This is a genomic window from Nocardioides sp. (genome assembly GCF_030019515.1).
Classification (GTDB): Bacteria; Actinomycetota; Actinomycetes; order Propionibacteriales; family Nocardioidaceae; genus Nocardioides.
This window is the reverse complement of record NZ_JASEEQ010000006.1, coordinates 171,192-277,773: the sequence shown is the minus strand read 5'-3', so window position 1 is coordinate 277,773 and position 106,582 is coordinate 171,192. Positions and strand designations below refer to the sequence as shown.

111 protein-coding genes and 2 tRNA genes (1 of these 113 running past the window's edge) are annotated in these 106,582 nt (G+C 72.2%); 43 read left to right on the top strand and 70 right to left on the bottom strand.

The features are described from left to right. The coding region (locus QMC84_RS11230; protein ID WP_300374866.1) for a DAK2 domain-containing protein at window positions 1–998 on the bottom strand (998 nt) is incomplete at its 3' end. Between the two features lie 182 nt (window positions 999–1,180). Between QMC84_RS11230 and rpmB the strand changes: the two genes are divergently transcribed. Further along, on the top strand, window positions 1,181–1,366 hold the full coding sequence (rpmB, locus tag QMC84_RS11225) for a 50S ribosomal protein L28 (RefSeq protein ID WP_011756723.1): 186 nt from the start codon (window positions 1,181–1,183) through the stop codon (window positions 1,364–1,366). Between the two features lie 202 nt (window positions 1,367–1,568). Here rpmB and QMC84_RS11220 read toward each other — a convergent pair whose 3' ends face one another. After that, window positions 1,569–2,519, bottom strand: a complete 951-nt coding sequence (locus QMC84_RS11220; RefSeq protein WP_300374865.1) for a thiamine-phosphate kinase — start codon at window positions 2,517–2,519, stop codon at window positions 1,569–1,571. A 101-nt stretch (window positions 2,520–2,620) separates the two neighbouring features. Here QMC84_RS11220 and QMC84_RS11215 point away from each other — a divergent pair, with 101 nt between their 5' ends. Next, on the top strand, window positions 2,621–2,857 hold the full coding sequence (locus QMC84_RS11215; protein ID WP_284536751.1) for an Lrp/AsnC ligand binding domain-containing protein: 237 nt from the start codon (window positions 2,621–2,623) through the stop codon (window positions 2,855–2,857). A gap of 12 nt (window positions 2,858–2,869) precedes the next feature. Further along, entirely contained in the window at window positions 2,870–3,394 is a 525-nt protein-coding gene (locus tag QMC84_RS11210; protein ID WP_300374863.1) for a DUF3515 domain-containing protein, read from the top strand. Window positions 3,395–3,425: 31 nt separating this feature from the next. Here QMC84_RS11210 and QMC84_RS11205 read toward each other — a convergent pair whose 3' ends face one another. Beyond that, complete coding sequence (locus tag QMC84_RS11205; RefSeq protein WP_300374861.1) at window positions 3,426–4,547, bottom strand: D-alanine--D-alanine ligase family protein; 1,122 nt, start codon at window positions 4,545–4,547, stop codon at window positions 3,426–3,428. Window positions 4,548–4,579: 32 nt separating this feature from the next. Between QMC84_RS11205 and QMC84_RS11200 the strand changes: the two genes are divergently transcribed. Further along, complete coding sequence (locus QMC84_RS11200) at window positions 4,580–5,656, top strand: aminotransferase class I/II-fold pyridoxal phosphate-dependent enzyme (RefSeq protein WP_300374859.1); 1,077 nt, start codon at window positions 4,580–4,582, stop codon at window positions 5,654–5,656. A 44-nt stretch (window positions 5,657–5,700) separates the two neighbouring features. Here QMC84_RS11200 and QMC84_RS11195 read toward each other — a convergent pair whose 3' ends face one another. Both QMC84_RS11195 and QMC84_RS11190 read right to left on the bottom strand, forming a co-directional pair. After that, window positions 5,701–6,708 carry an NAD(P)H-dependent glycerol-3-phosphate dehydrogenase gene (locus tag QMC84_RS11195; RefSeq protein WP_300374857.1) on the bottom strand — a complete coding sequence of 336 codons (1,008 nt, stop codon included), beginning with the start codon at window positions 6,706–6,708 and terminating at the stop codon, window positions 5,701–5,703. Further along, window positions 6,705–7,517 (bottom strand): lysophospholipid acyltransferase family protein, encoded by an 813-nt coding sequence (locus QMC84_RS11190; RefSeq protein ID WP_300374855.1) that lies wholly within the window; start codon window positions 7,515–7,517, stop codon window positions 6,705–6,707. Before QMC84_RS11190 ends, QMC84_RS11195 begins: the two co-directional genes overlap by 4 nt. Window positions 7,518–7,607: 90 nt before the next feature. Here QMC84_RS11190 and cofC point away from each other — a divergent pair, with 90 nt between their 5' ends. Continuing rightward, window positions 7,608–8,243, top strand: coding sequence for a 2-phospho-L-lactate guanylyltransferase (gene cofC / locus QMC84_RS11185; RefSeq protein WP_300374853.1), 636 nt, complete (start codon window positions 7,608–7,610; stop codon window positions 8,241–8,243). A gap of 67 nt (window positions 8,244–8,310) precedes the next feature. On the opposite strand, the gene QMC84_RS11180 is transcribed toward cofC, so the two are convergent. The 3 genes from QMC84_RS11180 to leuC all read right to left on the bottom strand — a co-directional run bounded on the left by QMC84_RS11180 (window position 8,311) and on the right by leuC (window position 11,193). Next, window positions 8,311–8,937, bottom strand: a complete 627-nt coding sequence (locus tag QMC84_RS11180) for an HU family DNA-binding protein (protein ID WP_300374851.1) — start codon at window positions 8,935–8,937, stop codon at window positions 8,311–8,313. 230 nt (window positions 8,938–9,167) lie between these two features. After that, window positions 9,168–9,776 (bottom strand): 3-isopropylmalate dehydratase small subunit, encoded by a 609-nt coding sequence (gene leuD / locus QMC84_RS11175; RefSeq protein ID WP_300374849.1) that lies wholly within the window; start codon window positions 9,774–9,776, stop codon window positions 9,168–9,170. Between the two features lies 1 nt (window position 9,777). After that, window positions 9,778–11,193 (bottom strand): 3-isopropylmalate dehydratase large subunit, encoded by a 1,416-nt coding sequence (gene leuC / locus QMC84_RS11170; RefSeq protein WP_300374847.1) that lies wholly within the window; start codon window positions 11,191–11,193, stop codon window positions 9,778–9,780. A gap of 112 nt (window positions 11,194–11,305) precedes the next feature. Between leuC and QMC84_RS11165 the strand changes: the two genes are divergently transcribed. Next, window positions 11,306–12,028 (top strand): IclR family transcriptional regulator, encoded by a 723-nt coding sequence (locus QMC84_RS11165; RefSeq protein ID WP_300374845.1) that lies wholly within the window; start codon window positions 11,306–11,308, stop codon window positions 12,026–12,028. 80 nt (window positions 12,029–12,108) lie between these two features. Here the strand turns inward: QMC84_RS11165 and QMC84_RS11160 are convergent, their stop codons facing one another. Beyond that, complete coding sequence (locus QMC84_RS11160; RefSeq protein WP_300374843.1) at window positions 12,109–12,600, bottom strand: methylated-DNA--[protein]-cysteine S-methyltransferase; 492 nt, start codon at window positions 12,598–12,600, stop codon at window positions 12,109–12,111. A 1-nt stretch (window position 12,601) separates the two neighbouring features. After that, complete coding sequence (locus tag QMC84_RS11155) at window positions 12,602–14,086, bottom strand: AlkA N-terminal domain-containing protein (RefSeq protein WP_300374841.1); 1,485 nt, start codon at window positions 14,084–14,086, stop codon at window positions 12,602–12,604. 136 nt (window positions 14,087–14,222) lie between these two features. On the opposite strand from QMC84_RS11155, the gene QMC84_RS11150 reads away from it, so the two are divergent. Further along, entirely contained in the window at window positions 14,223–15,323 is a 1,101-nt protein-coding gene (locus QMC84_RS11150) for an LCP family protein (RefSeq protein WP_300374839.1), read from the top strand. Between the two features lie 18 nt (window positions 15,324–15,341). Here the strand turns inward: QMC84_RS11150 and QMC84_RS11145 are convergent, their stop codons facing one another. From QMC84_RS11145 to QMC84_RS11130, 4 genes are read right to left on the bottom strand one after another with little or no spacing between them, the layout of a single operon-like run. Continuing rightward, window positions 15,342–16,292: a bile acid:sodium symporter family protein gene (locus QMC84_RS11145; RefSeq protein WP_300374837.1), complete on the bottom strand. Its 951-nt coding sequence runs from the start codon at window positions 16,290–16,292 to the stop codon at window positions 15,342–15,344. Next, window positions 16,285–17,031 (bottom strand): SDR family NAD(P)-dependent oxidoreductase, encoded by a 747-nt coding sequence (locus QMC84_RS11140; protein ID WP_300374835.1) that lies wholly within the window; start codon window positions 17,029–17,031, stop codon window positions 16,285–16,287. The genes QMC84_RS11145 and QMC84_RS11140 overlap by 8 nt, the downstream gene beginning before the upstream one ends. A 1-nt stretch (window position 17,032) precedes the next feature. Beyond that, window positions 17,033–17,977: an SDR family oxidoreductase gene (locus QMC84_RS11135; protein WP_300374833.1), complete on the bottom strand. Its 945-nt coding sequence runs from the start codon at window positions 17,975–17,977 to the stop codon at window positions 17,033–17,035. Window positions 17,978–17,983: 6 nt separating this feature from the next. Next, window positions 17,984–19,750, bottom strand: coding sequence for a thiamine pyrophosphate-binding protein (locus tag QMC84_RS11130; RefSeq protein ID WP_300374831.1), 1,767 nt, complete (start codon window positions 19,748–19,750; stop codon window positions 17,984–17,986). 115 nt (window positions 19,751–19,865) lie between these two features. On the opposite strand from QMC84_RS11130, the gene QMC84_RS11125 reads away from it, so the two are divergent. Beyond that, window positions 19,866–20,972: a helix-turn-helix domain-containing protein gene (locus QMC84_RS11125; protein WP_300374829.1), complete on the top strand. Its 1,107-nt coding sequence runs from the start codon at window positions 19,866–19,868 to the stop codon at window positions 20,970–20,972. 19 nt (window positions 20,973–20,991) lie between these two features. Here the strand turns inward: QMC84_RS11125 and QMC84_RS11120 are convergent, their stop codons facing one another. From QMC84_RS11120 to QMC84_RS11110, 3 genes are all read right to left on the bottom strand, one after another. Further along, window positions 20,992–21,771 carry a methyltransferase domain-containing protein gene (locus tag QMC84_RS11120; protein WP_300374827.1) on the bottom strand — a complete coding sequence of 260 codons (780 nt, stop codon included), beginning with the start codon at window positions 21,769–21,771 and terminating at the stop codon, window positions 20,992–20,994. Between the two features lies 1 nt (window position 21,772). After that, window positions 21,773–22,135 (bottom strand): DsrE family protein, encoded by a 363-nt coding sequence (locus tag QMC84_RS11115; protein WP_300374825.1) that lies wholly within the window; start codon window positions 22,133–22,135, stop codon window positions 21,773–21,775. Window positions 22,136–22,233: 98 nt separating this feature from the next. Beyond that, entirely contained in the window at window positions 22,234–23,799 is a 1,566-nt protein-coding gene (locus QMC84_RS11110; RefSeq protein WP_300374823.1) for an HD domain-containing phosphohydrolase, read from the bottom strand. Between the two features lie 160 nt (window positions 23,800–23,959). Between QMC84_RS11110 and QMC84_RS11105 the strand changes: the two genes are divergently transcribed. Then, the gene (locus QMC84_RS11105; RefSeq protein ID WP_300374821.1) at window positions 23,960–25,072 is read left to right on the top strand and encodes a glutamate--cysteine ligase; all 1,113 of its coding nucleotides are present in this window, start codon (window positions 23,960–23,962) and stop codon (window positions 25,070–25,072) included. A gap of 52 nt (window positions 25,073–25,124) precedes the next feature. Here QMC84_RS11105 and QMC84_RS11100 read toward each other — a convergent pair whose 3' ends face one another. Next, complete coding sequence (locus QMC84_RS11100; RefSeq protein ID WP_300374819.1) at window positions 25,125–26,231, bottom strand: S8 family serine peptidase; 1,107 nt, start codon at window positions 26,229–26,231, stop codon at window positions 25,125–25,127. 104 nt (window positions 26,232–26,335) lie between these two features. Continuing rightward, on the bottom strand, window positions 26,336–27,844 hold the full coding sequence (locus tag QMC84_RS11095) for a PucR family transcriptional regulator (RefSeq protein WP_300374817.1): 1,509 nt from the start codon (window positions 27,842–27,844) through the stop codon (window positions 26,336–26,338). A gap of 140 nt (window positions 27,845–27,984) precedes the next feature. Between QMC84_RS11095 and QMC84_RS11090 the strand changes: the two genes are divergently transcribed. The 4 genes from QMC84_RS11090 to QMC84_RS11075 are packed head-to-tail and all read left to right on the top strand — an operon-like array spanning window position 27,985 to window position 33,673. Further along, window positions 27,985–29,496, top strand: a complete 1,512-nt coding sequence (locus tag QMC84_RS11090) for an aldehyde dehydrogenase family protein (protein WP_300374815.1) — start codon at window positions 27,985–27,987, stop codon at window positions 29,494–29,496. Window positions 29,497–29,528: 32 nt separating this feature from the next. Further along, window positions 29,529–29,699, top strand: coding sequence for a hypothetical protein (locus tag QMC84_RS11085; RefSeq protein WP_300374813.1), 171 nt, complete (start codon window positions 29,529–29,531; stop codon window positions 29,697–29,699). Then, window positions 29,696–31,165 (top strand): cytosine permease, encoded by a 1,470-nt coding sequence (locus QMC84_RS11080; protein WP_300374811.1) that lies wholly within the window; start codon window positions 29,696–29,698, stop codon window positions 31,163–31,165. Before QMC84_RS11085 ends, QMC84_RS11080 begins: the two co-directional genes overlap by 4 nt. A gap of 57 nt (window positions 31,166–31,222) precedes the next feature. Then, the gene (locus tag QMC84_RS11075; RefSeq protein ID WP_300374809.1) at window positions 31,223–33,673 is read left to right on the top strand and encodes an FAD-dependent oxidoreductase; all 2,451 of its coding nucleotides are present in this window, start codon (window positions 31,223–31,225) and stop codon (window positions 33,671–33,673) included. An 86-nt stretch (window positions 33,674–33,759) separates the two neighbouring features. On the opposite strand, the gene QMC84_RS11070 is transcribed toward QMC84_RS11075, so the two are convergent. The 10 genes from QMC84_RS11070 to QMC84_RS11025 all read right to left on the bottom strand — a co-directional run bounded on the left by QMC84_RS11070 (window position 33,760) and on the right by QMC84_RS11025 (window position 42,108). Further along, window positions 33,760–34,725, bottom strand: a complete 966-nt coding sequence (locus QMC84_RS11070) for a sugar kinase (RefSeq protein ID WP_300374807.1) — start codon at window positions 34,723–34,725, stop codon at window positions 33,760–33,762. Next, entirely contained in the window at window positions 34,722–35,360 is a 639-nt protein-coding gene (locus QMC84_RS11065; protein WP_300374804.1) for a bifunctional 4-hydroxy-2-oxoglutarate aldolase/2-dehydro-3-deoxy-phosphogluconate aldolase, read from the bottom strand. The genes QMC84_RS11070 and QMC84_RS11065 overlap by 4 nt, the downstream gene beginning before the upstream one ends. Window positions 35,361–35,417: 57 nt before the next feature. Further along, window positions 35,418–36,671, bottom strand: a complete 1,254-nt coding sequence (locus QMC84_RS11060) for an alanine racemase (protein ID WP_300374802.1) — start codon at window positions 36,669–36,671, stop codon at window positions 35,418–35,420. Further along, window positions 36,668–37,135, bottom strand: a complete 468-nt coding sequence (locus tag QMC84_RS11055; protein WP_300374800.1) for a RidA family protein — start codon at window positions 37,133–37,135, stop codon at window positions 36,668–36,670. The genes QMC84_RS11060 and QMC84_RS11055 overlap by 4 nt, the downstream gene beginning before the upstream one ends. A 41-nt stretch (window positions 37,136–37,176) precedes the next feature. Further along, window positions 37,177–37,938: an amino acid ABC transporter ATP-binding protein gene (locus QMC84_RS11050; protein ID WP_300374798.1), complete on the bottom strand. Its 762-nt coding sequence runs from the start codon at window positions 37,936–37,938 to the stop codon at window positions 37,177–37,179. Continuing rightward, on the bottom strand, window positions 37,935–38,585 hold the full coding sequence (locus tag QMC84_RS11045) for an amino acid ABC transporter permease (protein WP_300374796.1): 651 nt from the start codon (window positions 38,583–38,585) through the stop codon (window positions 37,935–37,937). The genes QMC84_RS11050 and QMC84_RS11045 overlap by 4 nt, the downstream gene beginning before the upstream one ends. Further along, window positions 38,582–39,313 (bottom strand): amino acid ABC transporter permease, encoded by a 732-nt coding sequence (locus QMC84_RS11040; protein WP_300374794.1) that lies wholly within the window; start codon window positions 39,311–39,313, stop codon window positions 38,582–38,584. Before QMC84_RS11040 ends, QMC84_RS11045 begins: the two co-directional genes overlap by 4 nt. 41 nt (window positions 39,314–39,354) lie before the next feature. Continuing rightward, window positions 39,355–40,203: a transporter substrate-binding domain-containing protein gene (locus QMC84_RS11035; RefSeq protein WP_300374792.1), complete on the bottom strand. Its 849-nt coding sequence runs from the start codon at window positions 40,201–40,203 to the stop codon at window positions 39,355–39,357. Continuing rightward, a complete protein-coding gene (locus tag QMC84_RS11030; protein WP_300374790.1) occupies window positions 40,200–41,024 on the bottom strand; it encodes an IclR family transcriptional regulator in 825 nt (274 codons plus the stop codon). The genes QMC84_RS11035 and QMC84_RS11030 overlap by 4 nt, the downstream gene beginning before the upstream one ends. Window positions 41,025–41,298: 274 nt before the next feature. Next, window positions 41,299–42,108: an EamA family transporter gene (locus tag QMC84_RS11025; protein WP_300374879.1), complete on the bottom strand. Its 810-nt coding sequence runs from the start codon at window positions 42,106–42,108 to the stop codon at window positions 41,299–41,301. A gap of 599 nt (window positions 42,109–42,707) precedes the next feature. Between QMC84_RS11025 and QMC84_RS11020 the strand changes: the two genes are divergently transcribed. Then, window positions 42,708–43,355, top strand: coding sequence for a hypothetical protein (locus tag QMC84_RS11020; protein WP_300374788.1), 648 nt, complete (start codon window positions 42,708–42,710; stop codon window positions 43,353–43,355). A gap of 221 nt (window positions 43,356–43,576) precedes the next feature. Here QMC84_RS11020 and QMC84_RS11015 read toward each other — a convergent pair. The 7 genes from QMC84_RS11015 to QMC84_RS10985 form a co-directional block, all read right to left on the bottom strand. Beyond that, window positions 43,577–43,652: transfer RNA gene (locus QMC84_RS11015), tRNA-Glu, on the bottom strand. Between the two features lie 91 nt (window positions 43,653–43,743). Next, a tRNA-Gln gene (locus tag QMC84_RS11010) sits at window positions 43,744–43,815 on the bottom strand. Between the two features lie 69 nt (window positions 43,816–43,884). Further along, window positions 43,885–44,865 carry a type II CAAX endopeptidase family protein gene (locus QMC84_RS11005; protein ID WP_300374786.1) on the bottom strand — a complete coding sequence of 327 codons (981 nt, stop codon included), beginning with the start codon at window positions 44,863–44,865 and terminating at the stop codon, window positions 43,885–43,887. Then, on the bottom strand, window positions 44,858–46,354 hold the full coding sequence (gene gltX / locus QMC84_RS11000) for a glutamate--tRNA ligase (RefSeq protein WP_300374784.1): 1,497 nt from the start codon (window positions 46,352–46,354) through the stop codon (window positions 44,858–44,860). Before gltX ends, QMC84_RS11005 begins: the two co-directional genes overlap by 8 nt. A gap of 7 nt (window positions 46,355–46,361) precedes the next feature. Then, on the bottom strand, window positions 46,362–47,171 hold the full coding sequence (locus tag QMC84_RS10995; protein ID WP_300374782.1) for a fumarylacetoacetate hydrolase family protein: 810 nt from the start codon (window positions 47,169–47,171) through the stop codon (window positions 46,362–46,364). 30 nt (window positions 47,172–47,201) lie between these two features. Next, window positions 47,202–49,586: a penicillin acylase family protein gene (locus tag QMC84_RS10990; protein ID WP_300374780.1), complete on the bottom strand. Its 2,385-nt coding sequence runs from the start codon at window positions 49,584–49,586 to the stop codon at window positions 47,202–47,204. A 63-nt stretch (window positions 49,587–49,649) separates the two neighbouring features. Then, window positions 49,650–50,252, bottom strand: coding sequence for an MOSC domain-containing protein (locus QMC84_RS10985; RefSeq protein ID WP_300374778.1), 603 nt, complete (start codon window positions 50,250–50,252; stop codon window positions 49,650–49,652). A gap of 33 nt (window positions 50,253–50,285) precedes the next feature. Here QMC84_RS10985 and QMC84_RS10980 point away from each other — a divergent pair, with 33 nt between their 5' ends. After that, on the top strand, window positions 50,286–51,197 hold the full coding sequence (locus QMC84_RS10980) for a 3-methyladenine DNA glycosylase (RefSeq protein WP_300374776.1): 912 nt from the start codon (window positions 50,286–50,288) through the stop codon (window positions 51,195–51,197). Window positions 51,198–51,202: 5 nt separating this feature from the next. Here the strand turns inward: QMC84_RS10980 and QMC84_RS10975 are convergent, their stop codons facing one another. Then, window positions 51,203–51,670: a CoA-binding protein gene (locus QMC84_RS10975; protein WP_300374878.1), complete on the bottom strand. Its 468-nt coding sequence runs from the start codon at window positions 51,668–51,670 to the stop codon at window positions 51,203–51,205. 115 nt (window positions 51,671–51,785) lie between these two features. On the opposite strand from QMC84_RS10975, the gene QMC84_RS10970 reads away from it, so the two are divergent. The 7 genes from QMC84_RS10970 (at window position 51,786) to QMC84_RS10940 (ending at window position 55,156) form a co-directional block, all read left to right on the top strand. Further along, complete coding sequence (locus tag QMC84_RS10970; protein ID WP_300374773.1) at window positions 51,786–51,953, top strand: DUF6767 domain-containing protein; 168 nt, start codon at window positions 51,786–51,788, stop codon at window positions 51,951–51,953. 192 nt (window positions 51,954–52,145) lie between these two features. Beyond that, window positions 52,146–52,430: an excalibur calcium-binding domain-containing protein gene (locus QMC84_RS10965; RefSeq protein WP_300374771.1), complete on the top strand. Its 285-nt coding sequence runs from the start codon at window positions 52,146–52,148 to the stop codon at window positions 52,428–52,430. Between the two features lie 47 nt (window positions 52,431–52,477). Beyond that, entirely contained in the window at window positions 52,478–53,080 is a 603-nt protein-coding gene (locus tag QMC84_RS10960; protein WP_300374769.1) for a dienelactone hydrolase family protein, read from the top strand. A 6-nt stretch (window positions 53,081–53,086) separates the two neighbouring features. Further along, window positions 53,087–53,617 (top strand): 2'-5' RNA ligase family protein, encoded by a 531-nt coding sequence (locus QMC84_RS10955; RefSeq protein WP_300374767.1) that lies wholly within the window; start codon window positions 53,087–53,089, stop codon window positions 53,615–53,617. Between the two features lie 9 nt (window positions 53,618–53,626). Continuing rightward, window positions 53,627–54,208 carry a peptidoglycan DD-metalloendopeptidase family protein gene (locus tag QMC84_RS10950; RefSeq protein WP_300374765.1) on the top strand — a complete coding sequence of 194 codons (582 nt, stop codon included), beginning with the start codon at window positions 53,627–53,629 and terminating at the stop codon, window positions 54,206–54,208. Next, window positions 54,205–54,357 (top strand): DUF2087 domain-containing protein, encoded by a 153-nt coding sequence (locus QMC84_RS10945; RefSeq protein ID WP_300374763.1) that lies wholly within the window; start codon window positions 54,205–54,207, stop codon window positions 54,355–54,357. Before QMC84_RS10950 ends, QMC84_RS10945 begins: the two co-directional genes overlap by 4 nt. 136 nt (window positions 54,358–54,493) lie before the next feature. After that, window positions 54,494–55,156, top strand: coding sequence for a class I SAM-dependent methyltransferase (locus QMC84_RS10940; protein ID WP_300374761.1), 663 nt, complete (start codon window positions 54,494–54,496; stop codon window positions 55,154–55,156). Between the two features lie 34 nt (window positions 55,157–55,190). On the opposite strand, the gene QMC84_RS10935 is transcribed toward QMC84_RS10940, so the two are convergent. Beyond that, the gene (locus QMC84_RS10935; protein ID WP_300374759.1) at window positions 55,191–55,748 is read right to left on the bottom strand and encodes a TetR/AcrR family transcriptional regulator C-terminal domain-containing protein; all 558 of its coding nucleotides are present in this window, start codon (window positions 55,746–55,748) and stop codon (window positions 55,191–55,193) included. Window positions 55,749–55,867: 119 nt separating this feature from the next. Between QMC84_RS10935 and QMC84_RS10930 the strand changes: the two genes are divergently transcribed. The 3 genes from QMC84_RS10930 to QMC84_RS10920 are packed head-to-tail and all read left to right on the top strand — an operon-like array spanning window position 55,868 to window position 57,800. Further along, window positions 55,868–56,491: a biotin transporter BioY gene (locus QMC84_RS10930; RefSeq protein WP_300374757.1), complete on the top strand. Its 624-nt coding sequence runs from the start codon at window positions 55,868–55,870 to the stop codon at window positions 56,489–56,491. Window positions 56,492–56,496: 5 nt separating this feature from the next. Next, entirely contained in the window at window positions 56,497–57,189 is a 693-nt protein-coding gene (locus QMC84_RS10925; protein ID WP_300374755.1) for an ABC transporter ATP-binding protein, read from the top strand. After that, entirely contained in the window at window positions 57,186–57,800 is a 615-nt protein-coding gene (locus tag QMC84_RS10920) for an energy-coupling factor transporter transmembrane protein EcfT (RefSeq protein ID WP_300374753.1), read from the top strand. Before QMC84_RS10925 ends, QMC84_RS10920 begins: the two co-directional genes overlap by 4 nt. A 22-nt stretch (window positions 57,801–57,822) precedes the next feature. Here QMC84_RS10920 and QMC84_RS10915 read toward each other — a convergent pair whose 3' ends face one another. Beyond that, window positions 57,823–58,509, bottom strand: a complete 687-nt coding sequence (locus QMC84_RS10915) for a helix-turn-helix domain-containing protein (RefSeq protein ID WP_300374751.1) — start codon at window positions 58,507–58,509, stop codon at window positions 57,823–57,825. A 114-nt stretch (window positions 58,510–58,623) separates the two neighbouring features. On the opposite strand from QMC84_RS10915, the gene QMC84_RS10910 reads away from it, so the two are divergent. From QMC84_RS10910 to QMC84_RS10900, 3 genes are all read left to right on the top strand, one after another. Then, window positions 58,624–59,067, top strand: a complete 444-nt coding sequence (locus QMC84_RS10910; protein ID WP_300374749.1) for a hypothetical protein — start codon at window positions 58,624–58,626, stop codon at window positions 59,065–59,067. 92 nt (window positions 59,068–59,159) lie between these two features. Further along, window positions 59,160–59,711 (top strand): GTP cyclohydrolase I FolE, encoded by a 552-nt coding sequence (gene folE / locus QMC84_RS10905; RefSeq protein ID WP_366145744.1) that lies wholly within the window; start codon window positions 59,160–59,162, stop codon window positions 59,709–59,711. Continuing rightward, on the top strand, window positions 59,708–60,886 hold the full coding sequence (locus QMC84_RS10900) for an FAD-dependent oxidoreductase (RefSeq protein ID WP_300374747.1): 1,179 nt from the start codon (window positions 59,708–59,710) through the stop codon (window positions 60,884–60,886). The genes folE and QMC84_RS10900 overlap by 4 nt, the downstream gene beginning before the upstream one ends. Window position 60,887: 1 nt before the next feature. Here QMC84_RS10900 and QMC84_RS10895 read toward each other — a convergent pair whose 3' ends face one another. Genes QMC84_RS10895 through QMC84_RS10880 form a run of 4 tightly spaced genes read right to left on the bottom strand, consistent with a single transcriptional unit; the run spans window position 60,888 to window position 64,116 of the window. Then, window positions 60,888–61,544: an SDR family oxidoreductase gene (locus tag QMC84_RS10895; protein ID WP_300374745.1), complete on the bottom strand. Its 657-nt coding sequence runs from the start codon at window positions 61,542–61,544 to the stop codon at window positions 60,888–60,890. A gap of 15 nt (window positions 61,545–61,559) precedes the next feature. Then, the gene (locus QMC84_RS10890) at window positions 61,560–62,129 is read right to left on the bottom strand and encodes a GNAT family N-acetyltransferase (protein WP_300374743.1); all 570 of its coding nucleotides are present in this window, start codon (window positions 62,127–62,129) and stop codon (window positions 61,560–61,562) included. Further along, a complete protein-coding gene (locus QMC84_RS10885) occupies window positions 62,099–63,511 on the bottom strand; it encodes an amidase (RefSeq protein WP_300374741.1) in 1,413 nt (470 codons plus the stop codon). The genes QMC84_RS10890 and QMC84_RS10885 overlap by 31 nt, the downstream gene beginning before the upstream one ends. Before the next feature lie 56 nt (window positions 63,512–63,567). Next, window positions 63,568–64,116, bottom strand: coding sequence for an NAD(P)H-dependent oxidoreductase (locus QMC84_RS10880; protein WP_300374739.1), 549 nt, complete (start codon window positions 64,114–64,116; stop codon window positions 63,568–63,570). Between the two features lie 75 nt (window positions 64,117–64,191). Here QMC84_RS10880 and QMC84_RS10875 point away from each other — a divergent pair, with 75 nt between their 5' ends. Then, entirely contained in the window at window positions 64,192–64,800 is a 609-nt protein-coding gene (locus QMC84_RS10875) for a TetR family transcriptional regulator (protein ID WP_300374737.1), read from the top strand. Here QMC84_RS10875 and QMC84_RS10870 read toward each other — a convergent pair whose 3' ends face one another. The 3 genes from QMC84_RS10870 to QMC84_RS10860 are packed head-to-tail and all read right to left on the bottom strand — an operon-like array spanning window position 64,801 to window position 67,782. Beyond that, on the bottom strand, window positions 64,801–65,223 hold the full coding sequence (locus tag QMC84_RS10870; protein ID WP_300374735.1) for a hypothetical protein: 423 nt from the start codon (window positions 65,221–65,223) through the stop codon (window positions 64,801–64,803). Window positions 65,224–65,243: 20 nt separating this feature from the next. Next, window positions 65,244–66,665, bottom strand: coding sequence for an aminotransferase class V-fold PLP-dependent enzyme (locus QMC84_RS10865; RefSeq protein WP_300374733.1), 1,422 nt, complete (start codon window positions 66,663–66,665; stop codon window positions 65,244–65,246). Then, on the bottom strand, window positions 66,655–67,782 hold the full coding sequence (locus tag QMC84_RS10860; RefSeq protein ID WP_300374731.1) for a M20/M25/M40 family metallo-hydrolase: 1,128 nt from the start codon (window positions 67,780–67,782) through the stop codon (window positions 66,655–66,657). The genes QMC84_RS10865 and QMC84_RS10860 overlap by 11 nt, the downstream gene beginning before the upstream one ends. Window positions 67,783–67,880: 98 nt before the next feature. On the opposite strand from QMC84_RS10860, the gene QMC84_RS10855 reads away from it, so the two are divergent. Together QMC84_RS10855 and QMC84_RS10850 are read left to right on the top strand one after the other, a co-directional pair. Next, window positions 67,881–68,186, top strand: coding sequence for a hypothetical protein (locus QMC84_RS10855; protein WP_300374729.1), 306 nt, complete (start codon window positions 67,881–67,883; stop codon window positions 68,184–68,186). Between the two features lie 107 nt (window positions 68,187–68,293). Then, window positions 68,294–69,211: a CPBP family intramembrane glutamic endopeptidase gene (locus QMC84_RS10850; RefSeq protein ID WP_300374727.1), complete on the top strand. Its 918-nt coding sequence runs from the start codon at window positions 68,294–68,296 to the stop codon at window positions 69,209–69,211. A gap of 9 nt (window positions 69,212–69,220) precedes the next feature. Here QMC84_RS10850 and cimA read toward each other — a convergent pair whose 3' ends face one another. Beyond that, the gene (cimA, locus tag QMC84_RS10845) at window positions 69,221–70,813 is read right to left on the bottom strand and encodes a citramalate synthase (protein ID WP_300374726.1); all 1,593 of its coding nucleotides are present in this window, start codon (window positions 70,811–70,813) and stop codon (window positions 69,221–69,223) included. A 212-nt stretch (window positions 70,814–71,025) separates the two neighbouring features. On the opposite strand from cimA, the gene QMC84_RS10840 reads away from it, so the two are divergent. After that, complete coding sequence (locus QMC84_RS10840; protein ID WP_300374724.1) at window positions 71,026–73,233, top strand: GH92 family glycosyl hydrolase; 2,208 nt, start codon at window positions 71,026–71,028, stop codon at window positions 73,231–73,233. Here QMC84_RS10840 and QMC84_RS10835 read toward each other — a convergent pair. The 8 genes from QMC84_RS10835 to QMC84_RS10800 all read right to left on the bottom strand — a co-directional run bounded on the left by QMC84_RS10835 (window position 73,218) and on the right by QMC84_RS10800 (window position 81,345). Then, window positions 73,218–74,786 carry a serine/threonine-protein kinase gene (locus QMC84_RS10835; protein ID WP_300374722.1) on the bottom strand — a complete coding sequence of 523 codons (1,569 nt, stop codon included), beginning with the start codon at window positions 74,784–74,786 and terminating at the stop codon, window positions 73,218–73,220. The genes QMC84_RS10840 and QMC84_RS10835 overlap by 16 nt on opposite strands. Before the next feature lie 73 nt (window positions 74,787–74,859). Beyond that, entirely contained in the window at window positions 74,860–75,936 is a 1,077-nt protein-coding gene (locus QMC84_RS10830) for an iron-siderophore ABC transporter substrate-binding protein (RefSeq protein WP_300374720.1), read from the bottom strand. Between the two features lie 56 nt (window positions 75,937–75,992). Further along, a complete protein-coding gene (locus tag QMC84_RS10825) occupies window positions 75,993–76,841 on the bottom strand; it encodes an ABC transporter ATP-binding protein (protein ID WP_300374719.1) in 849 nt (282 codons plus the stop codon). After that, the gene (locus QMC84_RS10820) at window positions 76,838–77,890 is read right to left on the bottom strand and encodes an iron chelate uptake ABC transporter family permease subunit (protein WP_300374717.1); all 1,053 of its coding nucleotides are present in this window, start codon (window positions 77,888–77,890) and stop codon (window positions 76,838–76,840) included. The genes QMC84_RS10825 and QMC84_RS10820 overlap by 4 nt, the downstream gene beginning before the upstream one ends. Beyond that, a complete protein-coding gene (locus QMC84_RS10815; protein ID WP_300374715.1) occupies window positions 77,887–78,948 on the bottom strand; it encodes an iron ABC transporter permease in 1,062 nt (353 codons plus the stop codon). Before QMC84_RS10815 ends, QMC84_RS10820 begins: the two co-directional genes overlap by 4 nt. 63 nt (window positions 78,949–79,011) lie before the next feature. Continuing rightward, complete coding sequence (locus QMC84_RS10810) at window positions 79,012–80,085, bottom strand: branched-chain amino acid aminotransferase (protein WP_300374714.1); 1,074 nt, start codon at window positions 80,083–80,085, stop codon at window positions 79,012–79,014. Between the two features lie 23 nt (window positions 80,086–80,108). After that, a complete protein-coding gene (locus QMC84_RS10805) occupies window positions 80,109–81,197 on the bottom strand; it encodes a 3-isopropylmalate dehydrogenase (protein ID WP_300374713.1) in 1,089 nt (362 codons plus the stop codon). Between the two features lie 10 nt (window positions 81,198–81,207). Then, a complete protein-coding gene (locus QMC84_RS10800) occupies window positions 81,208–81,345 on the bottom strand; it encodes a hypothetical protein (RefSeq protein ID WP_300374712.1) in 138 nt (45 codons plus the stop codon). Between the two features lie 398 nt (window positions 81,346–81,743). Between QMC84_RS10800 and QMC84_RS10795 the strand changes: the two genes are divergently transcribed. Then, window positions 81,744–82,310, top strand: a complete 567-nt coding sequence (locus QMC84_RS10795; RefSeq protein WP_300374710.1) for a class I SAM-dependent methyltransferase — start codon at window positions 81,744–81,746, stop codon at window positions 82,308–82,310. A 4-nt stretch (window positions 82,311–82,314) separates the two neighbouring features. Here QMC84_RS10795 and QMC84_RS10790 read toward each other — a convergent pair whose 3' ends face one another. From QMC84_RS10790 to QMC84_RS10780, 3 genes are read right to left on the bottom strand one after another with little or no spacing between them, the layout of a single operon-like run. Further along, window positions 82,315–82,917, bottom strand: coding sequence for a class I SAM-dependent methyltransferase (locus QMC84_RS10790; protein ID WP_300374708.1), 603 nt, complete (start codon window positions 82,915–82,917; stop codon window positions 82,315–82,317). A gap of 21 nt (window positions 82,918–82,938) precedes the next feature. After that, a complete protein-coding gene (locus QMC84_RS10785) occupies window positions 82,939–83,397 on the bottom strand; it encodes a hypothetical protein (RefSeq protein ID WP_300374706.1) in 459 nt (152 codons plus the stop codon). 50 nt (window positions 83,398–83,447) lie between these two features. Further along, a complete protein-coding gene (locus QMC84_RS10780) occupies window positions 83,448–84,134 on the bottom strand; it encodes a hypothetical protein (protein WP_300374704.1) in 687 nt (228 codons plus the stop codon). 61 nt (window positions 84,135–84,195) lie between these two features. Here QMC84_RS10780 and QMC84_RS10775 point away from each other — a divergent pair, with 61 nt between their 5' ends. After that, a complete protein-coding gene (locus QMC84_RS10775; RefSeq protein ID WP_300374702.1) occupies window positions 84,196–85,632 on the top strand; it encodes a PLP-dependent aminotransferase family protein in 1,437 nt (478 codons plus the stop codon). Window positions 85,633–85,649: 17 nt separating this feature from the next. Beyond that, window positions 85,650–86,636 carry a nitronate monooxygenase gene (locus QMC84_RS10770; protein ID WP_300374700.1) on the top strand — a complete coding sequence of 329 codons (987 nt, stop codon included), beginning with the start codon at window positions 85,650–85,652 and terminating at the stop codon, window positions 86,634–86,636. 60 nt (window positions 86,637–86,696) lie between these two features. Here QMC84_RS10770 and QMC84_RS10765 read toward each other — a convergent pair whose 3' ends face one another. The 5 genes from QMC84_RS10765 to QMC84_RS10745 form a co-directional block, all read right to left on the bottom strand. Then, complete coding sequence (locus tag QMC84_RS10765; RefSeq protein WP_300374876.1) at window positions 86,697–88,055, bottom strand: pyridine nucleotide-disulfide oxidoreductase; 1,359 nt, start codon at window positions 88,053–88,055, stop codon at window positions 86,697–86,699. A 198-nt stretch (window positions 88,056–88,253) separates the two neighbouring features. Further along, the gene (locus QMC84_RS10760) at window positions 88,254–88,733 is read right to left on the bottom strand and encodes a MarR family transcriptional regulator (protein ID WP_300374698.1); all 480 of its coding nucleotides are present in this window, start codon (window positions 88,731–88,733) and stop codon (window positions 88,254–88,256) included. Continuing rightward, a complete protein-coding gene (locus QMC84_RS10755; protein ID WP_300374696.1) occupies window positions 88,726–89,640 on the bottom strand; it encodes an LLM class flavin-dependent oxidoreductase in 915 nt (304 codons plus the stop codon). Before QMC84_RS10755 ends, QMC84_RS10760 begins: the two co-directional genes overlap by 8 nt. Continuing rightward, window positions 89,637–91,838: an LLM class flavin-dependent oxidoreductase gene (locus QMC84_RS10750; RefSeq protein ID WP_300374694.1), complete on the bottom strand. Its 2,202-nt coding sequence runs from the start codon at window positions 91,836–91,838 to the stop codon at window positions 89,637–89,639. Before QMC84_RS10750 ends, QMC84_RS10755 begins: the two co-directional genes overlap by 4 nt. Window positions 91,839–92,132: 294 nt before the next feature. Next, complete coding sequence (locus tag QMC84_RS10745) at window positions 92,133–92,306, bottom strand: hypothetical protein (protein ID WP_300374692.1); 174 nt, start codon at window positions 92,304–92,306, stop codon at window positions 92,133–92,135. A 258-nt stretch (window positions 92,307–92,564) separates the two neighbouring features. Between QMC84_RS10745 and QMC84_RS10740 the strand changes: the two genes are divergently transcribed. After that, the gene (locus QMC84_RS10740) at window positions 92,565–93,176 is read left to right on the top strand and encodes a maleylpyruvate isomerase family mycothiol-dependent enzyme (RefSeq protein WP_300374875.1); all 612 of its coding nucleotides are present in this window, start codon (window positions 92,565–92,567) and stop codon (window positions 93,174–93,176) included. 140 nt (window positions 93,177–93,316) lie between these two features. Here the strand turns inward: QMC84_RS10740 and QMC84_RS10735 are convergent, their stop codons facing one another. After that, entirely contained in the window at window positions 93,317–94,708 is a 1,392-nt protein-coding gene (locus tag QMC84_RS10735) for a PucR family transcriptional regulator (RefSeq protein ID WP_300374690.1), read from the bottom strand. A gap of 146 nt (window positions 94,709–94,854) precedes the next feature. Here QMC84_RS10735 and QMC84_RS10730 point away from each other — a divergent pair, with 146 nt between their 5' ends. From QMC84_RS10730 to QMC84_RS10710, 5 genes are read left to right on the top strand one after another with little or no spacing between them, the layout of a single operon-like run. Next, a complete protein-coding gene (locus QMC84_RS10730; protein WP_300374688.1) occupies window positions 94,855–96,372 on the top strand; it encodes an APC family permease in 1,518 nt (505 codons plus the stop codon). Window positions 96,373–96,383: 11 nt separating this feature from the next. Then, window positions 96,384–97,091, top strand: a complete 708-nt coding sequence (locus tag QMC84_RS10725; RefSeq protein ID WP_300374686.1) for an SDR family oxidoreductase — start codon at window positions 96,384–96,386, stop codon at window positions 97,089–97,091. Beyond that, the gene (locus QMC84_RS10720) at window positions 97,091–97,864 is read left to right on the top strand and encodes an SDR family NAD(P)-dependent oxidoreductase (RefSeq protein ID WP_300374684.1); all 774 of its coding nucleotides are present in this window, start codon (window positions 97,091–97,093) and stop codon (window positions 97,862–97,864) included. The genes QMC84_RS10725 and QMC84_RS10720 overlap by 1 nt, the downstream gene beginning before the upstream one ends. 32 nt (window positions 97,865–97,896) lie before the next feature. Further along, window positions 97,897–98,862 carry an agmatinase gene (gene speB / locus QMC84_RS10715; protein ID WP_300374682.1) on the top strand — a complete coding sequence of 322 codons (966 nt, stop codon included), beginning with the start codon at window positions 97,897–97,899 and terminating at the stop codon, window positions 98,860–98,862. Then, on the top strand, window positions 98,859–99,758 hold the full coding sequence (locus QMC84_RS10710; RefSeq protein WP_300374680.1) for a polysaccharide deacetylase: 900 nt from the start codon (window positions 98,859–98,861) through the stop codon (window positions 99,756–99,758). The genes speB and QMC84_RS10710 overlap by 4 nt, the downstream gene beginning before the upstream one ends. Window positions 99,759–99,794: 36 nt before the next feature. Here the strand turns inward: QMC84_RS10710 and serA are convergent, their stop codons facing one another. Next, window positions 99,795–101,399, bottom strand: a complete 1,605-nt coding sequence (gene serA, locus QMC84_RS10705) for a phosphoglycerate dehydrogenase (RefSeq protein WP_300374678.1) — start codon at window positions 101,397–101,399, stop codon at window positions 99,795–99,797. Window positions 101,400–101,621: 222 nt separating this feature from the next. On the opposite strand from serA, the gene QMC84_RS10700 reads away from it, so the two are divergent. Then, complete coding sequence (locus QMC84_RS10700) at window positions 101,622–101,747, top strand: hypothetical protein (RefSeq protein ID WP_300374676.1); 126 nt, start codon at window positions 101,622–101,624, stop codon at window positions 101,745–101,747. Here the strand turns inward: QMC84_RS10700 and efeB are convergent. Genes efeB through QMC84_RS10675 form a run of 5 tightly spaced genes read right to left on the bottom strand, consistent with a single transcriptional unit; the run spans window position 101,740 to window position 106,199 of the window. Continuing rightward, window positions 101,740–103,005 (bottom strand): iron uptake transporter deferrochelatase/peroxidase subunit, encoded by a 1,266-nt coding sequence (gene efeB / locus QMC84_RS10695; protein WP_300374874.1) that lies wholly within the window; start codon window positions 103,003–103,005, stop codon window positions 101,740–101,742. The two genes, QMC84_RS10700 and efeB, sit on opposite strands and share 8 nt — an antisense overlap. Beyond that, window positions 103,002–104,177: an iron uptake system protein EfeO gene (efeO, locus tag QMC84_RS10690; protein ID WP_300374674.1), complete on the bottom strand. Its 1,176-nt coding sequence runs from the start codon at window positions 104,175–104,177 to the stop codon at window positions 103,002–103,004. The genes efeB and efeO overlap by 4 nt, the downstream gene beginning before the upstream one ends. Before the next feature lie 23 nt (window positions 104,178–104,200). Beyond that, on the bottom strand, window positions 104,201–105,085 hold the full coding sequence (gene efeU / locus QMC84_RS10685) for an iron uptake transporter permease EfeU (RefSeq protein WP_300374672.1): 885 nt from the start codon (window positions 105,083–105,085) through the stop codon (window positions 104,201–104,203). 40 nt (window positions 105,086–105,125) lie between these two features. Continuing rightward, window positions 105,126–105,833: a DsbA family oxidoreductase gene (locus QMC84_RS10680; protein WP_300374670.1), complete on the bottom strand. Its 708-nt coding sequence runs from the start codon at window positions 105,831–105,833 to the stop codon at window positions 105,126–105,128. Between the two features lie 45 nt (window positions 105,834–105,878). Next, on the bottom strand, window positions 105,879–106,199 hold the full coding sequence (locus tag QMC84_RS10675) for a helix-turn-helix transcriptional regulator (RefSeq protein WP_300374668.1): 321 nt from the start codon (window positions 106,197–106,199) through the stop codon (window positions 105,879–105,881). Window positions 106,200–106,320: 121 nt separating this feature from the next. Here QMC84_RS10675 and QMC84_RS10670 point away from each other — a divergent pair, with 121 nt between their 5' ends. Further along, window positions 106,321–106,582, top strand: partial view of a hypothetical protein gene (locus QMC84_RS10670; RefSeq protein ID WP_300374666.1) — the 5' portion only. Its footprint extends 83 nt past the window's final position; 262 of the gene's 345 nt are visible here — the first part of the coding sequence; it begins with the start codon at window positions 106,321–106,323; its stop codon lies beyond the right edge, outside the window.

Genomic DNA, 106,582 nt, shown 5'->3' with positions numbered 1-106,582 from the left:
ACCCGGCGGCCGTCGCGGGCGGCGGCGCGGCCGCGGGCCGCGGCGATCTGCTCGGCGAAGTGGGTGACCCGCACCCGGTGCGGGCGACCGGCCGCGATGCCCGCCTCGATCGCGGCGCCGACGTCGTCGACGTGCACGTGGACGTTCCAGAGCCCCTCGCCGCCGACCACGACCAGCGAGTCGCCCAGCGCACCCAGCGCGGTCCGCAGGCTCGGGATCGCCGCGTCGCCGGCGTCCAGGAGGTACATCACCTCGTAGGACGGCCCGTCCGGGGTCAGGTCGCCGGTCCTGGCCGCGGTCGGGATCGGGATGTGGTGGCTGCCGAACGGCACCGTGACCGGCGCCGGGCGACGGCCGGTGAGCGCCGTCTCGGCCGCGTCGAGGATCACGCTGACGCCCCGCCCGCCGGCATCCACGACCCCCGCCTCGCGGAGCACGGGCAGCTGCTCCGGGGTGTGTGCCAGGGCCTCGCGGGCGGCGGCCGCAGCCGCGGTGAACACGTCGCGGGCCCGGGCCCCGGGTTCCTCGGCCGCCTCGGCCGCGGCCTCGGACGCGGCCCGCGTGACGGTGAGCATGGTGCCCTCGACCGGGACCCCGACCGCGGCGTAGCTGGCCTCGGTGGCCCGGTGCAGCGCGTCGGCCATCACCCGGGCGTTGCGCTCCCCCGGCTCGGCGCTCCCGATCCGGCGGGCGATCGCACCGAGCATCTCGCTGAGGATCACCCCGGAGTTGCCCCGGGCGCCGAGCAGCGCGCCACGCCCGAACGCGGCGAGCGCCGTACCCAGGTCGGAGGCCGGGTCTCCCCCGGTCGCCTCGCGCACGGCGTCGCGGGCCGTCGAGACCGTGAGGTACATGTTCGTGCCGGTGTCGCCGTCGGGCACCGGGTAGACGTTGAGCGCGTCGATCTCCTCGCGGGCGTCGGCCAACGCGTCGGTGGCGATGTCGACGAAGCGCAGTACCACCTCCAGCGTGATGACGCCGCCGCGGGGAGTTTCCATCGCCGTCCTCGCTCGTGGAGACTGCTCCGAGGTCGCGCTCGGGCTGGTGAGTCCCACACGTTAGTGGCAGCCGCTCGATTTCCGGGCGCCCGGGGCCATCGGATACTCTTGTGCGGTTGCCCGCTCAGCGGGCCCCCTCTGACTAACCGGTTCCACACCCTCGATCGTTTAAGGAGCACACGGTGGCTGCCGTCTGCGACATCTGCGCCAAGAAGCCCGGCTTCGGCAACAACCGTCCGTGGTCGCGCAAGATCACGAAGCGTCGCTTCGACCCCAACATCCAGCGCGTCCGTGCCACCGTCAACGGCACCCCCAAGCGCCTCAACGTGTGCACCGGCTGCCTGAAGGCCGGCAAGGTCACGCGCTAGCGGTTGCGGCGAACCCGCTTCCGCGTCAGCGCGGGAGATCGAGCAGGACAAGAGCGGACCGTCACCCATCCGGGTGGCGGTCTTTTCCTTTCCCTCACCTCCCTCACGCCGAGTCGGCGCGTCTTGCCCGCCTTCTCCACAGGCGGGTGGGCAAGATGCGCCGACTCGAGCCTCTGGGGCGGGCAAGATGCGCCGAGTCGACCTAAAAATGGGTCCAGCCGGTGGGTCCCTCGTAGACCGCGCCGTCGACGGTGACGCCCTCGCCGGCCGTGACGGCACCGATGACGGCCCAGCCGTCGGGGACCGAGTCGAGGTCGGGGAAGGTGGCGAGCAGGGCGTGGTCGTCTCCCCCGCCGAGGATGAACTGGATCGGGTCGGCCCCGATCGCCGCGCCGACCGCGTGCAGCGGCTCGGGCACGTCGAACGCGGCGGCGTGCACGTCGATGGCCACCCCCGAGTCGGCGGCGATGTGGTCGGCGTCGGCGAGCAGGCCGTCGGAGACGTCGATCATCGCCGTGGCGCCGGCCGCGGCGGCCACCGGGCCGGCGTCGTACGGCGGCTCCGGGCGGCGGTAGGCCTCCACGAGGACCCGGGGCGAGCGGAAGCCCCGGCCGAGCACCGCGAGACCGCCGGCGGCCCAGCCCTGGCGACCGCAGAGCGCGAGCACGTCACCGGCCCGGGCGCCCGAGCGCAGCACCGGCGACTCGGTGCAGGCGCCGAGCACGGTGACGGCGACCACGATCTCGTCGGCCCGGGTCACGTCGCCGCCCACGACGCTGGCGCCGACCAGGTCGCACTCCGCGGCGAAGCCGCGGGCGAAGTCCAGCGCCCACTGCGCGGGCAGGTCGGCCGGCGCGGCCAGCCCGATGGTCAGCGAGGTGGCCCGGCCACCCATGGCGTTGACGTCGGAGAGGTTCTGCGCGGCCGCGCGATGCCCGACGTCGTCGGCGGCGGCCCACTCGCGGCGGAAGTGGCGCCCCTCGACCATCAGGTCGGTCGAGACCACCACGTGGCCGGTCCGCACCCGGAGCACCGCGGCGTCGTCGCCGGGGCCGACCAGGACGTGCTCCCCCTGGGGGAACAGGTCCACGAGTGCGCGGATCAGGCCGAACTCGCCGGCATCGGCCAGCGTCGCGTCAGGGGGGAACGACATGGACCCATCCCACCAGATGCGAGCAGGGGTACCGCACGGTAGGTTGGCGTGGCAACGCCGCAGAACCCAGATCACCCGTTCCAGATCCCAGGGAGAGCTCGATGGTCGTCCAGGCGTACATCCTGATCCAGACCGATGTCGGCAAGGCCGCCGAGGTGGCCTCCGCCATCGCCCAGGTCAAGGGCGTGACCCTGGCCGAGGACGTCACCGGCCCCTACGACGTGATCGTGCGCGCCGAGGCCCGCAACGTCGACGAGCTGGGCAAGCTCGTCGTCTCCAAGGTCCAGAACCTCGAGGGCATCACCCGCACGCTGACCTGCCCGGTCGTCCACATCTGAGGCGTCCGCCCGGTGCCCACCACCGGACGCCGCCGGCGCCCCGGGTCCCTGCGGATCCGGGGCGTCGTCGTGTGCGCCGCCCTCGTGGCCGCGGCCCCGCTGCTGACGGCCTGCTCGGCCGGCTCGGTCGAGATCGACGCCGGGGCGATGTCCCCGGCCGACCAGCGCGCCTGCCGTGACCTGGTCGCCGGCCTGCCCACCACGCTCGCCGGCCTGGAGGCCCGAGAGCTGTCCGGCGACACCGAGTACGGCGCGGCCTGGGGCGACCCGGCGATCGTGCTGACCTGCGGCGTCGGCGTACCCGACGGGTTCGACGAGTTCTCCGCGTGCACCGAGGTGTCCGGCGTCGGCTGGTTCGTGCCGCCGGAGCAGGAGAAGGACCAGGACTCAGACGTGCTCCTGACCGCCGTCGGCTACTCGCCGCGGGTCTCGCTGCTCGTGCCCGCCGACCGGCGGGGGTCACCGTCGGCCGACGCGCTGGCCGCGCTGGCCGGGCCGGTGCTCGAGCACCTCACCCTCGAGGACGGGTGCGCCTGAGGCCCAGCGCGAACGGCTCAGCGCGAACGGCTCAGCGCAGCCCGGTGTCGCGCTGCAGGGCGAGCTGGATCAGCCGGTCCACGAGCGCGGGGTAGTCCACGCCCGAGGCCGCCCACATCCGCGGGTACATCGAGGTCGGCGTGAAGCCGGGCATCGTGTTGATCTCGTTGACCACGAGCCGCTCGCCCGGGAGCACGAAGAAGTCGACGCGGGCCAGACCCTCGCAGCCGACCGCCTCGAACGCGCGCATCGACAGCTCCTGGACCTGGCGGGCCAGCGGCTCCGGCAGGTCCGCGGGCACGTCCAGCTCGGTGTGCTCCTCCGGCAGGTACTTCGCGGCGAAGTCGTAGAACTCGTGGTCGCCGGAGATCCGGATCTCCGCGGGCACGCTGGCCTCCGGCGTGCCGTCGAGGGCCTGGAGGACGCCGCACTCGACCTCGCGCGCGTCGACGGCCGCCGCCTCGACGAGCACCTTCGGGTCGTGCTGGAGCGCCTCGTCGATCGCCCGGTCGAGCTCGGTCGCATCGTGCACCTTGGAGATGCCGAGGCTCGAGCCGCCGCGCGCCGGCTTCACGAACAGCGGGTAGCCGAGCCCGTCCGCGCGGTCCCGGCACCCGGCGGGGTCGCGCTCCCACTCGCGGCCGGTCACGGTGACCGACGGCAGCACCGGCAGGCCGGCGGCGGCCAGCACCACCTTCATGTAGGCCTTGTCCATGCTCACGGCCGAGGCGAGCACCCCGGCGCCGACGTACCGCACCCCGGCCATCTCGAGCAGGCCCTGGATGGTGCCGTCCTCGCCCCAGGGGCCGTGCAGCAAGGGGAACACCACGTCCACCTCGCCCAGCGCGCGCGGCGGCTGCGCCGACTCGGTGACGACCAGGGCGGTCGACGCGCTCTCCGGGGCCAGCGCGATCGTGGCGCGGTCGCCGTCGACGTGGGGCAGCCGGTCGGGGCCCTCGATGCGCAGCCGCTCGGGGTCGCCGGACTCCAGCACCCACCGGCCGTCGGTGGCGATGCCGATCGGGACGACGTCGTACGCCGTCCGGTCGATCGCGGCCAGCACGCTGCCCGCCGTGACGCACGAGATCGCGTGCTCGTTGGACTTGCCGCCGAAGACGACGGCGACCCGGGGTCTGCGGCTGGACGCGTTCATCGGGCTCGACCCTATCCGTCTAGCGTGGTCCCATGAGCAGCGCCTCGCGAGACCTGAAGCCGGCCACCATCGCCGTCACCTCCGGCCGGCCGGCCCGAGAGCCGGACCGTCCGCTCAACGAGCCGATCACGATGACCTCGACGTACGTCGCGGGCGGCGAGGTCGAGTACGGCCGCCACGGCAACCCGACCTGGGCGGCGTTCGAGGAGACGCTCGGGGCGCTGGAGGGCGGTCGCGCGCTCTCGTTCTCGTCCGGGATGGCCGCGGTGACGACGGTCCTCGACCTGGTCGGCCTCGACGCCCTGGTCGTCGCCCCGGCGCACGCCTACAACGGCACCCTGCTCCAGCTCGCCGACCTCGAGAGCCGCGGACGGGTGCGCACGAAGCTGGTCGACATCACCGACACCGACGCGGTCATCGCCGCCAGCGAGGACGCGGCGCTGGTGTGGCTGGAGTCGCCCACCAACCCGGCGCTCGAGCTCGCCGACCTCCCCACGATCAGTGCTGCGGCGCACACGGCCGGGGCGTACGTCGTGGTCGACAACACGTTCGCGACACCGATCCTTCAGCAGCCGCTCACGCTGGGCGCCGACCTGGTCGTGCACTCGGTGACCAAGTACCTCGCCGGCCACAGCGACCTCCTGATGGGCGCCGTGGTCACCGGCGACGACGAGCTGTACGCCGTCCTCAAGGGCCGCCGCGACCTGATGGGCGCGACGCCGGGGACGCTCGAGGCCTGGCTCGCGCTGCGCGGCCTGCGGACCCTGCACCTGCGCGTCGAGCGCGCCCAGGCGAACGCCGCCGAGCTGGTCCGGCGGCTGGGCGGGCACCCGGCCGTGGCCGAGGTGCGCTACCCCGGCTTCGGCGGGATCGTGGGGATGGTGCTGGCCGGCGGTGCGCCGGCCGGGGACCGAGTCACCCGCAGCACCCGGCTGTGGGTGCACGCCACCTCGCTCGGCGGCGTCGAGTCGACCTTCGAGCGCCGCCGCCGCTGGAAGGCCGAGCCCGTGACCATCCCCGAGGGCCTGGTGCGGATGTCGGTCGGCATCGAGGACGTCGACGACCTGTGGGAGGACCTGCGCAGCGCACTGGATGGCCTGACCCTGTAGGCCATACCCGCCAGGTCATCGGACGGGCTGACCTCGTACCTCGGTCAGTCCGTCTCGGCCTTGGTGTCGCGGGCGATGAAGGAGTCCATCATCTCCTGCGCGGTCATCCGGCCGTCGACGACGGCGGTGACGTGGTGGGCGATCGGCGCGTCCACGCCGGTGCGCTCGGCGAGGGCGAGCAGCGAGGCACAGGACTTCGCGCCCTCCGCGACCTGGCGGGTGGTCGCGTAGATCTCGGCGGCCGTCATCCCCTGGCCGAGCCGCTCCCCGAACGTGCGGTTGCGGGAGAGCGGCGAGGAGCAGGTGGCGACCAGGTCGCCCAGGCCCGCTAGCCCCATCAGCGTCATCGGGTTCGCGCCGAGCGCGGTCGCCAGCCGGGCGGTCTCGGCCAGGCCGCGGGTGATCACGGACGCGGTAGTGTTGTCGCCGAAGCCGAGGCCGACGGCCATGCCGACGGAGAGCGCCACGACGTTCTTGTACGCGCCGCCGAGCTCGCAGCCGAGGACGTCGACGCTCGTGTACGGCCGGAAGGCCGGCGAGTGGATCCGCGCCTGCAGCTGCCGGGCGACCTGCTCGTGCTCGCAGGCGACCACGGATGCCGCGGGCTCGCGACGGGCGATCTCCTTGGCGAGGTTGGGTCCGCTGATCACCGCGATCCGGTCCGGCCCGGCGCCGGCCACCTCGGCGATCACCTGGCTCATCCGCTCGAGGGTGCCGAGCTCGACGCCCTTCATCAGCGACACGAACACCGCATTGGGCTCGACGTACGGCGCCCACTCGCTCAGGTTCGCGCGCAGCGTCTGGGACGGCGTGGCGAGCACGACCAGGTCGGCGCCGTGCAGCGCCTTCTCGACGTCGTGGGTCGCGGACACCTGCGGCGGCAGCTCCACCCCGGGGAGGTACTCGGGGTTCTCGCGCTGCTCGGTGATCGCCGCGGCGACCTCCTCCCGGCGCGCCCAGAGCGTGACGTCGTTGCCGGCGTCGGCGAGCACGATCGAGAACGCCGTACCCCACGACCCGGCGCTGAACACCGCGACCTTGCCGGCGCTCATGCGCTCTCCTCGGAGGCCTGCTTCCGGGGGCGGCGGCTCGAGGGCCTCCTCGGGCCGTTGGGGTCCTTGTTGGGGTTGCCGGTCTGGCGCACGCCGGCCTTGCGCATGTCGAAGCGCTCGGCCGGGGCGGTCTCGCCACGGACCTCCTCGACCAGGGCGGTGATGGCCGCCATGATCCGGTCGGTCGCCTGCTGCACGAGCGCGATGGACTGCGGCTGGTCGAGCAGGTCGGCGAGGTCGACGGGCGGCCCGACGAGCATCTGGATCCGCTTGCGCGGGAACAGGTCCGGCTTCTTGGCATACGGCGCGAGCAGCTGCTGCGCGCCCCACTGCCCGACCGGGATCACCGGGCAGCCGGTGGCCAGCGCGATGCGGGCCGCCCCGGACTTGCCGGTCATCGGCCAGCCGCCGGGGTCGCGGGTGATCGTGCCCTCCGGATAGACCACGACGCACTCCCCCCGGCGCACCGCCGCGACGGCGGCGTCGTACGCCCCGGCCGCGTTGGCGCTCAGCCGCTCGACCGGGATCTGCCCGGCGGCGGTGAAGAAGAAGGCACCCGCCCGGGTCTTGAACAGCCCGGACTTCGCGAGGTAGCGCGGCAGCCGGCCGTGGTCGTACACGAGGTGCGCGGCGGTGAGCGGGTCGACGTGCGAGACGTGGTTGAGCGCGAGGATGAACCCGCCCGAGTCGGGGATGTTCTCGCCGCCGACCCACTCGCGGGTGGTGGTGGCGAGCAGCAGTGGCTTGATCACGGGAACGGCGAGGTTCCACGCCCATCCGCGCTTCTGCTGGAGCTTACGTACCGTCACGGACGCAGATTACTCGGTCGGTGCGCTCCGATCCGTCGCACGGCGGGCCGCCGCGCCGCACCTCCCGGGAGGCCTGACAGGATCGGGTCGATGTCCGAGAAGACGCCCGACCAGCAGTACGCGGTGCTGGTGCCCGTGAAGCCCCCCGCCGTCGGGAAGTCACGCCTCGCGGGCCTCGGTACACAGGCCCGGCGCGCATTGGCGGAGGCCTTCGCACTGGACACCGTCGCCGCGTGCCTCGAGGCGGCGTCCGTCGCCCGGGTGCTGGTCGTCACCGACGACGTCCGGATCTCCTTCGCCGTCACGGCGCTCGGCGCCGACGCCGTGCCGGACGGCGTCAGCGGTGACCTCAACGGCACCCTGCGGCAGGCGGCGTCCGAGGCGGCCCGACGTTGGCCGGGACTGCGGCCGGTGGCGCTGTGCGCCGACCTGCCCGCACTGCGCGCCGCGGACCTCGACGAGACGCTGGCGCAGGCCCGGTCGCCGCAGCCGTGGTTCGTCCCCGACGCTGCCGGCGTCGGGACGACGATGTACGCCGCGCCCGGCAACGAGTTCGATCCGCGGTTCGGTCCGGGATCGCGCGCCGCGCACCTCGCTGCCGGCGCGCAGGAGCTCACCGACGTCGCCCCGTCGGTACGCCGCGACGTCGACGACCTCGACGACCTGCGTGCCGCGGTCGCGCTGGGCGTCGGGCCGCACACGGTCGCCGTCCTCCCCACGAGGTGAGCCGGGCCCACACGTGACGACGGGCCGCCACCCGCGAGGGTGACGGCCCGTCGTGCTGCTGCGGAGGTCAGGCCTTCTTGGCGGTCTTCTTGGCCGGTGCCTTCTTGGCCGGTGCCTTCTTGGCAGGGGCCTTCTTCGCGGGCGCCTTCTTGGCGACGGCCTTGGTGGCGGTCTTCTTCGCCGGTGCCTTCTTGGCGGCCGGCGCCTTCTTGGCCGGCGCCTTCTTCGCGGGCGCCTTCTTGGCGACGGCCTTGGTGGCCGTCTTCTTCGCCGGCGTCGACTTCGCCGCCGTCTTCTTGGCGGGGGCCGCCTTCTTGGCCGGAGCCGCCTTCTTGGCCGGAGCCGCCTTCCTCGCCGCGGCCGTGGCCTTCTTCGCCGCGGCCGGGCCCGCGGCCAGCGTCAGCTTCGGAAGCTTCTTGGCACCCGAGACGACGTTCTTGAGGTCCGCCCCGGCCGTGAACTTCGGCACCGCGGTCTTCTTGGCCTTGATCCGCGCACCGGTCTGCGGGTTGCGCACCCAGCGCGCCTCGCGGACCCGCTTCTCGAACGACCCGAAGCCCGTGATGGCGACCTTCTCGCCCTTCGCGACCTCTCGTGTGATCGTGTCCAGCACGGACTCGAGAGCATGGGCCGCGGCCTTGCGGTTTCCCTCGTAACGCGCGGCCAGCGCGTCGATGAACTCTGACTTGTTCACTGTCTTCCCTTCCAATGAACGACAAGTGGTCGAGCCCGTGCTCGACTTTCTTCAACGCACGCTAGGTATTCGCAGCGCCAGTCACAATCACCACCGCGCCTTTTCGTGCGTCTTTTTCGGATTCCCTCGAGATGGAAATCCGGTCAGCAGAGCGGGATCGCACATACGAGAAGGGCGAATCCCCAGGCCTGCTTGGGGATTCGCCCTTCTCGGCTGTTCTTTTGGCGCTGTCAGTGCGCGTGGATCGTCGCCGGCTTCCACGCGGGTCGGGTCGCCTCGAACGACGTGATCGCGTCGGCGTGCCCGAGCGTGATGCCGATGTCGTCGAGTCCCTCGAGCAGCCGCCAGCGGGTGTAGTCGTCGATGTCGAAGGAGTCCTCGACGGCGTCGACGCCCTCACCGGCACGGATCGTGCGCGACTCCAGGTCGACGGTCACCGTCGTGCCGGGGTGCTCGTCGAGCAGGTCCCACAGCCTCTGCACGACCTTCTCGTCGACCTGCGCGGCGAGCAGGCCGGCCTTGCCGGAGTTCCCGCGGAAGATGTCGGCGAACCGCGGCGAGATCACGACCTTGAAGCCGTAGTTCTGCAGCGCCCACACGGCGTGCTCGCGCGATGAGCCGGTGCCGAAGTCCGGGCCGGCCACGAGGACCGAGGCGCCGGCGTACCCCTCGTTGTTGAGCACGAAGGTCGGGTCGTTTCGCCAAGCGGCGAACAGCCCGTCCTCGAAGCCCGTGCGCGTGACCCGCTTGAGATAGACCGCGGGGATGATCTGGTCGGTGTCGACGTTGCTGCGCCGCAGCGGGATCCCGACGCCGGTGTGGGTGGTGAACCTGTCCATCTCAGTTGCTCCCAACGGGCTCGAGGTCGGCGGGCGAGGAGAGGGTGCCGCGGATCGCGGTCGCGGCCGCGACCGGCACCGACACGAGGTGGGTGCGCCCGCCCTTGCCCTGGCGTCCCTCGAAGTTGCGGTTGGACGTCGACGCGCTGCGCTCACCGGGCTGCAGGGTGTCGGGGTTCATGCCCAGGCACATCGAGCAGCCCGCGCCGCGCCACTCCCCGCCGGCCTCCTTGAAGATCACGTCGAGGCCCTCGTCCTGGGCCTGGAGGCGCACCCGCACCGAGCCCGGGACGACGAGCAGGCGGGTGTCCTTGTCGACCTGGCGGCCCCTGATGATCTCGGCAGCCGCCCGCAGGTCCTCGATCCGGCCGTTGGTGCACGAGCCGATGAAGACCGTGTCGACCTTGATCTCGCGCATCGGGGTGCCTGCCTCGAGCGCCATGTACTCACACGCCTTCTCGGCCGCGACCCGGTCCGAGGGGTCGTCGTACTGCTCAGGGAAGGGGACGCTGCCTCCCAGCGGGACGCCCTGGCCGGGGTTGGTGCCCCAGGTGACGAACGGCGTCATCGTGCTCGCGTCGAGCACGATCTCCTTCTCGAAGGTCGCATCGGCATCGGTGACCAGGGTCTTCCAGTGCGCGACGGCCGCGTCCCAGTCGGCGCCCTTGGGCGCCTCGGGCCGGCCCTCGATGTAGTCGAACGTCGTCTGGTCGGGGGCGATCAGGCCGGCCTTCGCGCCCCACTCGATCGACATGTTGCAGACGGTCATCCGGCCCTCCATCGAGAGCTCCTCGATGGCCTGGCCGCGGTACTCGACGATGTAGCCCTGCCCGCCACCGGTGCCGGTGTGGGCGATCAGGGTGAGCACCAGGTCCTTCGCGGTCACGCCGTCGGGCAGGCTGCCCTCGACCGTGACGGCCATCGTCCTCGGCTTGGCCTGCGGCAGCGTCTGGGTGGCGAGGACGTGCTCGACCTCCGAGGTGCCGATGCCGAACGCGATCGCGCCGAACGCACCGTGCGTGCTGGTGTGGCTGTCGCCGCACACGATCGTCATGCCGGGCTGGGTCAGCCCGAGCTGCGGGCCGACGACGTGCACGATGCCCTGCTCGACGTCGCCCAGCGGGTGCAGCCGGACGCCGAACTCCGCGGCGTTGCGGCGCAGCGTGTCCACCTGGGTCTTGGAGACCGGGTCGGCGATGGGCTTGTCCCAGTCGAGCGTGGGAACGTTGTGGTCCTCGGTCGCGAGGGTGAGGTCCGGGCGGCGCACGGTCCGGCCCGCGAGCCGGAGCCCGTCGAAGGCCTGCGGGGAGGTGACCTCGTGGATCAGGTGCAGGTCGATGTAGAGGAGGTCCGGCTCCCCCGGCGTCGACCGGACGACGTGCTCGTCCCAGACCTTCTCGGCCAAGGTCCTACCCATGGCGCACTCCCTCGTGAGCTCACGGTGACCGCCGTCCGTGGCGGCACCTCGTTCGACAACATCACAGATCCTAGCGCTTGCATCCCATGATCTGAGACGACAATATTGCCATATGGACAACTCCAGCGGAGTCGGCGTACTCGACAAGGCCGCCCTCGTGCTCACCGCCCTCGAGTCGGGCCCGGCCACGCTCGCGGGCCTGGTCGCCGGCACCGGCCTGGCCCGGCCGACCGCCCACCGGCTCGCGGTCGCGCTCGAGCACCACCGCCTGGTCGCCCGCGACATGCAGGGCCGGTTCGTGCTCGGCCCGCGGCTGACCGAGCTGTCCGCCGCCGCCGGCGAGGACCGCCTGCTCGCGACCGCCGGCCCGGTCCTCGCGCGCCTGCGCGACATCACCGGCGAGTCCGCCCAGCTCTGGCGACGCCAGGGCGAGCATCGCGTGTGCGTCGCCGCCGCCGAGCGGCCCAGCGGCCTGCGGGACACGATCCCGGTCGGCTCGCAGCTGACCATGCGGGCCGGGTCGGCCGCCCAGATCCTGCTGGCCTGGGAGGACCCGGAGCGGATGCACCGGGGCCTGCAGAACGCCGCGTTCTCCGCCGCCGCGCTCTCGGGCATCCGCCGCCGCGGCTGGGCCCAGTCCGTCGGCGAGCGCGAGCAGGGCGTCGCGTCGGTGTCCGCCCCGGTCCGCTCCCCCAGCGGCAAGGTGATCGCCGCCGTCTCCGTCTCCGGCCCACTCGAGCGGCTCTCCCGCCAGCCCGGCCGGATGCACGCCCCCGCGGTCCTCGCCGCCGCCGAGCGGTTGTCCGAGTCGCTGCGCCGCGCCGCCGCCGAATAGTAAGCCCCGTCGAGTGACGTGAACTGGCTGGAAATCCTGCCCTGGGACAGCCACTTCACGTCACTCGACGGGAGATGCAGTCAGAACAGCGCATCCTGCTCGAGCTCGAGGAGCAGTTGCTTGCGGGGCAGGCCGCCGGCGTAGCCGGTGAGGGTGCCGTTGGCACCGATGACCCGGTGGCACGGGATCACGATCGGGATCGGGTTGCGGCCGTTGGCCAGGCCGACCGCCCGGGAGGCGGCGTTGGTCATCCCGAGGCGGTGGGCGATCTCGCCGTAGGACGCGGTCTCGCCCCACCCGACACCGAGCAGCTCGTGCCAGACCCGCTGCTGGAACGCAGTGCCCTGGGGCGCCAGCGGGAGGTCGAACTCCTTGAGGTCACGGTCGAAGTACGCGCGCAGCTGCCGGGCCGCCTCCACGAGGAGCGGGTGGTCGTCGGCCCGGTCACCTCGCGGGCGGCCGTCGCCGCTCTGCCCCACTGCCGAGAACGGCGAGAACTCGATCGCGGTGATCGCGCCGTTGTGCTCGACCAGCCGCAGCTCGCCGACGGGTGAGTCCATCACGGTCCACATCTCAGGTCTCCTTGCTGAGGGTCTGCCAGAGGTAGAGCTGCGCGTAGGAGCGCCAGGGCGACCAGCCCCGGGCGAGCTCCGCCGCGGTCGACGGGTCCCGGCCGAGGCCGGCCAGCGCGTCGCGGATGCCGAGGTCGGTCGGCAGGAAGACGTCCGGGTGCCCGAGTGCCCGCAGCGCGATGTAGTCGGCGGTCCACGGTCCGATGCCGGGGATCGCCAGCAGGGCCCGGCGTACGTCGTCGCGGTCGGGCCCGCGGTCCAGCGCGAGCGCGCCGGAGGCGATCGCGGCGCACAGCGCGATCAGCGCGCGGCCCCGGACTCGCGGCATCGGCAGTTGCTCGGGCGAGAGCCCCGCGAGCGTGTCGGCGTCCGGGAACAGGTGGGTGAGCGCGCCGTCGGGCCGGGCCAGCAGGCGTCCGTGCTGCTCGACGAGCCGCGCCGCGACGGTGCGGGCGCCGGCGACGCTGACCTGCTGGCCGAGCACGGCGCGTACCGCGATCTCGTGGCCATCGACGTGGCCCGGGACCCGCAGGCCCGGCCAGGCGCGCACGAGCGGGCCGACCACGGGGTCACCGGCGAACGCGGCGGCGACCGCCACCGGGTCGCAGTCGGCGTCCAGCATCCGGCGCACCCGCTCGGTGGCGGCGCCGGTGTCGCGCAGGTCGTCGAGCACGAACGTGGCGGTCGCGAACGCGGTCTGTCCGGGCTCGACCGCGTCGGGCACCTCCAGCCGGACCGTGCCGCCGCCGTGCGGCAGCGCGAGCGTCCTGGCGTACCAGCCCTCGCCCGCCGCCTCGACCCCCGGGACGGCGCGGATGGCGAGGAAGGCCAGCAGCGCCGAGCCGTGGTACGGCGTGCGCACGGCCAACCGCATCGTGACGGTGCCGGTCCCGGCCCGGCCGCCCCGCCGGCCGCGCAGGTCGGTCGGGGAGGCGGCGTACACCTCCCGGATCGTGTCGTTGAACTGCCGGACGCTCGAGAAGCCGGAGGCGAACGCCACGTCGGCGTACGTCAGCTCGGTGGTCTCGATCAGGACCCGGGCGGTCTGGGCCCGCTTGGCCCGGGCCAGCGCGAGCGGGCCGGCGCCGAGCTCGGCGGTGAGGATCCGGGTGAGGTGGCGCGACGTGTAGCCGACGCGGCGGGCCAACCCGTCGACGCCCTCGCGGTCCACGACCCCGTCGGCGATCAGGCGCATCGCCCGGCCGGCGGCGGTGGCGGCGACGTCCCAGTCCGGGCTGCCGGGCGTGGCGTCCGGCAGGCAGCGCTTGCAGGCGCGGTAGCCGGCCGCCTGGGCGGACGCGGCGCTCGGGTGGAACGTGACGTTCTGGAACGCCGGGGTCCGGGCCGGGCAGGAGGGCCGGCAGTAGATCCCGGTGGTCCGCACCGCGGTGTAGAACACGCCGTCGAACCGGCGGTCGCGCGACTTCACCGCGCGGTAGCAGGACTCGCGGTCCAGCCGCTCGTCGTGGGTCCCGGTGGCGCTCATGGCTCCATCCTGACCGACGCCACCGACCACATCTGGCGGAAATCGGACACGGCCCTGAGCCTATCCCGGGCGGCTCGCCGACGGGCACGTACGCTGGACGTCGTGGATCTCGGGAATCCTCTGGAAGGATCCCGACGTGCCCGACGAGCCCCCTCACCACCATCGCCGCACCATCCTGCGCGTCATCCTGGTCGCCGAGCTGGTGATGGCGCTGGTGACCGGGGCGACCGTCGTGTTCGCCTACCGCCACCTCAACGGCAACATCGAGACCCTGCCGACGATCCAGCACCTCGTCGAGCCGCCCGCGGACGTCGCCGACGAGCCGCAGCAGCCGATCAACGTGCTCGTGATGGGCTCGGACACCCGCGCGTGTGACGGGTGCGGGATCGACCAGGAGGCCGGTGAGGGCGGCTCGGACACCACGATCCTGCTGCACGTCTCCGCCGACCGGAAGCAGACGTACGGGCTGAGCCTGGCGCGCGACACGATGGTCGCCCGGCCGGCGTGCGAGGTCGACGGCGAGACCGTCCCCGCGGAGGACCCGGTCATCTTCAACGAGGCGTTCGCGGTGGGCGGTCCGCTGTGCACCGTGCTCCAGGTCGAGCACGTGACGGGCATCCACATCGACCACACCGTCGTCGTGAACTTCGCGGGCTTCGAGGACATGGTCGACGCCGTGCACGGCGTCGAGGTCTGCGTCCCCAAGCCGGTCGACGCCTACGGCATCCACCTCGAGGCCGGACGCCAGCTGGTCACCGGCCGCGACGCGCTCGGCTACGTGCGCGAGCGACACGTGCTCTCCCCCAACTCCGACCTCGGCCGGATGAAGCGCCAGCAGGCGTTCATCGCGTCGATGGTCAAGCGGGTGATGTCCGCCGACACCCTCACGATGCCGAACCGGCTCTACAACTTCCTCGACGCCGCAACGAGGTCGATCCAGGTCGACAAGGACCTCGCCAGCCTGGGCAAGCTCGTCGACCTGGCCCAGCAGTTCAAGGGCGCCGACCTGAAGAAGATCAAGTTCGTGACCGTGCCGGTCGAGGAGTACCCGGCCGACCCGAACCGGCTCCAGTTCGCGCCCGACGCGGAGCAGCTGTGGAAGCTGATCCAGCACGACGAGCCGCTCGGCAGGTTCGCCAAGGGCGCCATCTCGGCCGACGACAAGGTCGGCGACCTCGGCGGCGACCCGAACGACCCCGACGCGCAGCAGCGGCTCGCCAACGGGCTCTGCGCCTGACCGGTCGGCTCGAGGAGCTCAGCCTCGGGCCGGCACCGGCGTGCGGGTCCGAGCCCGCCACACCCGCGCGACGGCCAGGGCGGCGATGATGTCCCAGATGCCCCACCAGGCCGCGACGAGCGCCATCCCGCCGAGCCCGTCGAAGAAGCTGAACACGAGCAGCAGACCCAGGCCGGCGTTGCGCACCCCGACCTCGAACGTCATCGCCTTGGTGGCGTCGCCCGGCAGTCGGAACGCGCGGGCGATCAGGTAGCCGAGGCCGAGAGCGAGCGCGTCGTGCAGGAGGACCGCGACCGCGACCACGCCGATCCAGGAGAGGAACAGGTCGAGGTTCTTCGCCAGCGCGAGCAGGATCAGCAGGCCCAGTGCGGCGAACGCGACCGGGCCGACGATCTTGCCGGAGCGGGAGGCCACCCGGGGCCAGAAGTGGGCCGCCGTGATGCCGAGCACGAACGGCAGGCCGATGACGATGAGCACCTCGATCAGCATGTCGACGACGTCGAGTTCGATCGAGCGCATCATCGGGCCGCCGGTGGGGTGCAGGTTGCCCCAGAGCGCGAAGTTGAGCGGCATCAGCACGATCGCGAGCAGGTTGCTCACCGCTGTCATCGACACCGACAGCGCGACGTCGCCGCGCGCCTGGTGGGTGACGATGTTCGAGACGTTGCCGGGCGGGCAGCACGCGACCAGGATCATGCCGAGCGCGACCGAACCGCCGACCCCGAGCAGCAGCGTGAGCACGAACGTGATGGCCGGCAGGATCAGGAACTGCGCACCCACGCCGACGGCGATCGCCTTCGGCCGCCGCGCCGCCCGCCTGAAGTCGTCGAGGGTGGTGTCGAGGGCGATGCCGAACAGGATGCAGGCGATGATGACGCGCAGCAGCATCCGAGAGCTCTCGTCGAACGCGATCTTGATGTCGTCGACGTTGTCGGCCATCGCCACCAGGGACAGCAACGGGTCACTCACGGTTCTCTCCTGTCCCGGCGCGCAGCCGACGGGTCATCAGGCGGGTGTAGGTCCGAGGGGCGTACCGGCTCACCGACCACGCCAGCCGTGCCGTGCGGCCCACGAGGACGACGTCGCGTCGCCCCTCGGCGGCCTCGACGATGGCCTGAGCCACCTGCTCGGAGGTGAGCTCGGCGCCGGTGGTCGTGCGGCCGCCCGATCCGGCCGGGTCGGCCACGCCCATGCCGCCGGTGACGAACGTCGGGTGCACGATCACCACCCGCACGCCGTCGGCGGCCAGCTCGGGGCGCAGCGCGGTGAAGAGCCCGGTGACCGCGTGCTTCGCGGCGACGTACGCCGGACGGCCGAGCACCGGCGCGAAGCCCGCCACCGACCCCACGAGGACGACCCGGCCCCGGGCCCGGCGCAGCGCGGGCAGCGCGGCCAGCAGCGGTCCCACGGCGGCGAAGTGGGTCCCGTCCATGACCCGCCGGTGCGTGTCCAGCCCATGGTCGTCGACCGCCCCGATCGCCGACAGCCCGGCGCAGAGCACCAGCAGGTCGAGCCGCGGCAGGTCCCCGACGACCGCGCGGACCGCCTCCTCGTCGGCGAGGTCGCAGACCTGCGTGTGCGGCCCGGCGACCAGGTCGAGTCCCTGTACGGCGTACCCGCGCTCGATCAGCCGGTCGACGACGTGGCGGCCGATCCGGCCGCTCGCGCCGGTCACCACCGCCATCCGCCCCGCCGACCCGGTGGTCACGTCAGCCCCGTCCCGCCCGGCCCTGGCGGAAGACCTCGTAGGTCTCGCGGGTCGTCAGGGTCGGCAGCCCGGGGAAGTCGCGGCGCAGCCGGGTGTTGTCGAGCACCGGACGGTGCAGCAGGAACTCCACCTGCTCGGGGCCGTATCGTCCGACCCCGATCCGCCTCATCGTCCGGAGGGCGATCCGCACCACTGCGGCCGGGACCGTCACGACACGAGCGCCCTCGACGGCGGCGATGTCGCGCAGCGTCATCACGCCGTCGCCGGCGAGGTTGTACGTCCCCGTGCGTCGGGCCAGCACGCCCGCCACGACGATGTCGGCGACGTCCTCGTCCCAGATGAACGTGAACGGCCCGTCCGTGCCGGCGAGCGTCATCACGAGCCGCCCGGTGAAGAGCGCGGTGATCTGGTTGTCCGTGTGGGCGCCTAGGATGGTGCCCGGCCGCAGCACGAGCTGTCCGAGACCGGGGTGCCGCCGGCGCGCCCGCGCGAGCAGCGCCTCGACGGCGGCCTTGTGCCGGGAGTAGGCGAACGCGTCGCTGCCGGGGACCGGCAGGTCCTCGGTGAGCAGCCGGCCGTCGTTGCGGGCGCGATAGCCGTACGCCGCTCCGGAGCTGGTCACGGTCAGGTGCCCGACGCCCGCGGCCACGCAGGCGTCGACGACGCGCCGCGTGCCGCCGACCTCGATGTCCTCGAGCTCGGCCTCGTCCATCCCCTTGGGCGGCTCCACGATCGCCGCGAGGTGCACCACCGCGTCGACCTCGTGCTCGCGCATCAGCAGGGCCAGGTCGAGCCGGCGCAGGTCGGCGGTCACGTACGTGACACCGGGGACGGGCTCGCGCGCCTCGCGGACGTCGACCGACACGGTCGTGATCCCCCGGTCGGCCAGTCGGCGGACGACGAGGGAGCCGAGGTAGCCGGTGCCACCGGTCACGAGCACGGTCATCGCAGGTCAGCCCTTCGGCTCCTGGTGCATCTTCTTGAACGCCTGCAGGCCCGGCGCCCACAGGTGCTCGACCTGGTCGACGTGCACCTGCACCACCGCGGCGCGGCCGCAGTCGCGCGCCCGCTCCAGCGCCGCCGGCAGGTCGGCCGAGTCGGTCACCAGCTCGCCGTGGGCGCCCATCGCCTCGCCCATCAGGTCGTAGCGGCAGGGCGCGAAGTCGGCGTACACGATCTGGTCCGCCGGCAGCGTCGTGTTGGTCAGCATCCTGTGCGCCACCGTCGCGATCGGGCGGGCCTGGATCTGCTGGCTCATCTTCACCATCCCCCAGGCGCCGTCGACCAGGACGACGTAGACGATCGGCAGCCCGAGGCGCACCGCGCTCTCGACCTCGGTGGGGTGCATCCCGAAGGCGCCGTCGCCGATGAGCACGCAGACCCGCTGGTCCGGCGCCGCGACGGCGGCGCCGAGGGCCTGGCCCATGCCGGCGCCGAGCATGCCGAACTTGTACGTCGACAGGACGGTCCGCGGCACGTCGGCCGAGTGGTGGAAGTTCGACCACACCACCGTGTTGCCGCCGTCGAAGACCCACACGGTGTCGTCGGGCATCACCTGCTGGGCGACCGACGGCACGTGACCGGGGTGGACCGGGGACCCGGGCTTGAGCGCCTTGGCGCGCTTGGCCCGCTCGTCGGCGACCTTGCCGCGCCACCCCTCGAGCCGGTCCCGGCGCGCGGCCAGCCCGGGCACCGTCCGCCGCTCCACGGCGTCGGCCAGGCTCCGGAGGGCCTCGCGGGCGTCGGCCAGGATCGCCACGCTGACCGGCTTGTTGACGCCCAGCCGCTCGTCGTCGATGTCGACCTGGATCGTCCTCTGCAGAGCCGGCGACGCCCAGTTCGGCGCCTTGCCCCACCAGTCGGTCTCCCCCAGCCGGCTGCCGACGACCAGCGCCACGTCGGCGGCGTTGCGCACCTCGTCGTTGACGCCCAGGGCCGTCATCGGGATGGCCTCGGGCCGAGTCTCCGACAGCGCGCCGCGGGCCGCCCAGCTGGTCGTCACCGGTGCGGCGAGCAGGCCCGCGAGCCGGGCGAGCTCGGCCTCCGCGCCGGCGTGGTAGACCCCGGAGCCGGCGTGGATCATCGGCCACTCGGCCTCGACCAGCAACTGCGCGGCCCGCTCGACGAGGACCGGGTCGGGCTGCAGCGGCGTCGTACGCCGGTAGGACTCCGGCGCCCGCACCGCCCCGGCGTCGAGGCCGGTCGGCTGGTTGACGATGTTCTCGGGGACGTCGACGTGCACCACGCCGGGCCGGCCGCTGAAGCTCACCCGCAGCGCCCGCCGCAGGATCTCGGGCAGCCGGTCGGCGCTCGGCACGTGGCACGACCACTTGGTCATCGGCGCCGTCACGGCGGTCTGGTCGAAGTTCTGGTAGGTGCCGCCGCGGTCCGGGTGGGTGATGCCGACCCGTCGCCCGCTGGTGATCAGCAGGATCCGGTTGCCCTCGCCCTGCTCGACCGCGACGCCGGGCAGCACGTTCGCGACGCCGGGTCCGTTGGAGGCGATGCAGACCCCGAGCCGCCCGCTCACCCGGGCGTAGGCGCCGGCCATGTGCGCGGCGGCCGCCTCGTGGCGCGGGGAGTGCAGCGTGATGCTCTCGTCGCCCAGGGCGCGGTAGAGGCCGAAGTAGGTGCCGTCGATGATCCCGAACACCTGGTCGACGCCCTCGGCCGAGAGCATCCTGGCGATCAGCTGCCCCCCGGTCAGGCCCTTGGCCATGACTCCTCCTCTTGTGGCTGTGCCCACAAGGTAGGGGCCGTTGGACGGTGATGTCCTGTTCCGCGGCCTCACAAGTCCCCTTCCGTTGTGGCACACCACAATCCAGACTGGTGCGGTGTCCGACTGGGATCAGATCGCCGACCTCATCGAGCGGGTCGTCGCCGCGCCCGACCTGATGGACGACGTCGTCGAGGAGGTGCGCGCCTCGATCCGTGAGATCTCCGGCCTCGAGGCCTCCGACGTCGCCCGGCACACCCGCGCCCTGCTGGCCGCTGCTACCCGGGCGATCGCCTCCCGACGCGGGCCCACCGAGGCCGAGCTGTCCTTCGTCGAGGACCTCGCCGTCACCCGGGCCCGTCAGGGCGTGCCCATCCACGCCGTGCTGTCGGCCATCCACGTCGCCGAGCGCCGGATCTGGGCGCGTGCCAAGGTCACGGCGGCGCAGACGGGCGTGGAGGCGGCACTGGTCCTGGACGCCCGCGAGCTCTACGACGACTGGGCGCAGGAGGTGCGGGCGCGGCTGCTCCAGGCCCACCGCTCGGTCGAGGCGACGGAGCGCGCGATCGACACCGACGCCGACACCGTCCGGCGGCTGCTCCAGGGTGGGTCCGCCGCGTCGCTCGCGGCGGCCGCGGCGGGCCTGCCCGCCACCGGCCTGCACGTCCTCGTGGCACCGCACCCCGACGTGGCCGGCCTCACCGGCGCCGTACGACGAGCGCGGGCCGGGGTCGTCACCGTCACCGAGGCCGAGACCGTCGCCGTGGTCGGCCGGCTGCCGGGCGGGCTCACAGAGGCCCCGGGGCCGGTGGGCGTGGCCGGGCCGGGCACCCCGGAGGAGGCCGGTACCCTGCGGCGGCTGGCCGCGGCCGCCGCGCGAGCAGCCCACGCCCGCGGCCGCACCGGGACGGTCGACGTCGCCGAGGTCGCGACCCTCGCCGCCCAGCAGGACCGCGGCGACCTCGCCGCACTGCTCGTCGAGCGACACGCCCCGGCCATCGACGGCCTCGGCCGGGTCGCCGACCACACGGTGGCGACGGTGCGCGCCTGGCTCCAGTGCGGCTGCGACGCGGAGCGGGCCGCACGGGCGGAGTACGTGCACGCCAACACCGTGCGCAACCGGGTCGCGGCCCTCACCGCGGCGACCGGGCTGGACCCTCGCGACCCGTTCCAGGCGGTCGACCTCTGGTGGCTGTGCGTCACCTGGCAGGCGCGGCGCACCTGACGCAGACCCGCGACGTGGATCAGCGGCGTCGAGCCAGCAGGCTGATGCTCCGCACGCCGTACGTCGCGGTCGCGCCGGCCGCGCGCTCCGAGACGAACCGGTAGTCGTTGTCTCGGACCGTCTCCACGGCGAACCCGGCCGCGTCGATCATCGTCAGGTAGTCGTCGCGTTGCGCGGCGCCCCCGATGCACGCGGCCCACAGCGCCGCATCGCACGTGACCCCCTCCGGGAGCGGGGTCGCGGTCACGATGTCCGCGAGCGCGAGCCGTCCGCCGGGCCGCAGAGCGGCAGCCGCGGCGCGGAACACCGCCGGCTTGTCCGGGGACAGGTTGACCACGCCGTTGGAGATGACGACGTCGACCGACCCCGTCACGACGGGTGGGTGCTCGATGTAGCCCTCGAGGAACGAGGCGTTCACGAGGCCCGCGGTCGCCGCGAGCCGGGTCGCCTTCGCGAGCTGCGCCGGGGTCATGTCGACCCCGACGACGGCACCGGCCGGTCCGGCGGCGACGGCGGCGAGGAAGCTGTCGGTCCCGGACCCGCTGCCGAGGTCCAGCACCACCTCTCCGGGGCTGATCGCGGCGAGGTCGAGGAAGTATCCGACGCCCGCGAACGAGTCGATCGCCTCCGGCGGGATGGCGTCCAGGTCGCTCGCGGGATAGCCGAGGTGCTCGGCCAGCCGTCGGCCGGTCTCGAAATGGAACTCACGCTCCGGCGTGAGCGCGACTTCCTCGTACATCGCCTTGACGCGGGCCACGAGGTCGGTCGTGTCGAGTCGGCGGGTCGTCGGGGTCGTCATGTCAGTAGCTGAAGGTCGTGGCCGGCTCGTCGCCGATCCAGTTCCACATCGGGATGGTGCCGTTGATCTCCGCCCCCGGGACGAGGTCGTCGGGATCGATCCGGCGGGCGTTCACGCAGATCGGGCACACGTAGTAGCGGCCACCCGCGGCGTCGTACCGCTTGACCAGCTCCTCGATCGGCGGGCAGCCGTCGCAGGCGATCCCGACGGCGACCCCCGGCACCGCCAGGCGGACCGCCTCCTTGGTCAGGAACATCAGGGTCTCGCGACCGGTCTCCGCGGCACCCACGGCGACGAGGAACGCGACGACGACCTTCTCCGAATCCTCCAGGCCGGTGGTGAGGCTGATGACTGCTCTGCTCATGACGGACTCCCTTGCATCGCGGCGATCGAGTGCCACGACGCTAGGCGCGCCACCGGACGGTGTCGTCGGGCGAACACCCGACAAATCGCGAGATCGCCTCAGGGCTCGAGCGGGTCGAGGAGGCCGTTGCGCAGCGCGAACAGGGTGGCCGTCGACCGCGAGCACGCGCCGGTCTTGGCGTAGATCCGCTCGATGTGCGTCGCCGCCGTCTTGCGGGAGACCCCGAGGCGGGTGGCGACCTCGCTCGTCGCCGCACCGCGCGCGATCAGGACCAGGACCTCCACCTCCCGCTGGGTCAGACCGGCGGGACCGGCGACCCGGCGCCGACCGCCCGCTCCTGCAGCAGAGAGGACCGCATCGGCGGCGTCGGCGTCCAGGCGGCCGGCGCGCGCCTCGCTGCGCAGCTGCGCCGCCGCGTCCTTCACCGACCTCGCCGGGCGGCCGGTCCGGGGCTCGATCATCGTGCGCAGGGCGCAGGCCGCCGCCAGGACCCGGCCCACCATCGGGATCGACGCCCCACTCGCGCCACGGTGGTAGCCACTGCCGTCCATGCGCTCGTTCGCGTACGACGCGATCGTGCCGATCCTGGCGAGTGGCGCCGGGTGCGCCAGCACCCGCTCGGTGTAGTACGAGCTGACCCGGACCCGTTCCCACTCCGTCGCGGACAGCGCGCCCGGCTTGTCCAGGATCGTCGACGGCACCCCGTGCAGGCCGATGTCGTGCACGTACCCGGCCCGACGCGAAGCGGCCACGTCCGCAGCCGGAAGGCCGAGGCACGAGGCGGCCGCTCCGGCGAGCTCGGCGACGCCGCTGGAGTGTCCCGCGCGGTTCGGCGAGCGCAGGTCGGTGAAGTCGGCGAGTGCGGCCAGCGCGTCGTCGAGCTCGGACCCGGACAGGCATCGCCGCAGGGCGGGCTCGTCGGCGAGCATGCCCCGGAGGTCGTCGTCGTCGCCGAGAGCGGGGAGGACCTCCGTGGCGATGTCGCAGAACGCGTCGGCGAGGGCCGGGTCGAACTGCCGTCCGCGGCGCTCCCGGGCGACCCGGACCGCGGCCTCCACGCCGCCGTTGCGGTGGTACACCTCGGTGATGTCGCCGACGTGGAACAGCCGGACCCAGGGCGACAGGTCCTCCCCGCCGACGTGTGGCGGGACGCCCTGACCGTCCCAGCGCGCGAAGAACTGCCGCACCGCCGCCGACACGGCGTCGTCGAGACCGAGCCGCTCGGCCAGTGTGGACGTGATCAGGCAGTGGGCCTGGATGCCGCGCATGACTCGACGACCGCCGGTGGCCAGGAGCGTGGCGGCCACCCTGGCGCGCGCCGCCGCCGAGGCGCCGGCCCCCGCGTGGCCCAGGAAGAAGCGGTACGCCGCCATTCCCCCGAGGTCGACGTCGTAGCTGTCGGAACGGAAGGAGATGTCGTCCCCGAAGGTGGCCGCGACCTCCGGGGCGTCCGCGACGCATCCCACCCACGAGAGCATCGCGACGTAGAACAGGGCAGCCTGCTCGTCATCGGGGAGTCCGACGTGGGTGCCGAGTCGGGCGGCGATCCGCCACGATCGGAGCAGGTGCTCCATCGGCTGGCCGAGGCCGAGGTCGGTCGCCAGCGAGTACGCGGCCAACAGCTCCGCCAGCGTCACGCCCGAGTCGTCGGCCTCCCGCTCCACGTCCGTCAGCGTACGGCGCCCAGGCGGGCGCGACCATCCACGACGAGAGGACAGGTGCGGGTGACCCCGGGGTGCCCTCGCCGCGGCCTCCGGTGTCGTCGTGGCGGCGCGCAAGCACGAAGCGCTGGAGCGGCCAGCCGGACAGCCGCAGACTGTGGGCATGCGGACCGTCGGGGTCGAGGAAGAGTTCCTCCTCGTCGATGCCGACCACGGCCGGCCGATCCCGGCCGCGAGTCGGGCGCTTCGGGCCGCGACCGAGCGGGGCATCGCGGGAGGGGAGGTCACGACCGGGGCGCTGGTCCACGAGCTGCAGGAGCAGCAGCTCGAGGTCTACACGTCACCGCACGACTCGATGGCCTCGCTCGAGGCCGAGCTGCGTGCCTGGCGGGCCGTCGCCGCCTCGGCCGCGGCCGGGGCCGGCGCCCGGCTGGTGGCGAGCGCGACCTCCCCCGTCCGGGTCGAGCCGCAGCGGGTACGGGACCCGCGCTACGACCGGATGGCCGAGCGGTTCGGGATCGTCACCGACGAGCAGCTCACCTGCGGCTGCCACGTGCACGTCTCGGTGAGGTCGACGGCCGAGGCCGTCGGGGTCCTGGACCGGATCCGGGTCTGGCTGCCGGCGCTGCTCGCGCTCAGCGCCAACTCCCCCTTCTGGCAGGGCCGGGACACCGGCTACGCGAGCTTCCGGATCCAGGCGCTCGGCCGGTGGCCGGTGTCCGGCCCGACGGAGCTGTTCCAGACCGCAATGGCCTACGAGGAGCTGGTCGAGCAGGTGCTCGCCGCCGAGGTCGTCCTCGACCGAGGGATGCTGTACTTCGACGCCCGCGCGTCGCATTGCTTCCCCACTGTGGAGGTCCGTGTGACGGACGTCTGCCTCGACGTGCGCGACACGGTGCTGATCGCCGCCCTGTGCCGCGCGCTCGTCGAGACCAGCGCCGCGTCCTGGGCTGCCGGCGAACCGCCGCCGCAGGTGTCCGCCGTACTGCTGAGGTTGGCCACCTGGCACGCCTCCAGGTGGGGCATCGGCGCGAGCCTCCTCGATCCGCTGACCGCCCGTCCGCTCCCCGCCGCCGAGGTCGTCGGCCGGCTTGTCGACGAGGTCCGCCCGGCCCTGCGCCGCAGCGGGGACGACGGCCTGGTCGCCGAAGGAGTCGACCGGATCCTCCAGCACGGGAACGGGGCGACCTGGCAGCGCGACGTGTTCGCCAGGTCGAGCAGTCTGGACGAGGTGGTCGCCCGGCTGGCCCGCGCCACCAGCGACGACCGCGGCTGAGCCGACCGGGCCGACACGGACCCGGACCGCGGACCCCGGTGGCCGGGCGGGCCTACTTCTTCTTGCCGTGCGGTCGGACGACGGTGGCGGCGGTAACGACCGGACTGGCCACCGCCGCCTGGGCGTCGACGATGCCGTGGCCGTAGCTGCTCGTGAACACCCCGGTGCCGAGTCCCGGTGTGCGGGCGGTGTCGACCAGGGCGTCGTGGACGTTGGCCGCCGTGCGTCCCTGGGCGTAGAGCAGGGCCGCCACGCCCGCGACGTGCGGTGTCGCCATCGAGGTGCCCGCGTAGTAGTCGTAGTCCTGCTGGCCGCAGGCAGCCGATCCGGTACCGAGCGGCACCGTGGAGACGATGTCGTCCGCACAGGCCACCAGCCCGGCGCCGCCCGGTGCGGCCACGGCGTCCATGTCGGGCTTGATCGCGCCGTTGGAGTACCACGCCGGGGTCTCGTCGCGGGTCGTCGAGGTGACGCACAGGGCGCCGGCCTCGAACGATGGCGTGTCGCAGACCGGGAAGCTCTCGTTGCCCGCGGCGGCGACCACGAGCACGCCCTGGGCGGTGGCGTAAGCGATGGCGTCGGTCACGGTCGACTCGAGTCCGGTGAGGCTGAGGGCCTGGGCACCCGGGACGGCGCCGAGGCTCAGGTTGACGACGCTGGCGCCGTGGTCGACGGCGTACCGGATCCCGTTGGCGATGTCCCCGAAGGAGCCGCTGCCGTCCTCGAGCGACTTGATCGGCATCACCTTGGCGTCCCGGGCAACACCCGCGATTCCGAGGCTGTTGTCAGCCGCCGCGGCCACGATGCCGCTCACGTGGGTGCCATGGCTGTCGGCGGGCTGGGCCTCGCCGTCCATGCCCACCCAGCTGCCGTCACCGCAGTAGCTCTGCTTGGGTCCGCAGCCGACCGTGGTGACGCCGGAGACCAGCTGGCCCTGCAGGTCGGGGTGGTTCAGGTCGACCCCGGAGTCGACGACGGCGACCACGACCCCGGAGCCGGTGCTCGTGGCCCAGGCGGCCTCGGCCCGGACCTGGTCGAGGCCCCACTGCTGGGACCGCAGCGGATCGTTGGTCGCGGCGGTGGCGGGACCGCCGACGAGAGTGGTGGTGATGGCGGCCAGGGTGACGCCGAGGATGCTGATGGTCGTGCGCAGAGGCATGCGAGAACTCCCGAGTGAGTGGTTGTGCGATCCAACGAGCCTTCCGCGACCAGGTCACGCGCAGGTAGCAGGTTGCCGGCCCTCCGCGATCCCGGGGAGCGTGCTCACGGCTCGACGAGGCCGGAGGCGGTCGCTGCCTGCAACGCCAACCACAGATCGGCGATGTCGGCGGTGTCGGAGGTCTTGCGGGAGGTGAGCTCTTCTACCCGGCGCATGCGATACACCAAGGTCTGTTTGTGGATGTGCAGCCGGTCGGCGGCGCGCTGCCAGGACCGATTCTCCTGCAAGAAGATCTGCAACGACTCGATCAGATGCGTGTCGTGGGTCGCGTCGTACGTCAGCAGGTCCCCGAGGACGCGTCGCGCCGCCGCCCGGCTGTCGTCGCGGTCGCCGGGCAGGAAGACCGAGTCGCCGAGGTCGTCGGAGTGGTGCAGCAGCGGCAGCCGCCGCTCCTGGGCGCGGTGCAGCGCCCACCGTGCCTGCCGCTGGGCGGTGGGCAGGTCGGCCGGTGCGGTCACCGGGTCGCTGATGCCGACCGTCGCCCCTGGCGGCAGGGCCTCGACGACGCTTGCGGCCGAGGCCGCATCGTCGCAGAGGAGCACGTAGGTCGTCGGCGGCCGGTGCAGCATGATGTGGTCGACGCCGGCATCACCGAGCTCGTGGTGCAGCAGGTGCAGGTCCGGCCCGTCGGAGCCCGCATCGCAGGCCGCGAGTACGACGCCGGCGCCGCCGAGACCGACGCTCGCGAGCTGGTCCCGCGCCGTGGCGGCGCCGATCCGCTGGTCGAGGATCTGGGCCAGCAGCGAGGCACCCACTCGCAGTGAGCGCTCACGCTCGGCGAAGAGCCGGGTCTCGTGGAGAGCGACGGCGGCCGCCATGTGCTGCAGCACGATCGAGTGCGGAGGACTTCCCGCAGAGGTCCACGCGAGCAGCGCCGCAGGCCGCGGCGAGGGCACCAGCGCCGCTCGCGCCTGGAAGCCAGCCACGTCGAACCCGACGGGGGCCTCGTCGCCGTCCACCGGCGACCAGGCCGCGACGGCACGGGCGAGCGCGTCGGGGACCTCGCGGACCGGTGCCCCACGACGCGTCGTCGTGGGGTCGACGATCGCGAGCCGGCACCGCGCGACCTCCTCGAGCGCCCCGAGCAGGGCCGCCAGCTCGAGGCCCTGGGCGCTCGACCGGCGCAGCACCTCGTAGACGCGCTCGGTCTGGTCGATGCGGGCGAGGTGCTCCTGCGTGCTGGCGTCGGCGACGGCCCGCGCGAGGGCGATGAACGGGATCTCGTAGCGGGTGATCATGAGCGGCAGCGCGTGCCGGTCGGCGGCCGCCAGCATCCGCGGGTGCAGCGCTGGGGCGTTCATGTTCTCTCCCACGGCCACTCCCGCGGCGCCCACGGCGGCCAGCCGCTCGACGTACTCGACCTGGACGTCCGCCGACGCCGAGATGCCGAGCCCGGTGGTCATCAGCAGGTCGCCATCCCCGACCCAGGACCAGGGATCAGGCAGCTCGCAGACGTGCGCCCAGCCGATCGACCGGCCGGTCCCAGCCGCGCCCGCGATCACCCGGGTGGCCAGCTCCGAGCGCTCGACCAGTTGCTCGACGGTCAGCGTCATTCTTGTCCCTTGGTATGACGACACGGCGGGAGTTCATACTAACGATCGATTGTGGCCCACGCCACACGGTCTCTACCTTCATGTCGACAGCCAACCCGGACCTCGCCCACGGGCGAGACGCGGACCGCACGGAGGCCCCGATGAGCGTCCCGAAGCAGATGAGCAGGCTCAGCCGCGGCCTCTACGTGCGTGGCGCGCTGCGAGAGAGCGCCGGCGAGGCGTGGCTGGTGCACAACCCGGCCACCGACGAGGTCCTCGGCGAGGTCGCCGACGCCACCGACGACGAGGTCGACGACGTGCTGGCGGGCGCCGCCGAGGCGGCGCCCGGCTGGTGGTCGCTGTCCGCGCTCGAGCGCGCCGAGCGGCTGCACCGCGTCGCGCAGACCCTGCGCGGCATGCGTTCCGAGCTCGCCGAGCTGCTCACCCGGGAGATGGGCAAGACCTACAAGGAGAGCGCGGACGAGGTCGACTGGTCGATCACGGCCCTGGACTACTACGCGGAGATCGGACGCCACGACACCGGCCACGTGATCGGCCCCGCGGTGGCGGGCCAGATGCACTACACCGTCAAGGAGCCGATGGGCGTCGTCGCGATCATCCTGCCGTTCAACTACCCGTACGTCCTGCTGTGCTGGGAGGCAGCGGCCGCGCTCGCGGCCGGCAATGCGGTCGTCGTCAAGCCGTCGGAGTACACCAGCCTCAGCACGCTGCGCTTCGTGGAGGCGTTCGAGGGCCTTGGCCCCGGAGTCGTGCAGTGCGTGACCGGCCGGGGACGGGTCGGCGGCAGGCTCGTCGAGAGCCGCGGGACCCACATGGTCGCGTTCACCGGGAGCGTCCCGACCGGCCGCGCGGTGGCCCGGGCCTGTGCCGAGAGCTTCAAGCCCCACCTCATCGAGACCTCCGGCAACGACCCGTTCCTGGTGATGCCCTCGGCTCCGCTCGACGTCGCCGCCCGCGGCGCGGCCTTCGCCGCGTTCCTCAACTGCGGACAGGTCTGCACGTCGGCCGAGCGGTTCTACGTGCACACCGAGGTGTACGACGAGTTCGCCGCCCGGCTCGTCGAGGAGGCCCGCAAGGTCCGGGTCGGCAACGGGCTCGACAAGGTCGACATGGGGCCGATGGTCAACGAGCACGAGTACCGGCGGTTCACCGCGATCGTGGACCGCGCCGTCGAGCAGGGCGCGACGGTCGCGTGCGGTGGCGGGCGCCCCGAGGGTCTGGACAGCGGCTGGTTCTACGAGCCGACGGTCCTCCTCGACGTCACACCGGACATGGACATCGTCCACGGCGAGAGCTTCGGCCCGGTCGCACCGCTGGTGCGGGTGTCGAGCTTCGACGAGGCGATGCGGCTGGCCAACGACTCCGACTTCGGGCTCGGCGCCAACATCTTCACCCGCGACCTGCTCGAGGTCTCGCGCGCCACGACCGGCCTGGAGTCCGGGATGGTGTGGGTCAACGCCCCTCTGCTCGACAACGACGCGGGCCCGTTCGGCGGCCGCAAGCTCTCCGGCACCGGCCGGCAGCTCGGCGCCGAAGGGCTCGACCAGTTCCGACACACGAAGCTGGTGATGGTGGACTCGGCCGCCAGCCCCCAGGACTTCTGGTGGTTCCCGTACCCCGACGACGAGTGCTACCCCGACAACAGCCGCTGACCGCTTCGGGGCTGACCGAGAGGAAGACCGAGATGGACAAACCCATGCCCGCCGAGCTCGAGGAGCGGATCCGCTTCTACGAGCTGCCCGAGAACGACCCGGGACCGCTGGTCACCGCCGACTGGACGATCCTGGCGGCGACCGGGGTGGTGCTCCCGATCGTGTGCCTGGTCCTCGGCTGGCTCGTCGGGTGGCCGTCATGAGCGTGCGGGAGCACCCGGTCACCGTGCCCGAGAGCCGCGACGCCGAGACGGCCTGGCCGTTGCTGCCGGGTGAACGCACCTGGAGGACGCGGCAGCTGTTCGTCGTCCTGCTCGTGGCCGCGTCGGCGACCTGGTGCTACATCATCGGCGAGTACGTCGGCTACTACCTGCCGCTCTGGCCGGGAGCGCTGGCGATGACCGCCGGAGCCATGATCGGCATGCTGCTGGTCACGCTCGCCGTCGTACCCGCCTCCAGCCGCTACGGCATCGACTCCATCCAGGCCGCCGTCCCCCAGTTCGGGCGCAACGGCTGGACCCTCACCGTGTCGCTGCAGTACCTGTCGATCATCGGCTGGAACTCGCTGCTGCTCATCTTCTTCGGCAAGTCGTTCGCCGAGTTCCTCAACGCGGTCGGCATCGGCGGGTCGGGCATCGAGTCGTGGGTGGTGCCGATCGGCACTCTCGTCGCCTGCGCCGTGGTCTTCGTGATCCTCGTGCGCGGCGCGACCGGCCTGGAGCGCGTGTCGGCCGTGCTGTTCTTCTTCATCGTCGGGGTCGGCGTCTTCCTGATCGCGATGCTGCTCATCAAGCAGGGCGGAGATCTCGCCGACGCGCAGCCGGCGTACGCCTCGGCGAAGCGCCTGGACTTCCAGTACGGCGTCGAGATCGGGCTGGTGAGCCTGCTCTCGTGGTGGCCCTACATCGGCTCGATGACCCGGCAGGCGCCTAGCCCGCGGATCGCGGTCATGCCGTCGATGCTCGGCATGGGGCTGCCCGTGCCGGTGCTCAGCGTCGTGGGGCTGGCCGGCATCCTGGTCCTCGAGACCTCGGACCCCGCGCAGTGGATGACCGAGGTCGGCGGGAACTTCCTGGGCGCGATCGCGCTGCTGTTCGTGATCGCCGCGAACTTCGGCACGGCCACCGCCGGCATCTACGCGTCCACGGTCGGCCTCAAGTCGGTCCCCGGGCTCGGACGGCTGTCGTGGAACGTCGCCCTCGCGCTGTCACTGGTCCCGGTGATGGTGATCGGCGTGGTGCTGCCCGACTGGTTCTTCGACCACTTCGGCACCTTCCTCGCCTACATCGGCGTGTTCTTCGCTCCGATCGTGGGCATCCAGATCGTCGACTACTTCGGGCTGCGTCGTCAGAACATCAGCCTGCGCGCCATCTACGACCGGAGCCCGGATGCGCCGTACGCGTACTGGTTCGGCCTCAACCCGGCCGCGGTCGTGGCCATGGCCGCCGGCGTGGTCACCTACCTGTACCTGCTCAACCCGCAGACCTATGTGATCCGGGAGCCGTTCTCGTTCCTCGGTGCGTCCCTGCCGGCCGCCCTGGTCGCCGCGGTCGTGCACGCGGTGCTGACGGTGACGCTGATCCGCAGGGCCGGTCGCGGCGGTTACCGGACCGGCGCCGAGGCCGACGCCCAGCCAGTCGGTCCGGCATCGGTCCAGCCGCAACCGTGACCTGCCGACCGCCACGACCCGCGTCCTGACACGTCCCACCAGATGGAGGAGAAGCCGGTGGCCGACCCCTTGCCTCGCCATGCCCAGGTCGTCGTCGTGGGGGGCGGCATCGTCGGCTGCAGCGTCGCCCATCAGTTGACGAGGCGCGGAGTCCGAGACGTCCTGGTGCTGGAGCAGAACACCCTCACCTCCGGGACCACCTGGCACGCAGCCGGCCTGATCACCCAGGCCCGGCCGACCTGGGGGACCCGGGAGATCGTCAGGAGGAGCCTGGAGATCTACCGCACGCTCGAGGCGGAGACGGGACTCTCGACCGGCTACCAGCAGACGGGCACCCTCCACCTGGCGACGACCGAGGCGAGGCGCCAGGAGCTGCTGCGCCAGGCGTCGAGCGCACGGGGCAATGGCATCCGGGTCGAGATGCTCGACCCCGGCCAGACCCTCGAGCTGTTCCCGCTGCTCTCCTCGGACGGGCTGGTGTGCTCGGCGTACTACCCCGACGAGGGCCGGGCGACCGCCACCGACATCACGATGTCCCTGGCCCGGGGGGCCCGGGCCGGCGGGGCCCGGCTGCGCGAGCATGTGACGGTCACCGGGTTCGCCACCGAGGGTGGCCGCGTCGTGGGCGTGTCCACGACCCTCGGCGACGTCGAGGCCGACGTGGTGGTCAACTGCACCGGGATGTGGGGGCGAGAGACCGGCGCGATGGCCGGCGTGCAGCACCCCTTGCAGGCCCTCGCCCACTACTACGTGGTCACCGACAAGATCGACGGCCTGCCGGTCGGGATGCCGACCGTGAAGAGCGGGGACGACTTCTCCTACGTCAAGGACGACGCCGGGTCCCTCATGGTGGGCTTCTTCGAGCCGGGCAGCTACGCCTGGGCCTCCGGCGGGATCCCCGACAACGAGGGGTTCATCCACCTGCCCGAGGACTGGGACCACATCGGGCCGTTCTACGAGCGGATGACGGACCGGATCCCGGCGCTGGCTGACGCCCGGATCCGGCTGTTCTTCTGCGGTCCGGAGAGCTTCACCCCCGACGGGCTCTACCACCTCGGCGAGGTGCCCGGCCTGCGCGACTACTACGTGGCGGCGGGCTTCAACTCCGTCGGGATGCTCAGCGGGCCGGGCGCCGGGGCGGTGCTCGCCGACTGGATCGTCGACGGGCACCCGCCGGTGGACCTACCGGAGGTCGACCCGCGCCGGACGATGCCGCACGAGACCAACCGGCGCTTCCTGGAGCAGCGGGTCACCGAGACGCTGGACCTGTCCTACGCGGTGCACTGGCCGTTCGAGCAGCGCCGCAGCGCCCGGCCGCTGCGGCGCAGCGCGCTGCACGGCTGCACCGCCGCGGCGGGCGCCGTGTTCGGGGAGCTGCTGGGGTGGGAGCGCCCGAACTGGTACGCGCGGCCCGGCGACGACCGGGACGAGCCCCCGACCTGGGGTCGCCCGTCGTGGTTCCGGCGCTCGGCCGAGGAGCACGACGCCGTACGCACGAACGTCGGCATGTTCGACATCTCCAGCTACGGCAAGCTGCTGGTCCAGGGCCGCGATGCGACGACGGTGCTGCAGCGCGTGTGCGCGAACGACGTCGACGTGGACCCGGGCCGGATCGTCTACACGCAGTGGCTCAACGACCGGGGCGGCATCGAGGCCGACCTCACCGTCACCCGCCTCGACGAGCACGAGTACCTCGTGCTCACGGCTCCGGCGTCGGCGTACCGGGACCTCGACTGGCTACGCCGCGCGATCGGCGAGTCCGAGAACGCGACCGTCGCCGACGTGTCGGGAACGATGGCGATGGTCGCCGTGATGGGGCCGGAGGCGCGCCGGTTCCTACAACCGCTCACCGACAGCGACCTCTCCCACACCGCCTTCCCGTTCGGCACCTCGCGCGAGATCGATCTCGGCCTGGGCTTCGTGCGGGCGACGCGGATCACCTACGTGGGTGAGCTCGGCTGGGAGCTCCTGGTCCCGGCGGACATCGCGGTGCACGTGTGGGACACGCTGCGCGACGCCGGCGCTCGTCTCGGGCTGCGTCCGGCGGGCTACCACGCCCTCAACTCCCTGCGGCTCGAGAAGGCCTACCGTGGCTGGGGGCACGACATCTCCAGCGGGGACACCCCGCTCGAGGCGGGCCTTGGCTTCGCGGTCGCCTGGGACAAGCCCGGGGGCTTCACCGGCCGGGAGGCGCTGCTCCGCCAGAAGGCGCACGGTCCGCGGCGACGCCTGGTACAACTCGCGCTCGACGACCCGGCGCCGATGCTCCTGCACGACGAGCCGATCTTCCGCGACGGCGAGCTCGTCGGCCGGGTGACGTCCGCGGCCTACGGCCATACGCTCGGCCGCGCCGTCGCGCTCGGGTACGTCAACGCGCCGGAGGCCGGCCTGCCGCGATCCTGGTACGAGTCGGGGCGGTACGCGGTGGAGCTTGCCGGAGAGCGACACGGCGTCCGGGCCAGTCTGCAACCGATGTATGACCCGAAGTCGGAGCGACCCAAGAGCTAGACGGTATGAGTCATTCTCGGTGGATCGTGGGGCGTGCTCGCACCGACATCGAGAGAGCCGAGCCTCCTGACAGGGACCGTCGGCGTTCAGCGCAGCACGTCGTCGCCTGGATGTCGGAGTGATTCCAGGTCTTCGAGGCTGGGGAGCCCCTGCCAGTCGCCCTTGGTGGTAGCAGCCCAGGCGCCCATGAGGGCTGCCCAGCGCAGGCCCGTTGTCGGTGCGCCATCTCGGATGAGGGCAGCGAGGAATCCCGCCGCGAACGCGTCGCCGGCGCCGACGGGGTCGACCGTCTGCACGGGAATCGGCTCGACCATGTGGTCATGGCCGTGTATCGACGCGACGGCACCGAGTGGACCTCGTTTGACGATGGCGATGCCGCCGCCCAGAGCTGCCAGCTCGTGTGCCAACGTCGTCGCGTCTTGTCCCGGGCAGGCGATGCGCGCCTCAGCCTCCGAGGCGAAGACCACATCTGCGTTCGCGGCCAGCCACCGGAACTCTTCGCGTGCCTCGTCCTCGGACCACAGCGCCCGGCGGAAGTTCAGGTCTATCGAGACGATTGTGTCGGAATCGCGGCTGATCTGCACGGACTTGCGGACCGCGTCGGCCGCCGACTGGCTCAGGGCGGGTGTGATCGCGCTGGTGTGGAACACCCTTGCGTTCTGGAGCTGTTCCACGTCGACGTCATCCGGCCCGAGTGCCGATCCGGCGCTGTGGGTGCGGTAGTAGGTCACGTGCGTCGAGTGACCTGTCCGCGGCGCCTTGAGCATGATGCCCGTCGGCCGGGAAGCATCCATGGACGCATGGACCCGTACACCTTCTGCTCGGAGCTCCCGGAGCACGAGGTGACCGAGCTCGTCGCCGCCGACCCGTCCGGTCCAGGAGGCCACGATCCCTAGTCGAGCTGCACCGATCGCAACATTGGACTCTGAACCGCCGACACCGAGCTCCAGCTGCCGTGCATGCCGGAGGGGAGTCGTCTCGAGATGGGTCAGGAGCGCCATGGTCTCGCCCATGGTGACGAGCTCCACCTCCGCCGTCTCATGGCCGCTCATGTGTGTCTCCCGCCCTGGCGCGCCGCGGTGACGAACTGCTCAACGCGGTCCCGGAGCTCCGGGTCCGGCCCGTCGACCAGTGCGCGTTGGGTCAACGGCGTCCCGATGCCGACAGCGACGGCACCGGCGCGCAGGTACTCCGTGATGTGCTCCTCCCTCACACCGCCGGTGGGGATGAGCTGTACGTCGGGAAGCGGGTCGCGCAGGGCCCGCAGGTACGCGGGGCCGCCCAGCTGGGAGGCCGGGAAGACCTTGACTGCGGCCGCGCCACATCTCCACGCCGTCGCGACCTCGGTCGGTGTGGCCGCGCCAGGAATGTGCGGCATCCCCAGCGTGTGTGCCCGCTCGAGCAGCGGCAAGTCCAGACACGGCGACAGCGTGTAGCTCGCGCCGGCTGTTCGTGCCCCCTCGATATCGGCGACCGTCATGACGGTGCCGGCACCGATCTCGGCGGAGTCGCCGAGGCTGCTCCGAAGCTCCTCGATCACGGACAGGGCTCGCGGCGTCGTGAGGGTGACCTCGATGCAGGTGACCCCCGCTTGGTTCAGCACGACGGCGACCGAGACGAGGTGGGTGCTGACCGGGGCCCGCAGCACAGCGATGATGCGCGTGTCTGCGATGGCGTCCGGAAGCACCTGTCGAGGATTGTCGGTCGAGACCATATGCCCGTGGTTCTCCAGTCTGCTCGGTGATCAGAAGTAGGTAGTGACTGAACCGGTGACGGTGTAGTTGTCATCAACCAGAGGGATGTGGCGCCACTTGTCGAAAGCGGTGCAGGGATGCGAGATTCCGCATCCGATCCAGTCGCCTGGTCTCAACGGGTCGGCTGCGGGAAGCCTGATGTAGGCATGCTGGTCGTTGAGGCCGGTGACGGACAGCTCATCACCGGGACGTTCGTCTAGACCCTCGGCGTTGCGGACACGACGCACCAGCGGCAGCCCTTGGTCGAAGGGAACGTCCCTCCTGCCGAAGTCGGCGAATGCGAGGTCGGGCTCGGGCCGGGAGAGGATGCGGCCCCAGATCTCCAGTGCCGGTTGCAGCGTGTGTGCCGACGCGGGCTGGCTGAACGCGGAGATGTCCCGGTACAGCCCGTCGTCATGCGAGACGTAGCTGCCGGATCGGATCACGATGACGGGCTCCGACCGCGGCAGCACGGCGGTCTTGAGGGTGTCGACGACGATGTCGAAGTAGGCGCCTCCGCCGACGCTCAGAATCACCTCGTTGCTGCTGAAGAGTGACTGCGCGTCGAGGACCGCAGCGACCTGGGCGACGTGCTGACAGTAGGAGGTGATCGTCGCTGTCGTGGCAGAGCCTCGACCGGTGACCAGGGCCCCCTCGTAGCCGGCGACGCCCCTGAGGTTCAGGCTCTGGGACGCCGATGCGGCCCGTGCCACCCGTTCGGCCTCGTCCTGGGTGCGGACGCCGGTGCGTGCTCCGGGAATCGAGACCTCTACCAGTACGTCGAGAGCGACGTCGGCTCCGACAGCACGCACGGTCTCGTCGAGGATCCGCACGCCTTCCAAGGAGTCTACGTAACACAGGAACTCGTGGTCGGGACGCTCCGAGAGGTGCCTGACGATCCAGTCGATCCCGGCGCGGTCCACGAGCTCGTTGGCCAGCAGCACCCGGGGGATGCCGAACTGCCAGAGAGTCCTGACCTGAGCCGGGGTGGCGGCAGAGATCGCCCATGCCCCGGCACTCAGCTGGCGACGCGTCAGCTCCGGAGACATGGTCGTCTTTCCGTGCGGCGCGACGAGGACACCCTCGTCCTGGCAATAGCGCGCGAGCTCGGACAGGTTGTGCTCGACAGCCGACTCCTTCAACACCATCACAGGCGAGAACACCGTGCCGTCGGTCAGGACGTGGGTCCCCACCGCTATCGGCTCGTGGCCGTCCCCCGGCGCCGACTTGAAGGTGCCGTCGTGACTCGTGTATGGGTGCGTCACTGGTCCGGCTTCACGCTGACGATCAGCTCCACCTCGACCGGGGCGCCGTACGGCAACTCCGCCAGACCCAACGCCGACCGGGCATGCTTCCCGCGCTCGCCGAACACCTGCTCGAGCAGGACCGAGGCGCCGTTGATCACCGCCGGGTGGTCCTCGAAGCCCTCCGCCGACGCGACGAATCCTGTCAGCTTCACGACACTCTCGATCGCGTCGAGGCTTCCGAGCTCCTGCTCGAGGGCAGCCAGGCAGTTCAGGATCGAGAGGCGAGCTGCCTCTTGCCCCTGGGCCACGTCGAGCTCTCGTCCCAGCTTGCCCTTCAACAGCAGCTTCCCGTCGCGAGTCGGCGTCTGGCCGGAGGAGAAGACCAGGTTGCCCACGCGGCGCGCCGGTACGTAGTTGGCCACCGGTACGGGCACGGGCGGAAGCTCGAGGCCGAGGGCTGCAAGGTGTTCGGTTGTGGGCATGGTGGTTGCCTTTCGGGGGTGTCGGATCGGCTCAGAACCAGTCAGGCTTCGAACACGCGAGCCAGGAACTGTTGGGTGCGGGGGTGTTGCGGGTTCTGCAGGACCTGCTCAGGCGTTCCCTGCTCGGCGATGACCCCGTCGTCCATGAAGACCACGCGGTCGGCCGTCCTCTGTGCGAAGCCCATCTCATGAGTCACCACCACCATCGTCATGCCCTCCGTGGCCAGGCTCCGCATGACCGAGGTGACCTCGCCAACGAGCTCGGGGTCGAGCGCAGAGGTCGCCTCGTCGAAGAACATGATGCGAGGGTTCACGGCAAGGGCCCGGGCGATCGCGACACGCTGTTGCTGCCCACCGGAGAGCTGGGATGGATAGTTCTCGCAACGGTCTTGCATCCCGACCCGCGTCAGCGCCTTCAACGCGACCGCTTCCGCCTCGTTGGTGCTCATCTTGAGCACCTTCCGCAGCGCGAGCGTCACGTTCCCCATGGCGTTCAGGTGAGGGAAGAGGTTGAACTGCTGGAACACCATCCCCACGTGACCGCGGATCTCAGGGGCACGCTTCGGCTCGTGCATGGGAATGCCGCCCACGAACACCTGTCCCGAATCCGCGGTCTCGAGGCCGCTCATGATTCGCAGTAGGGTGCTCTTGCCGGAGCCTGACGCACCGATCAGGACGACCACCTCGCCGTCCTCGACCTCGAGATCGATGTTCTTGAGGACCTCTACTGCGCCGAACGCCTTCGTGACGGCGCGGAGCTGGACGTTGCTCCCGATGGTGGCGCCGTTTGCTGTCGCGGTCATGCGGGCACGATCTTTCTCTCATTCCTGCGCACCCACAGAGAGAGTGGGTAGCAGATGACGAAGTACAGGGCTGCGATCGTCAGGTAGATGGGAATCGGTTCGGCGGTCCGGTCCACGATGGCTTGGCCGGCCTTCATGAGCTCCACCAAACCGATGACGAACGCGATCGAGGTGTCCTTGATCAGCGAGATGAACTGACCGATCAGGGGAGGAAACACGATGCGTCGGGTCTGGGGAAGGACGACGAACCTGAAGGTCTGCATCGCCGAGAGTCCCAGCGTCTGTGCAGCTTCTCGTTGAGCCGACGGGACAGCCTGGATCCCCGAACGGAAGATCTCGGCGACGTATGCGCCGTGATAGACGCTGAGGCCCACCGCAGCGGCGGCGAACACGTTGGAGCTGTAGCCGAGGTAGAGCGCGGCACCGAAGTACACGAAGAGCAACGTAATGGGCAGTGGTGAGCCCCGGAACACCTCCACGTACGCCCGTGCGAGGCCCGCGACGATGCGCAGACGAACGGTCCGAAGGCCCCCGACCAGGAGCCCGATGACCGTGCACCCGATGATCGACACCACGGCCAGCTCAAGCGTCAGCAGGAATGCTCGCAACAGCTGGGGAAGGCTGATCCAGATGAGCTGCCAGTTCACGAGCTCACCTCCACTGGAATGGCTGAGGGCCGTGTCCGGCGGAGGGGCCACAATCCCGGTCTTGCCTGATCCAGCGCGGGTTTGAACATCACCCGTCCCAGGAGCCCGGCCGCGAACGACAGGGCGTTGCTGAGGATCAGGTAGAGCAGCAAGGTGAGGGCGAAGACTTGGACGAACAGCAGGGTTCGCGCGTTGATCACCGTGGCTACCCCGGTCAGCTCCGGGACCGCGATGGCGGTGAGCAGCGAGGTGCCCAGGAGTACCTGGATCAGGTTGTTGACCGTTGCCGGGTACACGTTTCGCAACGCTTGCGGCGCTATGACCGATGCGAAGGTCTGGCGAGGCGAAAGCCCCAGGACCTGCGCCGCCTCACCCTGGCCGCGTGCCACCGAGGAGATGCCGGCCCGGAACACTTCACACAGATACGCGCCGACGTTCACGCCGATGGCTACGACGCCCGCCGTCACCGCGTCCAGACGGACTCCGACCGACGGCAAGGCGAAGAAGACGACGAATATCTGCAGGAGAACGGGAGTGTTCCTGATCACCTCCACGTACGCCCCGGCCAGCAGCCGGAACATCACCCACCTGGAGTTCCTGGCGAGCGCAGCGACCAGACCGCATACCAGAGCCAGCAGGAACGCCTGGAGAGTGATCCACAAGGTCAAGCCCATCGCGTCCAGGAACTCGGGCAGGTACTCGAACACGGTGCGCCACTGGTAAGACACCGGGTTCTCCTCTCAACGTGCCGGTGAGCCTGAGTGGATGGTCAGTACTGGGGGTTCAGCGGGTACGTCGGGTCCACGCCGAACCACTTGTTGTACAGGCTCTTGTTCTCGCCTGACGCGTTCAGGCGGAACAGGAACTGGTTGAGGTAGTTCACCCACACCTGGTCGCCCTGCTTGACGCCGAAGGCGTTGTACTCCAGCGGGACCAGGGCATCGCTGGTGACTTCCAGGGCCGGGTTCAGCTTCGCCTGGTAGGCGAGGAAGTTGGAGTCCTCGATCATCGTGTCGGCCTGTCCCTGCTTGACGGCAAGGATCGCTGCCTGCGAGGTGTCGTACTCGTCGGTCTTGACGTCGATCCCGAGGTCCTTGAGGACATCGGCGTTGGTCGACCCCTTGACGGTCGCGACGGTCTTGCCTGGCAGGTCCTGAGCCGAGGAGATGCCGCTGTCCTTGTGGACCAGCAGGGCCTGACTCGCCACGACGTACGGGTCGGTGAAGTCGATCTCCCGAGCGCGCTCGCCGTTCCTCGTGAAGTTGCAGAAGACGACATCGACCTTGTCGGTCTGGAGGTTCGGGATCCGGTTCGCCGAGGTCGTGTCAACGACCTCCAGCTTCACTCCCAGGTCTTCGGCGAGGCGCTTCGCGATGTCGACGTCGTAGCCGTCCGGCTCCCCGCTCTCGTCCTTGAACCCGAACGGCGCGAACGAGAGACAGTCGCCGACCCGGACAGTTCCCCGCTCGAGCACCGTCTTGAGGGCAGACGAGGTCGCCGTGCTCTCGAAGGACGCGTCGGAGGAGTCCCCAGCCGTCCCCGGAGTGCATCCGACCAGGCTGAGGGTGGCGAGAACACCTACGGCGACCGAGACGATGCGGGTCTTGGACTGCTTCATGTAACTTCCTTTTCTTGGTCTGGACGAGGATGTAGACGGGTGTTTCGGTTGTGCCTGCGAGCGCCGAGCAGCTCGGAGATCTTGTCGGCAGCCGACGAGATGAGGTCCGCCAGTTCTTCCATCCGGTCGCCGATGCGATCGGCAGGGCCTGAGACGCTGACCGCCGCGGCCACGGCGTCCATGTGGTCGAACACCGGACTCGCGAGACAGCGGATGCCGTCCTCGTTCTCGATGTCGTCGACGCTGAAGCCGCGTTCGCGGATCGTGGCGAGATCCTCCGCGAGCTTGTCTGCCGAGACGATGGTGCGATCTGTTCGTCTGGGCAGCCCGGCCGTGACGACACGGTCGAACTCCTCGGTCGGCAGGTGCGCCAGGATTGCCTTGCCCGACGCCGTGGAATGGACCGCAGCACGGTCCCCCACCCGGGACGCCATCTGCATGGGAGCAGACCCGCTGATCTTGTCGACGTAGACCACCTGCGCATCGCTGTAGACCATCAGGTGAACGGTCTCGTTCGACACCTTGGCCAGCTCGGCAAGCAACGGTCGAGCAGCTGCTCGGAGGTCGAGGTTGTTCAGGTAGGCGCCGCCGAGGGACACCGCTCCTACGCCCACCGCATAGCTACCGTCGCGCCGCTGCTGCACGAGCCTCGTCTCCAGCAGAGGCGTCAGGAGCCTCAGGATCGTGCTCTTGGAGGCCCCAACCTGCAGAGCGAGGTCGGACAACGATGCGCCCTCCCCGCGATTCCAGGTAGCGAGCACGTTCAGGATCGCGAGCGCACGCCGGACCGACGAGGAGTTGTTGCGCGGTGAAGTACTCATGGCTCCGATTCTGCATTGCAAAATGGCGTTCTGTAACGCAGAGGACGCTAGGAGGCGGTCGCGTGGACTGTCAAGACCTTCGCCGCGCAAGAGTCGGCTCTGTCGTCGGTTCAGCGACACCGCGGTACGGCGCCGGGCCAGACAGCCAGGCATTGCTGGGGATCCGCCCCCGGACGACGGGTGTCAGTGAAGGCTGCTGGTGGACTAGGCGACCCGCCAATCCCTCGAGCGGGTCGAGCTCCACTCCCGGCGCCCCCAGGTGTCGCCGCGGGGCCTATCCCCAGACGGTCAGCCCGCTGACACCGGCAACGATGACGATCACTCCCACGATCTGCACGCGTCCCAGCCGTTCCCGGAAAAGTAGGTAGGCCATGATCGCGGCGAGCGGTGCGAACTGGGACGAGAGCACCGAGGCGATCGCGATGTTCTCGCGCGCCCCCCACGAGAACACGGCGATACCCAGCACCTCGACGGAGCCCATCCCCAGCACCAGGGGAGCGACCCGTCGGTTGATCTGCAACCGCCCGCTCAGCACCAGCGGGACCGTCAGGGCGAGAACCCCCACCACCCGTGCTGGCAGGAGGACCCACGAGATCGGAAGCTCTCCGCTCAGGTGCGCCATGGCATACAGCGACACCCCGAAGAACACGGCACCGCAGACCGCGAGCCCGGAAGAGAGGGCCAGGCGCTCGTGCTCCAACGGGAAGGGGTCGGGCGTTCCTGCGGCCAGGACGACGCCGACCATGATGACGACGAGGAGGAAGACGACGTTCGGCGCCAGGCTCTCTCCCAGCCGGGCGGCGATCACGGCAGCGAGCGCCCCCTCGGTGGCAAGGATCGGCGCCACGACGCCGACCTTGCCCCAGCGGAACGCGTAGGCCGCAAGCACCAGTCCCCCGACGTTGCCGACTCCGGCCACGACCAGCCACCCCACGTTCGATCGGGCCGAGTCAGGGATCCCCGAGAGGGCGGCGAGTGGTGCCGTGAGGACAAGTCCCACCAACATGGCCCAGGCGACGACCGACCAGCCGCTGATGTGCCGGCTGGCGCGAGAGTTCAGCAACGAGCTGGAGGCGAAGAACACGGCCGCGATGAAGCCGCCCGCGATGCTGATCACCGCATGACCTCGGGCCCGCGGTCGCAGGAAGGCGTGCCGGCGCCCGATCGGGCCTGCGCCTCAGCGCGAGCGCCGGGCGCGAGCCGGCGACCACTACCGCGGCCCTGGCCGACGATCCCACCCACAGCGCAACCCCATCACGTCGGTTCGAGGCGGTCTCGCCGGTCCCGAACCCTGCGGCCGCAAAGCGCACGCCAGTCTAGGGGACCCTACTGGGTGCCCCCCGACCGGATTCGAGCCGTTGCCCGAGGTCCAAGGTCGCGGCCCCGGCTCTCTATATGACGTACCGGCAAGTCGGACCAGCGGTGGTTTGGTCAGTGCTTCGGGGAGACGTTCGACCGGGGTGACGATATCAGGGGCACCAACGCGGACCGCACGGACTTCGACTACCTCCAGTGGTACAACTCCTCTGGCGGCATCAACTTCTTCTCCGGCGTGGACATCTATGAGGACCCGGCCGCGTACTCGCGCTACCAGCGTCAGGCGACAAACCCGTCCGGCGGCGGGCGAGGGTTCCAGATCTGGACCGACCCCGCGTGACTCGGCACTCGTACAAGGAGAATCGGATGAAGGTCATCGTCGCAACGGTGGCAGCCACCGCACTGACGGGTCTCGTCGGCACGATCGGGGTCACCGCCGTGCACGGTTCGGGCGCTGCCGCCAACGACAGCAGTGCCACCGGCACGAGCGCTGTCGCCGCCAGCGGGAAGGTCGAGACCGCCGCCTCGTCCACGCAGGGCGGGGTGCCCGTCGGCTACGGCGTGAGCGCGGAGGTACAAGAGGCCCTGCTTCGCCAAGGCATCCGGGTCGACAGTGCCGGTGAGCCAGGCTCGGCGACGACCGACCCCGCCGCGTTGTTCTCCGGTACGGCCGATGGCGCCGGCGCGGACGCTGCAGTGCCGGAGCAGGTGTCCCTGGCGCGCATCACCGATCTCCAGTACGGCCGGGTGGTCGACGCGGACGGGAACCCGGTCGCGGACCCGGGGCCGCAATCCGGCGGCCAGCTGGAGCCGCGGATCAACGACCGGCTGGTGTGGCTGGCGACATTCTCGCACGCGGAGGTCCCCGTCGGCGGGTCGCCGGTGAGCGGGATCGGACCGGACGGGCAGCCGGTCACCACGGACTCTCCGGATGTCCAGATGGCCACGATGGACCTGTACGTGGTCCGGGACGCGTTGACCGGTGCCGTCCTCGAAGCCGGCAGCCTCGACTGACTCAGTCATCCGGTTCCCGGGGGAACCGTCCCCACCTCGGAGGCGGTCCTCCCCGCTGAACCGGCCGGTCTTCGGGCACGTGTTCGCGCCGGCCAGGACGCTCGACACCTTCGGCCACCTCTTCGAGGACCGGCTCGACGAGGTCGCCACCGCGATGGACGCCGCTCGCGAGGCGGCTCGACAACGCAAAGCCCCAGCCGCTGGGGCCGGGGCTTGCTGTGTGGTACCCCCGACCGGATTCGAACCGGCGCTACCGCCTTGAGAGGGCGGCGTGCTAGGCCGCTACACAACGGGGGCTGGTGCTCTGCGAGCAACCCGAGAACCTTATCGGAGCGGGATGTTCGCACAAAATCGCGGCCCTCTGGCGAACCTTCGGACCGCGACCTCGCTGGGATACTAGGACTCGAACCTAGACTAACTGGACCAGAACCAGTCGTGCTGCCAATTACACCATATCCCACTGCTCTACTACACAATAGAGCCCGGTGTTATGCCCTCCCGCCGAGGCGGTCGGGCACGGTGGAGAACATTACACGCGACCTCTCGGAGCGACCAATTCGCCTGGCCCCGCAGGGGATTCGGTGGTCCGGCGCAGTCCGAGCCGGCGCGCGAGGAGCAGCACCAGGGCCAGGTAGACCAGCGACTGGGTGAGGGTCACCGGGATTGACCACCAGCTGTCGCCGGTGGGGTTCAGCGTGGACGCCATGTCGCCGAATGCCAGCGCCAGGCCGAACGCGAGCCAGTTGTTGAGGACGTGCATCGCGATGCCGGCCTCCAGCCCGCCGGTGAGCACGACGAGCACCCCGGCGACCAGGCCGAACGCGAACCGGTCGAGGAAGACGGGCGCACTCTGGGCGCCGTGCGCGAGCGCGAACAGCAGCGCCGGGAAGAGTACGGCGGCCCACGCACGGCCGAACAGCCCGCCGAACGCCTGGGTGAGGTAGCCGCGGAACGCGTACTCCTCCCCCGCCGCCTGGAGCGGGGTGAGCAGCACCACGACGACCAGGAAGTCCCGGGTCGTCGAGGTGAAGTCGTTGAGCCGCCCGCTGATCTCCGTGCCCTCCCCCTGCGCGGGCAGCACCGCGGACACGACCAGCGTCGCCACCATCGCGAGGACGGACAGGCCGAAGCACGCGACGAACCAGCCCCAGCGCAGCCGCGGCCGCACCGAGGCCAGCCAGCCCGGGCGCAGGCCGTGCAGCACCCGGGTCAGCAGCCAGGCCACCGGGATCGCGCAGGCGAGCACCACGTTGAGGTAGGCGAGCCCCAACGGCGTCGGGTCGTCGAGGTCGAGCAGCCGGTCCACGCCGTCGACGACGTCGCGGCCGGCGAGCGCCAGGCCGAGCGCGAACGGCAGCTGCACGATCACCGGGATCACCACGAGGAACGCGAGCCCCAGGCTCAGGACGCCGACGATCGGGCGCCACGTGCCGCGCCGGCCGCCGCGGTGGACGAGGTGGTACGCCAGCGGGGTCGGGCCGGCCGCCGGCCGTCCCGCGTGCTCAGGCAAGGGCGCTCTGCAGCCGGGCCAGCGACCGGTCCCGGCCGAGCAGCTCCATCGACTCGAACAGCGGCGGCGACACCCGGCGTCCGGTCACGGCCACGCGGACCGGGCCGAACGCGTTGCGCGGCTTGAGGCCCATCCCCTCGACGAGCTCGGCCTGGAGCGCGTCCTGGACGGCGCCCGCGGACCACTCAGCGACCCGCTCGAGGGCGTCGAGCGAGCGGCGTACGACGGCCCGGCCGTCGTCGTTGAGCAGCTTCTCCACGTCGGCCTCGTCGCGCGTGAAGGTGTCCTCGTCGGCGAACAGGAACCCGAGCATGTCCACGGACTCGGTGAGCTTGTTGATCCGCTCGGCCACCAGCGGCATGGCCCGCTCGAGCAGCTGGGTGTCCGCGGCGTCGACGGGGTCGGACAGCACGCCGGCGTCCTTGAGGAACGGCAGCACCCGCTCGGTCACGTCGTCGAGGGTGAGCAGCCGCATGTGCGCGGCGTTGATCGCCTCGGCCTTCTTGAGGTCGAAGCGCGCGGGGTTGGGGTTCACGTCCGCGATGTCGAAGGCCTCGACCATCTCCTCCATCGAGAAGACGTCGCGGTCCGCGGCGATCGCCCAGCCCAGCAGGGCCAGGTAGTTGAGCAGCCCCTCGGGCAGGAAGCCCTTCTCGCGGTAGGCCAGCGCGTGCGCCTCGGGGTCGCGCTTGGACAGCTTCTTGTTGCCCTCGCCCATGACGTAGGGCAGGTGGCCGAACTCCGGCGTCGCCTTGGCGATGCCGAGCTCCTTGAGGGCGTCGTAGAGCGCGATCTGCCGGGGCGTGCTGGAGAGCAGGTCCTCGCCGCGCAGCACGTGGGTGATCTCCATGTACGCGTCGTCGACCGGGTTGACCAGCGTGTAGAGCGGGTCTCCGTTCGCGCGGCACAGCGCGTAGTCGGGCACGAACCGCGTCTCGAACGTGACGTCGCCGCGCACCAGGTCGTGCCAGGTGATCGACCCGTCGGGCATCCGGAACCGGACGACCGGCCGGCGGCCCTCGGCCTCGAACGCGGCGCGCTGCTCGGCGGACAGGTCGCGGCAGAAGCCGTCGTACCCCATCACCTTCGAGCCGGACGCCTTGCGCCGCGCGTCCACCTCCTCGTTCGTGCAGAAGCAGTCATAGGTGTACGACGACTCCGCGAGCCGAGCCAGCGCGTCGCGGTAGATCTCGCCGCGCTCGCTCTGGAAGTACGGCGCGTGCGGGCCGCCGACCTCCGGGCCCTCGTCCCAGTCCAGGCCGAGCCACCGCATCAGGTCGATGATCGCGTCGTAGGACTCCTGGGTGCTGCGCTCCCGGTCGGTGTCCTCGATGCGGAACACGAACGTCCCGCCCCCGCCGTGCAGCTGGGCGTGCCGCGCGAACGCCCAGTTGAAGAGCGCGGTGCGGACCAGGCCGACGTGCGGGCTTCCGGTCGGGCTGGGGGCCATGCGGACGCGGACCGGCCCGGAGACGTGGGGGGTGCTCATCGCGGGGTCACCTTGCCTTGACGGGATTCGTGAGAGTGCCGAGCCCGGCGATCGAGACCTCGACCTCGTCGCCGACGTTCATGGGACCGACGCCCTCGGGGGTGCCGGTGAGGATGACGTCGCCGGGGAGCAGCGTCATCACGCTGGACACGTACGCGATCAGCGTCGGGATGTCGAAGATCAGGTCCTTCGTGGACCCGTCCTGCACCAGGTCGCCGTTCAGGTGCGTCTGGACCTGGCGGCCCTCGGCGAAGTCGTGCGGGTCGAGGTCGGTCTCGATCCACGGGCCGAGCGGGCAGAACGAGTCGAAGCCCTTGGCCCGCGTGAACTGCACGTCGCTGCGCTGCAGGTCCCGCGCGGTCACGTCGTTGCCGATCGTGTAGCCGTGGATGACGTCGGTGGCCTGCTCGGCGGGGACGTCGCGGCAGATCCGGCCGATCACGACCGCGAGCTCGCCCTCGTAGTGCAGGTTCTGCGTCTGCGGCGGGTAGAAGATCGGGTCGCCCGGGCCGATCACGCTGGTGTTCGGTTTGAGGAACATCAGCGGCTCGGTGGGCACGTCGTTGCCCATCTCCGCGGCGTGGGCGGCGTAGTTGCGGCCGATCCCGACCACCTTGCTGCGCGGCAGCACGGGCGCGAGCAGCCGCACGTCCTCGAGCCGGTGCTCCTGGTCGAGCAGCTTGACGCCGACGTAGAGGGGGTCGCCGGCCAGTGCCACGACGATGCTGTCGGGGTCCGGCTGGCCGAACTCGTCGAGCTCGCCCGTGATCACGCCGTACAGCGGGTCCTCGCCCGTGGTGAACCTTGCGATGCGCACCCGATGAGCCTACCGAGCGGACGCACGGGCTCAGGGCGCCAGGTGCACGACCTCGACGAGCTGGTCGCGGATCTGCGCGGCCGTCCACGGGAACCGCACCCACTGCTCCTTCGAGAACATCTCGGTCTGGTCGTCCGACCACGGGGATGCCGGGTCCTCGTACTGGCTGTAGGTCAGGATCGTGCGCGCGTCGATGCCCGTGCGGCCGCGGAACGCGATCGCCTGGATGTACGACGAGCCGCGGGTCACCGGGTCGAGCACCGGGTCGCCGAGCGTGCTGCTGACCGCGTTCGCGTCGCCGGACAGGTCGCCGAGGCCGCCACCGAGCGGCCAGCCCGCGGAGCCCCGGTCCCCGGAGCGGTGCAGCTCGCCGTACGTCCCGCTCAGGTCGGGATCGCGGTCGGTGACCCGGGTGATCGCTGCGGCCATGGCGTCGACGACCGGCTGCGCGGTCGAGAGCGTGCGTGGCGTGGTCAGCAGGTGGGCGGCCGAGAACGGCACCTCCCAGAGGCCGACGTCGCGCTGGTCCGCGAGCCAGACGAACTCCTGGAAGATCGCGGCCCCGGCCGACGAGGTGGCGTCCGAGCGGCCGTCCCAGTCGTGCAGCACCTGGCAGGCCGCGGTCAGGCCCGTGGCGGTGCAGACCTGGTCGAGCCGGCCGCCGGCCCGGGCCACCTCGGCGGCGTACACCCGGTTGGCGTGCTCGTGCGAGGCGAGGGTCCGCGGCGTCTCCCTGCCGACCTCCAGCCGGTCGCGGACGTAGGCCATCACGACCTTCGTGCGCATCGTGCGCTCGCAGTCCTCGCAGCCGATGATCCGCGGGTAGCCGGTGAGCCGAACCTCGTCGTTCGGCGTCCAGTAGGAGTCGTTGGCGTTCATCACCCAGTCGCGGCGGACCACCTCGGGCAGGTGCGAGGGGCCGAGGATGCCGGGGCGCTGCGCGTCCTGGTCGGTGCCCCACGCGCAGCCGGTGCTCGCCCGGGTGCCGTCGAGGCCCGGCAGCCCGGCCACGCTGAAGATCAGCCGGCCGGCCGTGGTCATGCACCTGCCGGCGAGGGCGTCGGTGACGTTCGGGGTCACCGCGTGGTCGGCGTACAGGACGTCGCCCGCGCGGTCGGCGGCGATCGTGTTCACCCACGGCATGCCACCGCCGCGGTCCTGGCGACGCAGCAGGTTGCGCACCGAGCTCGCCATGTTCATCGACAAGAACGTGTCGAACGTGCGCAGGTGCTCGGCGTTCGCGTCGCGGAACGCCCAGAAGCTGTCCTTGGTCCAGCCCATGAACAGGCTCGGCGCGTTGAGGACGTAGCCCTGCGGCGTGCGCCAGAGCGTGCGGGTCACGGTCTCGACGCCGGCGTCGGTCCGCACCTGCACGTCGACGTCGCGCCGCTCGAGCTCGGCGGTGCCGCCGCCGGCCGTCCGGTAGCTCGTCGGCGAGCCGGCGGTCGTGTACTGGTACGGCGTGAACCGGTAGCCGGTCGACACCGTGTGGCTCCAGGCGACGTCCTTGTTGAACCCGATGTTGATCGCCGGGAAGCCGGTCAGCGCCCCGCCGGCGACGTTCAGCTTGCCGGGCACGGTCAGGTGCATCTGGGTGAAGCGGTACCGGCCCAGCCAGGGGAAGTGCGGGTTGCCGAGGATCATCCCGCGCCGCGTCGAGGTGTCGTCGCCACCGACGGCGGTCGCGTTCGAGCCGAACCGGTCGTCCTGCTCCAGGGCCTCCCGCAGCTGCGCGCGCGTCGGCGTGGGCGCCGGCCTGGTCGCCGCGGTGGGCGGCGTCGCGCCGGTGACCTGCGGCAGCAGCCGGGTGGTCGAGGAGATCAGCTGGGCTAGGTAGAAGGCGTACCAGACGTCGGTGGTGGTGACGTCGGGCTTGATCCACTCGTCGTCCGCGCACGCCGGGTCGGTGATCTCGTGCTCGGCCAGCCAGGCGTTGATGCCGGCGGTCTCGGCGACCACCATCGCCTTCGCCCGGCCGCTCGGACCGGCCACGGGGTCGGCGAGCAGCCGCTCGACGACCCGGCGGTCGTGCAGGTCGGTGACCAGCGTGTCCCACTCGAGGTTCGTCGCGGACCCGCCGACGTTATCCTTGTAGGTGGCGTCGGGGCCCTCGTACAGCGAACGCTCACCGCGCGCGGTGAGCAGCGTGTCCATCAGGTTGCACGTGGCCTCCGCGGTGGTGATCCAGCCGGCGCCGTACGCCATGCCGGGCAGGGTGTTGGACCGGATGTGCGGGATGCCGTGCTCGGTGATCCGGATCGTCACGTCGTACGCCGGAGCCTTCGCCGCCGCCGACGCCGTGACCGCGGGCGCGGCCGCGGGCGTGGCCGCGGCGGAGGACGCGACCACCGCGATCGGGCTGAGCAGGAGCAGGGACGCGAGGGCGGCGCGGGCGCGGGTGAGGTTCGGCTGCACGGCCGCAACCTAGCCCTTGTGCGCGGCCGCGGCAGCGGATCGGGCGACTGGTATCGAACGGACCTACACCGGGGCGAGGGCCTCGTGAGGGCCGTCCGGGAGCTCGACGGCGATCGGCAGGCCCGGGCGGACCTCGCCACCCTGCTCCACGACGGCCATCACCCCGGCCTTGCGGACGATCCCGACGCCGTCGATCGACTCGGCGCCACCGGTCGCGCCGAGCGTGACGTCCGAGGTGGAGGCATGCCCGTCTGCCCGCGCGACGACGACCTTGAGCAACCCGGCGGAGAGGTCGTTGATCTGGTGGCACGGGTTGCGCAGGCCGGTCACCCGCAGGACCGCCTCCCCGATCCGCAGCCGGGTCCCGGCCGGCAGGCCGAGCAGGTCGAGGCCGCCGGTGAGGATGTTCTCGCCGAGACCTCCGGGCCCCACGTCGTGGCCCGCGGCCCGCGCCTCGTCGAGCAGCTCCTCGTGGATCAGGTGCACCTGGCGCAGGTTGGGCTGGTTCGGGTCGCGACGTACCCGGGAGCGGTGCTGCACGAGCGTGCCCGCGTGCGCGTCCCCGGCCACGCCCATGCCGGCGACCAGCGTGATCGACTCCTGCGGGATCTTGCTGAACCGATGGGTCTCGTCGCGGGCGACTGCCACGACGACCGATCCGACCACGCCGCGATGCTACGCGCGTCATAGCCTCGTGCCGTGCAGTGGCTGGAGCGCGAGGAGTGGGAGGCGAGGGCGACGGCCCACCGCGAGCGGCTCCTCCCCTACGTCGAGCCCCACCTCGGCCGCAGACGACGGGGCACCAAGCACCCGGTCCACGACTTCCTCTTCACCTACTACGGCTTCCGGCCGGCACAGCTGCTCCGGTGGCACCCGGGCTTCGGAGCCGCCCTCGAGGGCGCCCCCGAGCATGCAGATCTCAGGGGCTACGCCCGGGTCGTGTGCCCAAGCACGCGCCATGGCGCGTCCTCGGGCACGCGACCCGACGCCGCCGCGGTGACCGAGCAGCACGTGGCCTCCCAGCGGCCGTTGCTGGAGTCGCTGCGGCGCCTGCTGTCCGCGAGCGCCGCGCGGCCGGCGAACTTCGGCTGCTTCGGCCTGCACGAGTGGGCGATGGTCTACCGGCTCTCCGAGGATGAGACCCGGCACGCCGACTGGCCGCTGCGCCTGGGCGCGGGCGGCACCGACGCGGTCGTGGAGTCGCACCGGATCGCCTGCTCCCACTTCGACGCCTACCGGTTCTTCACCCCCGCGGCCGCGCCGCTGAACACCCTGCGGCCCACGTCGGCCGACCGTCCGGCGTACGAGCAGCCCGCCTGCCTGCACGCCGGCATGGACCTCTACAAGCACGCGTTCCGGCTCACCCCGATGATCTGCTCGGACCTCGTGGCCGACTGCTTCGAGCTCGCCTGGGACATCCGCATCCTCGACATGCGGGCCGCGCCGTACGACCTGACGGGCCTCGACGGCGGCGCCTTCGAGCCGGTGCGGATCGAGACGGCAGCAGGCAAGGCGGAGTACGTCGAGGCGCAGCGCGGGTTCGCCGAGCGGGCCGCGCCGCTACGCGCTCGGTTGATCGCGGCGTGCGAGCGACTGCTCGAGACCAGCTGATCCCCTCAGACCTTCCTCGGCACGTTCCCGGTGAGGCTGAACATCCAGCGCATCGCCTTGTGCCCGCCGTCGGCGGTCGGGCCGAACATGCACGGGCAGCCGCCGGGGATCACGGTGACCCCGTGCTCGCGCCCGTACGTCGTGGCCGCGTCGGACACGCTGCCCGCGCCCGGACCTCGGTGCATCCACACCTGCTTGATGCCCAGGTCGACGCACTCGTGCATCGTCTCCTCGGCCGTCGACGGACGGGTGCCGATCACGACCGCCTCGACCCCGCCGGGCACGGACCTCAGGTCCGGGTAGCAGACGTCGCCCTCGACGCGGTCGGCGTTCGGGTTGATCGCGACGACGTCGTACCCGCGCTCACGCAACCGTTGGTAGACCATGTTCGCGCCGTGGCCCTTCGGGGCGTGGGACACCCCTGTGACGGCGATCCGGTGGTGGGCCAGGAACTCGGTTGCGGCTTCCTTCATGGTGACCACGAGTCCGATGCTGGTCGCCGCCGGGCCGACCGGCCAGGGCCAAAGGGCCCCCCACGGTGACCTTCGACCCTGGGTCCTCCCCTGGCCCCGACCTAGCGTCGAAGGCGTGGGAGCGCCCGTACCGAAGTGCCCGATCCGACCCGGCGACCCGTGCACCCTGTGCCACCCCGGGGCGCACGGACCCGAGGACTGCGGCCTGGTCTGGCTGGTGATGGGCGACCCCGAGCTGCGCGACCGGCTCGCCGAGATCCGCCGCGGGGCCGCCGCCAGCTGAACCGGGTCGGCCGACCAAGCCGGGGATGTGGGCTCGAGTCCGAGCAAGAAGTGCGGTGGCTGGGATGAACCAGGTTGATGCCAGGAACCGCACTCTGCCTACCACGGACGGTTCGACCGATTCGCCTCCCGGACCGGCCGCCCGCCCCTACCCTGACCTGGCAGACGTCATTCGAGATCCGGGGAGTCGGTCATGCTCAAGCGGGTTCAGGTCGCGCTCGTCGCCACCGCACTGGTGGCGGCTCCCCTCGTCGTCGGGATTGCCGGCCCAGCGGATGCCGTGGGCAAGTACTACCCGAACTGCGACGCGCTGCACCAGGACTACCGGCACGGCGTGGCCAAGAGTGCGAGCGCTGCCGCGAAGCAGGTCCGCGACGGGTACGGCCGGCCGGCGTACGGGAAGCAGGCGCGAGCCGTCTACGCCACCAACAGCTCCCGCCTCGACCGCGACAAGGACGGCACCGCCTGCGAGGCCTGAGCCCGGCTCGCGCGGCCGTTGTCCGTAGCTCGCCCTACGGTGTCGGCATGGCAGAGATCGTGCTGTTCCACCACGTCCAGGGTCTGACCGACGGGGTGCGGGCCTTCGCCGACGACCTCCGCGCCGGCGGGCACACCGTGCACACACCCGACCTCTTCGAGGGCCAGGTCACGACGTCGATCGAGGACGGCATGGCGCTGCGGGGCGACATCGGCGGCGACGTCCTCGACGAGCGTGCGGACCGAGCGGTCGCGGACCTCCCGGCGAGTCTCGTGTACGCCGGGTTCTCCTTCGGGGTCGGCGCGGCCCAGCGGCTGGCGCAGACCCGGCCGGGGGCGCGCGGGGCGCTCCTCTACGAGGCGTGCTACCCGATCACGGGCGAGTGGGCGTTCGGGCCGTGGCCGGACGGGCTGCCGGTCCAGGTGCACGGCATGGACGCCGACGAGTTCTTCGCGCTCGAGGGCGACCTCGACGCAGCTCGCGAGCTGGCCGCGACCGCCAACCGGGGCGCGGGCGAGGGCGTCGGCGAGCTGTTCGTCTACCCCGGTGACCGGCACCTGTTCGCCGACCGCTCCCTGCCGTCGTACGACGCGGACGCGGCGGCGCTGCTGCTCGAGCGGACCCGCGCCTTCCTCGACCGGCTCGGCTGAGGGGCGATGCACCCCGGCCACTCGGTGCTGCAGGTCCCGGTCCCCCAGTTGGAGGACTTCGTCCGCGCGCGGACCCACCACTACGACCCGTCCTACCTCTCCGCGGACCCGGCCCACCGGCACGCCCACGTGACCGTGCTCGGGCCGTTCGTCGACGAGCTGAGCGCCGACGTCGAGCGGCGGGTCGCGGCGGTCGCGGCCGAGACGCCGGCCTTCGACTTCGCTCTCGAGCGGATCGGCCGCTTCCCCGACGGCATCATCCACCTCGTCCCCGAGCCCGAGGATCCGTTCCGCACGCTGACCACACGGCTGGCTGCCGAGTTCCCCGAGCACCCGCCCTACGGAGGCCGGTACGACGACGTCGCCCCGCACCTCACCCTCGACCTGCTCTCCGCCGAGGTCACCGAGGCCTCCACGCTCGCGCTGCTCGAGGGGGTGCTGCCCGCCCGGTGCCGGGCGACCCGGCTCGACCTGGCGTGGTACGAGCCGCACGCGACGGGCGTGCTGCGCTCCTGGCCCCTGGCAGCGAGCCGTTAGCGTGAGCCCATGCGCCTCGGACGCCTCGCCGCCGCCCCTCCGGTCGCGGCACTGCTCGCCCTGGCCCTGGTCGCGACGCTGACCACGGTCGCCGACGCCCGCGACTCGCGCTGGGTCTTCTACACCAAGGACAAGACCTACTACACCTCCCCGTGGTTCCAGGGCGCCCACCGGATCATGATCCCGTTCGGCTGCACCCGGGCCCCCTACTACTCCCCCGACCCGCGCTGCCGCGACGACCGCGGCTTCCACCACGGCATCGACGTCGCGATGCCGTGCGGGACGCCGCTCTACGCCCGGTTCCGGCTCCGGGTGGTGCCACCCGACTCGCTGGGGCCGGCGTACGGCGACAACCCGGTGCTGCTGCGCAACCGCAAGCGCGGCTTCGACCTGGTCATCGGCCACACCCGCAAGGTCTACGCGCGACCCGGCGACCTGGTGAAGAGGGGCACCATGTTCGCCCGCGCCAACGACCGCGGCGCCCCCGACGGCTGCCACCTCCACTTCGAGCGGCGCGCGGTCAAGGGCGGCCTGTCGACCGCGGTCAAGCCCCGCGGGCTGCTCGCGCTGACCCCGCGGGAGAGGTCGTGAGCGACCAGCGGGTGCTGCGCGCCTTCCTGACCGACGACGGCCGGCTGCACACCATCTACGCCGCGTTGCGCCGCTACCTGGTCGAGAACGACTTCCTCACCCGCGAGGAGGCCGTCTACTGGCGCAGCGGCGGGACGGTCGAGGTGTGAGCGACGACCTCCGCGGCCTGGACCGGTACGCCCAGGACCTCGGCGCAGCGTCCTACATCGACGTCACGTTCACCGACGTCGACCTGTCCGAGTGCACGACGAGGCGCGCGAGCCATAGAACCGAGGAGGCAGGCCGATGGACCACTCGTTCGACAAGTCCTACTGGGACGAGCACTGGCAGGGCGATCGAGCCGGCGCACCCGCCGCGATGGCCGCCGGCCCGCCCAACCCGCACCTGATCCGGGAGGTCACCGACCTGACGCCCGGCACGGCCCTCGACGCCGGCTGCGGCGCGGGAGCGGAGGCGATCTGGCTCGCGTCGCGGGGCTGGCAGGTCACCGGAGCGGACATCGCGGCCGAGGCGCTGGCCCGCGCCGCCGAGCGCGCCGCCACGGCCGGCGTCGCCGACCGGGTGCAGTGGGTCGAAGCGGACCTGTCGAGCTGGGCGCCGGGGGCGGCCTACGACCTGGTGACCACGCACTACGCGCACCCCGCGATGCCGCAGCTCGACTTCTACGACCGCATCGCCGCGTGGGTGGCCCCGGGCGGGACCCTGTTGATCGTCGGGCACCTCCACGACGACGACCACCACCACGAGAACGACCACGGTCACCGACACGGGGCCGACGCCGCCGAGCCACCCGCGTCGGCCTCGGTGCGCGCTGCCGACATCGCCGGTCGACTCGACCCGGCGGCGTGGGAGGTCGCGACCGCCGAGGAGTCGCACCGCGACCGGTCCACACACGGGGGCGGTGTCCCGCTCCACGACGTCGTCGTCCGGGCGACCCGCCGCCCCTGACCGGCGCGCCGCAGCCGGCCGCTCAGCCCCCAGCTCAGCCCACGCGCTGGCGCAGCCTGATCCCGTCGAGCACGAGCCCGAGCCCGAGCGCGAAGTCGGAGGTCTCGCGGGGCTGGTCGTCGATGGCGCCGGCGGAGCCCGCCTGCAGGTGGGTCTGCTCGTCGGTCACGTGGCCGAACACGAAGTGCAGCAGCGTGCGCGCGGCCGTCGGCACCAGCGCCGGGTCGAGCCGGCCCTCGCGGAGCGCGGCGACCAGCTCGTCGTACGGCGCGGTCGCGCCCAGCCCGAAGGAGTACGCCGTGGCCACGAGCTCGGCGCCGTCGCGGTAGGCGAGCATCGCGTCGCGCAGCTCGCCGCAGACGGCGGCGACCCGGTCGTCCCACGGGCCCGACCGGGGACCGTGCGGGCCGCGCGCCAGGACCTCGTCCGCGACTGCGGCCAGGAGGGTCTGCTTGTTGGCGAAGTGGTGGTAGAGCGCGCTCGGCTGCACGCCGAGCTCCGCCCCGAGCCGCCGCATGGTCAGGTCCGCCAGCCCGTACGCGTCCAGGACCCCGACCGCCCGGTCGACGACATCGGCCCGGTGGTAGCGCATGTCACACCTCTCCTGGTCTCCTGGAGACCGAACGCCCGTTGACCGCCCCCGTCACGAACCTTAACCTGAACACCGTTCACCTGACCACCGTTCAGGTGCGTGACCGAAGGATTCCGAGCATGACCATGGCCGAGACCGCCGACAGCACCCAGGACAGCACCGCCGCCGACGCTCCGGCCCGGCGGCACCGCACCACCACCACCGACATCGCCCTGATCGCGGCCTTCGCCGCGCTGATCTCCGCGTGCGCCTACATCGGCGGCATCCCGGTCGGGGGCGGCCAGGTGGCGATCACCCTCCAGACCTTCGGCGTGATGCTCGCCGGGGCCCTGCTCGGCCCGTGGCGCGGCTTCCTCGCGGTCGCGCTCTACCTCGCCCTGGGCGCCGCCGGGCTGCCGGTCTTCTCCGAGCACAGCTCGGGGCTCGGCACGTTCAGCAGTGCGAGTGCGGGCTACCTGTGGTCCTTCCCGGTGGCCGCGCTGCTCACCGGGCTCCTGGTGAAGTACGTCGCCGGCAGCCACCGCACCAGCGCTCTCGCGGTGTTCGCGTGCGCGGTCCCCGGCATGGTGCTCAACCACCTCGCCGGGGTCGTCGGCATGAAGCTCTTCTTCGACATCTCCTGGCCCACCGCCTTCACCTACGACGCGCCGTTCTGGCTCGGGGACGTCATCAAGATCCTGGTCGTGGCCCTGGTCGCCGCCGAGGTGCACCGCGCGTTCCCCCAGCTCCTGCGGCGCCGCTGACGCCCGTGCCGATCCACTTCGACGCCGCCGGCCTGACGGTCGAGGCACCCGACGGGGAGCGGGTGGTCCTGGAGCCGACGACCGCGGCGCTCGTCGAGCAACGGATCGGGGTCATCGGCGCGAACGGCTCGGGCAAGTCCACCCTGGCCCGGATGATCAACGGCCTGGTCGTCCCCTCGACCGGCCGGGTGCGCGTGGACGGGTACGACGTCGCGCGCCACGGGCGTGAGGTCCGGCGCCGGGTCGGGTTCTGCTTCACCGACCCGGCCGCCCAGCTGGTGATGCCGACCTGCGTCGAGGACGTCGAGCTGTCGCTGCGACGCACGGTCAAGGACGCCCGGGCGCGGCACGAGCGCGCGCTCGCCGTGCTCGCCGACCACGGGCTCTCCGAGCACGCGGACGTGAGCGTGCACGCGCTCTCCGGCGGCCAGAAGCAGCTGCTGGCGCTGGCCGGGGTGCTCGCGGTCGAGCCCGCCGTCCTGGTCGCCGACGAGCCGACGACGCTGCTCGACCTGGCCAACACGCGCCGGGTCGCGGACCTGCTCTTCGGCCTGGACCAGCAGCTCGTGCTGGTGACCCACGACCTCGAGCTGGCCCGCCGGTGCGACCGCGTGCTGGTGGTCGCCGACGCCGCGGTCCGGTACGACGGGCCCGCCGACGCCGCGGTGGACCACTACCTCGCGAGCGTGACGGCGTGAGCAACCCGCTGCTCGTCGGCGTCTACCAGCCCGGCACCAGCGTGCTGCACCGGCTCCCGGTCGGGGCGAAGCTCGGCGGCCTGGCCGTGCTGTCGCTGACGATCGTGCTGGTGCGCGACGCGCGCGCCGCGGTCGCCTTCCTCGCCCTCGCCCTGGCCCTGGCGGTGCTCGGCCGGGTCGGCCTGCGGATGCTGGCCCGGACCACCCGGGCCGTGCTTCTGGTCGCGGTGATCGCGGGCGCCCTCCAGTGGTGGGTCAGCGGGCCGGCGAAGGCCGTCGAGACCCTGCTGGACCTGATCTCCCTGGCCCTGGCGGCCATCGCGGTCTCGGCCACGACGCCGGTCAACGCGATCCTCGACGCCCTGGTCCGCTGGATCTCGCCGCTGCGCCGGGTCGGCGTCGACCCGGACCGGGTGGCGCTCACCATCGGCCTGGCGATCCAGGCCCTGCCCGGGACGGTGGCGCTGGCGCTCGAGACCCGGGACGCGGCCCGCGCCCGCGGGCTGGGGCGCCACCCGCGCGCCTACCTCACGCCGTTCGTGATCCGGGTGGTCGCGCGTGCCCACGAGACCGGCGACGCGCTGCACGCCCGCGGCGTCGCGGACGACTGAGTCCGATTCCGGAGCAGGACCCCTAGGACCGGCGGCTGCGCACCTTCACGCAGCACAGCCCCTCCTCGGGGTCGAGCACGGCGTCGAGGGACTGGCAGCCCAGGCCCTCGATGACGCCGTTGACCAGCCCGAGGTTCATGCCGCAGACCAGCTGGACGTGGTCGCGGGCGAGCCGGTCGAACGGGCAGTTGGACAGGGACAGCGTGTCGCCGTCCTGGTGCGGCTCGTACCCGTGCTCGGCGAGCACCGCGGCCGTGCGCTCGAGGTCGTCGGCGCCGTTCACCGCGCTGGCGGCGGCCATCACCTGGCCGCGCGCCTCGGCCACGGCCATCACCGTGTCCCGGACCGAGATACCGCCCCGGGCCGCCTCGTCGATCGCGGTGGCCAGGACGTCACCGGCCAGGTCGTAGTGCCGCTCCGGCAGTGAGACCGACACCTCGCGGTCCGCGCGCCGGTACAGCTTCGCGGGACGGCCTGCGCCCGGCCCGGACCGACCCGAGAGCCGTCGGTACTCGACCTCGAGGAGCCCCTCGTCGACGAGCCGGTCGAGGTGGAACTTGGCCGAGTGCAGCGGCAGCTCGCAGGCCGCCGCGGCCTGCTCCCGGCTGACCGGCTCGGCCTGCGCGGCGGCGTACAGGTAGAGGGCGCGCCGGGCCGGCTCCATCAGTGCCCCGACCCCGCTCACCGCGGTCACGAAGTCCTCACTCACCGGCCTTCTCCTCGCTCGCTGCGGTTGATCCTATCTCTACAGGATCAATCCATTGACAAAAGAACATACCCTCTCTAACGTCGTAAATACAGTCCTTTAGAACGGAGCATGGCGATGACCCACCCCCACGACACCGGCACGCGCACGACCGACGTGACCACGACCGCCCTCGACCCCGGCGCACACCGCGCCTACCTGCTGCTGCGCACCGTCTTCACGATCGCCCCCATCGCGTTCGGCCTCGACAAGTTCCTCGGCTGGCTGACCGACTGGGACGACTATCTCGCCCCCTGGATCAACGACATCGTGCCCGGCTCGGCGCACGACGCGATGCTGATGGTCGGCGTCATCGAGATCGTCGCCGGCGTGCTGGTGGCCCTCGCCCCACGCCTCGGCGGCTACGTCGTGGCGCTGTGGCTGGCCGGCATCATCGTCGACCTGGTGTCCATGCAGGACTACTACGACATCGCGCTGCGTGACTTCGGCCTGTTCGTCGCCGCCCTCGCGCTGGCCCAGCTCGCCGCCACGCACGCCCGCCGGGGCGGAGGCCTCTGGTGAGCCAACTCCAGAGTCCGCCACTGAGCCACGCCGCCTCCGAGGCGCGGGCTCGCTGGCGGCCCCGGGTCTCACAGCCCTCGAGCGCGGTCGACCTGGTTGCTGCCGAGAGCGCCGCCAGCGACCTGCTGCGCTCCCTCGGCCTGGACATCGACACCGACGAGATGGCCGAGACGCCGCGGCGGATGGTCGCGGCGTACCACGAGCTGCTCACCGGCCCCGACGTCGACCTCACGACGTTCCCGAACACCGAGGGGTACGACGAGCTCGTGCTGGTGGCCAACATCCCGGTGCGCTCGGTGTGCGAGCACCACATGCTGCCCTTCGTCGGCGTCGCCCACGTGGGCTACCTGCCCGACGAGCGGATCCTGGGGCTCTCGAAGTTCGCGCGCCTCGTGGAGCTGGTGGCCCGCCGCCCCCAGACCCAGGAGCGCCTCACCACCCACGTCGCCGACCAGCTGATCACGCACCTCCAGCCCCGCGGGGTCGGGGTCGTGGTCGAGGCCGAGCACACCTGCATGAGCCTGCGGGGAGTGCGCGCCCAAGGCACGCGCACGGTCACCTCCGCGCTCCGCGGGACCCTGCGGGACGCCGCCGCGCGCGCCGAGTTCCTCTCGCTGGCCCGCGAGCAGGGAGCGCGGCCATGAGCGGGCGGATCGTGATCGTGGGCGGCGGCCTGGCCGCTGGTACCGCCGCCGCGGGCCTTCGCGACGCGGGGTACGACGGCGACGTCGTGCTCCACGCCGCGGAGCCGCACCTGCCCTACGAGCGCCCGCCGCTGTCGAAGGGCTACCTCGCCGGGGACGCCGAGGCCGACAGCATGCTCGTCCACCCCGCGTCCTGGTACGCCGAGAACGACGTCGAGGTGCGCCCCGGCTCCCGGGTCGAGCGCATCGACGCCGACGCCCACACGGTCACGGCCGGCGGCGCGACGGAGTCCTTCGACCGGCTGCTGATCGCCACCGGCGCGTCCCCGCGCCACCTGGCCGCCGCCGACGAGAGCGGCGCACCGGTCGCCTACCTGCGCACCCGCGAGGACAGCGACCGGCTCCGCTCGGTGCTCGCCCCCGGCCACCGCATCGCGATCCTCGGCGGCGGCTTCCTCGGCCTCGAGGTCGCCGCGGCCGCCCGCAACGCCGGCGCCGACGTGATCGTGCTCGAGGCCCTCGACCTGCCGCTGCTGCGGGTGCTCGGCCCCGAGATGGGCGCGATGTTCGCCGACCTGCACCGCGAGCACGGGGTCGACCTGCGGCTCGGCGCCAAGGTCACCGGCTTCGACGGCGACGGCCGCCGCGCGCGGCTGACGGTGGACGGCTCCGCCGACGTCGAGGCCGACCTGCTCGTCGTCGGCATCGGCGCGAGCCCCGACGTCGCCCTCGCGGAGGCGGCCGGGCTCGCGGTCGACGACGGGATCCTGGTCGACGAGCGGATGCGCACCTCGCACCCGGACGTCTACGCCGCCGGCGACGTCGCCCGCGCCCACCACCCCGTGCTCGGCCGGTCGATCCGCGTCGAGCACTGGGACAACGCCATCCGCCAGGGTCGGGTCGCCGGACAGGCGATGGCCGGTGTCGAGGACGCGGCGGCGACGGACCTGCCGTACTTCTTCACCGACCAGTACGACCTCGGCATGGAGTACGTCGGCGACGTCGGGCCGGACGGCTACGACGAGGTGGTGGTCCGCGGCGACCTGACCAAGCGGGTGTTCAAGGCGTACTGGGTCTCGGGCGGCAAGGTGGTCGCGGCGATGCAGGCCAACGACTGGGACGCCAGCGACTCGCTGCGCCCGGCCATCGGGAAGAGCCTGGCCGAGCTGTCGTAGGTCACCCGGCGTAGGGGATCTCGGAGCGCCAGTCGGCCTCGTCCTGGCGGGTGGCGGCGAGGATCGCCTCGGCGACCCGGTCGGGCGTGAACGCGCCCTCCTTCGCCAGCGTGCCGCGCACCGTCACCGAGACCGCACGGATGCCGTCCGGCGCGAGTGTGTCGTCGAGGCTGTGCACGAGGTTGCGCAGGCCCGCCTTCTGCACGCCGAGCGACGCGGCCCGGTGCCACGGCTTGTCGGCGGCCATGCTGCCGGTGGCGGTGACCCGGCCGCCGGCGGACATGAACGGTCGGGCCGCCTGGACGGCGACCAGCAGGGCGCCGACGCCGAGGGTGACGTCCTGGAGGAGCTCGGGGACGGTCAGCTCGAGTGGGTCCTTCTCGCGGAACGCGCTCGGGTTGAAGTGCAGCACGTCGATCCGCCCGGCGTGCTCGCCGATCCGTCGGATCGCTGCGCCGGCGGCCTCCGCGTCGGTGATGTCGACGACCGCGTGGCCGACGGTGGCGCCGAGCTGCTCGAGCTCGCCTGCGAGCTTCTGGAGCTGCTCGTCGTCGATGCCGAGCAGGCCCACGTCGTACCCCTCGCGGGCGAACGCCCGCGCCACCGACCCGCTGACGCCCGGACCCGCGCCCACGACCACGATCACCGATCTGCTCATGCGATCACCCTACGGTCACCACAGGTCGCCCTCGCGCCAGTCGCAGGCGATCGGGCCGTCCAGGTCGACCCCGCTCGCCCCCGGCAGCACGTAGATCGATCCGTCGTCGTCCGGCGTGGGCACCGGACCGTCGAGGGCGAGCACGGAGGACGGGCCGCGCCACAGCGACCACCCGCGAGCACGGTAGAGCGGCACGCCGCGGGCCGAGGCGCTGAGCGCGAGCAGGTCGTACGCCGGCGCCAGGTCCTCCAACGCGGCCATCACCGCCGACCCGAGCCCGCGGCGCTGGGCATCGGGGTGCACCGCGACGGCCTCGACGTACCCGCAGCGCAGCGACCGCTCGCCCTGGTGCAGGTGCCGCGGCACCAGCGACCCGTGCGCGAGCACCCGGCCCTCCTCGATCGCCAGGGCGTGCGTGCCGCCGAGGGCGTGGGACCAGTCGTGGTCGGTGAAGGCGCTGAACGCGACGTCCATCAGCGCGCGGGTCTCGGCCAGCTCCGCGGCGGACAGCTCGTCGGTGCGGCAGCGGGTGATCACCTCTCGGTCACCCGCCGTCACCACCCGGGCGGTCGCCGGTCGGCCCACGGCGCGGCGGCCTCCACCTGGGCGGCGAGAGCGAGCAGCAGGTCGTCCTCGGCCGGGCGCGCGGCGAGCATCACGCCGACGGGCAGGCCGCCGGCGGTCCAGTGCAGCGGCAGCGAGATCGCCGGCATCCCGGTGACGTTCCAGGCCGAGGTCCACGGCGTGAACTCCTTCTGGGCCAGGAAGTCCGCGGCCGGGTCGTCGTCGTCGCGCATCGCGCCGATCGGCACGGGCGGGGTGGCGAGGGTCGGGGTGAGGACCGCGTCGTACGGCGCGAGCGCGGTCAGCGCGTCCGCCGCGTGGCGGCGCATCGCGCCGATGGCCAGGCCGAACTCGGGCCCGTTGACCTCGCGGCCGGCCGCAGAGAGCCACCGGGTGAGCGGCCGCAGCAGGTGCTCGCGCTCGGGCGGCACCACCGAGAGCGCGGTCAGCACCGCCCAGCAGACCTCGAAGACCGGTACCGCCTCGGGCGGCAGCGGCACGGGGACGTCGACGACCTCGTGGCCCAGCGACTCCAGCAGCCGAGAGGCGTCCTCCCAGGCCTGCACGCAGTCGGGGTCCACCGCGACGTCGGCGATGACGGGCTCGATGAACCGCGCGATCCGCAGGGAGCCGGGATCGCGGTCGCAGGAGGCCAGGAACGTCTCGGCGGGAGGCGGCGCCCAGGACGGGTCCCCCGCCCGGCGGCCGGCGAGCACGTCGAGCAGCGCGGCCGCGTCGCGCACGGTCCGGGCGATCGGCCCGGCGGTCGCGAGTCCCACCGGGTCGCCGTACATCGGGTAGCCGCTGATCCGGCCCCGGCTCGGCTTGAGGCCGACCAGGCCGCAGCACGAGGCCGGGATCCGGATCGAGCCGCCGCCGTCGGAGCCCTGCGCCACCGGCACCAGCCCCGCGGCGACCGCCGCGGCCGCGCCGCCCGAGGAGCCGCCGGCGGTCCGGGTCCGGTCCCACGGCGTCACCGCGGGCGGGGCGACGTCCGGCTCGGTGTAGCACGGTGAGCCGAACTCGGGGGTGTTGGTCTTCCCGAGGCTCACCATCCCGGCCGCCTCGATCGAGAGCGTGACGCCGTCGGAGACGTCGGGGACGAAGTCGGCGAACGCCGCGGACCCGAACGTCGTGCGGACCCCGGCGGTCAGGTTCAGGTCCTTGATCGCCGTCGGTACGCCGAACAGCGACGACTCGCCCGGCCCGGACAGGAACGCCTCCTCGGTGAGCGCGCTCGCGCGGTCGCGGGCCCGGTCGGGGGTGAGCGTGACGAACGCGCCGACCGTGTCGAGACGGTCGGCGCGTTCGAGGTAGTGGTCGGTGAGCTCGAGGGGCGAGACCTCGCCCCGGCGCACCAGGTCGCCCTGCTCGAGCGCGGTCAGGTCATGGAGTTCGGCCACGACCCGACGCTAGCCCCTCGGGGGCACGAGGACCGGGCCGTGGGTCAGGCCATGGGTCAGGCCGCGGCGCCGGCGACGTCGTAGTCGGCCAGCGCGCGGACCGCGCCGTGCAGCCGCGCCAGCACGTCGGGGTCGGTGAGCACGTCGACCTCGACCGCCGACTGGGACACGGTGATGTCCTCCACGACCACGGCGCCCGCCACCCGCGCGGAGCGAGCCGCGTCGGCGTGCGCCCACTTGCCGCCGTACGGCGTCGGGGTGGTGCCGACCACGCCGAACGGCTTGCCGACCATGGCGCCGGCGCCGTAGGGGCGGGAGAGCCAGTCGATGGCGTTGTTGAGCACGGCCGGCATCGTGCCGTTGTACTCAGGCGTCACGGCCAGCACGCGGTCCGCACCGCCGACCCGCTCGCGCACGGCAGCCGCGGCCGCGGGGATGTCCCGTGGGTTGTCGATGTCCTCGTTGTAGAACGGGACGTCGGCGAGGCCCTCGACGATGTCGACGGTGACGCCCTCGGGGGCCTGGTCGCGGAGGATCTCGGCGAGCTTGCGGTTGACGGAGTCGGTGCGGAGGCTGCCGACGAGCACGGCGATGGTGTTGGTCATGGGGGCGAAACGGACCGGAGTCCGTTTAATATTCCCGGACGCCGCGGCGCACCCGTCCCTAGGCTGTGCCGCGTCATGTCCGAGCCGCGCCTCCTCCCCCTGCTCAGCGGGCCGCCCGCCGAGCGCCGCGACGCTGCGCGCAACCGGGAGGCGCTGCTCGTCGCCGCCCAGGACCTGGTCGAGCGGTGCGGTGCCCGCGCGATCACGATGGACGCCGTGGCCGCGGCCGCGGGCGTCGGCAAGGGCACGGTGTTCCGCCGCTTCGAGTCGCGCGAGGGCCTGATGGCCGCCGTGCTCAACCACTCCGAGGCCGAGTGGCAGGGTCAGGTCATGTCCGGTCCCCCGCCGCTCGGGCCGGGGGCGGATCCCTGGGACCGGCTGCTCGCGTTCGGCCGGACCCGCCTCGAGACGACCCTCCTCCACGCCGAGCTGATCCGGGAGGCCGGCCGGGCCGCGAGCCGCGCGGCCGGCGCCTACTCGTTCACGGCCACCCACGTGCGCTACCTGCTCCACGAGCTCGGGGTCACCGGCGACGTGCCGTTGCTCGCCGTCGCGCTCCTCGCCCCGCTGGAGCTGCCGATCCTCGAGCAGCAGGTCGAGATCGAGGGCTTCCCGATCGACCGGCTCTATCACGGCTGGGTCGACCTGGCGCGGCGGATCGTAGCGCCGGCCGCGCTTGCGTGATCAGGGTCCGACATCAGCGGTCTCCCGGCTGCGCCGCTGCCGTCGGGCGGCCAGCAGCGCCTGCAGGAGGAGCACGTTGAGCAGTGCGGCGGCGGTCAGCGCCAGGATCCCGAGCATGTCGGTCGTGACTGCGAACCAGCCGGCCAGGTCACCGCTCGTCGATGTCGTGCACTCCCCGGACGACGGGCACGTGGCCGAACCGCTACTGCTCGACGGGTTCGCGCCAGGGACCTGCGCCAGCAGGCCGTACGCGACGTAGAAGGCCGGGACGCCCGCGACGCTCGACGGCACCGCCAGCAGCGCAGCGACCAGGATCGCCGCCGTCGACCCGGTGACGAAACCGACGCTCGCCACGACCAGTACGACCAGCACGTAGGCCCAGTGCGCGGGATGGAGGTGCGCGACCCGGTCCATGATCGGCATGCGCACATCATCGCGCTCGATCAGTCGGCCGTCACCCGCAACGTCGCGAGCGTGGGGTCGGCGGCGTAGGCGATCCGGACCCCGGCGTCGCGCGCGTGCTCGAGCGCGTCGAGGGTCTGGTCGGTGACCAGCTCGCCGGGGGCGAGCACCGGGATGCCGGGCGGGTACGGCGCGACCAGCTCGGCACTCACCCGGCCGACGGCCCGGCCGAGCGGCACGGCCTGCGCCGCGGCGAAGTACGCCTGTCGCGGGGGCAGCACCGTGACCGGCTCGACGCGGTAGACGGCGGGGCCGACGACCGGACGCGCCGGGCCCCGACGCCGCTCGACCGACTCGACGATCGCGTCCGTGAGCAGCCTGACCGTCGCCGCGGTGTCGGCGAGCGTGACGATCGCGACCAGGACGTCCCGGTCGGCGGACTCGACCGGCAGTCCGCGCGCCAGGAGGTCCCGCTCGACGGCGTTGCCGTCGGCGCCCGTGGCCGAGAGGACGAGTGTCAGCTTCAGCGGGTCGACGCCGGGGCCGTCGAGGACGTTCACCGCCTCGACGGCCCGCAGCCGCTCCCGCGCCTGCGCCGTCGCCGCGATGGCGGCGCCGAGGAGCTCCTCGCCGTCGCGCTCGAGCAGCGCCCGGGCGGCGTCGGTGCTGGCCAGGATGGCGCCGGCCGGACTCGTCGTCGCGGTCGCCTCGACCCCCGCGTCGAGGCGCGCGGGGTCGACGCGCTCGGTGCGCGCGAGGACCAGCGCGGCCTGGCTCCAGGCCGGGAGTGTCTTGTGCGCGCTGGTGACCACGACGTCCGCCCCGAGCTGCAGCGGGTGGCGCGGCAGCCCGGGGTGGAAGCCGAAGTGCGCGGCCCATGCGGCGTCGACCACGAGCGGGACCCCGCGCCCGTGAGCCGCGTCGGCCAGCCCGGCCACGTCGCCGACGGTGCCGACGTACGACGGGTCCCCGACGAAGACCGCCCGGGCGCCCGGGTGGTCCGCCAGCGCTCGTCGTACCGTCTCGGGCGCGACGCCCAGCGGCAGCCCGGTGGCCGCATCGACCTCGGGCCGCACCCAGACCGGCACCAGCCCGGCGAGCACCAGGCCGAGCAGGAGCGAGCGGTGCAGGGTGCGGCTGACGATCACGGTGTCGCCGTCGCCGGCGACGGCCAGCGCGACGGCCTGGTTGGCGTGGGTGGCGCCGCCGGTGGAGAAGCGGCACAGGTCCGCGCCCCACAGCCGCGCGGCCCGCGCCTCCGCCTCGGCGAGCACGCCGGTGGTGAGCTTCATCGTGTCGAGGCCGGCGTACAGCGGCACGTCGCCGGCGACCACGTCGCCGACCAGGTCGGTGCGCTGCTTGTGGCCGGGGATGGTGAACGGCGTGACCGGGTGCTCCTGGAAGCGGAGCCAGGCGTCGAGGAGCGGCGCCTGGTCCCGCAGGCCGCGGGGGTCAGTCGGCATCGGGCCGCCAGTCGCCCAGCACCGTGGTCAGCGCCGTCGCCAGCGCTCGCACCTGGCGCAGGTCGACCCACTCGTCGACCGCGTGCATCCCCCCGCCGGAGGGGCCGCAGACCAGCGTCGGGCAGATCTCCTGCCACAACGGCGCCTCCATCCAGTACGGCGCCTCGAAGCTCGACCCGGCGCCGAGCTCGGCGCCCAGCCGGCGCGCGAGATCTGCCGCCGGGCCGTGGTCGTCGAGGCGCCAGCCCTCGCGGTGGGTGAGCAGCTCGGCCTCGGCCTGCCACTCGGGCTCGAGCAGCCCGCGCACCAGCGCGAGCGCGTCGGCGCTCGACCGGTCGGGCGCCGTCCGCAGCTCCACGAGGCACTCGGCCCGGTCCGGCACCACGAACGCCGACGAGCCGCCGGACGCCAGGGTCACCAGCAGCTCGCCACTGTCCGCACGGACGGAGTCCGCCCGCAGGTCGACGGCGTGCAGCAGCCGCCCGAGGTGGGTGACCGCGTTGCTGCCGAGCTCGGCCTGCGAGCTGTGCGCGGCACGCCCCGCGAAGGTGACCCGGACGAGCGCGAACCCCCGCAGCGACCGGCACAGGACGCCGTCCGTGGGCTCGGCGATCAGGCACGCGTCGGGCCGTACGCCGATCCCGGGGAGCGCGGCGATCACCGCCTCGCTGCCGAGGCTGGCGTCCTCCTCGTCGGCGACCAGGGCGAGCACCGGGCGCACCGGGGCGCCCGCGGCGACCAGGTGCTCCGCGGCGGCGACGATGGCGGCGACGCCGCCCTTCATGTCGGCGGCGCCGCGACCGACGAGCCGGTCGCCGTCGATGCGCGGCGTGAACGGCTCGGGCATTCCGGCGACGCCCACGGTGTCGACGTGGCCGTTGAGCACGACGGTCGGCCAGTCGTCCGGGCCGGGCGGCACCGCCACCAGGCTCGGTCGGCCCTCGTGCCCGGCCGCCGGCACCACCGTCGTGGCGAAGCCCGCGGCCGTGAGCCGGGCCTCCAGGTGCTCCACGATCCGCGTCTCGCCGGCGGCCCCGGGCATCAGCGCGGGGTTGACGCTGTCGATCCCGACGAGCTGTGCCAGCAGCTCGACGGCAACGGTCTCCACATCGCTCATGCCCCGAGCCTAGGGACCGCGCGACCCTGCTGACCTCGGATCGGTGGACCCTGCGATCCTGGGTCGCCCCGTCCGGCGCTCGACCTCCAGGAGCACGCGTGATCTGCTGCCAGTTCATCTTCAAGCCCGGCACCTTCGACGACGACTTCCACCGCCTCGACGGGGAGATCGCCGCGTACGCCCGGAGCCTGCCCGGGTTCGACCGGGTCGAGAAGTGGGTCTCGCTCGACGGCACCGTCACCAACGCCGTCTACTACTTCACCGACATGGAGTCGATCAACGCGCTGGCCCGGCTCCCAACGCACCGCGAGGCCAAGGACCAGGTGCAGCGCTGGTACGACGGCTACCGGATCGTGATCAGCGAGATCACCGCCACCTACGGCGACGGCCAGCTGGAGCTCTGAGAGGTACCCGGCAGCCAGTAGGACCTCGTCCCGGTCCACCTCGGACCTAGGCCTCTGGTCACGGACGGAGACCGAGCGGTGGGCTGGCCGGTGGAGGAGGTGCCCGCATGGCAACCACCGTCACCAGTTCACGCACCCGAGCTCTCCTGTGGACGGGCTGGGTGAGCCTCGGACTCCTACTCCTTCCGATCGGCAACGGCCCGCTCTACCTGGCAGCGGTCGCCGGATCGGCCCTGATCCTGGCCCTCGTGCCCGGCGCGATCCCCGGGAGATCCGGTGGCGGGCACGACGCCCTGGACCTCGCGGTGATCGCCGCCCTGTACGTCTCCGTGGTCGCCCTCAACAGCACCGCGTTCCTGGTGTTCACCGTCGACCACGTGGCCGGGCTGTTCCTGTGCTTCGCGGCCGCTCTCGTCCTCGGGGTCGCCGGCCCGATGGTCTACACCGTCCGGGTCCGGCATCGTCCCCTGGGCGACCTCGGGCTGCGCCGTGACAACCTCCGGAGCGCCGGCGGCCTCGCGCTGGTCTTCGGCGGGGTCCAGTTCGCGCTGACCCTGTGGGGCTATGACCTGCCCGCCCCGGTCGACTGGGTGCCGCTGCTGGTGATGGCGCTCGTGGTCGGAGTGTTCGAGTCGGTCTTCTTCCGGGGCTTCGTCCAGACCCGGCTCGAGGCGCAGTACGGCACCATCGCCGGCGTGGCGGGGGCAGCGGTCCTGTACGGCGCGTACCACGTCGGGTTCGGCATGACCGGCGCCGACCTGCTGTTCCTCACGGCTCTCGGCGTCGTCTACGCGGCCGCCTTCGCACTCGCCCGCAACCTGGTCGTCCTCTGGCCGCTGCTCACCCCGATGGGGTCCTTCTACGCCAACGTCGAGGCGGGCGACATCGAGCTGCCCTGGGCCTCGATCGCCGGGTTCGTCGACGTGCTCGGCCTGATGGTCCTCAGCTGGTGGCTCATGCAGCGCTACCAGCGCCGGCATCCGGCGCCCACCCCGGACCGGGCCGAGGTGCTGCGGCACGCATGAGTCAGCCGCTCAGGCCTGGTGCTTGCGCAGCCCGAACGTCAGCCCGTCGACGAGCGCGCCCCAGGACGCCTCGATGACGTTGGCGCCGACGCCGACGGTGACCCAGGAGGACTCGCCGTCGCTGGTCTCGATGAGCACCCGGGTGATCGCGTCGGTGCCGTGTCCCTGGTCGAGGATGCGGACCTTGTAGTCGATCAGCTCGAACTTGGCGACCTGCGGGTAGGCCTGCACGATCGCCTCACGCAGCGCATGGTCGAGCGCGTTGACCGGGCCGTTGCCCTCGCCGGTGACGACGTACCGGACCCCGCCCGCCTTCAGCTTCACCGTCGCCTCCGAGACCGCCTCGGCCGACGGCATGGTCTCGGTGATCACCCGCCACGACTCGACGTCGAAGTACGACGGGCGCACCCCCTCGACCTCCTCGGCCAGCAGCAGCTCGAAGGAGGCGTCGGCGGCCTCGAACGTGAAGCCGCGGCTCTCGAGGACCTTGACCCGGTCGGTGATCCGGGTGACCAGGGTCTTGTCGTCCGGGGAGTCGCCGGAGAGGTCGAAGCCCAGCTCGCGGCCCTTGAGCTCGATCGAGGCGCGGCCGGCCATGTCGGAGACCAGCAGCCGCATGTCGTTGCCGACGCCGGCCGGGTCCATGTGCTGGTAGAGGTTCGGGTCCACCTTGATCGCGCTGGCGTGCAGGCCGGCCTTGTGGGTGAACGCGGAGCTGCCGACGTACGGCTGCCGCGACGCCGGCGGGAAGTTCGTGACCTCGGCGACCGCGTGCGCGATCCGGGTGGCCTCGGTGAGCAGCCCGGGCGGCAGCACCCGGCGGTCCAGCTTGAGCTCGAGGTTCGCGACGACGGCGACCAGGTCGGCGTTGCCGGTGCGCTCGCCGTACCCGTTGATCGTGCCCTGCACGTGGGTCGCGCCGGCGTCGACCGCGGCCAGCGTGTTGGCGACCGCGCAGCCGGTGTCGTTGTGGCAGTGGATGCCGACCCGCACCTGGGCGTTCTCGCGCACGTCGTGGACGACGTCGCCGACCCAGCCGGGCAGCATCCCGCCGTTGGTGTCGCACAGCGCGATCACCTCGGCGCCCGCGTCGTACGCCGTGCGCAGCACCTCGAGCGCGTAGTCGCGGTTGGCCCGGTAGCCGTCGAAGAAGTGCTCGGCGTCCAGGAACACCGTCTGCCCCTCGGCGCGCAGGTGGCTGACCGTGTCGCGGATCATCGCGAGGTTCTCCTCGAGCGTGGTCCGCAGCGCCAGCTCGACATGCCGGTCGTAGGACTTGGCCACCAGCGTGACCACGCCGGCGCCGCTGTCCCGCAGCGCCGCGACCAGCGGGTCGTCGGCCGCCCGCACCCCGGCTCGGCGGGTGGCACCGAACGCCGCGAGCCGCGCGTTCTCGAGGTCGAGCTCGGCAGCGGCACGGCGGAAGAACTCGGTGTCCTTGGGGTTCGCGCCCGGCCAGCCGCCCTCGATGTAGCCGACGCCCAGCCCGTCGAGCTGGCGCGCGATCGACAGCTTGTCGGCGACGGAGAGGTTGAGCCCCTCCTGCTGCGCGCCGTCGCGCAGGGTGGTGTCGTAGACGTGGAAGGCGCCGTGCAGGTCCATCGCTGACTCTTTCGGGTTCGGGCAACAAAAAAACCTCTCGGGGACGAGAGGTTTGCGCGTCGGGCGCCTCATGGATCCTGAGGCCGCGACGCGCTAGGAAATGATGATCTCGCTGGAGATCGCCAGGTGCATGTCGACCATGCTGCCACGCGATCCGGGCGAGTGCGACCGATCTCGCGATCTGGATCGGCTCCTACGCCTAGGTTGAGGGGGTGAGGACGACCCGGCAGCGCACCGGTGCAGTCCTCGCCGCGGGCCTCGGGCTGGCGATCCAGGTGCTCGGACCCGCAGCGTTCGCCGGCGACCCTCCCCACACGGAGGTCGACGTCTTCGTCGGGACCGGCGGCGCCGCTCCGTGGCGCGGCGGAGCGACCACCCCGGCCGCCGCGGTCCCCTTCGGGATGGTGCAACTCGGCCCGGACACCACTGACGACGAACAGACAGGCGCGCCATCGGCGGCTCCGTCCGGCTATGCCGTCACCGACCGGTTCCTGCGCGGGTTCTCCGCCGTGCACCTCTCGGGCGCGGGTTGTCCCACGTTCGGCGACGCCCCGATCCTCCCCGTTGCCGGCGCGGTCCCCGACGTCCCGGCGTCAGCGACCACCGCCATCGACCGGGCGACCGAGCGGGCCGCCCCCGGCCGGTACGCCGTGTCGCTCATGAACGGGATCTCGGTGAGGGCCGCCGTGGGCGACCGGAGCGGGCTGCTGCGCTTCGCCTACCCGTCCGGGACGAGGAGCTTCGTGGTCGTGAAGGCGGACGGCAGCCTGGCCGGCAGCCTCGGCCAGCGGGTGTCCTTCCCCAGTGACCACGAGATCGCCGTCCGGGTGCGCAGCGGCCGGTTCTGCGACGGGCCGAACCAGTACGTCGCACACGTGCTCTACCGCTTCGACCACTCCTTCCGGAGCAGGGGCGGGTGGGACGGCGGCGCCTGGGTCGGCTTCGGGCGGCGGCGCGCACTGAACGTCCAGGTGGCGGTCTCGTTCGTCGGCCCGGCGGGTGCGCGGCGCAACCTCGGCCGATCCGATCCGGGCTGGTCGGTGGGCCGGCTGGCCGCACGCGCGGCGGCCGCCTGGGACGCCGAGCTGGCGCGGGTCGACGCCACCGGCGGTGACCCGACGACGCGTCGGCTGCTGCGGACGGCGCTGTACCACGTGCTGCTCCACCCCAACCCGGTGAGCGACGTCGACGGGCGCTATCCGGGCTTCGACGGGAGGGTGCACCGGCTGCGCGGCGCCGAGCTCCAGCTGAGCTCGATCTCGGGGTGGGACGTCTACCGCACCGAGATCCCACTGCTTGCCTGGCTCCGCCCGGACATCGCGTCGATGATCGTGCGGTCGATGCGCCGCGACGCCGTGCAGGGCGGCTGGTTCCCGCGGTGGCCGGTCGTCGGGGCCGACAGCCGGGTGATGAGGGGGGACCCCGCAGGGCCGATCGCCGCCGCTGCCTGGGCGTTCGGCGCGCGTGACTTCCCGCTCGCGGACGTGGTGGCCCGGCTGGTCCGGCAGGGCGACCGCGTCGACGGCCCGCGCGAGCGGCTCGACGAGTACCTGCGGCTGGGTTGGGTGCCCGTTCCGGACGAGCGCCACGGGGCGTCCATCACCCTGGAGTACGCCGCCGCCGACTTCGCGATCTCCCGGCTCGCCGCGGCCGCCGGCCGGGACGCAGCGGCCGCACGCTACCGCGAGCGGTCCGGCAGCTGGCGCACCCTGCTCGACCCGAGCCGGGGGCTCCTGCTCCCCCGGGACGGCTCCGGAGCGTTCCCGCCACCGGACGCCGATGTGACCCCGTGTTGCGCAGGCTTCGAGGAGGGCAACGCGCTGCAGTACACGTTCGGCGGTGTCCCGCAGGACATGGCTGGTCTGCTCGCCGCCCTCGGCCCGTCGCTCGGCGTACGTGACCGGCTCGATGAGTTCTTCGAGCAGCTCAACGTCGGCGGCGGCCCGCACGCCTGGCTCGGCAACGAGCCGTCGTTCCTGGCCCCGTGGTCCTACCAGTGGCTGGGCGCGCCGGCGCGCACCCAGGACGTCGTCGCGCGGGCTCGGGCCGAGCTGTGGTCACTCACGCCGAGCGGGCTGCCCGGCAACGACGACCTCGGTGCGCTCTCGGCCTGGTACGTGTGGACCTCGCTCGGCCTCTATCCGCTCACCCCGGGCACCCCGCACGTCGCCGTCGGCGTGCCCGCGTTCGAGCGACTCGTGGTCCGTCCGCTCGGCGGCCCGATCGCCCGGATCGAGCGATCGGGCGCGGGCAGCCACGTGGCGGGGCTGCGCATGGACGGCGGCGACCGGACCGCCTCCTGGATCGGCCTGTCGGTCGGCGACCGGCCGCGCCTCGTCGAGATCGCCACCACCGACGACGCGGCCCCCGCCTGGGGTACCGCCCCGGCTGACCGGCCGCCGTCCTATCCCGGAAGCTGAGCGGTCGGGCGCCCCTCGGCCGGCGTCCAGGAGGTGCCGGTGAGCTCCGCGCGGAGCCCGAGGCCCGCGGCCACCGCGAGCACCACGAGCAGCGCGATCACCCACCGACGGGGGTCGGCGGCCAGCGGGTTGACCACGCGCGATACCGGGCCCCGCACCCGGGACCCACCCGGCCCGAGCCACAGCGAGACCGTCAGCGCGGTGCCGCAGACGAACAGCGCGAGCGCCAGCCCGGTGGCGACGGCGTAGCAGACCAGCGCTGCCGCGACCGCCAGCCCGACGCTCCACAGCGCGAGCAGCAGGGTCCCCGGCAGCGACTGCACGAGGTGCCACGGGGCGGCGACGAGCAGCTGCGTGCCGTCGTACCACTTGCGGCCGCGGTACTCGCGGCGCTGGTCGCGCGCGGAGCCGGCCAGCGACCCGCTGCGCAGCAGCCAGACCACGACCAGCAGCAGCGCCAAGGTGATCCACGGGTAGGCGGCGAAGCCGGCCCCGGCCGCGGGCGCCAGGCCGGCGAGCAGCAGCCCGCGGCGGAACCGCTCCCCCAACGACACGGGAGTCGTCGCGGGCTCGTACGACGTCAGCGCCAGCGTGTACGGCTCGGCGGCGTTACGGCCCGGCCAGACGTCGGTCACCCGGTCGGTGATCTGGCCGGCGGCCGCCTGCGCAGCCAGGGCCAGCGGGACCGTGTAGGGGTCGTGCGGCGCGCCGGCCGGAGGCGGTGTGCGCCGCTCGCCGGGCCGCGTGGTCAACGGCCGCAGCCAGGCGAGGATCCGCTCGAGGCTCGGTCGCTCGCGCGGGTCCGGGCCGAGCGCCGCGGCCACGACCTGACGCAGGTCGTCCGGGAGGCCGTCGAGGTCGAACTGGCCACGGCGGACCCGGTCCATGATCGCCATCGACGGGCCCCTGCCGAACGGCGGGTTCCCGATGCCGGCGTACGCGACCGTGGCCGCCCAGGAGTGCACGTCGGAGGCCGCGGTCGCGTCGTCGCCGTACAGGATCTCGGGCGCGAGGTAGCCAGGCGTGCCGAGCAGCCAGCCGGTGTGCGTGAGCTTGGGGTCGTCGGCGACCCGGGCCAGCCCGAAGTCGATGAGGATCGGGGTGCGGCCCTCCATCAGCACGTTCGAGGGCTTGACGTCGCGGTGCAGGACGCCGACCGCGTGCACCGACGCGATGCCCTCGGCCAGGCAGGACGCCAGCCAGAGCAGGTCGGCGCCGGTGATCGCCCCCTCCTCGACGACGTGGTCGTGCAGGGACAGCCCGGGCACGTAGCGGGTCGCGACGTAGGGCACCTCGGCCCACGGGTCGGCGTCGACGATCTCGGCGACCCACTGGCTGCGGACCCGGCTCAGCGAGCCGACCTCGCGGGCCAGCCGCTGGCGCGCCTCCTCGTCGCCGACGATGTGCGGGCGCAGCACCTTGAGCGCGACCCGCTGGCCGCTCGGCCCCCGCCGGGCGAGGTGGACGACGCCCATCCCGCCCTCGCCGAGCCGGGCGAGCAGCGTGTAGCCGCCGACGGTGCCCACGGCGTCGTCGCGCGGCGAGGTGGTCACGTCCCGAGGTTACAAGCGCGGCGACCCTCCGCCCGCGAGGCTCGGGCGGAGGGTCGCGCCGGTCGGCGCCGCGTCAGGACGCGGGCACGGCCTCGGCGAGCGCGTCGACGAAGGTGTCGAGGCTGTAGGCCAACGACAGTGCGGTGGGCGGCGAGACCGAGGAGACGATGTCCTCCCCGACCACGCTGGCGACCCGGCCGTCGGCGAACTGCTCCATGGTCCGGTACGTCGGGTCCGCGGCGATCTCGTCGGCCCGCGCCTGGTCGGCCGCGTAGGAGAGCAGCACGTCGGAGGTCAGCCGGTCGACGTTCTCGGTGCTGAGCGTGTAGTAGAACGTGCTCTCCTCGGTGTCGAGCTCGTCGACGCTGGGGGCGAGGGTGAAGCCGAGGTCCTCGAGGAACTGCACCCGCGGGTCGGCGCCGCGGTAGACGTAGAACGCGCTCGGGTCGATGGCGACGGCCGCGATCGTCCTACCTTCGAACTCCGGGTGGGCCGCGGCCGCCTCGGCGACCTCCGCGTCGATGCCCGCGAGCACCTGCTCGGCCTCGTCGGACTCGCCGAGCACCTCGCCCACCGTGGTGATGACGTCGCGCCACGGCGTCGACCAGGGCTGGTCGGGGTAGGCGATGGTCGGCGCGATCTTCGAGAGCTTCTCGTAGTCGGCCTCGGTGATGCCGGAGTAGTTGGCCAGGATCACGTCGGGCGCTGCCGCGGCGATCTCCTCGAACGGCGGCGCCTCCCCCGGCGTCAGCGCCGTGGGCGTGTCGCCGAGCTCGTCGAAGGCCTCGGCCTGCCAGGGCATGAAGCCCTCGTCGTTCGCGCCGTAGGTCAGCGCCTCCATCGCCACCGGCACGATGCCGAGCGCGAGGACGGCGTCCGGGCTGCCCCAGCCCCAGGTCGCCACCCGCTCGGGCCTCTCCTCGATCTCGGTGCTGCCGAAGGCGTGCTCGATGGTGACCGGCTCGAAGGCCTCCTCGCTGGTCGTCTCCTCGGCGGTGGCGTCGCCGTCGGAGTCCCCGGAGCCGCAGGCGGTGAGGGACAGGGCGATCAGGGATGCGGCCAGCGGGAAGGCCAGTCGGGACAAGGCCAGTCGGGACAGGGCCAGTCGGGACAGGGCCAGTCGGGATGGGGGGCGGCGAAGGGACGACACGTCCACTCCTCAGGGTGCGGGACCGCAGATGCGATCGTTATTAGGTAAGGCTAACCTTACACAGCGTTCGCGGGAGCGCGCAGCCGGGTCCGCCCCACGGGCACGACGAGCGGGCAGCCGGCGACCGGATCGGCGATCACCCGCGCCTCGAGCCCGAACGCCTCGCGCACGCAGTCGGCGTCGAGCACCGCCGCGGGCGCGCCCTCGCGCACGACCCGGCCCTGCGCCATCACCACGAGGTGGTGGGCGTAGCGGGCGGCGAGGTTGAGGTCGTGCAGCACCATCACCACGGTCGTCCCCCGCCGCTCGTTGAGCTCCGCGAGCAGGTCGAGCAGGTCGACCTGGTGGGCGATGTCGAGGTACGTCGTGGGCTCGTCGAGCAGCAGGATGCGCGGGTCCTGGGCGAGCATCATCGCGACCCAGACGCGCTGCCGCTGGCCGCCGGAGAGCTCCTCGACGCGTCGCGCCGCGAGGTCCTGGGTGTCGGTCAGGGCGAGAGCCCGGGCGACCGCATCGGCGTCGGCCGCGCTCCAGCGGCGGAACGCGCCCTGGTGCGGGTGGCGGCCCCGACCGACGAGGTCGGCGACCGTGATGCCCTCGGGCGCGACCGGCTGCTGCGGCAGCAGCCCGAGCACCGCGGCCACCTCGCGCGGCCGCATCCCGTGCAGGTCGTGGCCGTCGAGCTCGACGCGGCCCTCGACCGGTCGCAGGATCCGGCCCAGGCCGCGCAGCAGCGTCGACTTGCCGCAGCCGTTGGCGCCGACGACGACCGTGACCCGGCCCACCGGGACGTCCAGGTCGACGCCGTGCACGACCCGGCGCTGGTCGTAGGCGAGGTGCACACCGTGGGCCACGAGCGAGGTCGCGCTCGCCTGGTCCCGCCGATCCGTCAACCGATCCGTCATGTCGTCCGTCTCCCTCCGGTGGCCATCAGCCAGATCAGGTAGGGCCCGCCCACGGCCCCGGTGACCACCCCGGCCGGCACCGACAGGTCGGCGGGCAGCAGGTGCTGGGCGACGACGTCGGCGCCGACGACCATGACCACGCCCATGAGCGCCGACTCGACCAGCGCCAGCCTGCCGTCGCCCAGCAGCCGCCGCGCGACCGGCGCCGCGACGAACGCCACGAACGCCACCGGGCCCGCGGCGGCGGTGGCTGCGCATGCCAGGGCGATGCCGGTGGCCAGGACGCCGGCCCGCACGAGCTCGGGGCGCAGCCCGAGGCCGGCGGCCAGGTCGTCGCCGAGCAGCAGCAGGCCGAGACCCCGGGCGAGCAGCGCCACGACCGGCACCAGCACCGCCAGGGTGGCCGCGAGCAGCTGCACCGTCGACCAGTCGGCCTGGGCCAGGCTGCCGGTCATCCAGAGCAGCGCGACCTGGGCCTGCTGCACCTCGCTGCGGGTGAGCAGGTAGCCGACGACCGACGTGCAGACGTAGGCGACGCCGATGCCGGCGAGCACGAAGCGGTGTCCGGCCATCCCGCCGCGCCAGGCCACGGCGTACAGCAGCAGTCCGACCAGGGCGCCGCCGGCGAGGGCGGCCCCTGAGACCGCGGCCCCGGTCAGGCCGCCGAGGAGCAGCGCGGCGACGGCACCGGCGCTGGCGCCCTGGGAGATGCCGATGACGTCGGGGCTCGCGAGCGGGTTGCGCAGCACCGACTGGAACAGCGCGCCGGCCAGGCCGAAGGCCGCCCCGACGAGGATGCCGAGCAGGAGGCGGGGCAGCCGCAGGTCGACGACGACGAAGTGCGCCGGGGGGTCGTCGGCGCCGACCAGGGCCCCGGCCACCTGACCTGCCGAGAGCCGGAACTCCCCCAGCATCAGCGCGCTCGTCGCGAGCACGGCGACCCCGGCCGTCAGGAGTGCGAGCACCGTCGTACGCCGGGCGTGCCGGCGCCGCCGCGAGCGACGCAGCCCGGCGGCGGCTGTGGCGACGGCGACCTCGAGGGCGCTCACGCGGCGATCCCCCGCGACCGCCGCACGATCGCGATCAGCACCGGCGCGCCGATCACTGCGACGACGAGACCCGCCTCGACCTCGCCGGGGCGCGCGACGAGGCGGCCGGCGATGTCCGCCACCAGCAGGAGGACCGGGCCCAGCAGCATCGAGAGCACGACGATCCAGCGGTAGTCCGGTCCGACGAGCGCCCGGGCGAGATGGGGCACGGCCAGGCCGACGAACGCGATCGGGCCGACCATCGAGACCGCCGACCCGCACAGCAGGACGACCGCAGCGACGACCAGGAGCCGGCCCCGGGTGACGTCCTGACCGAGCCCGCGCGCCACGTCGTCGCCGAGCGCCAGCGCGTTGAGGACCCGCCCGGAGGCCAGTGCCAGCAGCAGCCCGACGACCACGAACGGCAGCACGCCGGCGAGCACGGTCAGTGGCCGGTTGGCCAGCGAGCCCACCTGCCAGAACCGGTAGTCGTCGAGCGTCTGCCGGTCGGTCAGCAGCACCACGGTGATGATCGAGGTGGCGGTGGCGGTGAACGCGGCGCCGATCAGCGCCAGCTTGACCGGCGTCACGCCCTCCCAGCCGAGCGCGGCCGCGCCGTACACGACGAGGGCGGCGACCGCGGCCCCGGCGAAGGCGAACCAGACGTAGCCGGACACCGACGTGACGCCGAGGCCGGAGATCGCAGCGAGGACCGCGAGCGACGCGCCGGAGTTGATGCCGAGCAGGCCCGGGTCGGCGATCGGGTTGCGGGTCACGCCCTGCATGAGCGCTCCTGCGGCACCGAGCGCCGCTCCGGCGACCAGGCCGATCAGGGTCCGCGGCACCCGCAGATCGCGGACGACGAGGTGGTCATGGTCGCCGGCGACCGGGTCGACCAGCGCCGCCCAGACCTGGCCCACCGCGATGTCCCGGGCGCCCCACATCAGGCTCGCGAGCAGCGCGAGCGCCAGGACGCCGAGGATCACCAGCGCGGCCACCACTCCCCTGTCGGCGGATGCCGTCGGCGGCCCGACCCGCGTCGCGCGGGTCGGCGCCGGCGCGCGCAGGGTCGAGGCCACCTAATTAGGGTAGCCTCACCTACTCTTCGGGTCGTGGCGGGGGCGGCCGGTGGGTACCGACCTTCAGACGATGCGGTGCATCCAGCCGAACGTGTCCTCGGCGCGGCCGTACTGGATGTCGACCAGGGCCTGCCGGACCCGCATCGTGAGGTCGGTGCTCGCGGGGGCCGGCACCTCTCCCCCGTCCCACTTCAGCGCGCCCACCGGGGTGACCACGGCGGCGGTGCCGCAGGCGAAGATCTCCACGATCCGGCCGCTGCGGACGCCGTCGCGCCACTCGTCGATGGAGAACCTGCGCTCCTCGACCTGGTGGCCGAGCTTGCCGGCCAGCTCGATGATGCTGGAGCGGGTGATCCCCTCGAGGATGGTGCCGGTCTCGGGGGTGACGATGGTGCCGTCGTCGTGGACGAAGTACAGGTTCATGCCGCCGAGCTCCTCGACGTACCGCCCCTCCTGGGCGTCGAGGAACACGACCTGGTCGCAGCCCTGGGCGCTGGCCTGCTGCTGGGCGACCAGCGAGCTGGCGTAGTTGCCGCCGGTCTTCGCCGCGCCCATGCCGCCGCGCCCGGCGCGGGTGTACCCCTCGGTCAGCCACAGTGTGACCGGCTTGATGCCGCCCTTGAAGTAGGCGCCGGCCGGGCTCGCGATCACCATGAACGTGACGTGCTGGGCCGGGCGCACGCCCAGGAACGCCTCGGAGGCGAACATGAACGGGCGCAGGTAGAGGCTCTTCTCCCCCGCCGGGTCGGGGACCCAGCGCTGGTCGGCGGTGACGAGTGCATCGACGGCCTGGATGTAGTCGGCGACGTCGAGCTCGGGCAGCGCGAGCCGTCGGCTCGAGCGCACCATCCGTGCGGCGTTCTCCTCGGGCCGGAACGACCAGATCGACCCGTCCGCGTGGCGGTAGGCCTTCATGCCCTCGAAGATCTCCTGCGCGTAGTGCAGGACCGCGGTCGCGGGGTCGAGCGTGAGCGGCCCGTACGGCTCGATCCGCCCGGCATGCCAGCCGGCGTCCGGGGTCCACTCGACCGTGAGCATGTGGTCGGTGAAGTGCAGGCCGAAGCCGGGGCTGGCGAGGATCTCGGCGAGGCGCTCGTCGGAGACCGCGGCGCTCGACGGGGTGGTACTGATCTCCATGGGGGACAACTTAGTAGGTCTTCCTACGAAACGCGGCCCGCGATGGCGTCGCCGACCTCGGCGGTACGGCGAGCCGCGCCCGGCTCGCGCGCGGCGAGGTCGGCGATGACCGCGGTCTCGATGGCCGCGGCGGCGTCGGCGTGCCCGAGGTGGTCGAGCAGCAGGGACGCGGAGAGGATCGCGGCGGTGGGGTCGGCCTTCTGCTGGCCCGCGATGTCGGGCGCCGAGCCGTGCACCGGCTCGAACATGGACGGCGTGGTCCGGTCGGGGTTGACGTTGCCGGAGGCCGCCAGGCCGATGCCGCCGGTGATCGCGGCGGCGAGGTCGGTGATGATGTCGCCGAAGAGGTTGTCGGTGACGATCACGTCGAAGCGCGCGGGGTCGGTCGTCATGAAGATCATCGCCGCGTCGATGTGCATGTAGTCGACGGTGACGTCGGGGTACTCCGCCGCGACCTGCTGGGTCAACCGCCACCACACCGCGCCGGCGTTGACGAGGACGTTGGTCTTGTGGACCAGGGTGAGCTTCTTCCGCGACCGACGCTGGGCGCGGGCGAACGCGTCGCGGACGACGCGCTCCACGCCGAAGGCGGTGTTCACCGATACCTCGGTGGCGATCTCGTGCGGGGTGCCGACGCGCAGGGCGCCGCCGTTGCCCGTGTACGGGCCCTCGGTGCCCTCGCGGACCACCACGAAGTCGACGTCCCCCGGCTGCCCTGAGATCTCGGGGCGGAGCGGCGACGCGACGCCCGGGAAGATCCGGGACGGCCGCAGGTTGACGTAGTGGTCGAGCTCGAAGCGCAGCCGCAGCAGCAGCCCACGCTCGAGGATGCCGGGCGGGAGCTTCGGGTCGTTCGGCTTGCCACCGACCGCGCCGAGCAGGATCGCGTCGTGCTCGCGGATCTCCTCGAGCACGGAGTCGGGCAGCACCTCGCCGGTCGCGAGGTAGCGCTCGGCGCCGAGGTCGTACCGCGTCTGCTCGAACTTCACGCCGGCCGGGGAGGCGATCTCGAGCACCTTGAGGGCCTCGGCGGTCACCTCCGGCCCGATGCCGTCGCCGGGGATGACCGCGAGGCGCAGGGAGCCGGACGTTCCAGTGTGGGTGGTGGTCATGCGCCCGAGGCTAGTTGTCGTCGGGGCGCTCGCCGCCGTTGTCCCGCAGGTCGAGCGAGGCCTGGAGGGCCGCGGTGATGTTCTCGTGGCTGCGCGGGTTGTCGGGGTGGTGGCTGGCGGGACCCCAGTCGGGGTACATGTCGTACATCGGTCTGTTCTCTCTCGTGGGTTCGTTCCAGGTGAACGGGGTGGATGGGTGCCGTGCGGTCCCGATACACCTGAGACGAAGATGGCCCGGCGCCAGACGCGCGGTCCGCTCGTGGGTCGCACGAGCCGGAGGGAGAACCATCAGAATGCGGATCACGCCGTACTGCTGGGGCGGGTCTCGCGCGGAGACATCTTCGACTCAGATGTATCGAGAGACCGTGCAACGCCGAACTCCGCGGCGAGGTGGCCTCTCTTAAGAAGCCTCGCCGCGGCGCTCAATAAGTACGAAGACGCTCCGCATGGTGCGACCACCGTAGAGCACGCCGCCACCACTGGTCTCGACATTCCACAGAGTGTTCGACATGCGAGACAACGGTCCCGCAATGAAAGACTCCCCCCATGAGCGCCCCGCCCGACCTCCCCGACGTGGTGTCCCGCGCGTTCGACGTCTCCCGCAAGGCGGGCTACGCGTCGTTCTGCCGCAACGAGACCGGCCGGCTGCTGGCCGCGCTGGCCGCCACCCGCGACGGCGTGATGGCGGAGTTCGGCACCGGCTGCGGGGTCGGTACGGCGTGGCTGCGCTCGGGTGTGCGCGGCGATGCCCGGATCGTCACCGCCGAGCTGGACGCGAAGCTCGCCGACGCCGCGGCCGAGATCTTCGTCGACGACCCGCAGGTCGAGGTGCTCTCCGCCGACTGGTCGACGCTCCTGGACAAGGGCCCGTTCTCGCTGCTGTTCCTCGACTCCGGCGAGCCGACCGAGGTGGGCGTCGACTCCGTCGCGGACCTGGTCGAGCCGGGCGGGATCGTCGTGCTCGACGACTTCACGCCATGCGAGATGTGGCCGCCGATCGCCTACGGGCGGGTCGACACCCTGCGCGAGCAGTGGCTGACCGACGAGCGCTTCACGGCCGTCGAGGTGATGGTCGCCCCCGACGCCTCCGCCCTCATCGCCACCCGCCGCTGACCGGTCAGCGGCGCAGGACGCTCACGCAGAACGACGAGTCGTCGTGCCACGGGCGCAGGTCCCAGGTGGCGAACCGCTGCTCGAGCCGCAGCCCGGCGCCGGGCAGCGTCGCGTCCAGGTCGGCCGGGGTGAAGCCGGTGCCGGTGCGACACCCGACGACGAGGAACCCGTCGGTCCGGAGGTGCGCCGCGACCCGCTCGATCACGGCCGGCCGGTGGTCCTCGGTCACGAAGTCCATGACGTTCCCGGCGATCAGCGCGCCGTCGAAGGGCTCGGACTCCCCCGCGGCCGGCAGGTCGAGGGTGGCCAGGTCGGCCACCAGCCAGGCCACACCCGGGTAGTCCTCGCGCGCCGCCTCGATCAGCGTCGGGTCGATGTCGACGCCGACCACGTCGTGACCGAGCTGGGCCAGGTGTCCGCCGTGCCGGCCAGGGCCGCAGCCGGCGTCCAGCAGCCGGGCGCCGCGGGGCGCCAGCACGTCGGCCAGGCGGGACTCGCCCTGGAGGTCCTGGCCGCTGGCGGCCATCGCCCGGAAGCGCCCGACGTACCACTCGGAGTGGGCGCTGTCGGCCAGTCCGGGCCAGGTGGAGTGCGGCGAAGTCGACACCGCCTCATCCTCCCACGCGCGCTACTCGGCGCCGACGCGGGAGGTCGCGGACCGCACCAGCGCGGCGACCCGGTCGGCGACGTCGGGGGTCCACCGGGTGACGGCGAAGACGGTCGGCCACATGTCGCCGTCGTCCAGCTGGGCGGCGCCCTCGAAGCCGAGCGTGGAGTAGCGCTCGCCGAACTTGCCGGCGTTCTTGAAGAACAGCACGACCTTGCCGTCCGCGTTGGCGTAGGCGGGCATGCCGTACCAGGTCTTCGGGGCCAGGTCGGGGGCGTGCTCGGTCACGGTCACGTGCACCCGCTCGGCGAGCGCCCGGTCCTCGGGTGTCATCTTCTCGATCGCGTCGAGAACCTGCTGCAGGCCATCGGCGAGCTTGGCGCCCTTCTTGCCCTCGGCCCGCAGCTCGGCGGCGCGCTCCTTCATCGCGGCCCGCTCCGCGGCGCTGAAGCCAGCGCCCTCGTTGGTCTCCGTGGACACTCCCGGTCTCCTTCCGCCCGGCCGGCCCGGTGCCGGCCACCACTGGAAACCTAGTTCGGGGCGAGCGCGATCGCTTCTTGATTCCTGACCGACAGCTCGACGGTGAACGTCGGCAGCCAGAGCTGGGTGAGCGGCCCGATCGCCAGCGCGTAGAGAACCGTGCCGATGCCGAGGGTGCCGCCGAGCAGCAGGCCGACCACGACGACGGCGAGCTCGAGGCCGGTGCGGACCAGGCGCAGCGACCGGCCGGTCCGCCGGGCCAGGCCGGTCATCAGCCCGTCGCGCGGCCCGCGGCCGAGCTGGGCGCCGATGTAGAGCGCAGTGGCGAGGCCGCACAGCAGCACGCCGCCGACCATCAGCGCGATCCGCAGCACCAGTGGGTCGGGCCGCTCGAGGAGGGCCAGGGTCGCGTCGGCGGAGAAGCCGATGACCAGGGCGTTGGAGATGGTGCCGATGCCCGGCGTCTCGCGCAGCGGGATCCAGGCGAGCAGCACCACGAAGCTCATCACGACCACGGCCTGGCCGAGCGTGAGCGGCACGTGGCGGATCAGCCCGGAGTGCAGCACGTCCCACGGGGCGAGACCGAGGTCGCCGCGGACCATCAGCGCCAGGGAGACGCCGTACGCCACAAGCCCGAGGAAGAGCTGGGGCAAGCGGCGCGCCAGCCGACCCGCGCGCAGCTGGGCGATCGGGCCGAGGTCGGTGAGGCCCCGCGGGGCGGTGGCGATCTGGGTCACCGGACCAGTCTGGCCCCGATTGGCCTTCTCAGAAATAGCCAATCATGCAAGAGTGGCCTGCATGGCCCGCACCGTCAGCGCCACTCGGGTGGCCGCCCTGGCCGGCAACTTCGATCGCTCCCCTGCCTACGCCGGCCTCGCCGACGCTCTGGTCCTGCTGATCGGCGACGGCCGGATCGCGCTGGACACCCGGCTGCCCAGCGAGCGCGAGCTCACCGAGGCGCTCGGGCTCTCGCGCACGACGGTGACCCGGGCCTACACCGCGCTGCGCGAAGCGGGGTACGCCGAGGCCCGGCGCGGGTCGGGGACGTTCACGCGGGTGCCCGGCGGGCCGTCGCGGGCGCACGACCGGGCGCTGCTGCCGCGGCCCGGCGACGACGAGGCGATCGACCTGAACTGCGCGGCGCCGTCCGCCCCGGCCGGGCTCGCGAAGGCGTACGCCGAGGCCGCGGCCGAGCTGCCGGCGTACCTCGGCGGCCACGGCTACTTCCCCGCAGGGCTCCCCCAGCTCCAGCAGGCGATCGCGGCGGCGTACGACGCGCGCGGGCTGCCGACCGCGCCCGACCAGGTCATGGTGACGCCCGGCGCGCTGTCGGCGGCGTCGATCGTGGCGCAGGCGTTCACGTCGCCCGGCGACCGGGTGCTCGTCGAGTCGCCCGTCTACCCGAACGCCACGGATGCGCTGCGGCACGGCGGCGCCCGGCTCACGCCGGTGCCGGTGGACCCCGACGGCTGGGACCTCGCCGCCGTCGGCGCGGCGCTGCGGCAGACCGCGCCGCGGCTGGCCTACCTGATCCCGGACTTCCAGAACCCGACCGGCCACCTGATGAGCGAGGCGCAGCGCGAGGAGTACGCCGGCCACCTGCGTCGCGCGCACACCACGGCGATCGTGGACGAGGCCCACCAGTGGCTCCCGCTCGAGGGCCAGGAGATGCCGCGCCCGTTCGCGGCGTACGCCCCCGACACGATCACGATCGGCAGCGCGAGCAAGGGTTTCTGGGGCGGCCTGCGGCTGGGGTGGATCCGGGTGCCGCTCCGGCTGATGGACCGGCTCACCCAGGCGCGGGTGAGCATGGACCTCGGCGCCCCGGTGATGGAGCAGCTGGTGCTCGTGCGGCTGCTGGCCGACGCCGACGACGTGCTCGCCGCGAACCGCGCGCGGCTGCGCGAGCAGCGCGACGCGTTGGTCGCGGCCGTGCGTGCGCAGCTTCCCGAGTGGTCCTTCCACCTGCCCGCCGGCGGGCTGGCGCTGTGGTGCCGACTTCCCGCTGCCCTGGGCGGCGCCGTGTCGGCCGAGGCCGAGCGTCGCGGCGTGATCGTCCCGCCCGGCTCGGTGTTCGCCGTCGAGGGCGGCCTCGACCGGTTCGTGCGGATCCCCTGGACGCGCCCCGCCGAGGACCTCGTCGAGGGTGTCGCGCGGCTTGCCGAGGCCTGGGCCGTGGTCCGCGAGCGGCCCGCTCCCGGGCCGGGGGCTGCCGGACGGGTGATGGTGGCCTGAGGGCCTAGCATCCAGGCATGGACATTCGCGACCGGATCGGCCTGGAACATCCAGTCGTGCAGGCGGGGATGGGCGGCGGGGTCGCCGGTGGGCCACTGGCAGGAGCCGTCTCGGCGGCCGGCGCCCTGGGAACGGTCGGGATCATGGCGCCCGCACGGTTCGCCGGCGCCTTGCAGGACGCACGCCGACGGGCACCGGGGAGACCGGTGGCCGCCAACCTGCTGGCGCCCTTCACCCGGCAGGCACACGTCGACGCCTGCATCGAGCTCGGTGCCGTACTGGTGGTCTTCCATGGCGGCCTGCCGCGCCGGTGGCTGACGCGCCTACAGGCGGCCGGGCTGCCCGTGTTCGCCACCGTCGGCACGGCGGAGGAGGCCCGGGCGGCGCTCGCCGCCGGAGTCGACGGACTGGTGGTCCAAGGTCTGGAAGCCGGCGGACACCTGGTCGGCGTCGAGCCCGTCGCAGCCGCGCTCCCGCGGGTGCTGGACGTCGCCGGTGACGCGGTCCCCGTCATGGCGGCCGGCGGCGTGGCCGACTCGGCCGACGTACGGCGACTGCTCGGCAGCGGTGCTTGTGCCGCCGTGGCCGGGACCCGCTTCCTGCTCACCGACGAGTCGGCGGCGCACGCTGCCTACAAGGAGCGCGTGCTGACTGCGCAGAGCACCATGGTCACCACACTCTTCGGACTCGGCTGGCCGATGCGGCACCGGGTCGCGCCGAACGCGGCGACCGATCGGTGGTGCACCCGCGACGAGCTCGGCCCCCGCTGGGTCCGACAGGTCGGTCGCGCCAGCGCCGCCGCGGGTCGCCGGCTGCCACTGACCGCCCTGGACCCGCTGACGGCCCGCCAACGCGTGGGCATCCCGTTGTTCTCCCCCGCACTGCCGCTGGCCGGCATGCCGGCCGAGAGCGTGGACCGTACCGCCCTGTACGCCGGCGAGACCCTGCACCGGATCGACTCGGTGATCCCGGCAGGAGAGGCCGTCGCGAAGCTCGTTCCCTGACCGTGCAGATCCGCGTCGGAGTCGCGCCACTCCGCCGCGATCAGGCGTCGTGCGTACCGGTCAGGACAGCTCGGCGAGCCGGGCCAACCCCGGACGGAGGTGGGTCGCGAGTCGCTCGCGGGCATCGTCCAACGCCGCAGAGCCCGGGTACTCGGGCGGAGTCCGCGCCGGGTTGATCGCCGCAGCGTTCGCCCACTTCTTGATGTCGGGCTCGGCCATGAAGGACAGCACCGCCTGGGTGCCGTGGACGTTCATCCGCGCCCAGCCGGCCATCGAGTTGCCGAAGCCGGTCGGCGGGCAGAGGCGGTTCTTGTCCTCGTCGTCGTGACGCGTCGCCTCGACGTACCCGACGAGGGCCGCACCGAAGCACGGGAAGCCGGCCCTGACCGCCTGGAGCGTGATGCCTTCCGGCCGCCAGACCGGGACGAGTGGCGGGTACTTCAGGCCGTCCGCCGCACAGTGGACGACCAGGGCGTCGTCCGCGACGGCGACCGAGCCGTCGGCGAAGGCGAGCCTGCCCCGGTCGGCGGCCTCGAGGTGTCCCCGTCGCAGCACGTTCTCGAGGGTGCGCAGCTGCTCGAGCTCCCACAGGGCCAGCGTGGGGGCCTTGGCCATCGTCGGCATCACGGTGCGATCGATGCGGAGCATGATGCCGGCGTCCTCGAGACGGAGGAACAGGTCCTCGAGCGAGGTGGACTCCGCCCCTGCCTGCATCGTGTCCGCGGCCATGCGGGTGAAGGTCGCAGGATCCGGTTGGACGACGGCTCGGTTCATCATCCACGGCTCGCGCGGTCGCACCCAGCAGATCGCGTCCGGGTCGACCCCGCGGGAGAGCAGCCAGATGCACGCGTCGGTCGCGGTCTTCCCCGAGCCGACGACGACGTACTGGCTCGGGGCTTCGCCGAGTCGGGCGAGCCCGTTGACCGGCAGGACGCGGGCGGCGTCTGTCACCACGAAGGGCGCCGGCTTCTCCGCCGGGATGCTCGGCGCCAGGTAGTGGGCGTCGACGACCCGGCAACGCTCGGGCACCTCGAACCGTTCGCCCGAGACACGGGAGACGACCGTTCTCGCGCCGAGGTACTCGCTGTTGGGGAAGAACTCGACCTTGCCCGACTCGACCATCCGGTCGAGCAGCCTGGCGTAGTACGTGCAGATCTCGGACTGGGTTGCCCGCTCCTGCAAGCCCTTCTCGGGTCCGTGCTGCTGCAGCTGGCCGCCGCCGAGCAGGGTCGACGCGACGCCGTAGAACGCCGAGGCTTGGTGCAGCCGGACGAAGGGATAGGCCTCGAGCCAGTGCCCACTCGCGCTGTGTCGACGATCGACCAGTGCGACACGTACGTCGGCGTGGTCGATCAGCGCGTCCGTGAAGGCCATGCCCATGGCGCCGGCGCCCACCACGAGGTAGTCGGCGTCCACCATCCGGGTCACGGCACCACGGTGGCACGGCCGTCGGATCGCGTCCATGACCCGTTGGTGTCCTCTGGTCGCGCGCAGATACCGCGAACAGGGCACGAACGAACCTGCGTCACGTCGCGCGAGCCGGACGCGCCGATCTGCCGAGATGAGCGTGCATTGCCCCTGAAGGCGGACGGAGACGGGGCGGAGTCTCGGCCGCGGTCAGTCCTCTGCGGTGGCCTCGTTCGTGTCGTACCGGTCGAGGTTGTGCAGCACCGCGTCGGTGGCCCGGAGTAGGGCGCGCGCCTGGGTGGGGCTGAGGGCGGCGAAGAAGAGCTCGCGGACGCGAGCGACGTGGGTGGGTGCGGCGTCACGTATGGCGGCGAGCCCGGTGTCGCTGATGCAGACGAGCGGAGCGCGGAGGTCGTCGGTGCACGTGTCGCGTCGGACGTAGCCTCGTTGCTCCATGCGTCGGATGTGGTGGGCCAGGCGGCTCTTCTCCCATTGCAGCTCGCACCTGAGCTCGCGGGCCCGGAGGGAGCCGTCCGGCGCCTCGGAGAGGGTGGCGAGGACCTCATAGTCGGAGATGGACATGTCGGAGTCGGTCTTGAGCCGTCGGGCGAGCGCCGCGGTCAGCTGGGCGTGCATGCGGAGGAAGCTGCGCCACGTCCGCTGCTCCTGGGCGTCCAGCCAGTCACTCATGACCGTGTGTCCGGCGGGCGGTCTCCACGAGCTCCCTGACCGCTGGGGCGACCTCGGCGGCGAAGGTCTCGGTCAGGGTGGCGTCGTCGGAGGCGAGGATGAAGCCGCTCGTGCCGTAGGTCAGGGCGACGTCGGCGAGCTCCTCAGCCCACTGGCTCGGCGGGCCCTGGAGGAATCCACGGCCCTGGGTGGTGAAGTGGCCGCCGATGTTGAGGAAGCGCCGGATGCCGCCGGGCTCGCGGCCGGCGGCGAGGGCCGCCTCGTCAATGTGACGGTTCATCTCGGTCAGGTCGGGCAGGCCGTTGGGGAGGTACTGGATCGAGGGGAGCCAGCCGTCCGCCGCGCGCCCGACCAGGCGCAGGATGCGGGGCTTGTAGGCGCCGACCCAGATGCCGACCGGGTGTGCCGGTGCCGGGCCGCGCTTGGCACCGTGGACGGTGTAGTGCTTGCCGCGCACGGCCAGTACGCCGGGATCGTCGGTGTCCCAGATGCCGCGGATGATGGCGATCGCCTCCTCCAGCGCCTCGATGGACTCCCCGGGCGTTCGCCGGGGGCCGCCCATGCCGGCGACGCCGTCCCAGAAGGCACCGGCGCCGATGCCGAGCTCGATGCGGCCGCCGCTGAGGAGGTCGAGGGTGGCGATGGCCCTGGCGAGGACGGCCGGCGGGCGCAACGGGAGGTTGGTGACGTTGGCCGAGAGATGGATCCGCTCGGTGCGGGCGGCGGCGTAAGCCAGCAGGGTCGAGGTGTCGTGGAACTTGGCGATGTAGGGATGGTCCTGGAAGGTGACCAGGTCCAGGCCCGCGCGGTCGGCGACGACCGCCTGCTCGACGGCTTGGTGGACGGGGCGGTTGGCGGGGGTCACGAAGGTGCCGAAGACCAGGTCGTGGCCGTAGTCGGTGGTCATGAAGCGCTCCTGGTGTCGTCCTGGGTCGGGGCGATGTTGAAGTTGTCCTGGAACAGGTTGTGCGGGTCGAGCTGTGCCTTGAGGCGGCGCAGCCGGGCGAGCGTGGCGGGCGGGAAGGCGTCGGCGATGCGGTCGGGGCTGCGGTCGCTCTCGAAGCTGAGGTAGAGCCCCTCGGAGTGGCGGCGGACGGGCTCGAACCACTGGTCCAGTCGCTGGGCGTTGCCGCCCATCACGGTGAGGGCGAACCGGGTGTCGCGGTGCGCGTAGGCAGTGGCGTCCGACGCGACGTCGGCCACGGCACCGCCGACCGTGCGGATCTGGTACCAGTGTGAGACGCCGCTACGGATCAGGTCGGCCGAAGCGGCGGCGAAGCCGGGGGTGATCTCGCGGACGAGGGCGGAGCGCGAGGCCGGTTCGCCGCGCCCGTCGTGCGGGGCCTCGGGGAACATGTTCATCACCGCGGCGTACGGCGCGATGACGACCTGTTGCTGCACCAGCGGCGCGATGTCGACGAACGGCTGTAGCTGGCTGATGATCACGGCCGGGTCGGAGGAGTCGACCATCGCCATCACCTGCGCCATCCCCTGGCCGAGGATCAGGAACGGTGTGGTCTCCCGTGGGAGGTCGGCGACGACACGGCCGAACGCCTCCAGGTAGGCCGCCGGGTCGGGCGCCTGGAACGCCAGCTGGGCCCAGCCGACCTCGTCGACCTCGTCGACGACGAACTCGAAGGCGACCGCGACACCGAAGTTCGCACCGGCCCCCCGGACCGCCCAGAACAGCTCGGAGTTCTCGGTGCCGCTGGCCCGCACGAGGGTGCCGTCCGCGAGCACCACCTCGACCGCTCGGAGGTGGTCGATGGTCAGGCCGTGCTTGCGGTTGAGAAACCCGATCCCGCCCGCGGTGGCGAGTCCGCCGACACCCACTCCGCCGTAGTCGCCGGAGCTGAGCGCCCACCCGTGCGGCTGCAGAACCTTGGCAACGTCACGCCAGCGGGCGCCGGGGCCGATGCGGACCAGCCGGGCGGCCTGGTCGAGCACGGTGATGTCGTCGAGCGCGCCGACGTCGATGACCAGGCCGCCGTCATTGGTCGAGCGGCCGCTGATGCCGTGCCCTCCGCTGCGGATCCCCAGCGGGAGGTGCCGGTGCTGGCGGGCGAAGCCCAGAGCGTCCGCCACCTCGGCCTCAGAGCGCGGACGCAGCACCAAACCGGGGTTGCCCCCGCGCAGGTACGTCGAGCGCACCTTGCCGAACGCCGCATCCCCGGGCTCCACGGCCATCTCGACCAGGTCCTCCGGGACCTCGTCGTAGGCGATGTCCGGCCGGCGACGAGCACGCACGTCAGCCCGTCGCAACCGACGCGAGGTGAGCGCACCCGGCGGCAGCGCCCGCTCGGCACCGTCCCGGACCGCCGGGGCCACGTCCTCGATGAAGGTCCGCATCTGGCTCACACCTGCAGCAGCGCCATCGGCACGGAGGACGAACAGGCTCATCCCGTGGTCGACCACCATCGCTACCAGGGCGTCGGCGTCGAGCGCGGCCGGCCCGGTCACGGTCACCGCCCTTCGTACCTCACGCGGATCACGGCCGGCATCGGTCGCGGCACCGTCGACGACCGCGCTCAGCGTCTCAAGACCCCCGAGGTCGACCTCGGCGAGGTCGACCGTCCACCCGTCGGCGACCCGACCGGCCAAGCCGGCGCCGGCAGCGTCCGAGGCATGCACCCAGAGCGGGACCTCCTGCTCCAGACTTGGGCCGGGCTCCGCGCCGGAGAGCCGGTGGTAAGTCCCCGAGTGGCTGGCCCGACTGCGGCGGGCGGTGTCGTGCAGCGAGCGGATCACCGCAACGGACTCCTCGACCGCGTCGAGGTCCACGGCCGGCGTTCCCGCACCGAGCATCACCATCGCCCGACCCTGCGACAGCAGCTGGAGACTCCCCGCTCCCCGGGCAATGATCGACGCAGGTCGGGCGGTGGCTCGGAGCCGCGAGGCACCCACCTGCACAGTCGACGTCCGCGCGGCCGACCACGCGGCCAGCGTCAACGGATCGGCGTCGCCCTCCTCGACCCCATCAGCGAAGGACACCAAGTCGTAGCCGAGCTGATCAGCCAGCACGGCCAGCGACACCGCGTCACCGGGCGCCCCGGCACCGCCGAGGATCTCGACACCGAACCTGACGGGATGACCGTAGCTACTCACAGCGCCGCTCCACGAACGAGAGTCGTTGACACATCAACCATCATAACGGCTTTGGTTGATACATCAACCCTCGCCCGAGGGCTGTCCTCGGCCAGGCAGCTAGCTCTTGCTGCCTTGCCGGGTGGGGGCCAAGGTGCCGAAGGTGGAGGCACGTTGAACTCGTCCAGCGCGTGGGTCAAGCGCCGCCGGGCGACCGGAGCCGCGATCCGGGCAGCAGCGACTACCTGCGTCGCACCGCCGCGTCAGCGATGCCGCCCGTCGTGATCGCGACGGACAGCATCCCTCGGCGAGCGATCAGCCGACCTCACCTGATGCATCGGGCTCCGGCTGGGCAGCTGCCAGCCGAGCGAGGACGGCTCTGACGAGGACGACCGTGTCGGCCTCGTCATGTCCGAAACTACGGAGATAGGCCGTCATGCCGTGTTGGGCGATCTGCAGCTCCTCGTCCGTGAGATGGATCGTGTTCATGCTTCCAGGGTAGGACGGCCGGCGGCTGTGCAGTACCAGCTTCTGTCCCCAATACCGACGTCATATCGGCTCCCTTCAGACAACTCGCAGGACGGCCGGATCAGCCGCGATCCGGCTCTCGCTCAGGTACGGCGCTCCGCGCCCGTACACCCGCCCGATACCCGTCCTCATGGAGCTGTGCGAGCTTCCCGAGCACCATGGGAGAAGTTCCAGATGCGCGACCGAAGGCCGCGTCCTAGAGTCCGTGTCGTGGCGGACATGTGGGCAACCATTGCGAGCGAACGCGGCGCACTGGCGAAGGACCTCGCCGACCTATCAGGTGACCAGTGGGCGACCCAGTCATTGTGCCCGGACTGGACGGTGCACGACGCGCTGGCGCATATGACGTCGACCGCGCACGTCACGCCACCGGCGTTTCTTTTCGGGCTGGCCAGCTCCGGATTCAGCTTCGAGAGGTTCAGCCGTAAGGGCATCGAGCGTTGGCGCGGTGACAGTCCTGCGCAGACGCTGCAGAGCTTCCGGGACGTGCAGCACAGTCGCAAGCACCCGCCGGGCCCGAACACGACGTGGCTGGGCGAGTTGATCGTTCACGCTGAAGACATCAGGCGCCCACTCGGAATCCGGCACGTCTATCCAGCAGACGCGGTGCGCCAGGTGCTCGATTTCTACAAGGGTTCGAACGCCCTCATCGGCACCAAGCGTCGCATCGACGGCGTCACCCTGCGGGCCACTGACACCGACTGGACGCACGGCTCCGGGCCGGAGGCGTCCGGACCGATGCTGTCGCTGCTTCTGACCGGGACGGGCCGCAAAGCAGCTCTCGACGATCTCACTGGCGAGGGTGTCGCAGTGCTGCGCTCGCGGGGCTGAAGGTCGACCACCGCCGACCGCGAGCCGGGCGCCGGCCGTAGGCACCGTCCCCTGTACCACCGCCGGCGGTGACCACGTCATCTCGTTCCCGCCACCGCAACCACCGATCGCCCGCACTCGACCGCCGTGCGGGCTGGTGGTCAGCGTCGACCGCGGCGCTCCCAGGCCCACAGCCCGACGGCCAGCGCGACGCGGTCGGCGAAGGTCCGCGGATCCGCACCGGTCAGCTCGCCGATCCGCTTCAGCCGGTGGCGCAGTGAGTTCGGGTGCAGATGCAGGTCCTGCGCGGTCCTCGCGATCGAGCCTGCTCCGGCGAGGAAGGCGCGCAGCGTCGCAACGAGTGCGGTGCCGTGATCGCGGTCGTGCTCGGCCAGCGGGATCAGGAGCGTCTCCACGAACGGACGCAACCGGTCGAGCGGCTGCTGCTCGAGAAGGCCGTCGAAGCTCACCAGATCTCGGTTGGTCGCCGGTGCCCCGCGGCGACGGGAGAGGTCCAGTGCCGCGACCGCGGCGGGCAGTGCGGACGCGACGTCGCCGAGCAGGCAGGGCGCTGCGACCCCGCAGGGCAGGGCGCTGTCGACCGCGACCTGCAGCACGACGTTGCCGTCACCGCTCAGGCTCACGCAGGTCCCGGTGCCGCCCCCGGCACCCGGAAGGTCGGCGAACAGCGCGCCGCCCAGGCCGTCGGCGATCAGGGCGGCGGCCCTCTCGGGCCAGGCGGCGAGGACCATCCGGCCGTCCGCGTCGACTCCCGCGGCGGTCAACGCGTCGCGCAGGCTCTCGGGGTCGGCCTTCCCCTCGGCGACCAACCGGAGCAGTCGGCCGGCCTCCGCCCGCCGGTGGGCGAGGGCGAGGTCCTCCTCGTGACGACGTACCGCGAGCACGGAGCCGACGTGCCGCAGCATCGAGGATGACGGTGGTACGTCGGTGTCCCCGGTCGGCTCCCACCCGAGCTCGCCGTCGCGGTAGGCCAGCCGACCGCCGAGCTCGGAGGTGACGATCGCGAGCAGCTCCTCCAACGACCGGTCGGCGGCCATCGCGTCGAGCAGCTGGACGGACAGCTGGTGGACCTGCCGCTCCACCGCGGTGCGAGCCTCCGCGCGCCGGTCGGCGAGCAGCTCGGTGATCGCCTGGAACGGGACTGCGGCGGGGACCTCGAGCAGTGGCAGGCCGCGCTCGCGACAGGCCGCGAGGAGGTCCTCGGGAACCGCCTCGGTGACGTCCCCCACGCCATAGCCCACGGCACAGGCGCCCGCGTCCAGCAGCCGATCCACGAACGGCCCGCACTGCGCGGGGTCCTCCGCCAGCGAGGTGCCCACGGTCAGCACGAGCTCGCCGCCCTGGAGATAGGGCCGCGGGTCCACCAGCTCGGTGGGATGAGCCCAACGGATCACCGCGTCGATCGCATCGTCGGCGGCGAGCAGCCTGAGGCCGAGGCGCGGCACGGCCAGCAGGTCGCGCACGGTCATCGCACCCACCGGGGCGGCGGGCCGGGCCGGAGCAACCGGAGCGGCCGGAGGGTTGCCGGTCACGCTCGCAGCCTACGGCCCGCGGGCGTTGTGCAAGTCCACATCGGCCCACCCACCCCGTTGGCACTTCGGCCGAAGTTGTGGCGCTCCATCTTGTCCGCCGAGTGACCTGGCTCTCATCCTGTGCGCAACCCCGAGAGGATCCACGCATGCCGACTGAGCAGATCCGGACCGAAGACGTCCATTCCGACCATCGCCTCAAGCGCGAGTTCACGCTCTGGTCCGCGTTCGCGTTCGCCTTCGCCTTCATCTCGCCGATCGTCGCGCTCTACGGCATCTTCGGACTCGCCTACAGCACCGCCGGTCCCTCGTTCTGGTGGAACTTCCTGATCGTGTTCGGGGGCCAGCTCCTGGTCGCGATGGTGTTCGCCGAGCTCGTCTCGCGCTGGCCGATCGAGGGCTCGATCTACCAGTGGTCCCGGAAGCTGTTGGGCCAGGGCTACGGCTGGTCCGCGGGGTGGGTCTACATGTGGACGTTGGTGGTCGCGATGTCGGCCGTGTCCATGTTCGCGGCGGGCTTCGTCGGCAACGTGTTCGGCTGGGAGTTGAGTGCCGGCGAGCAGGCGATGGTCGCCTGGGTGATCCTCATGCTCGGTACGGCGGCGAACATCGCCGGCCGCCTGGTGCTCCGGATCCTGATGACCAGCAGCATCATCGCCGAGATCATCGGCTCGATCGGCCTCGGGATGTGGCTGATCCTGTTCCACCGCGAGAACTCGTTCTCCAGCCTGACCGACGGGTTCGGCGACCCTGGCTACCTGAGCCTCTCGGGGCCGTTCCTGGTGTCGATGGCCTTCGTGGGCTGGTCGTTCGTCGGCTTCGAGAGCGCCGGCTCGATCGCCGAGGAGGTCCATCACCCGCGGCGGAACCTGCCCAAGGCGGTCATCTTCTCGATCGCCTTCATCGCCCTCATCGTGATGTTCTCCGCCCTCGCGATCATCCTCGCCATCCCCGAGGACATCGCCGCCAACAGCGCGGACCCCGTCTACGACACGCTCGCGTTCCAGCTCGGGTCGGGCCCCGCCAAGCTGGCCGAGGTCTTGTTCACGGTCGGCTTCCTGGCCTCCTTCCTGGCCCTGCAGACCTCGGCCTCGCGGCTGATCTGGTCCTACGCTCGCGACCGGGCCCTCCCGGCGCCGCACCTGATGGCCAAGCTGACCAAGGTCCAGAAGCAGCCGGTGTCCGCGCTCCTGGTCGCCACCACGATCGGGACGATCGTCATCGTGCTCAGCCAGCTCGCGCCGGACTTCTACACGCTGATGCTCAACTTCACCTCCGGCGGCTTCTACCTGGCGTTCCTGTTCCCCCTGGCGGGCAACCTGGTGGTCCGGCTGCGCGGCGGCTGGCAGCCCGGGCCGTTCAGCCTGGGGCGCTGGAGCATGGCCGTCTCGGTGGCCGCGGTGCTGTGGGCCACCTTCCAGTTCCTCAACATCGCCTGGCCCCGCAACTTCTACCCGGACACCCCGTTCCTCAACTGGTCCGTGGCGCTGGCCGTGATCGCCCTCGCGCTCGTCGGCGCAGCGATCTACGCCGCCCGGCGCGACGAGATCACGACGTTCCCGACGTTCGAGGTCGACGACCCCGAGGACGACGCGGAGACGCGCGAGTATCTCGCCGGCGAGTCGGCGTCCACGGCGGAAGAGACCCGCGCGCTGGACGGCGTGTGAGCACCGGCAGCGTGCCTGACGCGGAGCCGCGGCCACGCGTCGCGATCGTGACCGGCGCCGCGAGCGGCATCGGAGCCGCCGTGGCCGCGGAGCTGACCAGCCGCGGCTGGCGCGTCGCCGGCTTCGACCTGCGTCCCTCCGAGTGGGACGCCAGCACGGTCGTCGACGTCGCGGACGCTCCAGCCGTGCAGGACGCGGTCGCTGGCGTCGTACGCGAGCTGGGGCCGGTGGACGCGGTGGTCTCCGCGGCCGGCCACTACGCGATGGCCGACTTCGGCGACATCACCCCCGCGGAGTGGAACGCGATGCTGCGCGTCCACCTCGGCGGCCTCGTGAACCTCGTCCGTGCCGTGCTGCCGCAGATGACCGAGCAGGGGCACGGCAGCATCGTCGCCGTGACCTCGGAGCTGGCCATCGGGGGCGGGGATCGCGATGCGCACTACGCCGCCGCGAAGGGTGCGATCATCGGCCTGGTCCGCAGTCTCGCGGCCGAGGTAGCCGACACCGGCGTCCGGGTCAACGCCGTCGCACCCGGGCCCACCGACACGCCGCTGATCGGGGCCGACTCCCCGTGGCGCGACCCGGACTACCTGGCCACCATCCCGCTTCGCCGGCTCGTCGCACCCGAGGAGGTCGCACGTACCGTGACGTACCTGGTCGAGGAGGCCACGTTCATGACCGGTGAGATCCTGTCGCCGAACGCCGGGGCGGTGATCTGATGACTGCGGCCCAGCGTCCGCTGGCCGGCCGGGTCGCCCTCGTGACCGGGGCGGGCCAGGGCATCGGGCGGGCCATCGCCGAGCGACTCGCCCACGACGGCGCCACCGTGGCCGTCAACGACATCGAGCACGACGCCCGGGTGGACTCGGTGGTCGCCGCGACCGGCGGTGTGGCCGCCCCGGCGGACGTGTCGGACCGCGAGGCGGTGTTCGCGCAGGTCGACGACCTCGCGCGGACCGTCGGCCCGGTCGACGTCCTCGTCCTCAACCACGCGTACATGACGATGGGCGCCCTCGTCGACCACGACCTCGACGACTGGTGGCGGGTCGTCGACACCAACCTGGGCGGCGCGTTCCACCTGATCCAGGCGGTGCTGCCCGGCATGTTGCGCGCCCGCTTCGGGCGGATCGTCATCGTGTCCTCGGAGTGGGGCGTCACCGGCTGGCCGCAGGCGACGGCGTATGCCGCGTCCAAGGCCGGGCTGATCTCCCTGACCAAGACGCTCGGTCGGGAGCTGGCGCCGCAGGGCGTCATCGTCAACGCGGTGGCACCGGGCGTCATCGACAGCCCACAGCTCGAGGTCGACGCCCGAGCCGCGGGAGTCACCCGGGAGCACATCGTGGCGGAGTACGCCCAGGGCATCCCGATGCGCCGCGTCGGGCGGCCCGACGAGATCGCGGCCACCGTGGCGCTGCTCGCCGACCCGCGAGTCGCCGCGTTCGTGGGGCAGGTCCTCCAGGTCAACGGCGGGTCGACCCGCTCCCGAGCCTGAGCGCTCGCAACGCAACGAGAAGAAGGAGCCCCATGCACGAGCCTCGGGTCAACGACGGCGGCACGGTCGGACCGGTCGACGGTCTGCAGGTCCCCCGATTCGCGGGGCACAGCACGTTCGCGCGACTACCTCGCCGAGAGGACGTGGAGGCGTTCGACGTGGCCGTGGTCGGCGTCCCCTTCGACTCCGGTGTCACCTACCGCCCCGGCGCGCGCTTCGGGCCGTCGCACATCCGGCAGGGTTCGCGCCTGCTGCGGCCGTACAACCCCGCGCTCGACGTCTCGCCGTTCGCCGGGGTCCAGGTGGTCGACGCCGGCGACATCGCCGCCAACCCGTTCTCGATCGAGGACGCCCTCGAGCAGATCGAGGCGGGTGTGCGGGAGCTGTCGGCGGACGGGCGCAACGTCGTCCTGCTCGGCGGTGACCACACGGTCACACTGCCGGCGCTGCGTGCCCTGAAGGCACAGCACGGGCCGATCGCGCTGGTGCACTTCGACGCCCACCTCGACACGTGGGACACCTACTTCGACGCGCCCTTCACCCACGGGACGCCGTTCCGGAGGGCCTGGCAGGAGGGCCTGCTCGACGCCGACCACACCATGCACGTGGGGATCCGCGGGTCGCTGTACTCGCGAGACGACCTCGCCGATGATGCCTCCATGGGCTTCTCGATCGTGCCGGCCCGCGACCTGGACCGCCTCGGCGCGGATGGCGTGGTGGAGCGGGTCCGCGAACGGGTCGGCGACGCGCCGGTCTACATCTCGATCGACATCGACGTGCTCGACCCCGGTTTCGCCCCGGGCACCGGCACCCCCGAGGCCGGCGGGCTGACCAGCCGAGAGCTGCTCGAGATGGTCCGCGGGTTCGCCGGCGCGCACGTCGTCGGCGCCGACGTCGTCGAGGTGTCACCGCCGTACGACCACGCGGAGATCACCGCGATCGCCGCGGCGAACCTGGCCTACGAGTACTGCTCGGTCTTCGCCTGGAACCGCCGGTGACCGGCGCGACGCCGGGCCCCGTCCCGGCCGGGCCGATCACCTGGCCGAACGGATCGACGGCCGCCGCCTCGTTCTGCTTCGACGTCGACGCCGAGTCGGCCGTCCTCCATGCCTCGCCGGCGACCGCCGACCGGCCGGGGGTGATGAGCCACCAGTCCTACGGACCGCTCGTCGGGGTGCCGAGGATCCTCGGCATCCTCGACCGGCACGGCCTGCAGGCGACGTTCTTCGTGCCCGGCTACACCGCCGAGCGCTACCCCGGCGTCGTGCGAGACATCGTCGCCGCGGGCCACGAGGTCGCCCATCACGGGTACCTGCACGAGACCCTCGAGGGCGTCGACCCCGAGACCGAGGCGACGTACCTCGATCGCGGGCTCGAGGCTCTGGAACGCGTCGCCGGCGTCCGGCCCGTGGGCTATCGGGCGCCGATGTGGGAGCCGACCTGGGCGACCGCGTCGCTGCTCGCCGAGCGTGGGTTCCTCTACGACTCCAGCCTGATGGACGCCGACGTCCCCTACGAGCTGGCGACCGCCGGCGTACCGGACGTTCCGTCGATCGTCGAGATCCCGATCCAGTGGGCGCTCGACGACTGGGAGCAGTACTGCTTCATCCCCGGCGTGTCCGGGGAGGGCCTGATCGAGAGCCCCGCCAAGGCACAGGAGATGTGGAGCCTGGAGCTCGACGCGATGCGCTCGGTCGGCGGCTGCTTCGCGCTCACCAACCACCCGTTCCTCAGCGGCCGCCCGTCGCGGGCGCTCGCACTCGAGCGCGTCGTCGAGCGGGCCGTGCAGTACGGCGACGTCTGGGTCGCTCCACTACGTGCGATCGCCGAGCACGTCCGCGCCCTCGGCCTGACGCCGCGCACCCTGTCCCGGCCGGTCCTCGATCCTCAGTAGCCCAGCCCGTGCTCGGGCTGAGCCGAGCCGACGGGATCAGACCAGGTCGACGGCGCGCACCGCGATGGCGTCGATGGCGCTCTGGATCTCGGCGAGCACGTCGGCCGGGATGGCAGTGTCGACCGACAGCGCGACCAGCGCCTGGCCGCCCTTGGCGGCGCGGGCGACCTGCATGCCGGCGATGTTGATGCCGGCGTCGCCGATGATCACGCCGACGGTGCCGACCATGCCGGGCCGGTCCTCGTAGGTGAGGAACGCGAGGTGCTCGGCCGGCTCGAGGTCGACGTCGAAGCCGTTGACCTCGACCAGCCGCTCCTTCTGGTTGATCCCGATCAGGGTGCCGCTGACCGACACCTGCGTGCCGTCGGCGAGGGTGCCGCGGATCGTGATCAGGTTGCGGTGGTCGGGGCTCTCCGGGTCGGCGACGAGGCGTACGGCGGTGCCGCGCTCGGCCGCGAGCAGCGGCGCGTTCACGTAGGAGACCTGGTCCTCGACGATGTCGGTGAAGATCCCCTTGAGGGCCGCCAGCTCGAGCACCTTGACGTCGTAGTCGGTGATCTCGCCGCGCACCTCGACGTCGATCGACAGCGCGACCTCGCCGGCGACGGCGGTGAAGACCCGGCCGAGCTTCTCGGAGAGCGGGATGCCGGGTCGCACGTCCTCGGCGATCACGCCGCCCTGGACGTTCACGGCGTCGGGCACCAGCTCACCGGACAGCGCGAGCCGCACCGACTTCGCGACCGCGATGCCGGCCTTCTCCTGCGCCTCGTCCGTGGACGCGCCCAGGTGCGGCGTAGCGACGACGTTCTCCAGCTCGAAGAGCGGGCTGTCGGTGCACGGCTCGTGGGCGAACACGTCGAGCCCCGCCGCCGCGACCCGGCCCTCCTTGAGGGCGGCGTACAGCGCGGCCTCCTCGACGATGCCCCCGCGCGCGGCGTTGACCAGCACCAGCGACGGCTTGACCCTCGCGAGCTGGTCGGTGCCGATCAGGCCCACGGTCTCGGGGGTCTTGGGCAGGTGCACGGACATGAAGTCGGCCTCGGCGAGCAGCGTGTCCAGGTCGACCAGCCGCACGCCCATCTGCGCGGCCCGACCGGCCTGCACGTACGGGTCGTAGGCGACGACCCTCATGCCGAACGCGCTCAGCCGCTGCGCGACCAGGACCCCGATCCGGCCCAGCCCGACGATGCCGACGGTCTTCTCGTAGAGCTCGGTGCCGGTGTAGCGGGACCGCTTCCACTCACCGTTCTTCAACGCGGCGTGGGCCGGCGAGACATGCCGGGCGGCCGCGAGCATCAGCGCGACCGCGAGCTCGGCGGCGGAGACGATGTTGGAGGTCGGGGCGTTGACGACCATCACGCCCGCCTGGGTCGCCGCGCGCACGTCGACGTTGTCCAGGCCCACGCCGGCCCGGGCGATGACCTTGAGCCGGCGGGCGGCGGCGAGCGCCTCGCCGTCGACCTTGGTCGCGGACCGCACCAGGATCGCGTCCGCCTCGGGGATCGCGGCCAGCAGCTCGCCCCGGTCCGCGCCGTCGCAGTACCGGATCTCGAAGTCCGGACCGAGCGCCTCGACGGTCGCCGGACTGAGCTCCTCGGCGATGAGTACGACGGGCCGATCGGCGGGCGTGGCGGCGGGCATGGTCACAGCGTGGAGTCCTCGCGGAAAGGCGGGTGGTGTCTCGGGTGGGCGCACGACGCTGTGCTGCGTCTCGCACTGTACCCGACCGGGACCAGGTATTCGGTCGCGTCCGCGGATGCGACCGACCTATCCTGGGCGCCGTCCCATCCCCTTCTCGTCGGCAGGTCCACGTGAAGCTCTGAGGTCGCCGTCCCACCCCGCCACCTCTTCTGGAGCCTCGCCATGCCTGCACCCCTCTCTGTCATCAGCGCGTCCGGCCTCGGCTTCGCCTGGCCCGACGGCACCCCGAGCCACGACCGGGCGTTCCTCGACGACATCGGCGTGGACCGGGTGGTCGACCTCAGCTGAACAGCGCCTGCCCGACGTACTCCCCGGCGGCGGCGCCGGGGGGCGCCGCGAACAGGGCGGAGCCGGTGACCTTGAGGTACTCCATCATCGCGTCGGACCTCGCCATCCTGTTCTGGATGGGGATGAAGTGGGTGTCCGGGTCACGCACGAACGCGATGAAGAACAGGCCGGCGTTCAGGCCGCCGAGCGCGTCGGTGCCGTCGACGAAGTTGTAGCCGCGGCGCAGCATCCGCGCGCCGTGGTTGAAGTCGGGGTGCACCACCCGGACGTGGGAGTCGCGCGGGATGACCGGGCCGTCGCTGCCGGGCATCGTGAAGTCGGGCTCGCTGAGCTCGTCGCCGCCCGAGAGGGGCGCGCCGCTGTCCTTGGTGCGGCCGATGAAGGCCTCCTGGTCGCCGAGCGGCTGGCGGTCCCAGACCTCGATGGTCATGTTGATCCGCCGGGTGACCAGGTAGGAGCCGCCTGCGAGCCAGCCCGCCTGCGGGTCGTCGTCCTCCCCGACCCAGACGTGCTCGGCCACGGCGTCGGTCTCCTCGGCCTTGACGTTGGCGGTGCCGTCCTTGAAGCCGAACAGGTTGCGCGGCGTGGACTGCGAGGTGGAGGTCGTGGAGGTGCGGCCGAACCCGAGCTGGGACCAGCGCACCGCGACGGTGCCGAAGCCGATCCGCGCGAGGTTGCGGATCGCGTGCACCGCCACCTGTGGGTCGTCGGCGCAGGCCTGCACGCACAGGTCGCCGTACGAGCGCTCCGGGTCGAGCAGGTCGCCCGGGAAGTGCGGCAACGTACGCAGCGCCGTCGGCTGCCGGTCGGCCAGTCCGAACCGGTCGCGACCTCGGTCGTCGCGGAACAGGCTCGGTCCGAACCCGAAGGTGATGGTGAGGCCACTGACGGGGAGCCCGATCGCCTCGCCGGTGTCGTCGGGCGGCAGCGAGCTCGCGCCCTCGGTGGGGCCGACCTCGCCGGCGGGCAGGCCGCGGGTCATCCGGTCGGCGGCCGCGGTCCAGGCCTCGAGCAGGGCGATCAGCTGCGCGCGGGAGCCCGTGATGACGTCGAAGGCCGCGAAGTGCAGGCGGTCCTGGGCCGGGGTGACGATGCCGGCCTGGTGCGCGCCGCGGAACGCGAACGCGTCGCGGGCCCGGGCTGTGGGCACGGCGTCGGCCACGGTCGCCCGGCCGGCGCCGAAGGCACCCGCCGCCAGCCCGGCCGCGGCGACGCCGCCGCCGACCAGGACCCGTCGGGAGACGGCGTGCTCGCTCAGGGGAGCACCGCCGCGGTGAGCCGGGACAGCGGCTCGGCGAGCGCGTTGACGGCGTTCGCCAGCGCCTGGACGTGGTCCTGGGTCAGGTCGTCGTAGAACGTGAAGCCGGTGGCGGTGCGCTGTGCGTCGAGGAGCTTCTGGAGCTCGGCGAACCGGGTCGTGAGGGCCGTCGCGAGATCGGGGTCGTGCTGCTCGACGATCGGCTGCACGCCCTCGAACGCCACGCGGGCGCCGTCGACGTTGGCCTGGAAGTCCCACAGGTCGGTGTGCGACCAGGCCTCCTCCTCGCCGGTCACCTTGCCGGTGGCGACCTCCTCGAGCAGGCCGCGCGAGCCGTTGGCGATCTGGTCGACGGTGTAGCTCAGCTTCTGCACCCGGCCGTCGAGGATCTCGGTGTTGCGCATCAGGTCGTCGGCGTACGCCGCGCGCTGCTTGGTCGTCAGCGGCGTGTAGTCCTCGGCCTCGGCCGGCCAGAGGTCCTTCTCGATCCGGTGCCAGCCGGTCCACTTCTGGCCGGGCTCGAGGTCCGCCTCGCGGGCGTCCATCTTGGGGTCGAGGTCGCCGAAGGACTCGGCGACGGTCTCGATCCGCTCCCAGTGGGTGCGCGCCTCGGGGTAGACCGCCCGGGCCCGGTCGTCGTCGCCGGCTCGGTAGAGCTGCACGAAGTCGCGGGTCCTGGCGACCAGCTGGTCGGACTGGTCCTGCACGTAGGCGCGGTAGTTGTCCAGGGCGGTGCCGACCAGCTGCTGGTCGTCGGCCGAGACGCTCGGGGCGGCGGCGGACTCGGTGACCGTGAAGTCGCTGCGGATGCCGTCGCCCTTCATGCCCGGCTTGCAGGCGGTGACGTAGGAGCCGGCAGGGGCGTTCACGACGAGCTGGCGGGACAGCTCCGGGCCGATGTTCTCGACCTCGCCGACGATCCGCAGCCCGTCCTCGCCGAGGAGGTAGAACTCGGTGACCTGCGAGCCGTCGTTGGTGACGTCGAAGGTGAGGTGGCCGGCCGGTGCCTGTGCGGTGGACAGCTCGCAGCCGTCCGCGGTGGAGGTCACCGTGATGGTGCGGCCGTCAACGGAGCCGCCCGAGCCGCCGGCGTCGCCGGGGGCGTTCTCGGTGCAGGCGGCGACCAGGGGCGTGGCGAGCAGCAGGGCGGCCACGAGAACAGGGGTGCGCATCGGGGTGGAGGGTCCTTCGCGGGTCAGCGGCTGACAGGGGCGGCCGGAGCGGGGTCGGTGGCCGGGGCGGTCGTGGCGGCCGGGGCCGCGGCGCTGCGGCGGCGGACGCCGCGCACGAACAGCGCCATCGTGGGGACGACGTACAGCGTCCAGACGGCGGCCTCGAGCACGGTGGTGACCGGGGAGAAGTTGAAGACGCCCTTGAGGAGCGCGGCGTACCAGGTCGAGGGGTCGATCACCCCGGACACGTCCCAGGCGACGGTGTGCAGGCCGGGCAGGATGCCGGCCTCCTGCAGGTCGTGGACGCCGTAGGACAGGACGCCGGCGGCCACCACGATCAGGAAGCCGCCGGTCCAGGCGAAGAACCGGCTCAGGTTGATCGAGATCGCGCCGCGGTAGAGCAGGTAGCCCAGCGCGACGGCGGTCGCGATGCCGAGCCCGGCGCCCAGCAGCGGCTGCCAGGTGGCGTTGCTGTCCCGGGTGACCGCCTCGGTCGCGGACCAGAGGAAGAGCGCGGTCTCGAGGCCCTCGCGGCCGACCGCGAGCACGGCGACCAGGGCGAGCGCGAACCAGCCGCCGTCGGCGGCCTTGTCGATCTGGCCACGCAGCTCGCCGCTGAGCGTGCGCGCGGCGCGGGCCATCCAGAAGATCATCCAGGTGACCAGGCCGACGGCCACGATCGACAGGGTGCCGCCGATCGCCTCCTGGGCCTCGAAGGTCAGGCCGCGCGGGCCGTAGAACAGCGCGAAGCCGAAGGCCAGCGAGACCGCGACGGCGAGCACGACGCCCGCCCAGACCCGGGGCAGCAGCCCACGACGCTCGGACTTGACCAGGTAGGCGACCAGGATGCTGACGACCAGCGCCGCCTCGAGGCCCTCACGCAGGCCGATCAGGTAGTTCGCGAACACGAAGCCCGATCGTACGCTCTCAGATTAGGTTTGCCTAACCTTAGATCGAACAGCCGTCCGGGCCGCACGCCTCGGCGTCGCCGCCGACGGTCTGCAGCACCGGGTGGGACGCGGTCCAGGCCTGCTCGAGGACCTGGCTGAACACGCCGGCCGGCTGGGCACCGGAGACGCCGTACTTCTGGTCGACGACGAAGAACGGCACACCGGTCGCGCCGTACGCCCGAGCCTGGGCGATGTCGGCCTCGACGGCGTCGGCGTACTCGGTCCCGGCGAGCACCTCGCGCACGCGCGTCTCGTCCAGCCCGGCCGCGACGGCGACCTCGGTGAGCACGTCGTGGTCGCCGACGTTGCGCGCGTCGAGGAAGTACGCCGCGAGCAGCGCCTCCTTCAGCTCCCGCTGGAGCGCCGCTCCCCCGGTGTCGAGGGCGAGGTGCAGGACCCGGTGCGCGTCGACGGTGTTGGTGTGCACGGTCTCGAAGAGCTTGAACGCCAAGCCCTCCTCGGCGGCCAGGTCGATCAGCTGCTGCTGCATCTGGCGCATCTCGGCCTCGCTGCGGCCGTACTTGCGGGCGATGACGGGCGTGCTGAGCTCGTGCCCGTGCCGCGGGGCGCTCGGGTCGAGCTCGAAGGACCGGTACACGACCTCGACCTCGTCGGCGTGCTCGAAGCCCGCCAGGGCGGTCTCCAGGCGCCGCTTCCCGACGTAGCACCACGGACAGACGACGTCGCTCCAGATCTCGATGCGCATGTCTGGTTGAACGCGCAACGACGTCGCGGGATTCCCGAGCGGTCTTCAGCCGCCGGCGAGGCGTGGGCGGTCCGGCGGCAGGAGCTCCTCGATCGGGACGCCCAGGACCTGGCTCAGCGCGACCAGCGTCGTCAGGCGCGGGTTCATCGGCATCCCCGGACGGGACTCGCCCTTCTCGAACTTCTGATAGGTGTACGACGCGATGCCCGCGGCGTGCGCCACCCGCTCCTGGCTGAGCCCGGTGGCCTCACGCGCACGGAGCAGGTTGTGCCCCAGCTCGCGAGCGAAGGACTCCCACGTGACCTCGGACGATCGACGGCGTGCCACGAGGACAGCCTCGCGGGTCGACAGAGCCAAGATGGTCATACCAGTATGGGATTCCGCACCCGCCCAGGTCGCCTGTGGACAGCGGTGCTCGCGGCGCGCCCCGTGTCGGTCGGGCCGTCTAGCGTCACGGACCACGCACGAGTCCCGGCGGGAGATGCAGATGGGCAGCAGGCACGGTCAGCACGACCCGGCTCACGCGCCGACCTGGCTCACTGCGCCGTGCCCGCCCTGGTGCACCCGCTCACACCGTGAGCAGGACCATCCCGAAGATCGTCGACACCAGGACGACGGCACCGTGGTCCCGGTCGTGCTCGGCCGGGTCGAGCCCGGGCGGCTCGGCTATCTCGCACAGGCCGGCGAGGTGGTCGTGCAGCGGATCCGCGACCTACCTCCCGGCGCCCCGACCTGGTTGGTCATCGCCG

Excerpts from the sequence above, each read along its gene's own strand:
- gltX (WP_300374784.1), bottom strand. The coding sequence starts at position 46,354 with ATGAGCACCCCCCACGTCTCCGGGCCGGTCCGCGTCCGCATGGCCCCC.
- QMC84_RS10795 (WP_300374710.1), top strand. The coding sequence starts at position 81,744 with ATGAGCGCCCCGCCCGACCTCCCCGACGTGGTGTCCCGCGCGTTCGAC.
- leuD (WP_300374849.1), bottom strand. The coding sequence starts at position 9,776 with ATGGACAGGTTCACCACCCACACCGGCGTCGGGATCCCGCTGCGGCGC.
- QMC84_RS10800 (WP_300374712.1), bottom strand. The coding sequence starts at position 81,345 with ATGTACGACATGTACCCCGACTGGGGTCCCGCCAGCCACCACCCCGAC.
- QMC84_RS10825 (WP_300374719.1), bottom strand. The coding sequence starts at position 76,841 with ATGACGGATCGGTTGACGGATCGGCGGGACCAGGCGAGCGCGACCTCG.
- QMC84_RS10765 (WP_300374876.1), bottom strand. The coding sequence starts at position 88,055 with ATGGTGGACGCCGACTACCTCGTGGTGGGCGCCGGCGCCATGGGCATG.
- QMC84_RS10810 (WP_300374714.1), bottom strand. The coding sequence starts at position 80,085 with ATGGAGATCAGTACCACCCCGTCGAGCGCCGCGGTCTCCGACGAGCGC.
- QMC84_RS10935 (WP_300374759.1), bottom strand. The coding sequence starts at position 55,748 with ATGCGCTACCACCGGGCCGATGTCGTCGACCGGGCGGTCGGGGTCCTG.
- leuC (WP_300374847.1), bottom strand. The coding sequence starts at position 11,193 with ATGGGTAGGACCTTGGCCGAGAAGGTCTGGGACGAGCACGTCGTCCGG.
- QMC84_RS10730 (WP_300374688.1), top strand. The coding sequence starts at position 94,855 with ATGCCGACTGAGCAGATCCGGACCGAAGACGTCCATTCCGACCATCGC.
- QMC84_RS10950 (WP_300374765.1), top strand. The coding sequence starts at position 53,627 with ATGCGCCTCGGACGCCTCGCCGCCGCCCCTCCGGTCGCGGCACTGCTC.
- QMC84_RS10770 (WP_300374700.1), top strand. The coding sequence starts at position 85,650 with ATGGACATTCGCGACCGGATCGGCCTGGAACATCCAGTCGTGCAGGCG.
- QMC84_RS11115 (WP_300374825.1), bottom strand. The coding sequence starts at position 22,135 with ATGAGCAGAGCAGTCATCAGCCTCACCACCGGCCTGGAGGATTCGGAG.
- QMC84_RS10860 (WP_300374731.1), bottom strand. The coding sequence starts at position 67,782 with ATGAGCGATGTGGAGACCGTTGCCGTCGAGCTGCTGGCACAGCTCGTC.
- QMC84_RS10850 (WP_300374727.1), top strand. The coding sequence starts at position 68,294 with ATGGCAACCACCGTCACCAGTTCACGCACCCGAGCTCTCCTGTGGACG.
- speB (WP_300374682.1), top strand. The coding sequence starts at position 97,897 with ATGCACGAGCCTCGGGTCAACGACGGCGGCACGGTCGGACCGGTCGAC.
- cofC (WP_300374853.1), top strand. The coding sequence starts at position 7,608 with ATGTCCGAGAAGACGCCCGACCAGCAGTACGCGGTGCTGGTGCCCGTG.
- QMC84_RS11155 (WP_300374841.1), bottom strand. The coding sequence starts at position 14,086 with ATGAGCGCCACCGGGACCCACGACGAGCGGCTGGACCGCGAGTCCTGC.
- QMC84_RS11070 (WP_300374807.1), bottom strand. The coding sequence starts at position 34,725 with ATGAGCGGCCATGAGACGGCGGAGGTGGAGCTCGTCACCATGGGCGAG.
- QMC84_RS11085 (WP_300374813.1), top strand. The coding sequence starts at position 29,529 with ATGGACAAACCCATGCCCGCCGAGCTCGAGGAGCGGATCCGCTTCTAC.
- QMC84_RS10955 (WP_300374767.1), top strand. The coding sequence starts at position 53,087 with ATGCACCCCGGCCACTCGGTGCTGCAGGTCCCGGTCCCCCAGTTGGAG.
- QMC84_RS11135 (WP_300374833.1), bottom strand. The coding sequence starts at position 17,977 with ATGACCGTGCTCGTGACCGGTGGCACCGGCTACCTCGGCTCCCTCGTC.
- QMC84_RS10975 (WP_300374878.1), bottom strand. The coding sequence starts at position 51,670 with ATGAAGGAAGCCGCAACCGAGTTCCTGGCCCACCACCGGATCGCCGTC.
- cimA (WP_300374726.1), bottom strand. The coding sequence starts at position 70,813 with ATGGACCTGCACGGCGCCTTCCACGTCTACGACACCACCCTGCGCGAC.
- QMC84_RS11215 (WP_284536751.1), top strand. The coding sequence starts at position 2,621 with ATGGTCGTCCAGGCGTACATCCTGATCCAGACCGATGTCGGCAAGGCC.
- QMC84_RS10960 (WP_300374769.1), top strand. The coding sequence starts at position 52,478 with ATGGCAGAGATCGTGCTGTTCCACCACGTCCAGGGTCTGACCGACGGG.
- QMC84_RS10910 (WP_300374749.1), top strand. The coding sequence starts at position 58,624 with ATGACCCACCCCCACGACACCGGCACGCGCACGACCGACGTGACCACG.
- QMC84_RS10870 (WP_300374735.1), bottom strand. The coding sequence starts at position 65,223 with ATGCCGATCATGGACCGGGTCGCGCACCTCCATCCCGCGCACTGGGCC.
- QMC84_RS10675 (WP_300374668.1), bottom strand. The coding sequence starts at position 106,199 with ATGACCATCTTGGCTCTGTCGACCCGCGAGGCTGTCCTCGTGGCACGC.
- QMC84_RS10875 (WP_300374737.1), top strand. The coding sequence starts at position 64,192 with ATGTCCGAGCCGCGCCTCCTCCCCCTGCTCAGCGGGCCGCCCGCCGAG.
- QMC84_RS11100 (WP_300374819.1), bottom strand. The coding sequence starts at position 26,231 with ATGCCTCTGCGCACGACCATCAGCATCCTCGGCGTCACCCTGGCCGCC.
- QMC84_RS11130 (WP_300374831.1), bottom strand. The coding sequence starts at position 19,750 with ATGGCCAAGGGCCTGACCGGGGGGCAGCTGATCGCCAGGATGCTCTCG.
- QMC84_RS11195 (WP_300374857.1), bottom strand. The coding sequence starts at position 6,708 with ATGAGCGCCGGCAAGGTCGCGGTGTTCAGCGCCGGGTCGTGGGGTACG.
- QMC84_RS11160 (WP_300374843.1), bottom strand. The coding sequence starts at position 12,600 with ATGTGGACCGTGATGGACTCACCCGTCGGCGAGCTGCGGCTGGTCGAG.
- QMC84_RS11090 (WP_300374815.1), top strand. The coding sequence starts at position 27,985 with ATGAGCGTCCCGAAGCAGATGAGCAGGCTCAGCCGCGGCCTCTACGTG.
- QMC84_RS11165 (WP_300374845.1), top strand. The coding sequence starts at position 11,306 with ATGGACAACTCCAGCGGAGTCGGCGTACTCGACAAGGCCGCCCTCGTG.
- serA (WP_300374678.1), bottom strand. The coding sequence starts at position 101,399 with ATGCCCGCCGCCACGCCCGCCGATCGGCCCGTCGTACTCATCGCCGAG.
- QMC84_RS11055 (WP_300374800.1), bottom strand. The coding sequence starts at position 37,135 with ATGCCCACAACCGAACACCTTGCAGCCCTCGGCCTCGAGCTTCCGCCC.
- QMC84_RS11020 (WP_300374788.1), top strand. The coding sequence starts at position 42,708 with ATGAAGGTCATCGTCGCAACGGTGGCAGCCACCGCACTGACGGGTCTC.
- QMC84_RS10755 (WP_300374696.1), bottom strand. The coding sequence starts at position 89,640 with ATGACCACCGACTACGGCCACGACCTGGTCTTCGGCACCTTCGTGACC.
- QMC84_RS10760 (WP_300374698.1), bottom strand. The coding sequence starts at position 88,733 with ATGAGTGACTGGCTGGACGCCCAGGAGCAGCGGACGTGGCGCAGCTTC.
- QMC84_RS10895 (WP_300374745.1), bottom strand. The coding sequence starts at position 61,544 with ATGAGCAGATCGGTGATCGTGGTCGTGGGCGCGGGTCCGGGCGTCAGC.
- QMC84_RS10720 (WP_300374684.1), top strand. The coding sequence starts at position 97,091 with ATGACTGCGGCCCAGCGTCCGCTGGCCGGCCGGGTCGCCCTCGTGACC.
- QMC84_RS10930 (WP_300374757.1), top strand. The coding sequence starts at position 55,868 with ATGACCATGGCCGAGACCGCCGACAGCACCCAGGACAGCACCGCCGCC.
- QMC84_RS10965 (WP_300374771.1), top strand. The coding sequence starts at position 52,146 with ATGCTCAAGCGGGTTCAGGTCGCGCTCGTCGCCACCGCACTGGTGGCG.
- QMC84_RS11080 (WP_300374811.1), top strand. The coding sequence starts at position 29,696 with ATGAGCGTGCGGGAGCACCCGGTCACCGTGCCCGAGAGCCGCGACGCC.
- QMC84_RS11035 (WP_300374792.1), bottom strand. The coding sequence starts at position 40,203 with ATGAAGCAGTCCAAGACCCGCATCGTCTCGGTCGCCGTAGGTGTTCTC.
- QMC84_RS11120 (WP_300374827.1), bottom strand. The coding sequence starts at position 21,771 with ATGACGACCCCGACGACCCGCCGACTCGACACGACCGACCTCGTGGCC.
- QMC84_RS10775 (WP_300374702.1), top strand. The coding sequence starts at position 84,196 with ATGGCCCGCACCGTCAGCGCCACTCGGGTGGCCGCCCTGGCCGGCAAC.
- QMC84_RS11050 (WP_300374798.1), bottom strand. The coding sequence starts at position 37,938 with ATGACCGCGACAGCAAACGGCGCCACCATCGGGAGCAACGTCCAGCTC.
- QMC84_RS10805 (WP_300374713.1), bottom strand. The coding sequence starts at position 81,197 with ATGACCACCACCCACACTGGAACGTCCGGCTCCCTGCGCCTCGCGGTC.
- QMC84_RS10740 (WP_300374875.1), top strand. The coding sequence starts at position 92,565 with ATGTGGGCAACCATTGCGAGCGAACGCGGCGCACTGGCGAAGGACCTC.
- QMC84_RS11095 (WP_300374817.1), bottom strand. The coding sequence starts at position 27,844 with ATGACGCTGACCGTCGAGCAACTGGTCGAGCGCTCGGAGCTGGCCACC.
- QMC84_RS10680 (WP_300374670.1), bottom strand. The coding sequence starts at position 105,833 with ATGCGCATCGAGATCTGGAGCGACGTCGTCTGTCCGTGGTGCTACGTC.
- QMC84_RS10700 (WP_300374676.1), top strand. The coding sequence starts at position 101,622 with ATGCCTGCACCCCTCTCTGTCATCAGCGCGTCCGGCCTCGGCTTCGCC.
- QMC84_RS10940 (WP_300374761.1), top strand. The coding sequence starts at position 54,494 with ATGGACCACTCGTTCGACAAGTCCTACTGGGACGAGCACTGGCAGGGC.
- QMC84_RS11220 (WP_300374865.1), bottom strand. The coding sequence starts at position 2,519 with ATGTCGTTCCCCCCTGACGCGACGCTGGCCGATGCCGGCGAGTTCGGC.
- QMC84_RS11105 (WP_300374821.1), top strand. The coding sequence starts at position 23,960 with ATGCGGACCGTCGGGGTCGAGGAAGAGTTCCTCCTCGTCGATGCCGAC.
- QMC84_RS10880 (WP_300374739.1), bottom strand. The coding sequence starts at position 64,116 with ATGACCAACACCATCGCCGTGCTCGTCGGCAGCCTCCGCACCGACTCC.
- QMC84_RS11205 (WP_300374861.1), bottom strand. The coding sequence starts at position 4,547 with ATGAACGCGTCCAGCCGCAGACCCCGGGTCGCCGTCGTCTTCGGCGGC.
- QMC84_RS10900 (WP_300374747.1), top strand. The coding sequence starts at position 59,708 with ATGAGCGGGCGGATCGTGATCGTGGGCGGCGGCCTGGCCGCTGGTACC.
- QMC84_RS11200 (WP_300374859.1), top strand. The coding sequence starts at position 4,580 with ATGAGCAGCGCCTCGCGAGACCTGAAGCCGGCCACCATCGCCGTCACC.
- QMC84_RS11030 (WP_300374790.1), bottom strand. The coding sequence starts at position 41,024 with ATGAGTACTTCACCGCGCAACAACTCCTCGTCGGTCCGGCGTGCGCTC.
- efeO (WP_300374674.1), bottom strand. The coding sequence starts at position 104,177 with ATGCGCACCCCTGTTCTCGTGGCCGCCCTGCTGCTCGCCACGCCCCTG.
- QMC84_RS10745 (WP_300374692.1), bottom strand. The coding sequence starts at position 92,306 with ATGAACACGATCCATCTCACGGACGAGGAGCTGCAGATCGCCCAACAC.
- QMC84_RS10865 (WP_300374733.1), bottom strand. The coding sequence starts at position 66,665 with ATGCCGACTGACCCCCGCGGCCTGCGGGACCAGGCGCCGCTCCTCGAC.